102 protein-coding genes (2 of these 102 cut by a window edge) are annotated in these 112175 nt (G+C 68.4%); 45 read left to right on the top strand and 57 right to left on the bottom strand.

Annotated elements, in window-relative coordinates:
• Both F0U63_RS41415 and F0U63_RS41410 read left to right on the top strand, forming a co-directional pair.
• A protein-coding gene (locus tag F0U63_RS41415) for an ammonium transporter (protein WP_395839326.1) crosses the window boundary here: on the top strand, positions 1-110 show its 3' portion. Its footprint begins 1159 nt before the window's first position; only the last 110 of its 1269 coding nucleotides appear in the window; its start codon lies off the left edge, out of view; the stop codon is at positions 108-110.
• A gap of 31 nt (positions 111-141) precedes the next feature.
• Entirely contained in the window at positions 142-1011 is an 870-nt protein-coding gene (locus tag F0U63_RS41410) for a cobalamin-binding protein (protein WP_395839324.1), read from the top strand.
• On the opposite strand, the gene F0U63_RS41405 is transcribed toward F0U63_RS41410, so the two are convergent.
• Positions 1008-1373, bottom strand: coding sequence for a response regulator (locus F0U63_RS41405; RefSeq protein ID WP_395839322.1), 366 nt, complete (start codon positions 1371-1373; stop codon positions 1008-1010). The two genes, F0U63_RS41410 and F0U63_RS41405, sit on opposite strands and share 4 nt — an antisense overlap.
• A gap of 145 nt (positions 1374-1518) precedes the next feature.
• Between F0U63_RS41405 and F0U63_RS41400 the strand changes: the two genes are divergently transcribed.
• Positions 1519-3255, top strand: coding sequence for a BamA/TamA family outer membrane protein (locus F0U63_RS41400; RefSeq protein WP_395839320.1), 1737 nt, complete (start codon positions 1519-1521; stop codon positions 3253-3255).
• On the opposite strand, the gene F0U63_RS41395 is transcribed toward F0U63_RS41400, so the two are convergent.
• From F0U63_RS41395 to F0U63_RS41375, 5 genes are all read right to left on the bottom strand, one after another.
• Positions 3252-3671: a hypothetical protein gene (locus tag F0U63_RS41395; protein ID WP_395839318.1), complete on the bottom strand. Its 420-nt coding sequence runs from the start codon at positions 3669-3671 to the stop codon at positions 3252-3254. The genes F0U63_RS41400 and F0U63_RS41395 overlap by 4 nt on opposite strands.
• A complete protein-coding gene (locus F0U63_RS41390; RefSeq protein ID WP_395839315.1) occupies positions 3668-4225 on the bottom strand; it encodes a hypothetical protein in 558 nt (185 codons plus the stop codon). Before F0U63_RS41390 ends, F0U63_RS41395 begins: the two co-directional genes overlap by 4 nt.
• Positions 4222-4797: a DUF4166 domain-containing protein gene (locus tag F0U63_RS41385; protein ID WP_395839313.1), complete on the bottom strand. Its 576-nt coding sequence runs from the start codon at positions 4795-4797 to the stop codon at positions 4222-4224. The genes F0U63_RS41390 and F0U63_RS41385 overlap by 4 nt, the downstream gene beginning before the upstream one ends.
• Before the next feature lie 45 nt (positions 4798-4842).
• A complete protein-coding gene (locus tag F0U63_RS41380) occupies positions 4843-6660 on the bottom strand; it encodes a methyl-accepting chemotaxis protein (RefSeq protein WP_395839311.1) in 1818 nt (605 codons plus the stop codon).
• Between the two features lie 179 nt (positions 6661-6839).
• Positions 6840-7607: a hypothetical protein gene (locus tag F0U63_RS41375; protein WP_395839309.1), complete on the bottom strand. Its 768-nt coding sequence runs from the start codon at positions 7605-7607 to the stop codon at positions 6840-6842.
• 78 nt (positions 7608-7685) lie between these two features.
• Between F0U63_RS41375 and F0U63_RS41370 the strand changes: the two genes are divergently transcribed.
• Complete coding sequence (locus F0U63_RS41370; protein ID WP_395848507.1) at positions 7686-9899, top strand: DPP IV N-terminal domain-containing protein; 2214 nt, start codon at positions 7686-7688, stop codon at positions 9897-9899.
• 107 nt (positions 9900-10006) lie between these two features.
• Here the strand turns inward: F0U63_RS41370 and F0U63_RS41365 are convergent, their stop codons facing one another.
• From F0U63_RS41365 to F0U63_RS41355, 3 genes are all read right to left on the bottom strand, one after another.
• Positions 10007-10213, bottom strand: coding sequence for a cold-shock protein (locus tag F0U63_RS41365; protein WP_395839306.1), 207 nt, complete (start codon positions 10211-10213; stop codon positions 10007-10009).
• 150 nt (positions 10214-10363) lie between these two features.
• Positions 10364-11578: a 2-oxoglutarate dehydrogenase complex dihydrolipoyllysine-residue succinyltransferase gene (gene odhB, locus F0U63_RS41360; protein ID WP_395839304.1), complete on the bottom strand. Its 1215-nt coding sequence runs from the start codon at positions 11576-11578 to the stop codon at positions 10364-10366.
• A complete protein-coding gene (locus tag F0U63_RS41355) occupies positions 11568-14456 on the bottom strand; it encodes a 2-oxoglutarate dehydrogenase E1 component (protein ID WP_395839302.1) in 2889 nt (962 codons plus the stop codon). Before F0U63_RS41355 ends, odhB begins: the two co-directional genes overlap by 11 nt.
• A gap of 259 nt (positions 14457-14715) precedes the next feature.
• Here F0U63_RS41355 and fabI point away from each other — a divergent pair, with 259 nt between their 5' ends.
• From fabI to F0U63_RS41315, 8 genes are all read left to right on the top strand, one after another.
• Positions 14716-15534, top strand: a complete 819-nt coding sequence (fabI, locus tag F0U63_RS41350) for an enoyl-ACP reductase FabI (RefSeq protein ID WP_395839300.1) — start codon at positions 14716-14718, stop codon at positions 15532-15534.
• Positions 15535-15702: 168 nt separating this feature from the next.
• The gene (locus tag F0U63_RS41345) at positions 15703-16080 is read left to right on the top strand and encodes a response regulator (protein ID WP_002622982.1); all 378 of its coding nucleotides are present in this window, start codon (positions 15703-15705) and stop codon (positions 16078-16080) included.
• A 10-nt stretch (positions 16081-16090) separates the two neighbouring features.
• Positions 16091-16948, top strand: coding sequence for a response regulator (locus F0U63_RS41340; protein ID WP_395839298.1), 858 nt, complete (start codon positions 16091-16093; stop codon positions 16946-16948).
• Positions 16945-18159 carry a CheR family methyltransferase gene (locus F0U63_RS41335; RefSeq protein WP_395839295.1) on the top strand — a complete coding sequence of 405 codons (1215 nt, stop codon included), beginning with the start codon at positions 16945-16947 and terminating at the stop codon, positions 18157-18159. The genes F0U63_RS41340 and F0U63_RS41335 overlap by 4 nt, the downstream gene beginning before the upstream one ends.
• Positions 18156-18701, top strand: a complete 546-nt coding sequence (locus F0U63_RS41330; protein WP_395839292.1) for a chemotaxis protein CheW — start codon at positions 18156-18158, stop codon at positions 18699-18701. Before F0U63_RS41335 ends, F0U63_RS41330 begins: the two co-directional genes overlap by 4 nt.
• Complete coding sequence (locus F0U63_RS41325) at positions 18691-20850, top strand: response regulator (protein WP_395839290.1); 2160 nt, start codon at positions 18691-18693, stop codon at positions 20848-20850. Before F0U63_RS41330 ends, F0U63_RS41325 begins: the two co-directional genes overlap by 11 nt.
• On the top strand, positions 20847-21917 hold the full coding sequence (locus tag F0U63_RS41320; RefSeq protein ID WP_395839286.1) for a chemotaxis protein CheB: 1071 nt from the start codon (positions 20847-20849) through the stop codon (positions 21915-21917). The genes F0U63_RS41325 and F0U63_RS41320 overlap by 4 nt, the downstream gene beginning before the upstream one ends.
• Before the next feature lie 31 nt (positions 21918-21948).
• Positions 21949-23529 carry a methyl-accepting chemotaxis protein gene (locus tag F0U63_RS41315; RefSeq protein WP_395839283.1) on the top strand — a complete coding sequence of 527 codons (1581 nt, stop codon included), beginning with the start codon at positions 21949-21951 and terminating at the stop codon, positions 23527-23529.
• Between the two features lie 118 nt (positions 23530-23647).
• Here F0U63_RS41315 and clpA read toward each other — a convergent pair whose 3' ends face one another.
• The 4 genes from clpA to F0U63_RS41295 all read right to left on the bottom strand — a co-directional run bounded on the left by clpA (position 23648) and on the right by F0U63_RS41295 (position 27571).
• Complete coding sequence (gene clpA / locus F0U63_RS41310) at positions 23648-25960, bottom strand: ATP-dependent Clp protease ATP-binding subunit ClpA (RefSeq protein WP_395839280.1); 2313 nt, start codon at positions 25958-25960, stop codon at positions 23648-23650.
• Positions 25961-25964: 4 nt separating this feature from the next.
• Positions 25965-26291: an ATP-dependent Clp protease adaptor ClpS gene (locus F0U63_RS41305; RefSeq protein WP_002622993.1), complete on the bottom strand. Its 327-nt coding sequence runs from the start codon at positions 26289-26291 to the stop codon at positions 25965-25967.
• Positions 26292-26549: 258 nt separating this feature from the next.
• A complete protein-coding gene (locus tag F0U63_RS41300) occupies positions 26550-26990 on the bottom strand; it encodes a hypothetical protein (RefSeq protein ID WP_395839276.1) in 441 nt (146 codons plus the stop codon).
• Between the two features lie 8 nt (positions 26991-26998).
• Positions 26999-27571 carry a DUF2378 family protein gene (locus F0U63_RS41295; protein WP_395839274.1) on the bottom strand — a complete coding sequence of 191 codons (573 nt, stop codon included), beginning with the start codon at positions 27569-27571 and terminating at the stop codon, positions 26999-27001.
• 185 nt (positions 27572-27756) lie between these two features.
• Here F0U63_RS41295 and F0U63_RS41290 point away from each other — a divergent pair, with 185 nt between their 5' ends.
• Both F0U63_RS41290 and F0U63_RS41285 read left to right on the top strand, forming a co-directional pair.
• Entirely contained in the window at positions 27757-28320 is a 564-nt protein-coding gene (locus F0U63_RS41290; protein ID WP_395839272.1) for a NifU family protein, read from the top strand.
• Entirely contained in the window at positions 28230-29204 is a 975-nt protein-coding gene (locus F0U63_RS41285) for a class I SAM-dependent methyltransferase (protein ID WP_395848506.1), read from the top strand. Before F0U63_RS41290 ends, F0U63_RS41285 begins: the two co-directional genes overlap by 91 nt.
• Here the strand turns inward: F0U63_RS41285 and F0U63_RS41280 are convergent.
• Positions 29182-30066 (bottom strand): oxidoreductase, encoded by an 885-nt coding sequence (locus F0U63_RS41280; protein WP_395839269.1) that lies wholly within the window; start codon positions 30064-30066, stop codon positions 29182-29184. The genes F0U63_RS41285 and F0U63_RS41280 overlap by 23 nt on opposite strands.
• 71 nt (positions 30067-30137) lie before the next feature.
• On the opposite strand from F0U63_RS41280, the gene F0U63_RS41275 reads away from it, so the two are divergent.
• Complete coding sequence (locus F0U63_RS41275; protein ID WP_395839267.1) at positions 30138-31283, top strand: class I SAM-dependent RNA methyltransferase; 1146 nt, start codon at positions 30138-30140, stop codon at positions 31281-31283.
• A 16-nt stretch (positions 31284-31299) separates the two neighbouring features.
• Here the strand turns inward: F0U63_RS41275 and F0U63_RS41270 are convergent, their stop codons facing one another.
• From F0U63_RS41270 to F0U63_RS41260, 3 genes are all read right to left on the bottom strand, one after another.
• The gene (locus tag F0U63_RS41270) at positions 31300-32901 is read right to left on the bottom strand and encodes an ATP-binding protein (protein ID WP_395839265.1); all 1602 of its coding nucleotides are present in this window, start codon (positions 32899-32901) and stop codon (positions 31300-31302) included.
• 65 nt (positions 32902-32966) lie between these two features.
• Complete coding sequence (locus F0U63_RS41265) at positions 32967-33881, bottom strand: PilZ domain-containing protein (RefSeq protein WP_395839263.1); 915 nt, start codon at positions 33879-33881, stop codon at positions 32967-32969.
• A gap of 20 nt (positions 33882-33901) precedes the next feature.
• Positions 33902-34273 carry a response regulator transcription factor gene (locus F0U63_RS41260; protein WP_395839261.1) on the bottom strand — a complete coding sequence of 124 codons (372 nt, stop codon included), beginning with the start codon at positions 34271-34273 and terminating at the stop codon, positions 33902-33904.
• Positions 34274-34384: 111 nt separating this feature from the next.
• On the opposite strand from F0U63_RS41260, the gene F0U63_RS41255 reads away from it, so the two are divergent.
• A complete protein-coding gene (locus tag F0U63_RS41255; RefSeq protein WP_395839259.1) occupies positions 34385-35770 on the top strand; it encodes a M20/M25/M40 family metallo-hydrolase in 1386 nt (461 codons plus the stop codon).
• 33 nt (positions 35771-35803) lie between these two features.
• Complete coding sequence (locus F0U63_RS41250; protein WP_395839256.1) at positions 35804-36289, top strand: peptidylprolyl isomerase; 486 nt, start codon at positions 35804-35806, stop codon at positions 36287-36289.
• Here the strand turns inward: F0U63_RS41250 and F0U63_RS41245 are convergent, their stop codons facing one another.
• A complete protein-coding gene (locus tag F0U63_RS41245; RefSeq protein WP_395839254.1) occupies positions 36290-37489 on the bottom strand; it encodes a small ribosomal subunit Rsm22 family protein in 1200 nt (399 codons plus the stop codon).
• 64 nt (positions 37490-37553) lie between these two features.
• Here F0U63_RS41245 and F0U63_RS41240 point away from each other — a divergent pair, with 64 nt between their 5' ends.
• Genes F0U63_RS41240 through F0U63_RS41230 form a run of 3 tightly spaced genes read left to right on the top strand, consistent with a single transcriptional unit; the run spans position 37554 to position 40148 of the window.
• On the top strand, positions 37554-38549 hold the full coding sequence (locus F0U63_RS41240; protein ID WP_395839252.1) for an ATP-binding cassette domain-containing protein: 996 nt from the start codon (positions 37554-37556) through the stop codon (positions 38547-38549).
• Positions 38546-39349: an ABC transporter permease gene (locus F0U63_RS41235; RefSeq protein WP_395839250.1), complete on the top strand. Its 804-nt coding sequence runs from the start codon at positions 38546-38548 to the stop codon at positions 39347-39349. Before F0U63_RS41240 ends, F0U63_RS41235 begins: the two co-directional genes overlap by 4 nt.
• Before the next feature lie 4 nt (positions 39350-39353).
• On the top strand, positions 39354-40148 hold the full coding sequence (locus tag F0U63_RS41230; protein WP_395839247.1) for an ABC transporter permease: 795 nt from the start codon (positions 39354-39356) through the stop codon (positions 40146-40148).
• 70 nt (positions 40149-40218) lie between these two features.
• Here F0U63_RS41230 and F0U63_RS41225 read toward each other — a convergent pair whose 3' ends face one another.
• Complete coding sequence (locus F0U63_RS41225; RefSeq protein WP_395839245.1) at positions 40219-41295, bottom strand: Rpn family recombination-promoting nuclease/putative transposase; 1077 nt, start codon at positions 41293-41295, stop codon at positions 40219-40221.
• A gap of 211 nt (positions 41296-41506) precedes the next feature.
• The gene (locus tag F0U63_RS41220) at positions 41507-42661 is read right to left on the bottom strand and encodes an epoxide hydrolase family protein (protein WP_395848505.1); all 1155 of its coding nucleotides are present in this window, start codon (positions 42659-42661) and stop codon (positions 41507-41509) included.
• 165 nt (positions 42662-42826) lie between these two features.
• Here F0U63_RS41220 and F0U63_RS41215 point away from each other — a divergent pair, with 165 nt between their 5' ends.
• A complete protein-coding gene (locus F0U63_RS41215) occupies positions 42827-43504 on the top strand; it encodes a TetR/AcrR family transcriptional regulator (protein WP_395839243.1) in 678 nt (225 codons plus the stop codon).
• A gap of 148 nt (positions 43505-43652) precedes the next feature.
• Here F0U63_RS41215 and F0U63_RS41210 read toward each other — a convergent pair whose 3' ends face one another.
• Positions 43653-45905 carry a PAS domain-containing protein gene (locus tag F0U63_RS41210; RefSeq protein ID WP_395839241.1) on the bottom strand — a complete coding sequence of 751 codons (2253 nt, stop codon included), beginning with the start codon at positions 45903-45905 and terminating at the stop codon, positions 43653-43655.
• Between the two features lie 179 nt (positions 45906-46084).
• On the opposite strand from F0U63_RS41210, the gene F0U63_RS41205 reads away from it, so the two are divergent.
• Positions 46085-47341 (top strand): FAD-dependent oxidoreductase, encoded by a 1257-nt coding sequence (locus F0U63_RS41205; protein ID WP_395839238.1) that lies wholly within the window; start codon positions 46085-46087, stop codon positions 47339-47341.
• Between the two features lie 26 nt (positions 47342-47367).
• On the opposite strand, the gene F0U63_RS41200 is transcribed toward F0U63_RS41205, so the two are convergent.
• From F0U63_RS41200 to F0U63_RS41190, 3 genes are all read right to left on the bottom strand, one after another.
• The gene (locus tag F0U63_RS41200; RefSeq protein ID WP_395839236.1) at positions 47368-48090 is read right to left on the bottom strand and encodes a HugZ family protein; all 723 of its coding nucleotides are present in this window, start codon (positions 48088-48090) and stop codon (positions 47368-47370) included.
• 173 nt (positions 48091-48263) lie between these two features.
• Positions 48264-49325 (bottom strand): glycoside hydrolase family 5 protein, encoded by a 1062-nt coding sequence (locus F0U63_RS41195; protein WP_395839233.1) that lies wholly within the window; start codon positions 49323-49325, stop codon positions 48264-48266.
• A gap of 404 nt (positions 49326-49729) precedes the next feature.
• Complete coding sequence (locus tag F0U63_RS41190; protein ID WP_395839229.1) at positions 49730-50581, bottom strand: class I SAM-dependent methyltransferase; 852 nt, start codon at positions 50579-50581, stop codon at positions 49730-49732.
• Between the two features lie 75 nt (positions 50582-50656).
• Here F0U63_RS41190 and F0U63_RS41185 point away from each other — a divergent pair, with 75 nt between their 5' ends.
• Complete coding sequence (locus F0U63_RS41185; protein WP_395839225.1) at positions 50657-51076, top strand: helix-turn-helix domain-containing protein; 420 nt, start codon at positions 50657-50659, stop codon at positions 51074-51076.
• Here F0U63_RS41185 and F0U63_RS41180 read toward each other — a convergent pair.
• The 3 genes from F0U63_RS41180 to F0U63_RS41170 form a co-directional block, all read right to left on the bottom strand.
• A complete protein-coding gene (locus tag F0U63_RS41180; RefSeq protein ID WP_395839223.1) occupies positions 51073-52293 on the bottom strand; it encodes a cytochrome P450 in 1221 nt (406 codons plus the stop codon). The genes F0U63_RS41185 and F0U63_RS41180 overlap by 4 nt on opposite strands.
• Before the next feature lie 283 nt (positions 52294-52576).
• Positions 52577-54349, bottom strand: a complete 1773-nt coding sequence (locus F0U63_RS41175) for a PHB depolymerase family esterase (protein ID WP_395839221.1) — start codon at positions 54347-54349, stop codon at positions 52577-52579.
• Positions 54350-54611: 262 nt separating this feature from the next.
• A complete protein-coding gene (locus F0U63_RS41170) occupies positions 54612-55364 on the bottom strand; it encodes a TetR/AcrR family transcriptional regulator C-terminal domain-containing protein (protein WP_395839218.1) in 753 nt (250 codons plus the stop codon).
• 87 nt (positions 55365-55451) lie between these two features.
• Here F0U63_RS41170 and F0U63_RS41165 point away from each other — a divergent pair, with 87 nt between their 5' ends.
• On the top strand, positions 55452-56024 hold the full coding sequence (locus F0U63_RS41165; protein ID WP_395839216.1) for an ester cyclase: 573 nt from the start codon (positions 55452-55454) through the stop codon (positions 56022-56024).
• A gap of 96 nt (positions 56025-56120) precedes the next feature.
• Here F0U63_RS41165 and F0U63_RS41160 read toward each other — a convergent pair whose 3' ends face one another.
• Positions 56121-56441: a hypothetical protein gene (locus F0U63_RS41160; RefSeq protein ID WP_395839214.1), complete on the bottom strand. Its 321-nt coding sequence runs from the start codon at positions 56439-56441 to the stop codon at positions 56121-56123.
• Between the two features lie 189 nt (positions 56442-56630).
• Here F0U63_RS41160 and F0U63_RS41155 point away from each other — a divergent pair, with 189 nt between their 5' ends.
• Positions 56631-56993 (top strand): nuclear transport factor 2 family protein, encoded by a 363-nt coding sequence (locus F0U63_RS41155; RefSeq protein WP_395839212.1) that lies wholly within the window; start codon positions 56631-56633, stop codon positions 56991-56993.
• 54 nt (positions 56994-57047) lie between these two features.
• Here F0U63_RS41155 and F0U63_RS41150 read toward each other — a convergent pair whose 3' ends face one another.
• A complete protein-coding gene (locus F0U63_RS41150; RefSeq protein ID WP_395839210.1) occupies positions 57048-57497 on the bottom strand; it encodes a hypothetical protein in 450 nt (149 codons plus the stop codon).
• A 134-nt stretch (positions 57498-57631) separates the two neighbouring features.
• On the bottom strand, positions 57632-58570 hold the full coding sequence (locus F0U63_RS41145; protein WP_395839208.1) for an oxygenase MpaB family protein: 939 nt from the start codon (positions 58568-58570) through the stop codon (positions 57632-57634).
• A gap of 168 nt (positions 58571-58738) precedes the next feature.
• Here F0U63_RS41145 and F0U63_RS41140 point away from each other — a divergent pair, with 168 nt between their 5' ends.
• Both F0U63_RS41140 and F0U63_RS41135 read left to right on the top strand, forming a co-directional pair.
• Positions 58739-59404 (top strand): TetR/AcrR family transcriptional regulator, encoded by a 666-nt coding sequence (locus F0U63_RS41140; protein WP_395839205.1) that lies wholly within the window; start codon positions 58739-58741, stop codon positions 59402-59404.
• A gap of 164 nt (positions 59405-59568) precedes the next feature.
• Positions 59569-60852, top strand: a complete 1284-nt coding sequence (locus F0U63_RS41135) for a hypothetical protein (protein ID WP_395839203.1) — start codon at positions 59569-59571, stop codon at positions 60850-60852.
• A gap of 40 nt (positions 60853-60892) precedes the next feature.
• Here the strand turns inward: F0U63_RS41135 and F0U63_RS41130 are convergent, their stop codons facing one another.
• On the bottom strand, positions 60893-61732 hold the full coding sequence (locus F0U63_RS41130) for a hypothetical protein (protein WP_395839201.1): 840 nt from the start codon (positions 61730-61732) through the stop codon (positions 60893-60895).
• 245 nt (positions 61733-61977) lie between these two features.
• Here F0U63_RS41130 and F0U63_RS41125 point away from each other — a divergent pair, with 245 nt between their 5' ends.
• A complete protein-coding gene (locus F0U63_RS41125; protein ID WP_395839198.1) occupies positions 61978-63441 on the top strand; it encodes an alpha/beta hydrolase family protein in 1464 nt (487 codons plus the stop codon).
• Positions 63442-63507: 66 nt separating this feature from the next.
• Complete coding sequence (locus tag F0U63_RS41120; protein WP_395839195.1) at positions 63508-64965, top strand: Ig-like domain-containing protein; 1458 nt, start codon at positions 63508-63510, stop codon at positions 64963-64965.
• 137 nt (positions 64966-65102) lie between these two features.
• Here the strand turns inward: F0U63_RS41120 and F0U63_RS41115 are convergent, their stop codons facing one another.
• The 3 genes from F0U63_RS41115 to F0U63_RS41105 form a co-directional block, all read right to left on the bottom strand.
• Positions 65103-65264, bottom strand: coding sequence for a hypothetical protein (locus tag F0U63_RS41115; RefSeq protein WP_395839193.1), 162 nt, complete (start codon positions 65262-65264; stop codon positions 65103-65105).
• A 105-nt stretch (positions 65265-65369) separates the two neighbouring features.
• Entirely contained in the window at positions 65370-67451 is a 2082-nt protein-coding gene (locus tag F0U63_RS41110; protein WP_395839190.1) for a WD40 repeat domain-containing protein, read from the bottom strand.
• 170 nt (positions 67452-67621) lie between these two features.
• Positions 67622-68401 carry a glutathione S-transferase family protein gene (locus F0U63_RS41105; RefSeq protein ID WP_395839188.1) on the bottom strand — a complete coding sequence of 260 codons (780 nt, stop codon included), beginning with the start codon at positions 68399-68401 and terminating at the stop codon, positions 67622-67624.
• Positions 68402-68926: 525 nt separating this feature from the next.
• On the opposite strand from F0U63_RS41105, the gene F0U63_RS41100 reads away from it, so the two are divergent.
• The 3 genes from F0U63_RS41100 (at position 68927) to F0U63_RS41090 (ending at position 71403) form a co-directional block, all read left to right on the top strand.
• The gene (locus tag F0U63_RS41100) at positions 68927-69685 is read left to right on the top strand and encodes a DUF6310 domain-containing protein (protein ID WP_395839186.1); all 759 of its coding nucleotides are present in this window, start codon (positions 68927-68929) and stop codon (positions 69683-69685) included.
• A gap of 22 nt (positions 69686-69707) precedes the next feature.
• Entirely contained in the window at positions 69708-70445 is a 738-nt protein-coding gene (locus tag F0U63_RS41095; protein ID WP_395839184.1) for a DUF5953 family protein, read from the top strand.
• 151 nt (positions 70446-70596) lie between these two features.
• Positions 70597-71403, top strand: a complete 807-nt coding sequence (locus F0U63_RS41090; protein WP_395839181.1) for a hypothetical protein — start codon at positions 70597-70599, stop codon at positions 71401-71403.
• A gap of 123 nt (positions 71404-71526) precedes the next feature.
• On the opposite strand, the gene F0U63_RS41085 is transcribed toward F0U63_RS41090, so the two are convergent.
• The 4 genes from F0U63_RS41085 to F0U63_RS41070 all read right to left on the bottom strand — a co-directional run bounded on the left by F0U63_RS41085 (position 71527) and on the right by F0U63_RS41070 (position 73830).
• On the bottom strand, positions 71527-71652 hold the full coding sequence (locus F0U63_RS41085) for a hypothetical protein (protein WP_395848504.1): 126 nt from the start codon (positions 71650-71652) through the stop codon (positions 71527-71529).
• Between the two features lie 378 nt (positions 71653-72030).
• The gene (locus tag F0U63_RS41080; protein WP_395839178.1) at positions 72031-72774 is read right to left on the bottom strand and encodes an ImmA/IrrE family metallo-endopeptidase; all 744 of its coding nucleotides are present in this window, start codon (positions 72772-72774) and stop codon (positions 72031-72033) included.
• A 55-nt stretch (positions 72775-72829) separates the two neighbouring features.
• Positions 72830-73246, bottom strand: a complete 417-nt coding sequence (locus tag F0U63_RS41075) for a hypothetical protein (RefSeq protein ID WP_395839176.1) — start codon at positions 73244-73246, stop codon at positions 72830-72832.
• Positions 73243-73830: a hypothetical protein gene (locus F0U63_RS41070; RefSeq protein ID WP_395839173.1), complete on the bottom strand. Its 588-nt coding sequence runs from the start codon at positions 73828-73830 to the stop codon at positions 73243-73245. Before F0U63_RS41070 ends, F0U63_RS41075 begins: the two co-directional genes overlap by 4 nt.
• Before the next feature lie 446 nt (positions 73831-74276).
• Here F0U63_RS41070 and F0U63_RS41065 point away from each other — a divergent pair, with 446 nt between their 5' ends.
• Positions 74277-74543 (top strand): DUF1883 domain-containing protein, encoded by a 267-nt coding sequence (locus F0U63_RS41065; protein WP_395839171.1) that lies wholly within the window; start codon positions 74277-74279, stop codon positions 74541-74543.
• Between the two features lie 623 nt (positions 74544-75166).
• Here the strand turns inward: F0U63_RS41065 and F0U63_RS41060 are convergent.
• Positions 75167-75553 carry a RidA family protein gene (locus tag F0U63_RS41060; RefSeq protein ID WP_395839168.1) on the bottom strand — a complete coding sequence of 129 codons (387 nt, stop codon included), beginning with the start codon at positions 75551-75553 and terminating at the stop codon, positions 75167-75169.
• Between the two features lie 170 nt (positions 75554-75723).
• Here F0U63_RS41060 and F0U63_RS41055 point away from each other — a divergent pair, with 170 nt between their 5' ends.
• Positions 75724-77343 (top strand): peptide chain release factor 3, encoded by a 1620-nt coding sequence (locus F0U63_RS41055; RefSeq protein WP_395839166.1) that lies wholly within the window; start codon positions 75724-75726, stop codon positions 77341-77343.
• 24 nt (positions 77344-77367) lie between these two features.
• Here F0U63_RS41055 and F0U63_RS41050 read toward each other — a convergent pair whose 3' ends face one another.
• Positions 77368-77913 carry a hypothetical protein gene (locus tag F0U63_RS41050; protein ID WP_395839163.1) on the bottom strand — a complete coding sequence of 182 codons (546 nt, stop codon included), beginning with the start codon at positions 77911-77913 and terminating at the stop codon, positions 77368-77370.
• 69 nt (positions 77914-77982) lie between these two features.
• Here F0U63_RS41050 and F0U63_RS41045 point away from each other — a divergent pair, with 69 nt between their 5' ends.
• Positions 77983-79482: a carboxypeptidase M32 gene (locus F0U63_RS41045; RefSeq protein WP_395839161.1), complete on the top strand. Its 1500-nt coding sequence runs from the start codon at positions 77983-77985 to the stop codon at positions 79480-79482.
• Between the two features lie 34 nt (positions 79483-79516).
• Here F0U63_RS41045 and F0U63_RS41040 read toward each other — a convergent pair whose 3' ends face one another.
• Together F0U63_RS41040 and F0U63_RS41035 are read right to left on the bottom strand one after the other, a co-directional pair.
• Positions 79517-79843 carry a hypothetical protein gene (locus F0U63_RS41040; RefSeq protein WP_395839159.1) on the bottom strand — a complete coding sequence of 109 codons (327 nt, stop codon included), beginning with the start codon at positions 79841-79843 and terminating at the stop codon, positions 79517-79519.
• 92 nt (positions 79844-79935) lie between these two features.
• Positions 79936-80439: an NUDIX hydrolase gene (locus F0U63_RS41035; RefSeq protein ID WP_395839156.1), complete on the bottom strand. Its 504-nt coding sequence runs from the start codon at positions 80437-80439 to the stop codon at positions 79936-79938.
• Between the two features lie 71 nt (positions 80440-80510).
• Here F0U63_RS41035 and F0U63_RS41030 point away from each other — a divergent pair, with 71 nt between their 5' ends.
• Complete coding sequence (locus F0U63_RS41030; RefSeq protein ID WP_395839154.1) at positions 80511-82256, top strand: MDR family MFS transporter; 1746 nt, start codon at positions 80511-80513, stop codon at positions 82254-82256.
• 10 nt (positions 82257-82266) lie between these two features.
• Here the strand turns inward: F0U63_RS41030 and F0U63_RS41025 are convergent, their stop codons facing one another.
• Complete coding sequence (locus tag F0U63_RS41025; RefSeq protein ID WP_395839152.1) at positions 82267-85758, bottom strand: NACHT domain-containing protein; 3492 nt, start codon at positions 85756-85758, stop codon at positions 82267-82269.
• A gap of 1837 nt (positions 85759-87595) precedes the next feature.
• A complete protein-coding gene (locus F0U63_RS41020) occupies positions 87596-87871 on the bottom strand; it encodes a hypothetical protein (RefSeq protein WP_395839149.1) in 276 nt (91 codons plus the stop codon).
• Between the two features lie 119 nt (positions 87872-87990).
• Here F0U63_RS41020 and F0U63_RS41015 point away from each other — a divergent pair, with 119 nt between their 5' ends.
• On the top strand, positions 87991-88710 hold the full coding sequence (locus F0U63_RS41015; protein ID WP_395839146.1) for a sterol desaturase family protein: 720 nt from the start codon (positions 87991-87993) through the stop codon (positions 88708-88710).
• 176 nt (positions 88711-88886) lie between these two features.
• Positions 88887-90602: an ATP-binding protein gene (locus tag F0U63_RS41010; RefSeq protein ID WP_395839142.1), complete on the top strand. Its 1716-nt coding sequence runs from the start codon at positions 88887-88889 to the stop codon at positions 90600-90602.
• A 37-nt stretch (positions 90603-90639) separates the two neighbouring features.
• Here the strand turns inward: F0U63_RS41010 and F0U63_RS41005 are convergent, their stop codons facing one another.
• Both F0U63_RS41005 and F0U63_RS41000 read right to left on the bottom strand, forming a co-directional pair.
• On the bottom strand, positions 90640-92337 hold the full coding sequence (locus F0U63_RS41005) for an alpha-glucosidase (protein WP_395839140.1): 1698 nt from the start codon (positions 92335-92337) through the stop codon (positions 90640-90642).
• Positions 92338-92406: 69 nt separating this feature from the next.
• On the bottom strand, positions 92407-93846 hold the full coding sequence (locus tag F0U63_RS41000; protein ID WP_395839138.1) for a DUF92 domain-containing protein: 1440 nt from the start codon (positions 93844-93846) through the stop codon (positions 92407-92409).
• Between the two features lie 138 nt (positions 93847-93984).
• On the opposite strand from F0U63_RS41000, the gene F0U63_RS40995 reads away from it, so the two are divergent.
• The gene (locus F0U63_RS40995) at positions 93985-95001 is read left to right on the top strand and encodes an Rpn family recombination-promoting nuclease/putative transposase (RefSeq protein WP_395839136.1); all 1017 of its coding nucleotides are present in this window, start codon (positions 93985-93987) and stop codon (positions 94999-95001) included.
• 11 nt (positions 95002-95012) lie between these two features.
• On the opposite strand, the gene F0U63_RS40990 is transcribed toward F0U63_RS40995, so the two are convergent.
• The 3 genes from F0U63_RS40990 to F0U63_RS40980 form a co-directional block, all read right to left on the bottom strand.
• A complete protein-coding gene (locus F0U63_RS40990) occupies positions 95013-96662 on the bottom strand; it encodes a DUF2339 domain-containing protein (protein WP_395839134.1) in 1650 nt (549 codons plus the stop codon).
• Position 96663: 1 nt separating this feature from the next.
• The gene (locus tag F0U63_RS40985; protein WP_395839132.1) at positions 96664-97014 is read right to left on the bottom strand and encodes a hypothetical protein; all 351 of its coding nucleotides are present in this window, start codon (positions 97012-97014) and stop codon (positions 96664-96666) included.
• Between the two features lie 156 nt (positions 97015-97170).
• Positions 97171-98337, bottom strand: a complete 1167-nt coding sequence (locus tag F0U63_RS40980; protein ID WP_395839129.1) for a ribonuclease D — start codon at positions 98335-98337, stop codon at positions 97171-97173.
• A 76-nt stretch (positions 98338-98413) separates the two neighbouring features.
• Between F0U63_RS40980 and ttcA the strand changes: the two genes are divergently transcribed.
• Genes ttcA through F0U63_RS40965 form a run of 3 tightly spaced genes read left to right on the top strand, consistent with a single transcriptional unit; the run spans position 98414 to position 100921 of the window.
• Complete coding sequence (ttcA, locus tag F0U63_RS40975; protein ID WP_395839126.1) at positions 98414-99274, top strand: tRNA 2-thiocytidine(32) synthetase TtcA; 861 nt, start codon at positions 98414-98416, stop codon at positions 99272-99274.
• Positions 99253-100080, top strand: coding sequence for a TerB family tellurite resistance protein (locus F0U63_RS40970; RefSeq protein WP_395839124.1), 828 nt, complete (start codon positions 99253-99255; stop codon positions 100078-100080). Before ttcA ends, F0U63_RS40970 begins: the two co-directional genes overlap by 22 nt.
• A gap of 19 nt (positions 100081-100099) precedes the next feature.
• Positions 100100-100921 carry a phosphate/phosphite/phosphonate ABC transporter substrate-binding protein gene (locus tag F0U63_RS40965; RefSeq protein WP_395839121.1) on the top strand — a complete coding sequence of 274 codons (822 nt, stop codon included), beginning with the start codon at positions 100100-100102 and terminating at the stop codon, positions 100919-100921.
• Between the two features lies 1 nt (position 100922).
• On the opposite strand, the gene F0U63_RS40960 is transcribed toward F0U63_RS40965, so the two are convergent.
• From F0U63_RS40960 to F0U63_RS40930, 7 genes are all read right to left on the bottom strand, one after another.
• Positions 100923-101750, bottom strand: coding sequence for a heme ABC transporter ATP-binding protein (locus tag F0U63_RS40960; protein ID WP_395839119.1), 828 nt, complete (start codon positions 101748-101750; stop codon positions 100923-100925).
• Entirely contained in the window at positions 101747-102826 is a 1080-nt protein-coding gene (locus F0U63_RS40955) for a FecCD family ABC transporter permease (protein ID WP_395839116.1), read from the bottom strand. The genes F0U63_RS40960 and F0U63_RS40955 overlap by 4 nt, the downstream gene beginning before the upstream one ends.
• The gene (locus F0U63_RS40950) at positions 102807-103703 is read right to left on the bottom strand and encodes a hemin ABC transporter substrate-binding protein (protein WP_395839114.1); all 897 of its coding nucleotides are present in this window, start codon (positions 103701-103703) and stop codon (positions 102807-102809) included. The genes F0U63_RS40955 and F0U63_RS40950 overlap by 20 nt, the downstream gene beginning before the upstream one ends.
• 182 nt (positions 103704-103885) lie before the next feature.
• The gene (locus tag F0U63_RS40945) at positions 103886-104983 is read right to left on the bottom strand and encodes a serine/threonine protein kinase (RefSeq protein WP_395839111.1); all 1098 of its coding nucleotides are present in this window, start codon (positions 104981-104983) and stop codon (positions 103886-103888) included.
• Positions 104984-105126: 143 nt separating this feature from the next.
• Positions 105127-108126 carry a choice-of-anchor D domain-containing protein gene (locus F0U63_RS40940; protein WP_395839109.1) on the bottom strand — a complete coding sequence of 1000 codons (3000 nt, stop codon included), beginning with the start codon at positions 108124-108126 and terminating at the stop codon, positions 105127-105129.
• 201 nt (positions 108127-108327) lie between these two features.
• Positions 108328-109182 carry an alpha/beta fold hydrolase gene (locus F0U63_RS40935; protein ID WP_395839106.1) on the bottom strand — a complete coding sequence of 285 codons (855 nt, stop codon included), beginning with the start codon at positions 109180-109182 and terminating at the stop codon, positions 108328-108330.
• Between the two features lie 363 nt (positions 109183-109545).
• Positions 109546-109716: a hypothetical protein gene (locus F0U63_RS40930; protein WP_395839104.1), complete on the bottom strand. Its 171-nt coding sequence runs from the start codon at positions 109714-109716 to the stop codon at positions 109546-109548.
• Positions 109717-109985: 269 nt separating this feature from the next.
• Between F0U63_RS40930 and F0U63_RS40925 the strand changes: the two genes are divergently transcribed.
• The 3 genes from F0U63_RS40925 (at position 109986) to F0U63_RS40915 (ending at position 111943) form a co-directional block, all read left to right on the top strand.
• Positions 109986-110402, top strand: coding sequence for a hypothetical protein (locus F0U63_RS40925; RefSeq protein WP_395839102.1), 417 nt, complete (start codon positions 109986-109988; stop codon positions 110400-110402).
• 69 nt (positions 110403-110471) lie between these two features.
• A complete protein-coding gene (locus tag F0U63_RS40920) occupies positions 110472-110900 on the top strand; it encodes a hypothetical protein (protein WP_395839100.1) in 429 nt (142 codons plus the stop codon).
• A 53-nt stretch (positions 110901-110953) separates the two neighbouring features.
• Positions 110954-111943 carry a bile acid:sodium symporter family protein gene (locus F0U63_RS40915; RefSeq protein ID WP_395839098.1) on the top strand — a complete coding sequence of 330 codons (990 nt, stop codon included), beginning with the start codon at positions 110954-110956 and terminating at the stop codon, positions 111941-111943.
• A 45-nt stretch (positions 111944-111988) separates the two neighbouring features.
• Here F0U63_RS40915 and F0U63_RS40910 read toward each other — a convergent pair whose 3' ends face one another.
• Positions 111989-112175: the 3' portion of a Gfo/Idh/MocA family protein gene (locus F0U63_RS40910; RefSeq protein ID WP_395839096.1), read on the bottom strand. The gene runs 803 nt beyond the window's last position; the window shows 187 of its 990 coding nt (coding positions 804-990); the start codon falls outside the window, past its right edge — the gene reads right to left on this strand; it ends in the stop codon at positions 111989-111991.

Below are 112175 nucleotides of genomic sequence, written 5' to 3'. Positions count from 1 at the left end.
TCGTGCTGCTCAAGCTCGTGGACAAGCTGGTGGGCCTGCGCGTCACCGAGGAGGAGGAGCGCATGGGCCTGGACTCCACCCAGCACGGCGAGGCCGCATACACCTCGTGAGCCTTGGGGGGCCGGGCTAGACTCGGCCCCCATGACGGATCGCCTCAAGGCCCTGCTCTCCTCCGCGCCGCGCTACCCCGAGCGCATCGTGTGCATGACGGAGGAGACCGTGGAGACGCTCTACCGCATCGGCGCGGGAGACCGGGTGGTGGGCGTCTCCGGCTTCACCGTGCGCCCCCCCGAGGCGCGCAAGAAGCCGCGCGTCAGCTCCTTCCTGGACGCCAACTTCGAGCGCATCCTCGAGTTGAAGCCGGACCTGGTGCTGGGCTTCTCGGACCTCCAGGCGGACATCGGCCGCGAGCTGTGCAAGCGCGGGGTGCCGGTGGTGCTCTTCAACCAGCGCTCCCTGGCGGAGATCCTCCAGACGGTGCGGGTGGTGGGCGCGCTCGTGGGACTGGCCGAGCGGGCCGAGCGGCTGGCGGAGGAGCTCGAGGCCAACCTCGCGCGCCACGCCGAGGCCGCCGAGCGGCTGCCGCGCCGGCCCCGCGTCTTCTTCGAGGAGTGGCACGAGCCGCTCATCTCCGGCATCCGCTGGTGCTCGGAGCTGGTGGAGCTGGTGGGCGGAGAGGACGTGTGCCGCGAGTCGCGCCAGCGCCAGGACGCCAAGGGCCGCATCTTCGAGCCCGCCGAGGTGGCCCGGAGAGACCCCGAGGGCGTCATCGCGAGCTGGTGTGGCCGCAAGGCGAAGCGCGACAAGATCGTCTCGCGGCCCGGCTGGGAGCGCGTGACGGCGGTGGTGGAGGACCAGCTCTACGAGGTGAAGAGCCCGATCATCCTCCAGCCGGGGCCGGCGGCCCTGACGGAGGGGGTGGGCGAGCTGGCGCGCATCGTGGAGGCGATCGCCCGGGGCGAGCCGCTTCCGGCCCCCAGCCCGGGCGAGCTGCGCCGGGTGCCGCGTTAGGCGCCGACGGCACGCGGAGGCGGGCGCACGCAGTGGTCCACCAGCCGCAGGAAGTCGTCGATGTCCAGGGGCTTGTGCACCAGGAGCACGCCCGGGGGCGGTTTGACGCGCGGGTGGGCGGTGATCATCACCGCGGGCGTGTCACGCAGCCGTTGCTCGCGCTCGGCCTGTTCCAGCATCCACCCGCCGTTCTCGCCGGGCAGCATGTAGTCGGTGATGACGAGGTGGAAGACCTCGGAGCGAAGACGCTCCAAGCCGTCTTCCGCCGAAGCGGTGCCGACGACGGAGTAGCCCTCGCTCTCCAGCAGGTCGGTCAATCCCTCGCGGATGTCCTCGTTGTCCTCTACCAGGAGAATCTTCACTTTGCGTCCGGACCTTGCGGAGACCCACTCTCGGCGGGCCCACTGTCTCCATTCTGGACGCCTGGGGGAATCCCCCCTCACCCCCCGGGGTCTGGAGCTGTTCACTACCGTATTCGGTGAAGGGGGAGCGTGACAGGATGAGAACATGCCGTCCGTCTGGCCCGCCCTGCTCGCCGCGTCCCTGCTGATGGCGGATCCACCCGTGGGAGGGGAGGGCTACGAGGACGCGCTCGTGCGCTGGGGGTTGGAGCAGCGCGGGTGGACGCTGGAGCCGGAGCCCGAGGGCAAGCGCCTGGAGTCCGTGGAGGTGGCGAGCGAGGACGTCGTCGCCCCGAGTGACCCGTACCCGTCCCTGCTCAACGTGTTCCATGTGCGCACGCGCGAGCAGGTCATCCGGCGCGAGGTGCTCCTCACGCCGGGGGAGCCGTACTCGCCCACGCTCGCCCTGGAGACGGCGCGCAACCTGCGCCGCCTGGGCATCTTCGCGGTGGTGCGGGTGGTGCCCGTGCGGGGCCGTGCTCCCGACGGGGTGTCCCTGCTCATCATCACCAAGGACTTGTGGTCGCTGCGGCTCAACCAGGACTTCCAACTGGTGGGCGCGCTCGTGCAGTCGCTGCGCCTGCAGGCCACGGAGCAGAACTTCCTCGGGCTCAACAAGAAGGTCGCGCTGGATTTCCAGCTGCGCCGCGACTCGCTGAGCCTGGGGCAGACGTACGTGGACCCTCGCCTGGGGGGCAGCCGCTGGTCACTCACCGAGAGCGCCGCCGTCATCCTCGCGCGCTCGGGCCAGCCCGAGGGCTCCCGGGGCAGCGTGCTCCTGTCGCGGCCCCTGTACTCGTTGAGCACGCCGTGGAGCTTCCAGGCGCAGGTGGTGTGGCGCGTGCAGCCGGTGCGCGTCTTCCGGGGCGCGGACGTGTGGCAGTTGCCCTATCCCGAGGGCGGCACGGTGCCCTACATCTACGACGCCCGCGAGCTGAGCGGCAGCACGCTGTACCTGCGCTCCTGGGGCTCGCGCTTCAAGCTGGACGCGGGCGGGGGGCTGGGTGCGTACCACCGGCGCTATGGGGCTCCGGCGGACGCGGACCTGGACGAGGCGCGGCGGGCGTGGCTGCGCGATACGCTGCTGCCGCGCAGCGAGGACGCGACGTACGTGCTCGCCTACGCGCGTTTCTGGGAGACGCGCTACGAGGTGATGCGCGACGTGGACTCCTACGCCCTCTCCGAGGACTTCCAGGTGGGCCCCTACGTCACGGCCACGGCGCGCTACGCGCCCGCGCTCCTGGCCTCGTCCAGCAGCTTCGCCGAGGTGGGCGTCACCGCGCGCTACCGCGTGCGCCTGGGGGACGCGCTCACCAGCGTGGCCACCGCCGCCTCCATCCGCCGCTGGCTCGGCGGGGAGGCCGGGGGCGAATGGGCCAACCGCCGCTGGGCCACGGAGGTGCAGCAGGTGTCGCCCAAGGTGCTCGGGGGGCGCTTCGTGGCGCGGGCGCTGCTGGACGTGAACCGCGATGACCTGAACGAGCGCGTGTTGTTGCTCGGGGGTGGCAATGGCCTGCGCGGGGCGTCCCCCGAGGCGTACTCGGGCAAGCGCATGGCGCTGCTCAACCTGGAGTACCGCACGCGGCCGCTCGTGCTCTACACGGTGCACCTGGGAGGAGTGCTCTTCTACGACGCAGGCACGGCGTTCGACGAGGCGCCGAGCGTCGTGCACACGGTGGGGCTGGGCGTGCGGCTGCTCTTCCCCCAGTTCAACACCTTCCCGTTCCGCCTGGACTTCGGCTACGTGCTCAACGGCGAGCGTCCTCCCGTGGGCGGGCGCTTCTCCTTCAGCGGCGGCCAGGTGACGGAGTTCCGGCCCTCGTTCCTGGACTCGCCCCTCTAACCTTCGTGCGGCCCGGGGACGAAGGTGCGGCGGTAGCCGGGCCATGCGTCCCACAGGTAGAGCGAGAAGGGCACCCACCAGATGAAGTCGTTGGTGAGGCAGAGCACGAGCGTCGCCGGGGGCCACTCTCCGCGCAGGATGAGCCCCGCGAGTCCGATGGGCCCGAGCACCTTGCCCAGCAGACCCACCGCCGCGAGCGCGAAGCCGTGCTCGGGCCGCCGGGCGACCTCAGCGTAGAGCAGGCCGTACACGCCGATGACCATGCCCAGGCAGGCGAAGAGGGCGGGCTGGTTGAGCGGCGGCATGTCCGCGAAGCGGAAGAGCCACTGCGGGTCCACCGCCGCGAGCAGTCCCCAGAGGAGGTTGTAGACGGCCGCGAGGAGGAACACGGCGCGGTGGAAGGCGCGCCGCTTCATGGCCGGACCTCGGGTTGGGCGGGCCAGGGCCAGTGACTGCCCGGCACTCCGAGCGCGGCGGCGAGGTCGCGCACGCCCGAGCCGAACACGCCCACCGCCATGAGGCCGAGCAGGACGCGCAGGGGCTCGGGGAGGGGGAGGGGGGCGAAGGCGAGCTGGGTGGGCAGGTCCCAGGCGTCGAGCAGCGCGGGCAGGAGATGGGCGAGCACCGCGCCGTAGAGGATGCCCATCACCGCGTGGGTGCAGCGCTCGCCGGGGAGGATGCCTCCGAGTGGCCGGCGCACCCGGTCCTCCACCACGAAGTCCGCGAGCGTGATGAGGATCTCCGCGGCGATGATGAGCGCGAGCACGGCGGCCCAGAGGCCCCGCCATGCGAGCCAGGGCAGGGTGCCGAAGAGGAGCGCGTAGAAGAAGTCGCGCGCGGCGTGCAGGAGCAGCTCGGGGCGGGTGCCGGGGACGTGCGCGGGCAGCCGGGCCTTCCACTCGTGGTAGTAGAGCGTGTCGAACGCGCCCAGCACGCCCTGGACGGCGAGCAGCCACAGCGCCGTGCTCATGGGGTCTCCTCGGGGCATACCCAACCTTCGTAGGACAGCAGCCGGCCCATCAATGGCGCTCCGATGCGCACGTGCACGCGCATTCCCTCGGGGGCGTCGAGGGCCTCGGCCTCGATGCGGGGCGAGAGCAGACGGGGCAGCCGCAGGCTCCAGGCCCCGAGGCACACCCAGGCGCCCACCTGCTCGTAGCGCAGGCCCTGGCCCTCGATGCGCAGGCGGAAGACGCACGCCACGGCGCCGAGCCGCTCCGCGAGCAGTCCTCCGGGCCAGACGTGTTGACTCGTGACGAGCGCATGACCGCCGAAGGCGCGTTCCCAGAACTGGAGGGCGCCCTCGCGCCGGACCACGAGCCGGGTGGGCACGTCCTCGCCCGCTGGGGGCAGCCGCAAGAGCCATCCCATCAGGGCGGCGAGCAGGCCCGGAGCCCGGCGCACGTGGAAGCGCCCGCGGGCGAGGCCCTCGGAGTGGAGCTGGCGCACCCGGGGGGGCAGCCGTTGCCAGTCCGGGCCCAGCAACTGGGCGTAGAGCGAGGGCGGCGGGAGTGCCTCGGGGACGGCGGGTGCGGCGATCATGGAACCTCCCCCCTCGGAGTGCTCGCGTGGAGCGGGCCCGCGTGGTTAGCGGTGGAGCTGGTAGCGGCGGGCGATCTCCGTCACTTCGCGGGTGACGGCCTGGAGCGTCTCGGTGGCCTGGAGCGTCGTGTCCAGGCGCTTCATCGTCTCGTCCATGCCGGAAGACAGGTGGGCGATGGCGTTGAAGATGTGGGTGATGCCCGCGTTCTGCTGGTTCACCGCGGCGGCGATCTGCCGCACGGCCGCGGCGTTCTCCTGGATGATGAGCGACATCTCGCGCAGGTTGTTGCCCGAGGTCTTCACCCGCTCGAGGCCACCCTCGACCTGGAGGGCGCCCTGCTCGCTCATGGAGACCACGTCCCGGATGGCGGTGCCGATGTCCAGCAGGCTCTTGCGGATGAGGGCGTTCTCCCGGATGGTCTGATCGGCCAGCTTGCGGATCTCACTGGCCACCACGGCGAAGCCCGCGCCCTGGTCTCCCGCGCGGGCCGCCTCGATGGAGGCGTTGAGCGCGAGCAGGTGCGACTGGTCGGCCAGGTCCTTCACGGTGACGGCGATGTGGGCGATCTGCGTGGCGCTCTCCTGCAGGCGCAGCACCTTGCCGCGGATGCCATCCACGAAGTCGCCGATGGTGCTCAAGCCCATCAAGGTGCGCTCGAGGGCCTGTTCCCCGTACTGGCCGAGCTGTTCGGCGTGGCCGGCGACGCTGAGCACGCTCTCGGCCTTGTGGGAGGCGAGCTCGGAGGTGGTGCGGATCTCCTCGGAGGTGAGCTGGGCCTGCTGGAGCACGGCGGCCTGTTCCGACAGGCGCTGGCGCTGCTGGTTGCTCGCGGAGCCGAGCCCGGTGCTCGCGGCGAGCAGCAGACTGGCCGAGGCCTGCAGGCGGGTGGGGATCTCCTGGAGCTTGTCCAGGGCGATGGCCATCTCGGTGGCGACATCGCCCAGCTCATCGGTGGAGGCCCACGCGGGCGCCACCGGAGCCCCATTGGCCAGTCCCTGGATGGCCGCCCGGAGCGCGGTGGTGGCCTGGGACTGGCGCCGGGCCAGCATCCAGGTGGTGAACATGGACATGATCAGGGCGAACAGTCCCAGGGCGATCAGGGGCGGCCCCAGCAGGGACGCCTGACTGTCGACGAAGCCGCCCAGGTGTTGGGCGATCCGCTCGGCCTGGGCCGCGGAGAGGGTCGGATCGCTCAAGAGCGCCTTCATCCGCTCGTCGCGCAGCGCGACGGTCTGCGTGATGAGCAGCAGGCCCATGATGAGCAGGGCGCTCACCACCACGGAGCCGATCGTGAAGGGCAGATGCCAGCTCTGGCGCATCCAGGACGGGCCCCTGCTCTGGGTGCGCAGCCGCAGCCGATCCCGCTCCTCGAGCAGCGAGGGCATCAACAGCGACTCGATCTGCAGGGCGGCGGGCAGGGCCATCGCATACCCGAGGGTGACGGCGATGAGGCACTCGGCCCCGAGCAGGAGCGGATCCTTGTGGAAGCGCACCACGAGGATCAGGCTGAAGAGCAGACCGCCGAGCAACTGACTGCCCTGGCCGCACAGCAACGACAGCTTCCAGGGCAGCTTGTACAGGCGCACGAGGTAGGCGTGGGGCTCCTCTCCGGGGCGCGTGCCCAGGTTGCGCTGCAGCTGCGGAAACGCGATGAGCCAGGGCACGCCCACGGCACCCAGCAGGATGAAGAGGGGCAGCAGGTAGCGCAGGCTCCAGGACATCTCCTCGGCCGACAGCCCGAGCGCCAGCGCGAACAGGTAGGCGGTGACGGGCGAGAAGAGGGCGCTCCACGTCGCCATGACGAGGAACACCCGGTGAGGAAGCTGCGGAGGGATGACCGTCTGCGGGTGTGAGCCGTTCATGAGACCGGGTCATTCTCCCAGAGAGAGGGGCGGGTAAGACAGGGACGCGCCCGGGGCCGCCCATGGCTGCTTGAATACTCTCCTGCTGGGCGGATGTTAACCGGGAAGTCCCGACTTGGTCGCCAGCTGGGTCAGGGGCCTGAAAAGGAGGGCTTCTGGGCGCGGGCTCGGAGCGGGCGTCAGGGGGGCTCGGTGCGCAGCAACTCGCGGAAGAGCACCTCGGCCACGTCCTGGAAGAGCCTGCCGGAGGCGAGCAGTCCCCCACAGTGATGGGGCTCCCGGGCCAGGGTCAGCGCGACGCAGCGGCCCAGGACGGCCTCCCAGAAGGGCTCCGAGTCGGGTGGGAGCAGGTACTCCCGGATGATGTCCCGGGGCCAGGGCAGCACGGTGGTGGGGTCCGCGTCGCTCAGGCTCGTGAAGCAGTCCAGGTCCACGTCCAGCAGCACCCGCTCGGCGGCCTCGAGCACCTCGCGCACGCGGTCTCCCGGCGCGGGCGAGGCCCAGGCCTCCGCCGCCCGGTCCACCGTGGGCACCACCACCAGGCGGTGCGAGCGCCCCCGCGTGTCGACGTAGTGCTCCGCCGTGGATGCGCCGCGGGGGGTTGCCCGCGCGAGCACCAGGGCGTCGCCCACGAGTCCCGCCTCCATGGCCGCCAGCACGTGATCGTAGTTGCGCACGTCCAGGTGCCAGCGCGCGTGTTCATCCAGCGCGCGCAGCCCCGCGGAGCGATCCGGTACCGCCGCGGGCGCCGCCGGCACCACCAGGTCCAGGTGCCGGTCCAACGTCACGAGCAGCGCCGGGGGCCCGTCCTCGCCCAGAGCACAGGCCCAGGCGGGGAGCGCCAGCCGGTGCGGATCGAACACGAAGGCATCTCTCGGCCCCCGCCCGCCACCGAGCGCCAGCCGGATGATGCCCGCCAGACGCAGGTGTCGCTGGGAATCGTCCATGAGCCGACGGGAGTGTAGGCTGCGCGCGCCTTTCCCCCCAAAGGAAGAATGGCCCTGCTTCCCATGCGCCTTGCTCCCATGCGACTCCTGCTCGCCGCCGCGTTGCTCGTCTCCTGCGCTCCCGCATTGACCCAGCACCCCCCGACCAAGCCCATGCCCTCCGTCCCCGACACCTTCCTGCGTGACTACGCCGAGACGCGCCGCTTCATGAGTGGCCGTCCCCTGGCCGCCCGCATCACCCCCGACGAGAAGACCGTGCTCTTCCTGCGCGGCCAGCCCCGCGCGCCCATCCAGACGCTGTTCGCCTTCGACGTGGCGAGCGGCGAGGCCCGGGAGGTGCTCACCCCCGAGTCCATCCTCAAGGGGGCCGAGGAGACGCTGTCCCCCGAGGAGAAGGCCCGCCGCGAGCGCATGCGCGTGAGCGCCCGGGGCTTCACCTCGTACCAGTTGTCCGAGGACGGCTCGAACATCCTCGTGCCGCTGTCCGGCAAGCTCTACCTGGTGGAGCGCGCGAGCGGAAAGTCCCTGGAGCTCAAGACGGGCGAGGGCGTCGTGGATCCGCGCTTCTCCCCGGACGGCAAGCACGTGGCGTACGTGCGCGACAACGACGTGTACCGCCTGGAGCTGGCCACCAACACGGAGCGCCGGGTCACCAAGGGGGGCTCGCCCCTGCTCACCCATGGCCTGGCCGAGTTCGTCGCCCAGGAGGAGATGCGCCGCTACTCCGGCTGGTGGTGGAGCCCGGACGCGCGCTTCATCGCGTACACGGAGTCGGACACATCGGGCGTGGAGAAGCTCTCGCTCATCGACGTGATGCACCCCGAGCGGGGCGCGGACACCCCGGCCTATCCCCGCCCGGGCAAGGAGAACGCCAAGGTGCGCCTGGGCGTCATCCCCGTCGGGGGAGGCAACACGGTCTGGGTGAAGTGGGACGCGCAGGCCTACCCGTACCTCGCCACGGTGGTGTGGCCGAAGAAGGGGCCGCTCACGCTGCTCGTGCAGAACCGCACCCAGACGGAGCAGAAGCTGCTCGCGGTGGATCCGGCCAACGGCACCACGCGCGAGCTGCTCACGGAGAAGGATGACGCCTGGCTCGAGCTGGAGCAGGCCTTCCCGCTGTGGCTCGAGGATGGCTCGGGCTTCCTCTGGTACACGGAGCGCAACGGCGGTCCCGAGGTGGAGCTGCGCGGCGCGGACGGCTCCCTCACGCGCTCGCTCGTGAAGCCGGAGGCGGGCCTGCGCGAGTTCGTGCGCTACGTGGAGAAGGAGGGCGTGCTCTACTTCAACGGCGGGCCCATTCCTTCCGAGAGCTACCTGTGGCGCGTGAAGGACGGCGGAGCCCCGGAGCAGGTGCGTCCGGGCACCACGGGCGAGGCCGTGGAGACGGGGACGGTGTCCAAGTCGGGCGCGCTGCTGCTCTTCACCCACTCGAGCCCCACGTCGATGCCGCGCACCTACGTGGCGCGCGCGGATGGCTCGCGGGTGGGGGAGCTGCCCTCGGTGGCCGTGGAGCCGCCCTTCACGCCGCGCGTGGAGTACCGCGAGCTGGGCCCGTTGATGTTCCAGTCCTCGCTGGTGCGCCCGCGGGACGCGAAGCCGGGAGAGAAGCTGCCCGTCATCGTCGAGGTGTACGCGGGCCCCACCGTCACCGTCGTCCACAAGAGCATGGCGCCGCACCTGCTGTCGCAGTGGATGGCGGACCAGGGCTTCCTCATCGCCCGCTTCGATGGCCGGGGCACGCCGCTCAGGGGCGCGCAGTGGCAGCGCGCGGTGCACCTGGACTTCTCCGGCGTGACGCTGGAGGACCAGGCCAGTGCCGTCCACGCGCTCGCCGCCGTGGTGCCCGAGGTGGACGAGGCCCGCGTGGGTATCGAGGGCTGGAGCTTCGGTGGCTACATGGCCGCGCTCGCCGCGCTCAAGCGTCCGGACGTCTTCAAGGCGGCCGTGTCCGGGGCGCCCGTGGTGGACTGGCTCGACTACGACACCCACTACACCGAGCGCTACCTGGGGCTGCCGCAGCAGCACCCCGAGGCCTACGAGAAGAGCTCCCTGCTCACCTACGCGCGCGACGCGGACAAGCCCCTCTCCAAGCTGCTGCTCATCCACGGCACCGCGGATGACAACGTGTACTTCTTCCACACGCTCAAGCTGTCCGACGCGCTCTTCCGCGCGGGCAAGTACCACGAGCTGTTGCCGCTCAGCGGGCTGACGCACATGGTGCCGGATCCGCTCGTCACCCAGCGCCAGTACGAGTGGGTGATGGGCCACTTCAAGCGCCACCTCCAGCCGTAGGCGGCCGCTTCACGCACCCTCGTGGAAAGCAGAAGGCCCGGCTCCTCTCACGAGGGGCCGGGCCTTCTGTCTTCAGGCCATCTGCCGTGAGCAGTGGCTGGGGGCTTTCAGGTGCTGGCGCGCACGTTCTGCGCCTGCAGGCCCTTGGGGCCGCGCGACACCTCGAACTCCACCTTCTGCCCCTCGGCGAGGGTGCGGAACCCATCCATGTTGATCGCGGTGTGGTGACAGAACACGTCCTCACCCCCCGAGTCCTGCACGATGAATCCGAAGCCCTTCGCGTCGTTGAACCACTTCACGGTGCCAGTTGCCATTGATGCTTCCTCGTCAGGAACCGGTCTCATCGAGACCGGTTCGTTGCCCGTCCCCCGTCCGTCGGGTGACTCCGGATATTTTTGGCGGGCAGCCGAAGGGCTGTCTAGTCGGCTACCCCGTTTTCCGGACTAGTGGCGTCTGACGGTGTTTCAAATTTCCAGCAGGAGCCGAGTGGGATCCTCGATGCAGTCCTTGATGCGCACGAGGAACTGCACCGCCTCGCGGCCATCGATGAGGCGATGGTCGTAGGAGAGGGCGAGGTACATGATGGGCCGGATGACGACCTGGCCGTTGCGGGCCACGGGGCGCTCCACGATGTTGTGCATCCCCAGGATGCCCGTCTGGGGCGGGTTGAGGATGGGGGTGGAGAGCATGGAGCCGAAGGTGCCCCCGTTGGAGATGGTGAAGGTGCCGCCCTGCAGATCGTTCAGGGTGAGCTTGTCGTTCTTGGCGCGGACGCCGAAGTCACCGATCTTCTTCTCCATGTCGGCGAGCGACAGGGTGTCGGCGTCGCGCAGCACGGGCACCACGAGTCCGCGCGAGCCGCTCACCGCCACGCCGATGTCGTAGTAGCGCTTGAAGACGACGTCCTCGCCGTCGATCTCCGCGTTGACCTGGGGGAAGGTCTTGAGCGCCTCGATGGCGGCGCGCACGAAGAAGCTCATGAAGCCGAGCTTCACGCCGTGCTTGGCCTGGAACTTCTCGTTGTACTGCTTGCGCAGATCCATCACCTCGCCCATGTCCACCTCGTTGAAGGTGGTGAGGATGGCGGCGTTGGACTGGGCCTGCAGCAGGCGCTCGGCGACGCGGCGGCGCAGGGGCGTCATCTTCACGCGCTCCTCGCGGTCCGCGCGGGGGCGGGGGCCGGAGGGAGCGGCGGGGGCCGGAGCGCGCGCGGGCTCGGCGGCCGGACGGCTGAGCTGGCCGAGCGCGTCCTCCTTCATGATGCGGCCACCGGTGCCGCTGCCCTTGAGCTGGGCGACGTCGAGGTTGTTCTCCTCGACGATCTTCCGGGCGGTGGGCGTGATGCGCGTGTCGGCGGCGGCGCTCGGGGCGGGCGCGGCGGCGGGGGCGGGAGCGGGCGCGGCGGCGGCTTGCGGCGCGGGAGCCGAGGCGCTGGCGCTGCCACCGGCCTCGATGGTGCCGAGCACATCACCCACGCGCACCTTGTCGCCCTCCTTGAAGGCGATGGTGGCGATGGCGCCGGCGGCGGGAGCGGGCACGTCGATGGTGACCTTGTCGGTCTCCAGGACGACGAGGGGCTCGTCCGCGGAGACGGACTCACCCTTCTTCTTGTTCCACTTGCCGACGACGGCTTCGGTGATGGACTCGCCCAGGGGCGGGACTTTCAATTCAACGGCCATTCTTGGTTCCTCGGAGGATGGCTTCCTCCACGATGAGCTGCTGCTCCAGTTTGTGCGTCTGGGTGAAGCCGGTGGCGGGGCTGGCGGCCTCCGCGCGGCCGATGTAGCCCAACTTCACCGGATTCTGTCCCCGGGTGGCGACGAGGTCGTGCAGGCGGGGGAAGATGAAGTGCCAGGCACCCGAGTTGCGCGGCTCCTCCTGGACCCAGAACAGCTCGGTGAGCTTGGGCATCTTCGCCAGCAGGCCCGACAGTTCGTCGAAGGGGAAGGGGTAGAGCTGCTCCACGCGCACGATGGCGATGGAGGTGTCCTTGCGCGCGTCGCGCTCCTTGACGAGGTCGTAGTAGACCTTGCCCGAGCACAACAGCAGCCGGGTCACGCCCGCGGGGTCCACCTTGTCGGCGATGACCTCCTGGAAGGAGCCCGTGGCGAGCTCGTCCAGCTTGCTCGTGGCCTCGGGCAGACGCAGCATGCTCTTGGGCGACATGACCACGAGCGGCTTGCGCAGGGGGCGCAGCACCTGGCGGCGCAGCAGGTGGAAGATCTGCGCGGGCGTGGTGGGGTAGACGACCTGGATGTTGTCCTCGGCCGACAGGTTCAGGAAGCGCTCGAGCCGGGCGCTGGAGTGCTCGGGGCCCTGGCCCTCGTAGCCGTGGGGCAACAGCAGCGTGATGCCGCTGAGCCGCCGCCACTTGCTCTCACCCGCGGCGATGAACTGGTCGATGATGATCTGCGCGCCGTTGGCGAAGTCACCGAACTGGGCCTCCCAGATGGTGAGGCCGTCCGGCACGTCCAGGCTGTAGCCGTACTCGAAGCCCAGCACGCCCATCTCCGACAGCGGGCTGTTGTGGATGTCGAAGCGGGCCTTGCCGGTGGGGAACTGGTTGAGCGGCACGAACTCCTTGCCCGTCTGCACGTCGTGGAGCACGGCGTGGCGGTGGCTGAAGGTGCCGCGCTCCACGTCCTGCCCGCTCAGCCGGACGACGTAGCCCTCGGACAGCAGGGTGGCGTAGGCGAGCGACTCGCCCTCGCTCCACTGCAGCTCCTCGGTCTGCACCATGGCCTGGCGCTTCTTGATGACGGTGCGCTCCACGTCGCGGTGGATGTTGAAGCCCTCGGGGACGTGGGCGAGCTTGCCGAGCATGCCGCGCAAGGTCTCCTTGTCCACCGCGGTGCGCACCTCGGGCACGCCCGCCTCGGGTCCACCCTTGTAGGGCTTCCACAGGCCGTCGAGCGCGTTGGGCTCCTTGAACTGGCTCTCCGCGCGGGCGCGGCTGAGCGCCGCGTCGAACTCCTGCATGCAGCGCTGCTTGAGGGCCTCGGCCTCCTCGGCGGACACCCGGCCCTGGCTGGCGAGCTGCTGCGCGTAGAGCGTGCGCACCGTCGGGTGCTTGCGGATGATCTCGTACATCTCCGGCTGGGTGAACGACGGCTCATCGCCCTCGTTGTGCCCGTAGCGCCGGTAGCACACGAGGTCCACGACCACGTCGCTCTTGAACGTCTGCCGGTACTCGGCCGCCAGCCGCCCGATGTGCACGCACGCCTCGGGGTCGTCCCCGTTCACGTGGAAGACGGGCACGTCGAGCATCTGCGCGAGCGCGGTGGAGTAGATGGAGCTGCGCGACTCCTCAGGGTCGGTGGTGAAGCCCACCTGGTTGTTGATGACCAGGTGCACGGTGCCGCCCGTCTCGTAGCCCTGCAGCCGCGAGAGGTTGAGCGTCTCGGCCACCACGCCCTGGCCGATGAAGGCCGCGTCGCCGTGGATGAGCACCGGCATCACCCGGGTGCGCGAGCCGTCCCCGCTGCGATCCTGCTTGGCGCGCACGCGCCCCTCCACCACCGGGTTGACGGCCTCCAGGTGGCTGGGGTTGAAGGCCAGCGACAGGTGGATGCCCTGGCCGCCGCGCGTGGTGTGGTCCGAGCTGAAGCCCATGTGGTACTTCACGTCGCCCCGGCCCATGTGCTTCTTGGGATCCTGCGGACCGTCGAACTCGCTGAAGATCTGATCCGGCTTCTTGCCCAGGATGTTCGTCAGCACGTTGAGGCGGCCGCGGTGGGCCATGCCGATGACGACTTCCTTGAGGCCCATGCCGCCGCCCACCTCGAGCAGCGCGTCCATCATGGGCACGAGCGCCTCGCCGCCATCGAGCGCGAAGCGCTTGGCGCCGATGTACTTGGTGTGCAGGAAGTTCTCGAAGCCCTCGGCGTAGGAGAGCTTGGTGAGGATGTGGCGCTGCTCCTCCACCGGGAACTCGGTGCGGTTCTCGGTGTACTCCATGCGCTTCATCAGCCAGCGGCGCCGCTCGCTGTCGAGCATCTGCATGAACTCCACGCCGATGGAGCCCGTGTACGTGCGGCGCAGCCGCCCGAGCAGATCCTTGAGCTTGACGCGCGCCTCGGGGAAGACGCTGAAGCTCTCCACCAGCTGCTCGAGTTCGGCGGGGGTGAAGTGGTTGTCGTCCACCATGCCCACGTCGGCCACGTGCTCCAGGGACGGGCGCGGCCGGCGGAGCGGATCCAGGTTGGCGCGCAGGTGGCCGCGCAGGCGGAAGGCGGAGATCGCCTGATCCACCCGGGCCTGCAGCTTCATGTCCTGCTCGAAGGCCACCGTGGGCCGGGTCTGCGGGGCGAGCGCCTGGGCGGCGACGGGGGCGTTCTTGCCCGGCTTGCCGTCCTTGCCATCCTTGCCCGGCACCACGGGGGCGGGCGGCTCGATGGGCGTGGGGTTGAAGATGGGGCGACCGGCGCCGTTGGTGCGCTCGAACACCTCGCGCCAGCTCGCGTCCACACTGGACGCGTCCTCGAGGTAGCGCGCGTAGAGCCCCTCGATGAAGTCGATGTTTCCACCAGAAAGATACGAGTCCTGGAAATTCGCCATGGCGTGCTGTCTTTTACTGGAAGGCCGCCCCGTTGGGGGGTTTTCGGCAAGATTTATTGGGAGTGCCCTCGCCCGCGCCTACGATTGGGGTCCCCAGGAACAGCAGGTTTCATGCGCGGCGTGAGCACAACTTCACCTCTAGATGACCGCTGGCCGGCCCGGGGGCCGCCGGATTCGGACGTCTTCCTGGCTTACCCGGGCCTCGGGGAGTGGTAAACCCCCTGGGACTCTCACTTTCTTTCGTCAGAAAGGCCTTCGCATGTTGCTGCAGGGCAAGAAGCTCCTCATCACCGGAGTTCTCACTCCCCAGTCCATCGCCTACGGCGTCGCCGAGCACGCGTTGGAGCAGGGCGCGGAGATCATCCTCACCGGGTTCGGCCGGGCGCGCTCGCTCACCGAGCGCAGCGCCAAGCGGCTCAAGGAGGGCACCGAGGTGCTGGAGTTGGACGTGTCCAACCCCGAGCACTTTCCCGCCCTTACCGAGGCGCTGCGCCAGCGCTGGGGCCGGGTGGACGGCGTGCTCCACGCCATCGCCTTCGCTCCCGAGAACGCCCTGGGTGGAAACTTCCTCAACACCCCCTGGGAGAGTGTCCAGACGGCGTTCCGCATCTCGACCTTCTCCCTGAAGGAACTGGCCGTGGCGGTGCTGCCCCTGATGTCCAAGGGTGGCTCCATCGTCGCGCTGGACTTCGACAACCGGGTGGCCTGGCCCATCTACGACTGGATGGGCGTGTGCAAGGCGGGCCTGGAGTCCGCGGTGCGCTATCTGGCGCGGGATCTGGGGCCCAAGGGTATCCGGGTCAACGCTCTGGCGGCCGGGCCGCTGGCCACGGTGGCGGCCAAGGGCATTCCCGGGTTCAAATCCCTCCAGCAGGGGTGGGGTCGTCAGGCCCCTCTGGGGTGGGACGCGCGCAACAGCCATGATGCGGTGACGCGGACGGCTTGCGCGCTCCTGTCGGATTGGATGCCCTCCACCACGGGGGAGATGATTCATGTGGACGGCGGCTATCATGCGATCGGTGCTCCGCCGGTGGACCCTCATGAGGACGAAAAGGAGGAGAGCGGCCAGCCGGGCTGATCACCCTCGGCTGGTTGATTGCTGTGCGGCGGGAGAAGCTCACTCCTCCCCCCGAATTCCATGTTTCGACCCCCCCCGGCTTTTGCTGAGAGGCGAGGTCACGGTACAGTCTCCAACGTTTCCTTCAACCGGGTCCCGAAACTTCGTGGCCCGGGCGGAGCCCTGGGTTTGAGCGCCAACATCCTCCTCGTGGATGACAGCCCGACCGTTCGCAACATCCTCAAGATCTACCTCATGAATTTGAAGATGGGGTTCGTCGAAGCGGAAGACGCGACACGGGCGTTGCAGCTCCTCCGGCTGGTGCCGGTCAAGCTCGTCATCGCCGATATCAATATGCCTGGTATGGACGGCATCACTTTCGTGAAGCAGGTCCGAGCGAGCCCGCTGTCTCAGGTTCGCGATGTGCCCGTCATCCTGCTCACGGGTGAGCGCGGCGGCGACCTGCGTCAGCGCGGTGTCGAAGCCGGAGCCAATGCCTTCATCAACAAGCCGGTTTCCCATCACGACCTGACGGAAACCGTGCGTAAATTCCTCACCCAGAATTGAGCGTCGAGCCGTGAGCCTTCCGTCCCTGCTCCTTGTCGATGACAGTGATGCCATCCTCGCGCTCGAGCGCGCCATCCTCTCCGGCCATTACGCGCTGAACACGGCGAGCAATGGCCGGGAGGCCCTGGAGAAGGTGGCCCGGGTCCAGCCGGCCGCCATCCTGTTGGACCTGTCCATGCCGGAGATGGACGGGGACGAGGTGCTCAAGCGGGTGAAGGCGGAGCCGACCACCGCCGACATCCCGGTCATCATCATCTCCTCGGAGACGAGCCGGGCGGAGTCCTGCCTGGCGCTGGGCGCGGAGCTGTTCCTGTCCAAGCCCTTCCGGGCCGACGAGCTCTTGAGCGCGGTGGAGAACGCGCTGGAGAACGCGCGGCGCCGGGCACGCGCGGGCTCGCTGGCCCTGTTGCGGCTGTCGGTGGGTGGCCTGGAGTTCGCGATCCCCCTGGAGAGCGTGCGTCAGGTCATCCTCCAGCCCACCACGCGCCCCCTGCCCCTGGGGCCGGGCTACATCTCCGAGTTCTTCGAGCTGCGGGGCCAGCCGGTGTGCGTGCTGGACCTGGCTCGCCGGCTCGAGGTGGATCACCGCGAGCCCGTCGAGGAGCGCAAGCTGGTCATCCTGGAGCTCGGCGGGGTGCAGCTGGCGCTGAGCGTGGACGCGGTGCAGGACCCCGAGGAGTATGCGGCCTCGGACATCGAGCGGCGCGAGCGCGTGGGCGGTGTCGGCCACGGAGAGCTGCGCGATGCCCTCATGGGCATGCTGCGCAGCGGAGACCGCTCGGTTCCCATCTTCGATCCCAAGGCATTCGCCACGCAGGAACTCTTGCGCGAGGCGGTGGACGTGCTCCGTCCGGCGCGTAGCGCATGAGTGGAGGTGTGGGGGTGGATTCACAGCTGGTGTTCGAGCGGGCGCGGGAGTTCGTCGCGTCGTGCACGGGCTTCCGGGACACGGCCATCTCACCCACGGCGGTGGATCGCGTCGTGCGCATGGAACTGTCGCGGGGCCGTTCGCCCTCGGAGCTGATGGCGGAGATGCACCGGCCGGGCTCCGCGTTCGAGCGGGCGCTGCTCGACGCGGTGCTGGTGGGAGAGACGTACTTCTTCCGCCACCCGGAGCAGTTCCGTTTCCTGGCGACCGAGGCGGTGTCCGCGGCGATGCGCCGGGGCACCATGACGATGCGGGCCTGGAGCGCGGGATGCGCCTCGGGCGAGGAATCCTATTCGATCGCCGCGTGTCTTCTGAACATGGTGACGCCGGGGGTGCAGGTCGAGGTGCTTGGCACGGACTTGCACGAGGGCCGTCTGGCGTTCGCCCGCCGGGGCGTGTACGGCAACTGGTCGCGCCGCGAGTCGGGTCCGCTGCTGTACCCCGTCTACCAGGAGACGGCCGAGGGCCGGGTGAGCGTCATCGATTCGGTGCGCGCCGTCACCCACTTCGCCCAGTCGAACCTGTTGGAGCCCCTGGCCGAGAAGCACGGCCAGTTCGACGTCATCTTCTGCCGCAACGTGCTCACGTACTTCTCGCCCGAGGCGGTGCATCAGGCCGTGCGCCATCTGGCGCGGGTGCTCGTGCCGGGTGGTTACCTGCTGCTGGGCACGGTGGAGATGGACAACGCGCCGGCGGGGCTGGTGCGGGTGGGGCCTCCTGAACTGCAGGCCTTCCGCCGCCCGACGCCCCAGGAACTGGCGCCCCCACCCAAGCCTCCGCCTCCCGAGCCTCCGAAGATCGCCCTTCGCGTGCCGCCGCCCCCTCCGGCTCCCGCGCCGCCCGCTCCCTCTCCGGTGAGCCTGCACACCGAGGCGCTGCAGCGCATCGAGGGCGGCGACGAGTCCGGCGCGGCCAGCACCCTGGAGGCCCTGCTGCAACAGTTCCGGGACTATCTGCCGGGCATGTTGGAGTTGGCTCTGCTGCGTGAGCGGGCCGGGGCGCGAGAAGCGGCCTTCGCGCTCATGCACAACGTGCGCGATTGTGCCGCGCGACTCCCTCCGGATCAGGTCGTCGAGGGGCCTGAGCCGCTGCCTGCCCGCTTCTACAGGGCGTCCGCCGACGCCTTCCTCACGTTGGGATCCATCGAATGACATCCACCCCCCGAGGCCCCGAGGAGGTTCAGGACCAGGAGGTCCGTACCCTCCTGGACGAGCGCGCGAACCGTCTGCGCGGACGCTCCGACAACACCACCGACGAGTCCGTGCTCATGGTGGCCGAGTTCCCCCTGGGCGAGGAGCGCTACGCCATCCCCCTGGACTCGCTGCGCGCGGCGCTGCCCCTGCGCCTGGTGACGCCGGTGCCCCTGTCCCAGCCGCACGTCATCGGCGTGCTGCGCTATCAGGGCCAGGTGCTCGCCGCGCTCAGTCTCGCCGCGCTCCTGGGCGGCCATGGCTGGCGGCAGGATCCCGCCGTGTTGCTCGTGGTGGAGCGGGGTGACGGAGAGCTGTGCGCCCTGGACTGCGAGGCCATCCCCCGTCCGCTGAGCATGCCCACCACGGCGGTCGAGGCGGCTCGCGCGCAATCCGAGGGCCCGGTGACGCAGGTGCTCATGAGCGGCTCGCGTCAAGTCATCCACCTCATCGATCTGCCGCGCCTGTTCGCGAGCACTTCCGGGACACGCAATGTCGGTTGACCCCATGCTGCAGAGCCTCGTGGCGGGCTTCTCGTCCGAGGCGCAGGAAGTCTGTCAGAAGGTCACCTTGGACCTGCTCGAGCTGGAGCGGGAGGGCTTGGACAACGAGGCCCTGGGCAAGGTGTACACGCGTCTGGCGCGCCACCTGCACACCCTCAAGGGCAGCGCCGCCAGCCTCGGGCTGCAGGACCTGAGCTCCATCGCGCACAAGCTGGAGGATGCCCTCGCGCCGCTGCGCAAGGACATCAAGCCCATGCCGCGGCCGCTGGTGGACCTGCTGCTGCACGGGTTGGATCTCTTCCTCCTGCGGGCCCAGGCCCACGCGGACGGCCGCGGCGACGCGCTGCCGGATCCCGCGGCCGCCCTGGCCCAGCTCGTAGCGGATGCGCCTCCTCCGGAGGAGGCCGCGGCGGCCACCCCGGCCGCTTCCGCGAGCGCGAGCGCGCCCTCCACCGCTTCCGCCGCGAACGCCACCGCCGCCGCCGCCAGCGCGGCCATGGCGGACGAGGACGTGGACGCGGGCTGGCGCGTGGCCTCGCACCAGGTGACGGCGCTCATGCGCGAGGTGGAGCGCCTGCGCGAGTTCCGCATGCGCCTGGAAGACCGGTTGCGCGACATCGGCAAGGTGGTGGAGCTGCTGTCGGCGCGCGAGCTGCTGGCGCCCACGGCCCGGGCACGCGCGACGCTGGCGTCGGTGACGGCGGGCGTGCGCGCGGACGGCCACGAGGCGTCGGACATCGTGGACAGCCTGGAGGAGGGCCTCAAGTCCATCACCACGCGTCCGGTGCGCACCATCCTCGAGCCCTTGCAGCGCATGGTGCGCGACCTGTCGCGCCAGCTCGGCAAGTCCTCGCGCCTGTCGGTGGTGGGCGCGGAAGTGTCGCTGGACCGCCGGCTGCTCGAGAAGCTCCGGGGCGCCATGGTGCACCTGTTGCGCAACGCGGTGGACCACGGCATCGAGATGCCCGACGAGCGCGAGCGCGCGGGCAAGCACCACGAGGGCGCCCTCACGCTGCGCGTGGAGCAGCAGGGCAACATCCTCTTTCTGGAGCTCATCGACGATGGGCGCGGCATCGACGTGGCGGCGGTGCGCGCGTCGGCCGAGCGCAAGGGCCTCATCACCGCGGACGAGGGCGCGCGCATGCATGAGACGCAGATCCGCGACCTCATCTTCCGCCCCGGCTTCAGCACCCGCACGGACGTGACGGACACGTCGGGCCGCGGCGTGGGCCTGGACGCGGTGCGCGCCGCGGTGGAGTCCATGCAGGGCCGCATCGAGGTGCTGAGCACCAAGGGCAGTGGCACGCGCTTCGTGCTCACCATCCCCATGGAGCTGGGCAGCTCGCCGGTGCTCACGGTGCGCGCCATCGACGCCTCGGTGGGTCTGCCCATGCTGGCGGTGGAGTCCACCCAGCTGGCCACCGCGGAGAACCTGCGCATCGGCCGCAACAGGACGCAGCTGGACTACAACGGCCAGCTCGTGCCGGTGACCGACCTGGGCGCCCGCATGGGCCTGCGCGCCGCGGCGCCTCCCTCCGAGGGCCAGCCCCTCATCATCGTGCAGAGCGGCGGCAAGCGCATGGCGCTCGCCGTGGACGCGGTGGTCGGAGACCGGGACCTGGTCATCCGTCCGCTGCCCGCCGAGGTGCGCGAAGTGCCCTCCTACCAGGGCGCCGCCATCCTCAGCCGCGGCGAGCTGCTGCTCATCCTTCGCCCCGGTTGGGTGGTGACCGACACCGCCCCCCAGACGGTCGCCATGCCGACGAGCCGCCGGGCGCTCGTGGTAGACGACTCCCTCACCGCACGCGCCCTGCACCGTGCCATGCTGGAGGCCGGTGGCTTCACCGTCCACCTGGCGGCCAGTGGAGCGCGCGCCCTGGAGCGGTTGCAGGCGGAAGAATACGACGTGATCATCTGCGACCTTGAAATGGAAGAGATGAACGGCACCGAGGTCATCGCCCGCCTGCGTGGGCAGCCGGACACGCGGGACATTCCCGTCATCCTCGTGTCGGCCAATGACAGCGCGAGCGCGCGTTCCCGTGGCCTGGCGGCGGGAGCGGATGGCTACCTGAGCAAGCGCGAGTGCGCCGCGGGCCGTCTGCTCTCCGAGGTGCTGGACGTGATGAGCCGCAGGGGGGCCCGGGCATGAGTGGTGGGAAGGAGCCCATCCGTGTGCTCGTGGTGGATGACTCGCCCACCATGGCGGATGCCGTCAGCGCCCTGCTGACGGATGATCCGCGCATCGAGGTGGTGGGGCGCGCCAACACGGGAAGCCGGGCGGTGACGCTGGCGCGCCTGTTGCGCCCGGACGTCATCACCATGGATCTGCTCATGCCGGACCTGGATGGCCCGGCGGCCATCGCGGCGATCATGGCCGAGGCGCCCGCGCGCGTCCTGGTGGTGAGCGCCGTGGCGGACCAGCGCAACCTGGAGGTGTGCTTCCAGGCGATGAGCGCGGGCGCCCTGGAGCTCATCGGCAAGCCGAGCGTCATCAGCGGCGAGGAGCTGCGGCGCTGGGGCCGGCAGCTGGCCGAGTCGGTGTGTCTGATGGCGGAGGTGCCCGTCATCTCCCGGCGCCTGCGCGTCTCCAGCCCGCCGCCGCCCGTGTCGGGCGCCCGGGTGGACATCCTCGGCATCGCCGCTTCCACGGGCGGGCCGCCGGCCCTGTCCGAGGTGCTCTCGCGCCTGCCCGCGGACCTGCCCGTGCCCATCGTCATCGCCCAGCACATCACCGAGGGCTTCACCCCCGGCATGGTGCGCTGGCTCTCCCAGGTGACCTCGCTCAAGGTGGTCATCGCCCGGGAGGGAGAGCGCGTGGAGGCGGGCAAGGTGTACTTCCCGGCGGACGGTCACGACCTGACCATCGAGGGCAACGGCGTGGTGCGCATGACGCGCACGCGCGGCGGGCCCTGTCCCTCGGGAGATCTGCTGTTGTCCTCCCTGGCGCGCACCTATGGCAGTCGCGCTGGCGGAGGGGTCCTCACCGGCATGGGAGAGGACGGCGCCCGCGGCCTGCTGGACATCCGCAAGGTGGGCGGCGTCACCTTCGCCCAGGACGAGGCCACGTGCGTCGTCTTCGGCATGCCCCGGGTGGCGCTGGAACTGAAAGCGGCGGACCGGGGCGTTCCCCTGTCCTCCATTCCCGACATCATCCGCATGAGCTGCCGCCGCGGTCCCATGCCGAACCGCCCTCCCGGTCCGGAGGGCGTGGTTTGAACCCTTTTTCCTTCTTCGCTGAGGAGCTTTCGTGAGCCCCGCCCCTAAATCCATAGGCATCGGCCCCCAGTTCGTCTTCGTCACCGCGGCCGTCAGCCTCGCCATCGCCATCGTGCTCTCCATGGTGGCGGCCAAGCAGCTGCGCGACAGCCTCCTGTCGAGCTCGCTGAACGAGGGCAGGGCGATCGCCCTGGGCTTCTCGGCCGCCGCCGAGCGCGCGGGAGGCTCCTCGTCGCTGCAGCCCCTGGTGGACTCGTTCCGGGACACGCAGGGCCTGGGCTACCTCTACGTGGTGGACGAGAGCAACACGGTGCTCGCCCACTCCTTCCCGGGCGACGTGCCCGTGGAGCTGCTCAACGCCAACCCCCTGCCCGAGAGCGGCCTCACCAACGGTGAGCGCACGCAGACGCGGGAAATGGTGGAGATGACGGTCGACAACAAGCGGGTGGCCGTCGCCGACGTGGCCGCGCCCCTGTCGGGCGCGACGCGGGGCGTGCTGCACGTGGGCATGATGCACGACAGCGTGGGCACCCAGGTGGGCCGGCTGTGGCTCAACATGCTGATGCTGGGCCTGCTCATCGTGGCCGTGGGCGTGCTCGGGGTGTACGGCCTGAGCCGCTCCATCGTGCGGCCGCTGCGCGAGCTCACCAACGCGGCCGCGCACATCGTGCAGTCGGGCGACCTGACCCGTCCCATTCCCGCCATCGCGGGAGGTGAGCTGGGCCAGCTCGCCGTGTCGTTCTCGCAGATGGTGGAGCGGCTGCGCTCGGTGACGCAGAACCTCCAGCAGGCCTCCGAGGCCCTCAATGCCTCCACCGAGCAGCTCAACGCCTCCGCCGCCGAGCAGTCGCAGACGGTGGCCCGGCAGGCCTCCGCGCTCCAGGAGACGCAGGTCACCGCCCAGGAAATCCGCCAGACGAGTCTCCTCGCCGCCCAGAAGGCCGACGCGGTGCTCTCCGTGGCCGAGCGCGCCGACGAGCTCAGCCGCACGGGCGAGTCCTCCCTGGAGCAGACGCTCGCGGGCCTCAACGACATCCGCGCCCAGGTGCAGGAGATCGCCCAGAAGATCCTCGAGCTGGGCGAGCGCACCGTGCAGATCGGCAGCATCACCCAGACGGTGAAGGACCTGGCGGACCAGTCCAACATGCTCGCGCTCAACGCCGCCATCGAGGCGGTGCGCTCGGGCGAGCACGGCAAGGGCTTCAGCGTGGTGGCGCGTGAAATCCGCGCCCTGGCCGACCAGTCCATCGAGTCCACGGACCGCGTGCGCGAGCTGCTGGACGATATCGGCAACTCGGTGGCCACCGCGGTGCGCGCCACCGAGCGTGGTGCCCAGCGCATGGAAGTGGGCCTGGAGCAGGTGCGCTCCTACGGCAAGAGCCTGCGCGAGCTGTCCACCATCAACCAGGACAACGCCGCCGCCGTGCGGCAGATCGCCGCCGCCGTGGGTCAGCAGAACGTGGGCATCAGCCAGATCAGCACCGCCGTGAGCGACCTCTCCAAGATGATGGAGGAGACGGTGGCCCGTATCAGCGCCACCGGCGAGGCGGCCACCACGCTGCAGGTCATCTCCGAGCAGCTCAGCAGCGCGGTGAAGGCCTACCGCGTGTAGTCGTCCGCGCGAGCCGCTGAATGCACGAAGGGCCAGGGGAGGGGAAACCCTCCACCTGGCCCTCGTCGTTTCTGGGCTCTCCCCCTCTTTGCTTCCTCGAGGGGGAGGGCCCGGGTGCTCAGGCCGCGGGCGCGGGCTGCGGAGCGGTGGCGGACTGGAGCTTCAGGCCGTCGCCCTCCACGTCGAAGCGCGCGGTGCCGCCGTCCTTCAGGTCGCCGAAGAGCACGGCCTCGGCGAGCGGCTTCTTGAGCGCGTTGTCCACCAGGCGGGCCATGGGCCGCGCGCCGAAGGCCGGGTCGTACCCGTTGGCGGCGAGCCACGCGCGCGCCGCCGGGGTCAGCTCCAGCTTCACGCGCTTCTCCTCCAGCATCTTCTGGAGCAGGCCCACTTCCTTGTCCACCACCTTGAGGATGATGTCCGCGGGCAGGCCGGAGAAGAGGACCCAGCCGTCCAGACGGTTGCGGAACTCGGGGGTGAAGGTGTTCTCGATGGCCTTCTTCGCGCGCAGGGTGTCCACCGGGGCCTGCTTGTCGCCGAAGCCCATGGACTTGGTGCTCATCTCCCGGGCGCCCGCGTTGGTGGTGAGGATGAGGATGATGTTGCGGAAGTCCGCCTTGCGGCCGTTGTTGTCCGTCAACGTCGCATGGTCCATCACCTGCAGGAGGATGTTGAAGAGGTCCGGGTGGGCCTTTTCAATCTCGTCCAGCACCAGCACCGCGTAGGGGTGCTTGCGCACGGCGTCGGTGAGCAGACCGCCCTGATCGAAGCCCACGTAGCCCGGCGGCGCGCCGATGAGCCGGCTCACCGTGTGCTTCTCCGAGTACTCGCTCATGTCGAAGCGCAGGAACTCCACGCCGAGCACCTGGGCGAGCTGCTTGGCCAGCTCCGTCTTGCCCACGCCCGTGGGGCCCGAGAAGAGGAAGCTGCCAATGGGCTTCTCCGGCGCGCGCAGACCGCTGCGCGCCAGCTTGATGGCGTCCACCACGGACTTGATGGCCGAGTCCTGGCCGAAGATGACCCGCTTGAGCTCGGGCTCGAGCTTCTGCAACTGCACGCCCTCGCTGGCGGACACGCTCTTGGCCGGAATCTTCGCCATCTTCGCGACCACGGCCTCCACGTCGGTCATCGTCACCTGGCCCGTGCGCTGGCCCTCGGGCTTGAGCCGCTCGGCCGCGCCCGCCTCGTCCACCACGTCGATGGCCTTGTCCGGCAGGAAACGGTCGTTGATGTGCTTGGCGCTCAGCTCCGCGGCGGCCCGCAGGGCCTCCGGCGTGTACTTCACCCCATGGTGCTCCTCGTAGCGGCTCTTGAGCCCCTCGAGGATGAGCAGGGTGTCCTCCACGCTCGGCTCGCCCACTTCGATCTTCTGGAAGCGCCGGGACAGGGCCCGGTCGCGCTCGAAGGACGCCTTGAACTCCTGGTACGTCGTCGAGCCGATGCAGCGCAGCTTCCCACTGGCCAGCGCCGGCTTGAGCAGGTTGGAGGCATCCATGGAGCCGCCACTGGTGGCGCCCGCGCCGACGATAGTGTGGATCTCGTCGATGAAGAGGATGGCGTCCGGGTGCTCCTTGAGCGCCTTGAGCACGCCCTTGAGCCGCTCCTCGAACTGGCCGCGGAACTTGGTGCCCGCGAGCAGCGCGCCCATGTCGAGCGAGAAGACGATGGAGTTCTTGAGCACCTCGGGCACACGGCCCTCGTGGATGTGCAGCGCGAGCCCCTCGGCGATGGCCGTCTTGCCCACGCCCGTCTCACCCACGTAGAGCGGGTTGTTCTTGCGCCGCCGGCAGAGCACCTGGATGGTGCGCTCGAGCTCCTTCTGCCGCCCGATGAGCGGATCGATCCGGCCCGCCTTGGCCTCCTCGTTGAGGTTGGTGGTGTAGGCCTCCAGGGGGCTCTTGCGCGTGTTACCCTCGCCCTCCTCGTCCTCGCCGGCGGGCACGCCCGGGTGCGCCTCGCCGCTCGGCCCCTCGTCCCCCGAGTCCGAGGCATCCTTGGAGATGCCGTGGGAGATGAAGTTGAGCAGATCCAGCCGGGTGATGCCCTCCTGCTGCAGGAGGTAGAGCGCGTGGCTCTCCTCCTCGCGGAAGAGGGCCACGAGCACGTCGCCGCCGTCGATGAACTTCTGCTCGGCGGACAGGGCGTGCATGGCGGCGCGGTGCAGCACGCGCTCCACGCCGATGGTCTGCTGCGGCTCGGCCTCTACCCCCTCGGGCAGACGCTCGACCGTCTCCTCCAGGAAGGACTCCAGGCGTTCCTGGAGCCGCTTGACCTGCGCGCCACAGCTCTTGAGCACTTCCCGGGTGCGGGTGTCCTTGGTGAGCGCGAGCAACAGATGCTCGAGCGTCAGGTACTCGTGACGCATCCGTCGCGCTTCCTCCAGCGCGTTGCGGAAGCTGTCCTGTAATGCCTTGGCAATCAGCGGTCCTGCCACGGTCTCAACCTTCCTCTGGTTCCATCGAGAGGCGCAGCGGGAAGCCATTCTCCCGCGCCGCGGCCTCCACGGTGCGTACCTTCGTTTCTGCGACCTCGTACGTATAAACGCCCGCCACGCCGATGCCGTTGTAATGGATGTGCAGCATGATCTGCACGGCATCCGTCTCCGATTTGTGGAAGACCTCCTTGAGAACGGCCACCACGAACTCGCGCGTCGTGTAGTTGTCGTTGTGCAACAGCACCTTGTAGAGCGTGGGACGCTTGAGCTTCTTCTGCGGCACCGTCTCCGTGACGACGTTGGAATCCGGATCGGACTTCTCTCGAGGCATGCGCTTCCTCTAATGATTAGGGGGTGCGGACGGCTCCCGCTTGGCGCTTGAGGAGGCCCGCTAACGAAGCAGGCCAGCCAGCGGCGAGTCCCGTGGGTGAGCCCTCGGCGCGCGCTGCCTGGTCGCCTCGCGGCCCGGGGGTGGGGGCGCTGGAAGGCACGGAGCAGGTGGGCGGCTTGTGGGCGGAGATCACGGCGGACACCAGCCTATAACGCCTGGAGGAGGCGCTCGCCAACCGTGCGAGCGGCTCCGGGCGGCCTAGCGCCCCCGGGTGAGTTCGGCGGCCAGGAAGCGGCCGACCTCCACGAGCCCCTCCTGGGCACGCTGCCGTCCCTCGGGCGACTCCATCACCCGGCGCGCGGCCTCGCTGGCGGTGCCCGCTTCCAGGTCCGCGAGCACGAGGAAGGCGCTCCACCCGGCCGTCACCTCCACCACGCGTCCGGGGCGCTGGGGCCGGTCGCGCAGGGTGGTGGCCACCTTCTCCAGGAGCCCCTCGTCGTCGAGCCGCTTGCTCTTGCCCCGCATGGCCGCCCACGCCTCTTCCAGCAGCGACGGCAGCAGCCGGCCGCGCAGGGACTGGGAGAGGCGCTGCGCCGCCTCCTCCTCGTCGATGTGGTGGGCACGCGAGTAGGTGGGCACGAGCTTCGCCACCACGACGGGGCGCGTGGCCAGGTGGGCCAGGCGGGGAGGATAGGCCATGCGGCGTTCTACCAGCGCACGAGCAGGCGGAAGCCCTGCGGTGAACGATCGTCCACGTGGATGAGGGGCTGGCGCGCGTGGGCGTACTCCAGCACGACCTCGATCGCGCCCACGTAGATTTCCGGGGGATTGTGGATGTCGGAGATGGAGACGCGCCGCGAGCGCTCGCCCAGGCTGATGGCCTGCACCTGGACCTCCGACCGGCCCATCATCCCCAGGTAGCGCGGCAGCCGCTCCAGCGCGCGCGCGGGGCCCATCATCGGCAGGCCCACCGCGGCGATCCGGCCCAGTGGCGTCTTGGCGAAGCCCTCGCTGAGCTGGCGTCCGAGCGCGCGGTAGGCCTCGTCATCACTCAGCGTCCCATACGCCAGGTACCTCGCCTGGGACACGCAGCGCTTCCAGACCTGGAGGGGGTAGTCGACCTCGGGGCAGCGGGGATCATACCCCTCCTGGGCCAGGGCCTTGGCCAGGGCCGCGTGCGGCTGCATGCCCCGGACGAACAGCCCCTCGAAGACACAGGAGGGGATGCGGAGCTGTGCGGCATAGGTGGGGGTCCTCGCCTGCAGGCTGGTGCTTTCCATGGACGTTCTCCCCATTGTTCCGTCTCCGTCCTCCAAGCCTAGCACGCCTCCACGGGGATTCATTGAATTCAGGTAAGATTATCATTGTCAGATAGAACAACTTCTGAGGGGGGAGCTGGGACAAGGACGAGGTTGCCAGCCGGGGGTCGAGGGCTTAGAGGAGGAGGGAACGGAGAGATTTCGACATGTCGGTGAACATCCAGCTCGAGTGGACCCCCAACCCCAGCACCCTGAAGTACGTGGTGGATCGGCGGCTCGTGTCGTCGGGAGCGGTGAGCATCACCAGCACGCAGGCGGCGGAGGAGAAGTCGCCGCTGGCGCTCAAGCTCATGGGCATCCAGGGCGTGACGGCGGTGATGGTGGGCAGCAACTTCGTCACCGTCACCAAGGGGGACGCGGGCGAGTGGGATGAGCTGAACGACGCGGTGATGGGCACGCTGGACGAGCACCTCGGCGCGGGCCTGCCCGCGGTGAACGAGGAGGCGATCGCGGCGGCGCGCACGGCGGCGGGCTCGGCGGGCGGCTCGGTGGAGACGCGCATCCAGGAGATCCTCGACGCGGAGATCCGCCCGGCGGTGGCGCAGGACGGTGGCGACATCACCCTGGACCGCTTCGAGGAAGGCATCGTGTACCTGCACATGAAGGGCTCGTGCGCGGGGTGCCCCTCTTCCACGGCGACCTTGAAGATGGGCATCGAGACGCGGCTGCGCGAGCTCGTCCCCGAGGTCACCGAGGTGGTGTCCGTCTGAGGCGGCAAGTCAAAGGCGCGCGGGTCAAGCGCGAGCTCCTGCCGGACCAGTCCCGGGAGCTGCTGCGTGAGCTGCATCTGCTCACGCGCGAGGGCAACCTCAACGCGGACACCCTGCGCAAGCTCAAGCAGGTCAACCACCTGGTGGGGCTGTTGCGGCCGGCGCTGGAGGACATCCAGGGCCGCCACGCCTCGCCCGTGGTGGTGGACGCGGGCAGCGGCAACGCCTACCTGGGCTTCATCCTCTACGAGCTGTTCCTCAAGGACGCCGAGGGCGGCGTGCTGCTCAACGTGGAGGGCCGGCCGGAGTTGACGCAGCGGGCCAAGGAGCGCGCCGAGCGGCTGGGCTTCTCCCGGATGGAGTTCCAGACGGCGCACCTGGAGAACGCGCAATGGCCCGAGCGCATCCACCTGCTCATGGCCCTGCATGCCTGCGACACGGCGACGGATGACGCGCTGGCGGTGGCCATCCAGAAGGGCGCGGATTACGTGGCGGTGGTGCCGTGCTGCCAGGCGGAGGTGGCCACGCAGCTCAAGGAGGGCCGGGCCGGGGTGGAGCCGACGCTCTCGCTGCTCTACCAACACCCCTGGCACCGTCGCGAGTTCGGCAGCCACCTGACCAACGTGCTGCGCGCGCTGACGCTGGAGTCCTTCGGCTACCAGGTGACGGTGACGGAGCTGACGGGCTGGGAGCACTCGCTCAAGAACGAGCTGATCCTCGGCCGGCGCGTGCACCGGGAGAACCGGCAGGCGCGCGCGAAGCTGCAGGCGCTGCTGGGCGCCTACGGGGTGCGGCCCAAGCTCACGCGGCTGCTCGGCGTGGAGCCCGCGAGCGCCACCCCGGCCGCCCCCGCCGCAGACATCACCCGTACGACTCCCGTTTGATCCGCTTGTCGTCGACGCCGAGCGTGTGCAGGTGGCCGATGACCGTCTCCAGGAAGCGCGGGGTGGCGGGCGTGCGCGTCTCCAGGGCCTTCTTGCGGGCCCAGGGGGTGATGGCCGGGCCGCACACGTAGACGAGGCAGGTGCCGCGCTCGGGCAGCAGCTCCTCCAGGAGGGCCTCGCCGATGCGGCCCTTGCGCACGGTGGGGCCGAAGCGCGTCTCGTCCGTCTCGCGGGTGAGGGTGTGCACCACGCGCAGCCGGTCCGGGTGCGCGCGCTCGAGCGCGTCCAGCTCCTCGCGGTAGAGGATGTCCCCCCACGTCTTGTTGGAGCACAGCAGGGTGTGCCGCAGCCGCAGGCCCCGGTGCAGCGCGTCCTTGAGGATGGAGAAGTTGGGCACCGCGCCGGAGCCGGCGACGACATGGACGAGGTGGTCCGTGCGCTCCTCCACGTCGTCCGGCAGCACGTAGGGGCCCATGAAGCCGAGCACCTTCATCCGCGAGCCCGCGAGGGGTGCGTGCACGAGGTAGGGCGAGAGCAGGGGCGGGTAGGCGGTGAGGCCGGGGATGAACTCCTCGTCCTTCACGGTGATGGCCACGAGCTTCTCGTGCGGCGCGGAGGCGAGCGAGTAGGAGCGCGCCGGCTCCTTGCGCGCCTTGTGCTGCTGGAAGTAGGCGATGAGGTGGCCGAGGGCGCGGAACTGATGGGGGTCCAGGTTGAGGAACTGGCCGGCGCGGTAGTCGGGGCGCTCGGAGCCGAAGTCCAACTGGAGCGTGACGGTGTCGGGCGTCTCCCAGCGCACGCTGTCCACCATCACCTCGTACTCCCGAGGCCGGGTGCGGGTGTTCCTCTCGACATCGCTCATGGCGTGCTCCCCTTCGTCCGGGTGGACGTTCCCGTGAGGAAAGCATTGCGGCCGGGCGTCGGGCGCGGACAATGCCGCTCCAGGTGACCAACGTCCAACAGAGGGAATGGCTCTTCATCCCGGCGCTGCCCGGCCTGGAGCCCGCCGTGGCGGCCGAGGCGGAGGCCCTGGGCCTGTCGCCCCGGCGCGTGGAGGGAGGGGTGGAGCTCGAGGGCGACCCGGGGCTGTACCAGGAGGCGAACCTGCGCCTGCGCACGGCGAGCCGGGTGTGGCTGCGCCTGGGACGCTTCGCCGCGCCGGACGCGGCGGCGCTCGCCAAGGGGCTCGCGGCCCTGCCCCTGCGGCCGGTGTGGGATGGGCGGACGGTGCCCCGGCTGTCGGTGGTGCTGCATGGCGCGCGCTTCAAGGGGCCGGACGCGGTGCTGGCCGCCGCGGCCCGGGCCTGGGGGCTGCCGTCGGTGGAGCGCACGGGCCTCCTGGACGAGGAGCCGGCCGAGGGGCTCACCCTGCTCGTGCGCGTGGAGGGCGACACGTGCACGGTGAGCGCGGACACCAGTGGCGAGCCGCTGCACCGCCGGGGCTACCGCCAGGAGGTGAGCCGGGCGCCGCTGCGCGAGACGCTCGCCGCGGGCATCCTGGTGCTGGCCGGGTACGACGGCGTGGCGCCGCTGGTGGACCCCATGTGTGGCTCGGGCACCTTCCTCATCGAGGGGGCGTGGATGTCCCAGCAGCGGGCGCCGGGGCTTGGGCGGCCCTTCGCCTTCGAGCGCTTTCCCGGCTTCGACGCGGGGGCCTGGGCGGAGCGCCGGGCCCGGGCGGAGGCGCGGGCCCTGCCGGCCCCGCGCGCGGTGCTGCGAGGGCATGATCTCAACGCGGGCTCGTTGGGGACGGCGAGGCGCAACGCGCGGCGGGCGGGCGTGACGCTCACGCTGGAGCGCCAGGACGTGCGCACGCTGACGCTGCCCTCGGGGCTCGGGCCCGGGTGGGTGGTGGCCAATCCGCCCTATGGCAAGCGGGTGGGCGAGGGGGAGGACCTGCCGGGGTTGTACCGGGCGCTCGGGGCCACCTTGCGGCGGGCCTTCTCGGGCTGGCGTGCCGCGGTGCTCGTTCCCGAGGAGCCGGGCCTCATCCGCGCGCTCGCCCTGCCCGGGGCGCGCGAGCTGCCGGTGCGCAATGGGGGGCTGCGCTGCCGGCTGCTCCTGAGCGCCCTTCCCTGAGGCGGCCCTCCACGCTTCAGTCCAGCGTGGGGGGGGCGAGCGGCAGCCGCAGCTCGAAGCGTGCGCCGCCTCCCGGCCGCTGCCCCGCCGACACCGTGCCACCGTGGGCGAGCACCACGCGCCGCACCACCGCGAGCCCCAGGCCGGTGCCCGTGGCGCGCGTGGTGAAGAAGGGCTCGAAGATGCGGTGGATGTCCGCCGGGGAGATGCCCGAGCCCTCGTCCTCCACGGCGAGCAGCACGCCCTCGGGCACGCGCGACACCGACACGGTCACCCGGCCTTCCGGGGGCGAGGCCTGCACGGCGTTGCGCAGCAGGTTCTCCAGCGCGAGCTGCAACAGCATCTCGTCGCCCTGGAGCAGGGGCAGGTCCGGCGCCTCGTTCATGGCCACCTGGAGGGTGCCCAGCTGGTGGCGCTGGCGCAAAAGCTCCAGGGTGCGCCGGGCCAGCTCGCCCGGGTGCAGCGGCCGGGGCCGGGGCTCCATCGGCCGCACCACGTCCAGCAAGTCCCTCACCATGGCGTCCAGACGCGTGGCCTCTTCCTCCAGCATCCGCACCGCGCTCGTGCTCACCGGGCCCAGCCGGTCGCGCTTGAGCACCGCCACCGCGTTGAGGATGGCGCCCAGGGGGTTGCGTACCTCGTGGGCCACCACACCCGCGGCCTCGCCCAACACGGTGAGCCGCTCCTGCGCCACCAGCTCCGACTGCAGCCGTGACAGCTCCGCCAGGCGCGAGGCCGCCAGCCGGTGGTGGCGCACGTTCTCCAGTGCCCCTCCCACCTGCCGCGCGAACAGCTCCAGCGTGGCCGCGCTCGTGGGCGTCAGCGTCTCGCCCTGCACGGACAGGATTCCGTAGGGCTTGCCCTGCACGAAGATGGGCGCGTCCAGGGCGCGCACGCTCGGGTGGGCGCGCCGCAGCCACGCGAGCGGCTCCATGGTGCGCACGTTCTCCAACACCTGGAGGAAGTCCGAGTGGAAGGCCGCCTTGTGCCGCGCCAGCACCTCGTCGATGTGCGGCATGCTGGAGCGCGGAAAGCGGATGTCCTGCAGGGGCTTGCCGTAGAGCACCTCGCACGTGGTCACCTGCGCCGCGTCTTGCCGCAGGGGCCCGTAGCGCAGGCTGTCGCCCTCGAGCAGCAGCACCATCACGGAGAATCCGTGCCGGTGGATGGCCTCCACCGCCGTCTCCAGCACGCTCTGCTCGTCACGGCAGTGCAACAGCTCGCCCGCGGCCTCCACGAGCGACTCGGTGAGCCGCCGCGTACTCGCCTCACCCTCCGCGTCCACCAACATCAACAGGGTGTCCTCCGCCCGCACTCCCTCACCCCGACTCATGCAATAGGTCCGTTCTTGCTCTTCCGCTACCCGCACGCGCACCCACAGCTTGTCGGGTGTCTGCTTTCCCCGGGTGTACTCGGTGTGCATCGGCTCCAGCCAGCGTTGATCCTCGGGCGAGAAGCGCGCGAGCAGCATCAACACGGGCGTGTCGAGCACCTCGGCCAGACCGATGCCCAACAACTTCAACAACGCCGGGTTGGCGTAGACGGTCCGCTCTCCACGCACCACCAACACCGGCGCTGGCAGTCCATCGAGGACCTGGTACTCGGCCGGGTCGGACACGTCCTGCTCCTTCCGGCGGAGGGGAGGGGGGCTGCGGCCGGGATGGACGCGGACCGCCATGTGGCTCAGCCCGCGGTCGTGGGCGCCTGGAGGCGATGCGTGCGCAGGAAGTCGTCGAGGAAGGTGCGCTCCTCGGGCCTCAAGTCCGCCAGACCGAGGCCGTAGCCGCGCGGCTGCTTACCATCGTCGAGCGTGTATTCCCAGATGACGGAGCTGCGCAGCTTGATCTGCCGCGGAGGCTGCTCGAAATTCAACACCAGCTCCACCCGGGTGCCCAACCGCAAGGGGTTGGACGCGGGGATGAAGAGCCCTCCGGACTGCAGGTTGATGATGCGGTGGTCGGTGAAGATGCCCATGTTGCGCGCGTTCACCTGGACTTCCACCTGGGTGCGGTCGTTCTGCGTGCGCAGGCCCACGAACTCCTCGGCCGAGTAGGTGTAGGGCGGGGCCTGCACGGCGGCGCGTCCGCCAGCGGGAGTCACCGGGCGGGGCGCCGCGGACACGGGCGCCGCGGGCACGGGCGCCGCGGGAGCCGTGGCGCGCTGGGCCTCCGCCTCGCGCATGCGGCGCGCGAGCAGCTCGAAGATGTCCGCGTGTACCTTGCGCAGCTCGGGGCTGGCGTCCGAGGCCAGGTTCTCGGGGGCGAAGCGCCGCGCGATCCGGAAGAAGGCGCTGCGCACCTCCTCCAGCGGCGCCTCCGGCTTCAGCCCGAAGATCTGCCACGCGCTCATCGACTGCATCTGCCCCAACTGCGTGCGCAGGCGCGCGGCCTGCCCGGACTCGTCGGCGGAGCCGGGCCGCAAGGTGTTGAACAGATCCTTCACTTCGTTGAACTGCGCGATGGGCTCCCAGGACTCGCCATCGCGGGAAGCGCGGGTGACGGCCTTGAGACGTCCCGAGCTCACCAGTTCCCGCAGCGACTGGAGCGTCAGGGGTCCCAACACGCGTCCGACGGAGTCTCCAATCCAGTAATTCGACATGGGCTCTCCTCGGGTTGTGTTCAGTGGGCCAGGGCCTGGCGGATGGCCAGGGAGATTTCCAACGGATGGAAGGGCTTGCCCACGAAGCCCACTGCCCCGGCGGACAGGGCCTGCTGCACCACGGGATCGGCATCCATGCTGCTGATGATGAGCACCCGCGTGTCCGGTGAGGACTGCTTGATGTGCGCGAGCACCTCCAGCCCGCTGCACCGGGGCATGAAGAGATCCAACAGCATCAACGCCGGCTGCTCTCGCTCGGCGACCTCCAGCCCCTCGTGCCCGTCCGCCGCCTCGAGCATCCGCACCTCGAGGCCACTTTCCTGGATGGCATCCTTGAGGAGGTGGCGCACGAAGCGATCGTCATCGACCAGCAGAAGCGTGGGGGGGGGCATGTCCCTGCCATGATAAGGCGCCCCCCCTCGGATTGCCCATGGTCTCAACGCGCTTTCTCATTCCTTTCATCACTCGCGCGGAGACCCCGGGAAGTGGGCTATGCACGCGCCATGTCCACCGATCAGGCCCTCGCCCATTTCGACGCCCAGAAGAACAGCTACCTCGAAGATTTGAAGCAACTGATCCGCATTCCCAGTGTGTCTTTCGACGGTTTCGATCCCGCGCACGTGCGTGCGAGCGCGGAAGCCACAGCGGCACTGTTGAAGTCGCGTGGGTTCGAAAACGTGCGCTTGCTGGAGTTGGAAGGTGCCCATCCGTACGTGTACGGCGAACGGTTGAAGGCTCCTGGCAAACCCACGCTCCTGCTGTATGCCCACCACGACGTACAGCCGGCGGGAGACGAGGGGGCGTGGAAGAGCCCGCCGTTCGAGCCGCAGGTGCGCGACGGGCGCCTGTACGGGCGCGGCGCGGCGGACGACAAGGCGGGCATCGTGGTGCACACCTCGGCGGTGGACGCGTGGTTGAGGGGCGGCGGGGAGCTGCCGCTCAACGTGAAGGTGCTCATCGAGGGCGAGGAGGAAGTGGGCAGCGAGCACCTGGGCACCTTCCTGCAACGGCACAAGGCGCTCTTGAAGGCGGACGCCATCGTGCTCACGGACACGACGAACTTCGACACGGGGCTGCCCTCCATCACCACCGCGCTGCGCGGCCTGGTGACGGTGGACGTGGAGGTGCGCGCACTGAGGCAGGCGGTGCACTCGGGCATGTGGGGCGGGCCGGTGCCGGATCCGGTGATGGCGCTGTGCCGGATGCTCGCCTCCCTGACGAACCCTGACGGCAGCATCGCCATCGAGGGCATCCACGAGCACGTGCGTCCGCTCACCGGGGACGAGCGGCGCAGCATCCAATCGCTGCCGGGTGACGAGGCGTACTTCAAGCAGCAGGCGGGCCTGGTGCCCGGCGCCGAGCTGCTCGGTGGGCGCCATCCGTGGGAGACGAACTGGCGCCAGCCGGCGCTCGCCATCAACGCCATCCAGGCGAGCAGCCGCAAGGACGCGCGCAACATCATCTGCGACGTGGCGTGGGCTCGCGTGGGCATCCGCGTCGTGCCGGACCTGGACGCGGCGGACGTGCAGCGGCGGCTGGTGGAGCACCTGAAGCAGCGTGTGCCCTGGGGGCTGGAGCTGCACATCAAGGAGGACGCGCCCGCGGGCCCCTGGTTCACGGAGACGTCGCATCCGGCCTTCCAGGCCGCCTTCCGCGCGCTGCGCCTGGGCTATGGCACCGAGCCCGTGGCCATCGGGTGTGGCGCGTCCATTCCCTTCGTGGAGCCGTTCGCCCGGGAGCTGGGTGGGGTGCCCGCGCTGCTCATCGGCGTGGAGGATCCGTACACCAATGCCCACTCTGAGAACGAGAGCCTGCACCTGGGGGACTGGGACAAGGCGGTGCGCAGCGCCATCCACCTGTATGCCGAACTGGCCCAGGCACTGAAGTAGCGTCCGAGTCGTTTCGCTTGTTATGAGGGCTTCATGAAAATCGCCAAGGACAGCGTCGTTTCCATCGAGTACCGGCTGCATCTGGGGGATGGAGAAGTGGTGGATGAGAGCGAGCCGGGAGAGCCGCTCGAGTACCTGCACGGGCACGATGAGATCGTCCCGGGCCTGGAGAAGGCGCTGGAGGGCAAGACCAAGGGCGAGTCCCTGAAGGTCGTCGTCTCGCCGGAGGAGGGCTACGGGGAGATCGATCCGGACGGCGTGGAGGAGGTGCCGCGCAGCGAGTTCCCGGCGGAGATGGAGATCAAGCCGGGCGCCATCCTCAGCGCCACCGACCATGAGGGCGACGAGGTGGACTTCCTCGTGAAGGAAGTGAAGGGCGACACGGTCGTCGTCGACTTCAACCACCCCTTCGCTGGCAAGACGCTCCACTTCGAGGTCAAGGTGCACAACGTGCGCGCCGCGACGAAGGAAGAGCTGGAGCACGGTCACGCCCATGGCGAGCACGGGCACGACCACTGATCACACCGGCTCGCGCTTGCCCTCGTCCGGGGGCGGCGCGGGCGTCTTCGGGGCCGGGGGCACGCCCTGGCCCGCGTAGGCCACCACCTTCACCTCCGAGCGGTCATCCAACGCGAGCCCGTCTCCCTTGGCCTCGGTGTTCGTCACCGAGACGACGTCGCCGCGGTGCAGCTTGAAGAAGCGCTCGTTCTTCTCGGTGCGGTGCTTGTCCTGCATCGCCAGGCCCATGCGGCCCTCGGCGCCACAGCCGATGAAGCGCTGGCGCCCCTTGCCCTCGAGCGACTCGGACACGATGCGGAAGAGCCGCTCGGGCCGGGGCTCGGGCCAGCCCTCGCCCGCGGGCGCGAGCACCAGGTAGCTCATCTTCAGCGCTTCCTTGTGCAGCCCCGCCGCCTTGGCGATCTCCTCCACCACCCGGGGCATCGTCCAGGTGCGCTCCGCGTGACACCAGTCGCTCTCCTTCACCAGCGCGGGACAGGCGCCCCGGTACATGCAGGGCGCGCGGATGGCGTAGCCCTTCTCCACCATGACGTCGCGCACCTTGAGCAAGAGCCGTGACGTCTCACGCAGCGCGGGCTCCAGCACCACCAGGCTGCCCCCCGGCTTCACCTGCGCCAGCACCTGCTCCAGCAGCGCCGCGCGCGGCTTCACCGCCTCGTCCCCCGCGCCATACAGCTCGTTGAGCACGTGGCCCATGGTGATGAGATCGTACTTGCCCTCGGGAGGGGGCGCCTTCTTCAGGGGATCCCACTCCCGGGTGGCGAGCGCCTCACCGGCCTCCGTCGCGAGGGCGCGCGCGAGCGCCAGCGCGGGCTTGCTACGGTCGGCGGCGGTCACCTCGGCGGCGCCCGCGTCCAGCGCGGCGAAGGCCACCGGGGCGGGGCCGCTGCCCAGGTCGAGCACCGAGCGAGGCCTCACGGACAGCTCGCCCAGGGCCTCGCGGGCCTGGGCATAGGAGACGGGCCAGTAGAAGAGCAGGTAGGCGCCCAGCAGCTTGGGGTCGTCCATGTAGCGGGCCCCCGCGAGCTTCCGGTCGCGCGTGAGTCCCAGCGAGAGCTGTTTCACTCCCGCGCCCACCTCCTTCACTTCCTGTGGCGTCAGGCGCGTCTCGGGCCCGTCCGCCCTGCCGCGCGCCTGCCTCCAGACGGCGATGAGCCGCGGAATCCAACGCTCCAAGTCCTTGCCGTACGGGCCACTCATCCCCAGCCTGCCTTCGCGATAGAAGGGTCGCCTCTGGCGGGCAACCGCGTTAAACCCCGACTCAATGATTTCCGTCCGCGACCTGCGCAAGCACTATCAGGTCCACAAGCGTCCGCCCGGTCTCAAGGCCGCCCTCCGCTCGGTCTTTCATCGCACCTACACCTCCGTCAAGGCGGTCGATGGCATCTCCTTCGACATCCAGCCCGGCGAGCGCGTGGGCTTCCTTGGTCCCAACGGGGCGGGGAAGACCACCACCCTCAAGGTGCTCTCGGGGCTCTTGCACCCCTCGAGCGGCGAGGTGCGCGTGGACGGTCATGTCCCGCGTCATCGCGAGGAGGCCTTCCTCAAGAAGATCATGCTGGTGACGGGGCAGAAGCAGCAGCTCATCTGGGACCTGCCTCCGTCGGAGACGCTCGAACTCAACCGCGCCATCTATGACGTTCCCACCGCCCAGTACAAGCAGACGCTGGACGAGCTGGTGACGCTGCTGGACCTGGGCGAACTGCTCGGCAAGCCGACGCGGCAGTTGTCGCTCGGCGAGCGGATGAAGTGCGAGCTGGCGGTGGCGCTCATCCACCGGCCCCGGGTGCTCTTCCTGGACGAGCCCACCATCGGGCTGGACGTGTCCATGCAGGCCACCATGCGCGCCTTCATCAAGGACTACAACGAGCGGCACGGCGCCACGCTCATCCTCACCAGCCACTACATGGACGACGTGGCGGCGCTGTGCCCGCGCATCATCGTCATCGACAAGGGCATCGTGTCGTATGACGGGGGACTCGACGCGCTGGTGAAGAAGGTGCGTCCGGAGAAGCGGGTGGTGTTGCGCCTGTCCCAGGCGGTGGACGCGCCGGACCTCGCGGCCCTGGGCAAGGTGGTGTCGCACGACGCGGCGTCGGCGGTGTTGCAGGTGTCGCAGGAGGCCGTCAACGCCACCGTGAGCCGGGTGCTCTCCACCCTGCCGGTGATGGACCTGACGGTGGAGAACGCGCCGCTGGAAGAGGTCATGAGCGAGCTGTTCGCCGAGAGCAAGGCGCGGCGCCAGGAGGCGGGCGTATGAGTGTGCGCGGCACGCTGCGCGCCCTGCCCACGCTGCTCCGGGTGGGCGTGTCCGAGGCGGTGGCCTACCGGGCGGAGATGCTCGTCTGGGTGCTGGGCACCACCATGCCGTTCATCTCCATGGCGCTGTGGACGGCGGTGGCCCGCTACGAGCCGGTGGGGCGCTATGACTCCCACGACTTCGTGCGCTACTTCCTGGCCACCTTCTCGGTGCGGCAGATGACGGGCGCGTACGCGGCCTGGCAGATCAACTACGAGGTGCGCCAGGGCACGCTGGCCATGCGCCTGTTGCGTCCCATCTCGCCCCTGTGGAGCTACGCGGCGGAGAACCTGGGCACCTTCCCCCTGCGCCTGCTCCTGGTGGTGCCGCTGACGCTCTTCTCCGTGTTCACCCTGGGGACCCGCTCGGTGCCTGGCACCGCGTGGGGCTGGGGCTTCTTCCTGCTGGCGCTCGTGGGCGGCTGGCTCATCACCTTCCTGGCCAACGTGCTCATCGGCAGCCTGAGTCTGTACATCGAGAGCAGCAACCGGCTCATGGACCTGTGGTTCGCCTTCTTCCTCATCTGCTCCGGCTACCTGTACCCGGTGGAGCTCTTTCCCCCCGTGCTGCGCGGCCTGTTGGACTGGTTGCCCTTCCGCTACCAGATTGGCCTGCCGGTGGAGTTGATGACGAATGCCCACGGTTTGACCGGAGCGCTGGGGTTGCTGGGCCGCCAGTGGTTGTGGGTGGCGCTGCTGCTCGGCCTGTCCATCCTGAGCTGGAAGCGGGGCCTCAAGCGCTTCGCCGCCTATGGAGGCTAGGGGCATGTTCCGCCGCTACTTGCGTTTGTTGAAGGTCCGCCTCCGGGCGTCCAGCCTGCTCGCCATGCAGTACCAGGCGGACTTCCTGCTCGATGGGCTCATCTCCCTCTTCTGGATGGCCTCCGCGCTGGTGCCCCTGTTCGTCGTCTTCCAGGGCGCGCAGCGCCAGATCGAGGGGTGGAGCTTCGGCGAGTCGCTGCTGGTCATCGGCTGGTTCACCCTGTTGCAGGGGATTCTCGAGGGGGCCATCAACCCGAGCCTCCAGGGCGTGGTGGAGCACATCCGCAAGGGGACGCTGGACTTCGTGCTGCTCAAGCCCGCGGACGCGCAGTTCCTGGTGTCCACCGAGAACTTCCTGCCGTGGCGGGCGATCAACCTCGTCGCGGCGCTGATCCTCTTCGGCTACGGCTTCCACCTGATCGGGCGCGGTCCGTCCCTGTCGGGCCTGGCCATCTCGCTCGTATTGCTGGGCACGAGCGTGCTCCTGCTCTACTCGTTGTGGATCCTCACGGTGTGCGCCGCCTTCTACGTGGTGAAGGTGGACAACCTCACCTACCTGTTCTCGTCCATCTTCGACGCGGCGCGCTGGCCGGCGCCGGTGTTCCGCGGGGTGCTCGCCTTCGTGTTCACCTTCGTCATTCCCCTGGCGGTGATGACCACCTTCCCGGCGGAGGCGATGCTCGGCCGGCTGCCGTGGACGGCGCTGGTGTGGGCGCTGCTCGGCTCGTTCCTCTTCGCGTTCTTCTCGCGCCGGGTGTGGCTGCACTCCATTGGCCGCTACACCTCTGCGAGCAGTTGACCCGGAGCACGAGGGCGGCGGGTTCGCTTCCCGCCGCCTGCACGTCAGCGGCACGTGAGCGGAGGCCGTGTCACGAGTCCTTTCGCCGGGACGCGTGTGCCCCGTCGTCCAGCATCTCGGAGAGGGTCGTGACCTGGAGGGCCCGGTCGAACCAGCTGTCGAGCGTGTCCACGTCCGTGCAGTCGAGGATGCGCTGCCGGGTTCCTTCCTCCACGTGAATCCCCCGGAGGGCGAGAATCCTCAGGATGTCCTCGGCACGTCCTCGGCTCAGCCCCTGCGCCAGACCCTCTTCCCTGCCTCGCACCAACCCCTTCTCCAACCCCTGCGCCAGGCCCTGCTGACGTCCCTGCTCGATGAGTTCCTCGCCATAGCTCCGCATCAATTCCTCCGCGCGTTGCTCATCCAGCACTGAATGTAGCACCTGCCCCGTGGCATCGTGGACGGCCTGGTCCCCGGTCCACAGCAGGTAACGGATGACCACCAGCAGGTGTTCGGCACCCTCCGGAGCCGCCTGGACCTGGGCGAAGAGGCCCACCCACTCCGGCAGCCTTCTCGCCAGTTCCCCCGTCCGCCCGTGGCGCAGCACCAACCACGCCAGCCGGACCAGTGGAGGGCCTGGCCGTGCTCTCAACGCTTCTTCCCGCTCCGCCGTCAGGTCATCGAGCAGGTACTCGAAGCGCGGCACCCACGCTCGCCAGTGTGCCCGCTCCTCCTCGCTCTCTCCCGGCAGCTCGAACAGGTCCTCCACCCGCTGCGGCGCGCTCCAGGCCCCCTCGGGCCCGTGATACATCACCAGCGGGAGGATGACGGGCAACAGGGAGTGCTCCGGGTGCTCCTGGCGCCAGCGCTCCACCTGGCGCACCACGTAGCGCAGCATCCTCAGCGCCATCCATCTGTTCACCGTGGACTGGTGCTCCAGCAGCACGTATAGCAGCAGCGAGCGGCCCGTGCGCAAGCGGGCGGTGAAGAGCAGGTCGCTCTCGGTTTCTCGCAGCTCCGGGTCCACCACGCTGCCGGGCTCCAAGCGCAGGCTCGACCAGTCCACCTCGGAGACGATAGGGGCGGGCAGGACGGCTCGCAGTTCGGCTTCCGCCCGCTCGGGGCGGCCAAAGGTATAGCGGGCGAAGAGGTCATGAGGTCCGGGCATGGCGCACGGTGCCCTCAGCACGGAGCGGGCCAGTCGCACCCGCGGGGAACCAACAGGCCGTGGACGTCCGTGTCCGCCCTCCTTCGTCTCGTTGGCGAGACGTCATTCTCCCGGGAGAGGCCTCCACCTGGCGCTCCCGGGTCGTACGAATCGTCTTTTACGAATCGTCTGACACCTTCTCGGCCTTCTCGGGGACACCTTCTCGGGGGCGCTACCGGAGTCCAGCGAAGGTGGCGCGAACCTCCTCCACGAAGAGCGCCGGTTGCTCCAGCGCCGCGAAATGACCGCCCCGCTCCAACTCGTTGAAATGGACGAGGCGGGCGAAGCGGGATTCCGCCCAGCGCCGGGACACCCGTATCTGCTCGCCGGGGAACATGCTGATGCCGGCCGGCGTCGGCATGGGCATGCTCGGCGGACCACCTTGTTTCATCGCCTGTGCGCTCTCCCAATACAAGCGCGCGGAACTCGGCCCGGCGTTCGGCAACCAATAGAGCATGATGTCGTCAAGCATGTCGTCGAGCGAGAACACGCGCTCCGGCTCGCCGCCACTGTCCGAGACATCCTGGAAGAGCGCATAGATCCACGCGGCCAGTCCGACAGGCGAATCCGCGAGGCTGAATGCGACGGACTGCGGCCGGGTGTTCTGGAGCTTGTAATAGCCAGAGAACTGCTCGTCATAGCGTTGCGCATCCGCCAGCATCTTCCGCTCGTGCGCGTCCGCGTTCGCGCGCTCCTCGTGGGTCGGCTGGAACATCACCATGTTGAGATGGATGCCAATCAGGCCGGCGGGCGCCATGTAGCCGAGCATCGTCGTGACCCCCGCGCCCCAGTCGCCGCCCTGCGCGGCCCAACGCTCATAACCCAGCCTCCGCATCAACGTCAGCCACGCGCCGGCGATGCGCCCCACGTGCCACCCCGGCCCGGTGGGTTTGTCGGAAAAGCCAAACCCCGGCAATGATGGGATGACGAGATGGAAGGCGTCAGACGCCCTGCCGCCATGCGCGACGGGGTTGGTGAGGGGTCCCACCACGTGGCGAAACTCCAGCACCGATCCTGGCCAGCCATGCGTCATGAGGAGCGGCAGTGCGTCCGGCTCGGGCGAGCGGATGTGTAGGAAATGGATGCCCAGTCCGTCGATCTCCGTGCGGTACTGGCCGAGGCTATTGAGCAACGCCTCGCACCGACGCCAGTCATAACCCTCGCACCACCGCTCCACGAGCGCACGAATCCTGGCGAGCGGCGGACCCTGCCGGGTGTCCTCCACCGTCCCGGGGTCAGGCCAGCGGGTGCGCCTCAGTCGCGCGCGCAGTTCGTCCAGCTCGGACTGTGGCACGGACAGGTGAAACGGCTCGAGATGATCAGTCATCAGGAACACTCCAGCTCGGGATGGGAAGCCACTCGTATTGCCCCGCCGACGCGCGTGTGCCACTCCATGGACTCGCGCGGCATCCGGGCCACGGTGACTCCGGCGAAAAACTGAACGGAACCGTTCAGTTGCAACGAGCGGCGAAGTAGCTTGTGCGCTCGGGTCATGCAAGGAAAAAGCACCCTTCCCCAGAAAGCTCCGGTGGCGCGGAAGGGGCGGGGGGGTCGTCCATCGGCGGAGCAGGTCGGCGAGGTCGATCGCCGCATCCTGGAAGCCGCCACGCGTTTGTTCTTGCAACACGGCTTCGATGCGACGAGTTGCGATCAGGTCGCGCTTCAGGCGAGCGCGGGCAAGGCCAGCATCTACGCGCGGTACGCCAACAAAGAGGAGTTGTTCACGGCGGTTGTTCGCCACAACGTGGAGAGCACATTCGCCGCGCCCAAGGACCTCCCAGCCGGCCTGACTCTGCGAGAGCGGCTGCGTGCCGTGGGGCACGGCCTCCTGGTCCATGCGCTTCAGCCCGAAGTGATAGCCCTGATGCGGGTGGTCATGACGACCGCGCATCGCCTGCCGGAGCTCGCTCGACTGACGGACAGGATGGCACGGGACCGCGGGGTACGGTTTGTCGCGGAGGCGATCGCGGGCCCGTCCGCAGGGACGGCCGAGGCCATCGCGCGTGCATCGCCAGTGGCCGCCAGGTTCATCGACCTGGTGCTCGTACCCCATCAAATGCGCGCGCTTCTGGGTGACGACCTGGGCGAACTGGCGAAGAAGGCAGACCCCTCCATCGACGAAGCCATCGACCTCCTCTCTCTCGGAGGGTGGCTCGACGGGTGGAAGTAGCACCGGCCGGGCGACCCAGGGCGACAGGGTCCTCTGGCGAGGATGCGCGTCAGACTCCTCCCTGCCGGGAGAGGAAGCGCCGTGGGCTCGCGCACGTCCTTGAGCGCGGCCCATCACGCGCATGGTCACATGCTCGTGAGTCCGGGCTTCAGGACGGGACGGGGCCGCGGGGCAGCCGCACGGAGAAGGTCGTGCCCGCGGCCGGGCTGGAGCTCGCGGTGATGGAGCCGCCGTGGGCCAGGACGATCTGCTGCGCGATGTAGAGCCCCAGGCCCAATCCCTGGCGCGGGCTGTCCGTGGAGCGGCGGAAGGGATCGAAGACATGGGGCAGCAGCGACTCGGGGATGGGCGTGCCCTGGTTCGTCACCACGAGGACGATCTCCTGGCCCTCTTCGCGGAGGTCCACCTCCACCGGGGTGTTCTCGGCCCCGTGCTTCAATGCGTTGCCCACGAGGTTGGAGATGACCTGGGCGAGCCGATCCAGATCCCACTCTCCGGTGTAGGGGCCCTGGCCATGGGAGAACACGATGCGGCCCGGGTGCGTCACCTCGAACTCCTCGAGCGTGGTGCGAACCCACTCCACCAGCTCTCCGGGCCGGCGCTGCAGGGGAATGCCTCCGCCCATTCGGGCGCGGGTGAAGTCGAGCAGGTCGGTGATCATCCGCGACATGCGCTCCCCGCTCTGGACGATGCGCCGCACCCGGGCGAGCACGGACTCGGAGAGGTGCTCCCGGCGCAGCAGCGTCTCGGCGGCCAGGGTGATGGCGTGGAGCGGGCTGCGCAGATCGTGGCTGACGATGCCCATCAACCGTTCGCGGAACTGCTCGGCGTGCTTGCGCTCGGTGACATCCCGGAGAAACACGGCCAGCCCACCCTCCGCGGTGGGGTAGGCGCTCACGCTCGCCCAGAGCTCCAGCGGGGGGTAGTACTCCTCGAATTGCACGGGTACCCGCTCGTTCATCGCACGGTGGTACTCACGCCAGTACGCGGACTCGGGATTGTTGATGGCGGGGAAGACATCCCAGAGGACACGGCCGAGCTCCTCCTCGCGTCTCTTCTGGCTGATGAGCTCCTGATTCTTGTTCACCTGGATGATACGGAAGTCCCTGTCGAGCAGGAGGAAGGGATCCCCATGCTCCAGCACCTCCGCCGCGCGCTGACTCTGGAGCAGCGCCTGCTCGGCCTGCTCGCGCAGACGGGTCTGCTCATGGAGGAACTGCTCGCGCTCCTCCTCGCGGTGCTTGCGTTCGGTGATGTCCTGGCAGAAGGAGGCGATGCCCTCGTCGATGGGGTAGACGTGGAACTCGAACCAGCGCTGCCAGGGGGCGTAGAAGTTCTCGAAGGAGAGCGGGATGCGCTCGGCGGCCACGCGCCGGTAGTAGCGCTCCACGTTCGTTCCCAGGGTCGCGGGAAAGACTTCCCAGTGGCCGCGGCCCAGCACCTGCTCGCGCGACATTCCCATGAAGCGCTCGGCCTCGCGGTTGACGTAGGTGAAGCGCCACTCCCGATCGAAGGAGAGGAAGGCCTCGGACATGCTCTCCAGAATGGCCTTGAGCCGCTGTCGCTCTCGCTCGGTGGCCTCTCGCTCACGCACCCTCTCGGTGATGTCGAGCACCGTGCCGACGAGGCGCACCGCCCGTCCGTTCTCATCGAAGAGGGCCCGCCCGTTGGCGGACAACCATCGCTCGATGCCGTCCCTCAGGCCCACGGTGCGGAACTCGAGCTGGTGGGAGCCACTGCCGGCCGGACTCAAGGACTGCTGCACCACGTGATGCACGCGCTCACGGTCTTCCGGATGCAGCGCGGAGAGGTGGACGGCGTAGTCCAGGGTGGCATCCGGAGGCAGGCCGAGCAGGTGCAGGCAGCGCTCGTCCGCGTGCACCACGCCGGTGACGGGGTCATAGTCCCACGTCCCCAGTCCAGTGGCCTCGATCGCCAGGCGGAAGTGCGCCTCACGCAGCTGCGGTACCCCGAGACCGGGCGGGATGCGGTCGGGTGAGCGCTCGCCGAAGACGGACTCCGTGTGCTCCATGGCGGCTCGCAGCCAGTCGGCGAGCCGTTGGGTGTCCTCGAGAGGGGGCTGCTGGCTGGGCGGGAGGGACGTCCAGAGGCCCGAGAGGAGCCGCCCGAGGAGGGCGAACTCGGCCTTCACGTCCTCCTGCGTGTAGCCCAACCGAAGACGCCGTCGGAGGTGAGCCTCTTCCAGACACCGCCGGGTGTAGCCTGGGTCCCCGTGTTGATCGCGGGAGGGAGCGCGCAGGGTCGCGAGATACTCGGGGAGGTTGTCGATGACGTCCTCGGGGCGCACCTCTCTGGCGGACGGGAGCCGGCTGGCCTCCTCGCGGTAGCGCAGGAGCAGTGACTCTCGATTCCGCTCGATCAGTTCCGCAAGGGATGGCATGGCCGAGAGAGACCCCCGATCCCCTCAGCGTTCACCAGGCCCTGACCCATGGGGGATGAATTCTTCCAGCGGAGTTGCTCTCCCGACAAATCCTGGAGGGGAGTGCGCGCTCCCCCTCCCGGGTGATGACGCTGGCGTTGGGTCTGGATACAGACGAACGAGCCCCAGGAGCCTTTGTCATGTCGAGAGCGGTAGTGATTGGCGGTGGTATCGCGGGTTTGTCGGCGGCGCACGTCCTGTCCCAGCACTTCGAGCGCGTCCTGCTCGTGGAGAGGGATGGCCAGGACGTGGCACACGAGCGCGAGGGCGTGCCGCAGGTGGATCACCTCCACGTGCTGATGCGGCGCGGTTGGTTGGCGTTCAATGAACTCTTCCCGGGCCTTGGCGAGGAACTCATCCGGGCCGGGGCCGTGGAGGTCGACTGGGGTGCGAACTGCTACTGGGTGGGACGCTTCGGAGCCTTCCCGCGCCCTCCCTCGGACATCACCTCGCGTTTGTGCAGCCGCAGGCTCCTGGAGAAGACGGTTCGCGGCCGTCTGGCGAGCAATCCGAGAATCGAGCTCATCGAGCGTTTCGAGGCCGAGACGTTCCGGTGGGATTCCTCGCGAAGCCACATCCTGGCGGTGAAAGCGAGAGATGGGCGGGACTTGGAGGCCTCGCTCTTCGTGGATGCCTCGGGGCGCAATGGTCCCTTCCGCGCGAAGGCGGTGCTCGAGAAGGTGGATGCGCGGGCGAGCTATGCCACGTGCGTGGTGCGCATCCCCCACGCGGAGCGTCTGCCATTCCGGCAGGCCTACGTGCAGGTGTGTGCGCCCCATCACCTGCGCGGAGGTGGCATCAATCCCATCGAGGGTGGGCTCCATCTGGCGATGATGGTCGGCGCCGGCCACGAGATGCCTCCGGGAGACAAGGAGGGCTTCCTGGCGTACGCGCGCTCCCTGAGAGATCCCTGTGTGGCCCAGGTGCTGGCCGAGGCCGAGTTCGTGGGTCCCATCCGCTGCTTCCGCAGGATGGCGGGCACGCGGGTGTTGCGGCCCGCGTTCCAGGCCGACAACCTCGTGACGATGGGCGATGCGCTGTGTGCCTTGAATCCCGTCTACGGGCAGGGGATGACGGTGAGCTTGCTGTCGGCGCTCGAGCTCGGGCGGCAGCTGGCCCAGGAGGGCAGGACCTCGCAGAAGCGGTTCAACGAGCTCGTCATGGGCCCCTGGCTCACGGCGGCCGGCGAGGACCTGCGCGTGCCCGGGTGCACCCTGGAGAACGTGAGCGCGATGGAACGTCTGACCATGACGCTCAACAGCCTCCTGGGCGACAGGGTGATGCTCCGGGCCACCTTCGATCCGGACGCCCATCAGCGCGCGATGCGCGTCCTCCACATGGTGGACCCGCCCTCCGCGCTCCTTCCGCTCGCACTGCCCCGCGTGTCGAACCGCTGACTCTTCCCGCCATCAGGCCTCTCCGGTCAGCCCTTCAGGGACTGCCGGGCTGCTTTCGCCAGGCGCACCATGGCGGCACGGGCTTCATCCGGTGTCGCGATCGGTTGGTCGAAGGTAAAGCGCAGGGGCTGCTCATCCGCTAGCACATCGAAGCCGTCGGCATCGATGCCTTGCATGACGGCCTTTTCCGCCGAGACCCCCTTGAAGGCCTGGCAGTAGGCCTTGAGGTTGTGGGCGTGGTCGTCATTCATGTGCCCGACAATGTCGGCTTCGCTCTGTGCGAAGGGATTGGCGACGAGCAGTTCATCGCGCTCCAGCCAGTAGATCCGCCCGAACCCGCCAATGAAGCGGGCGCGTACGAGAACGAGCCGGTACAGCTCGAAGTCGTGGGTGTCGAGGTAGCCCGCTGACTGGGGGAAGTAAGCACGGTACCGGGCGTGAGCCGCGGTTTCGTCGGCCGGGACGGGCATGGCATCCGCGACCCAGGTCAAGCGCCCGGCGGCTTGTGGGTCTGGATTCGTCGCATCGTGAATCGTCAGGGAGACCTTCGCGTCCGCCTGAATGTTCTTCGTGTGCTGGGCCAGGGTGCTGATGAGAATCAGCGGCGCGCCGGCATGGTCGAGGGTGTAGGGGGTAATCGACCCGAAGGGATAGCCAGGCAGCTCGAGGCTCATGGTCGCGAGCACGCCATGGCGCTGGTGCAAAAGAAGCGTGCGGGCATGACGAGCGCGATTTTCGAGATCGGACATGGCCTCGAGGATACCGGAACTCAACGTCGAACCGCCGCGAAGAAGGCCATCCGCTTCCCGGGAGTATAGGAAAGATGGCAGTGGGTACCCGTTCACCACCTCCGAGGTGGCTCCGTGCCGGGGAAGGACGGGCGGGGGCGGTCCGATGAATCCCACCCCCGCCCGGTCGCGGATTACTGCAACAGCTTCTGCTTGATGAAGGTGCCGGAGGGCGTGAGGGCCGAGGTAGGCCAGTTTCCGGTGGTGCTCGCGCCGGGGACGAGCGCGGAGGCGGTCTCGGCCTTGTCGTTGAGCGCCCAGTTGGCCCAGCTCAGCTTGCGGCTGTTCATGAAGTCCATCCACAGCTGGGTCTCGGCGAGGTTGAGGTTGCCATTGCCGGACGCGTCGCAGGTGCCGAACTCCGTCACGAACAGGGCGATGCCCTTGTTCAGCGCCGTGGTCGCCTTGTCACGCAGGTACTGCTTGTGCGTGCCCGCGTAGAAGTGCAGCGCATAGGCCACGTTGGGGTACTGGGTGATGGGGTTGCTGGCGGCCACGTCCACGTCCTGTGACCAGGTCGGCGTGCCCACCACCACGAGGTTGGGGGCGCCAGCGCCGCGAATGGCGCCAATGATGTCCACGGCGTAGGCGCGCACCTCGCTCCAGGACTCGCCGTCCGGCTCGTTGAAGATCTCGAAGATGACGTTGGGGGTGTTCTTGTAGAGCTGCGCCATCTCGGTGAAGAACGCCTTGGACTGCGCGGTGTGCTGCGTGGCGCTGTGATCATGCCAGTCGATGATCACGTAGATGCCCTTGGCGACGGCCGCGTCGACGACGGCCTTCACCCGGGCCTTCTCCGCCGCGGGGTTGGTGAGGTAGCCGCCGCTCTCCACCCCCATGGCGGCGCGCACCACGGTGGCCTTCCAGTTGTCCACGAGCGAGTTGACGACGGAGGCGTTGTAGAACGTGCCGCCCCACTGGCTCCAGAAGAGGCTCATCCCCTTGAGCTGCACGGCCACGCCATTCTGGTTCTGGATTTGATTGCCCACCACCTTGAGCTTGCCGTTCACGGCCACGGGCGAGGCCAGCGGCGCCTCCGAAACCTCCACCGTCGGCGTGGCGGATTCGCTCTCCTCGGGAGGGAACGACTCCTCCATGCCACCGCATCCGCCGAGGAGCGTGAGGTAGAGGACCGCCATACACAGGCTCCGCCATCCGCTCAGCCCCTCACCGCCCGAAACCAGATTTCTCTTCATGCACGCCTCTCGTGATGTGTGCGACATTGCAATGGACGTCTTCCCGACAGACACCCGCGGCTTGTCTCATCTTCCCGCGCACGGCGGATGGCCTGGTGCCTGGTTGTCGGGGCGCTGCTTCCTGGAATCAAAGGCTTCAGCGTCTCTTCTCAGAGGCGTTTCAGGAGGGGCGAGTATGCCGCTGAGGCCATGGCTCGCGGGTGGTGGAAGGCGCGAGGGGCCTGGCTCCTGCTCGCCGGGACCCCCGGGGCCGACGTCGTCCGACTCGAGCTTCATGCGCCCCGCGGGTGTGCGGCATGACGGCATGACCCAATGCCGTGCGCATATGCCGCCCTTTGTCGCGGTCTGGTTTTTGAATGCGCATGGCCGTCATTGATGTGTGAATGAGATGATTCATACATCAATCAGAAGGACGGCGCCCGGGCGCCGACCCTCCAGCAGGCAGCGGTGAAGCGGACTTCCGCTCCGTGCACATAGGGCTCGAAGGCGGCGCGGACTGTTTCGATGACCTGGGTGCGAGTCCGGTCATCCGCCTCGTGAAGAATCAGGCCGAGGGGACCGAGCCGGGTCAGGTAACGGACCAACTCCTTCTCGGGCAGGGTACAGGCAACATCGATCGGCTGGATGTCGACCTCGGCCCAGCCGCTTTCCTCCAGAATGCGGTGGACCCGGCCCTGGTCCGCGAAGGCGAACTGTCCCGGCGCGTCCGGCCGGCGGGTGGGGAGGTTCGGCAGGAGCGGTGCCGCGGCGCGCTCGGCCGTCGTCATGAACGGATTCTCCGAAGGACTCCGCCAGGCGACGAACCGCAATTCGGCGTCATCCTTCGCGGCACGCCTCAGGTTCGCGAAGGCCCGGACGGAGTCGTCGAAGAACATGACGCCGAAGCGCGAGATGAGCATGTCGAAGCTCGCGGGCGCGAAGGCGTGGTTTTGCGCGTTGGCGCGGATGAAGCTCGCGGGCGTGCTTTCCCGTTCGGCGCGGGCCTGGGCGGCGGTGATCATCGGCTCCGAAATGTCGATGCCGGTGCAGCGCCCCTTCGCGCCGAGCCGCCGCGCGATGGCGAGCGTTGTGCTGCCCGTACCGCAGCCGACGTCGAGCACCTGGCGCCCGGAGCCGGCGAGGACCGCTTCGACGAGCAGCTCTTCAATGGGTTTGAACATCTGGTCGAGCAACTCCTGCTCCTCGACCCAGGCGCGTCCGGCGGGGCCATTCCAAAGCTTCGTCTGCTCGTCATCGGTCTGGCGCGAGGCATTCATGAGCGTCTCCTTTGGCGTGTCTTCGAGAATCGAAAGCCGTACTGTGCCAGTTCAAGTCGACTTGAGGTCAAGCGCGTGAGAGATCTGGACATCACCGAGGTGGCGCGGCGGTCCGGCGTTCCTGCCTCGACGCTGCGGTTCTATGAGGAAAAAGGGCTGATCGCCTCGATCGGCAGGCGGGGCCTGCGCCGTCTGTTCGAGCCCGGCGTGCTGGAACGGCTGGCGCTGATCGCGCTGGGGCGTGCCGCCGGCTTCTCGCTCGATGAGATCGCGCTGATGTTCGCGCCGGACGGGCAGCCGCGCATCGACCGGCAGCTGCTCGCGGCCAAGGCGGAGCAGCTCGACAGGACGATTCGCGAACTCAGCGCCATGCGCGACGGCCTCCGGCACGCCGCTGCCTGCCGCGCGCCGAGCCACATGGAATGCCCCACCTTTCGCCGCCTCCTGCGCGCCGCCGCGTCTGGAGCGGTGGGCGCGCGAAGGAAGAAGGGCTAGAAGGCCAGGGGCAGGCTCACCAGCCCACGCGCCTGGGCACTCGGGCGCCACGCGAGCTTCTCGGGCGCCGTGGCCAGACGCGGCTCCGGGAGCCGCTCCAGCAGCAACTCGAAGGCGACGATGGTCTCCAGCCGGGCCAGGGGCGCTCCCAGACAGAAGTGGATGCCATGGCCGAAGCCCACGTGCTTGTTGGGCGTGCGCCCCACGTCGAACCGGTCCGGCTCGGGGAACTGCTCGGCATCCCGGTCCGCGGCCAGGTAGTTCACCCGGACGGCCTCATGGGCCCGGATGCGCTGGCCGTGCCACTCCATGTCCTCCTTCGGGAAGCGCAGGATGCTCAGCTCGAACGGGCCGCAGTAGCGCAGCATCTCCTCCACCGCCGAGGGGATGAGGGAGCGATCCTCCCGCAGCCGCTGGAACTGGTCCGGATGCTGCAACAGCGCCAGCAGGCCGTTGCCCAACAGGTTCGCGGTCGTTTCATAACCGCCGACGAGCAGAACGAAGACCATGCTCGTCAGCTCCTCGGCGCTCAGCCGCTCCCCCTGCTCCTGCACGGCGACCAACGCGCTGATCAGATCGTCCCGGGGCTGCTGACGGCGCTGCTCGAAGATGTCCTCCAGGTACTTGATGAAGAGCTGGTGGACCTCGCGGGTCTTCTCCTGGGCATCCTTCGACGGAGGGGCGAAGAACGTCTGCGCCCACGCGCGGAACTGGTCGCCGTCCTCCGGGGGAATCCCCAACAGCTCGGTGATGACGAGGACGGGCAGCGGAAAGGCGAGCTCCTTGAGGAAGTCCGCCCCGGAGCCCTGGGCCTTCAGCTTCTCCACCAGCTCCGAGCAGATCGCCGTGATGCGCGGGCGCAACTCCTCGATGCGGCGCGGGGTAAAGACCTTGGACACCAGTGAGCGCCTGCGCGTGTGGTCCGGCGGATCCGCGTTCACCAGGTGCTGGCTGAGCGCCCGCAGCTTGTGGCTGAAGTACCGCTGCCGGACCTCGTCGGGCAACTGGGTGGGATCCTGCGTGAAGCGCGGATCCCTCACGATCGAGAGCACATCCGCGTAGCGCGTCAGCAGCCAGAAGTGCATCCCCGTCTGCGGCTCCGTGATCCGGGCGACGGGGAACTCCTCCCGCATGCGCTTGTAGAGGGGGAACGGGTTGGCGCGCACGTGGGGAGACCACAGTGTCTCTCCCTCCGCGAACAGGGGACTGGCCGTCATGGAGCGCTCCTTCTCCTGGAAGGCTCCATCCTAGAACTTCGGTGCCTGGGGGTACAGGCATCCCTATTTGACGCAGGTATCTCCTTCGGGGAGTGCCTTTCAAGGCCGCCGAGAACTGGCGCAATGATTTCTTCTGAACGGCCGTGTCCGGCTTCGAAGCGATATAAGCATCCAGATCATCACGGACTCCATTGCCATCGTTGTCCGTGCCCAGGAGGGTGTCCGCTGTCTGGGGTTCCTGCTTACACCCTGAAAGCGCATGGGTGTACCTGGAGGGGAAGGCTCAGGGTGAGCCAACGGTGATGCCGTCCACCCAGGCCTTGGCCCGGCTGACCGTGGAGGAGGGGTCCGTGGCCGAGACGATGAACTTCAGGGTGACGGTGCGGTTGGCATAGGCGGACAGGTCGATGTTGGCGCGCTGCGTCCAGGTGGACTCGGTGACGGTGCCGAGGCCCTTGGTGACGGAGTCCACCACCACGTCACTGCCGGCGTTGACGACGACCTTGAAGGACACCGATGCCATGGTGTTGGCTCCAGAGAGATCCAGCTTGCGCCAGTAGGTGAGCGTGGGATTGCTGGACAGGGCCATGGTGACGCTGGCGGTGCGGGTGACGGTGTTGAAGGAGGGCGTGGCGGAGCCGAGGATGGACTTGCTGCCGCTCACCCCCGTCTGATCGCTGGTGTCCAGGGCCCACTCGGTCAGGGTCCAGCCCGTCTTGTCGGGGCCGTTGGTGGAGAAGGTCTCGGTGAAGCGCGCCGGGTTCTGGTCCACGGTGACGGTGACGGTGATGGGGGCGGAGGTGGTGGTGTTGCCCGAGGCGTAGGTGGCCCGGGCCGCCAGGGTGTGGGGGCCGGGGGTGGCCGTGGTGGTGTTCCACGCGAAGGTGAAGGGAGGGGTGGAGTCGGTGCCCACCACGGCGCCGTCGATGAGGAACGCCACCTCGGTGATGCCCACGTCGTCCGAGGCCTGGGCGCTCAGCGTCACCGTGCCGCTCACGGTGGCGCCATTGGCGGGCGAGGAGAGGCTGAGCGTGGGGTCGGTCGTGCCGGAGTTGTCGAGCCCGAAGAACTTCGCCACCTCCAGCGTGGAGCAGATGTTGGTGTCCAGGATGTAGGCGCCCGCGGTGCCGCATGCGACGGAGGTGCCGGGGAACCGGGTGGCCGGATCGATGGCGGTGCCGTGCCCCATGCCGGTCAGGTCATACGTCTCCACGAGGGCCTTGCCCGCGCTGTTCTTGTAGACCTTGTGGGGGTAGGTGGCGACCGTGTCCGAGACGTCCGCCGTCATGTCGATGCCGTGCACCGCCGTCCACTGCTCCAGGGCCTCCACCTGGTTGGTGTTCTTCACGGTGTAGTCGGAGGTGCCGTGCCAGAGGGAGATCTTCGGGTAGGCGCCGGTGTAGCCGGAGTAGGCGCCGCGCACCAGGCTCGCCCACTGGTCCGGTGTCTTGCTCACGCCCGGGCTCATGCAGGAGAAGGCGTCGGTCATCGTGGTGGCGCACTTGTAGGGAATGCCCGCCATGATGGCGGCCCCCGAGAAGACGTCCGGGTAGGTGGCGGCCATGACGTGCGCCATCGCCGCGCCCGCCGACAGGCCGGTGACGAAGACGCGGCTCGGATCAATGGACACATCCGCCTTCATCTTGTCCACCATCTGCTTGATGGAGAGCGCCTCGCCCGAGCCCCGCGCGATGTCTCCCGGCTCGAACCAGTTGAAGCAGACGTTCTGGTTGTTGGCGCTCAGTTGCTCGGGATAGACCACGTAGAACTTGAGCTGATCGGCCAGGGCGTTCCAGCCGGCGTTGGTGTAGGCCGCGGCCGTCTGGGTACAGCCGTGCATGGCCACCACCAGGGGCGCGTTGGCGGGCATGCCAGCGGGTACGTGCTTCCACATCCGCAGGTTGCCGGGGTTGCTTCCGAAGCTCGTCACCTGCGTCAGCGCGCTGTCCACCTGCCCCAGGGGCGTCTCCTCCGCGGGCGGGGGCTCGCCTCCGCAGCCAAGCAACGACAGGGTGAGACATGCATGGGTGACGCCTGCGAACAGCCGCTTCGACATGGGGAGATCCTGGGGTAGGGGAGACAATGTTTTATCATGATGGGCCCCTTCCCGGTCTGGCCTGTTTTCACGAGTCAACGGTTCTTCGTCCGGGGGGCGCGGCGCGCGAGCCATGACGCGTGACGTCAGGACTGGAGGGGAGGCGGGGACATGAGCCTTCCATCAAGTAGACATGAACCTCTCCTCATGTCGGGCCAGGAGGGGATGAGTCGGGACGAGGGATTTCCCCAGCCGGCTCCTCCGCGCTCCTGCCTGGGTTCCCCTACCGTGGTTTCCGCGTTCGGCGGTCTGCGCTCGCCGCGGTGGGTTGTCGGGCGAGCGCCCGCTGTTCGAGCGCGGCCACCAGCAGATCCATGCCGAAGTCGAACTCCGCCTCGTGATTGCACGCGGCCAGGTGGGGAGCGGCCCTGGCCACGTGGGGGAAGCCGGAATTCTCGAGTTCCGCACGGCGCTCCACCAGGCCCCCGAGGTTCTGGCCGCTGAAGGTTGGCCCGGAGGACACCTCGCGCAGGAGCGTCCCGACCAGGAAGGCGAGGACGGTCCTCAGGGCATGCACGGCCTCCTCCGGTGGAAAACCGGCCGCGTGCAGCAGTGCGAGCACTGACTCCGTGCCCACCAGGCCCTTGAAGGACTCGAGCTGGCGCGTGAGCACCAGCGGGGCGGCCTGGGGGTGTTGGGCCGCCGCGTGGCGGAAGGCCGCCGCGAACGCACGGACATCCGCGCGCCAGTCACCAGTCGGCTCGGGCAGGCCGATGCGTCCCAGGAACAGCTCCGCGATTCCGTCGAGGACCGCATCCTTGTTGGCGACATGGTTGTAGAGGCTCATCGCGTCCACGCCGAGCTCCGTGGCGAGGCTCCGCATGCTCAGCGCCTCGGTCCCACCTCGCTCCACGAGCGTCAAGGCGGCCTCGAGGACCTTCTCCCGCGTGAGCCGGGGACCACCCCTCGGCCGTCCGCGCCGGGGTGCCGCGCCGTCCGGCGCCACGTCGGGTTCTCGCCTGTCGGAAGGCTTCATGTCATTGACAATACCTACGTTGTAGATTTATTTCCAGTCTACAGCGTAGGTAAACACGCTCCCTTCCCCCCGAGAAAAGAGGCACGTGTGCTCACCGAGCAAGTCCGCAAGGCACGGCAGAATCTGGTGTTGAAGCATTTCCACGACGAGGTGCGGCAGGACTGGGATGACGTCCTGTCGACCTTCCCCCAACCCCGTTACGAGCTGATTCCCACCCTGACGGTGCACGATGGCGACAGCAGGGTGCGCGAGTACTACCGCGAGACCCGCATCGCTTTCCCGGATCAGAACCACGAGATCATCGCGCTGCGGCACAGCGACGACGCCGTCATCGTCGAATTCTGGTTGATGGGTACCCACCTGGGTCCGCTGGGCCAGATTCCCCCCACCGGGAACAAGTTCCGGGTGCGCGTGACGGCGTACTTCATCTTCGACGCGACCGAGACGCTGGTCTGCGAGCGCGTTTATTTCGACACCCTCAGCATGCTCAAGCAGCTCGTCGGTGGCCTCGACATGAAGCGCCCGAAGAACTGGCTCCTCGCCGTCCAATGCCTCAAGGGCCTCCTGGCGATGTCCAGCAACGAGCCGGTCCCCTCCCTGACCGAGACCACCCCGCCCATCTTCACGGAGGCAAGCCCCCACCGCACTGGCACCGACTGAACGCCGGGCGTGCACCGGCGGGCCGCCATCCGTACCCTCCCGCGAAGGGAGCATCATGGCGAATCCACTCGCTGGCGGTGCGGGCCACGGGAGCCGTCACTTGGGTTCCTCTTGATCCTCCTCGTTCGAGCCCCACCTGAAGCCCAGGGCGAAGGCGCCCAGCCCCACCACGCTGCTCACCACGGCCAGGATCAAGGTGATCATGAACCCCATCCCCAAGGATCGGCCATTCACCGACCAGGACAGCATGATCGCGGGCACTGCCCCGATCAAGGTCACCATGAACGCGAAGGCCGAGCCCTGGCGCATGCCTCGGGTGCGCCGGGGATTGTTCTCGCCGATCCACGGGGACACGAGCCAGCCCAGAGCCGAGGCCGCCACGGGGAAGAGATTGGGAATGATGTCCGGACTTATCAAGAAACACGTCCTGTGCCCGAGGGCAAGCTTAGCGGGAGACACATCGTAGCACGTGTCGCCGTGGAGCCGGGATGGCCGGTCCACCACTGGCCGAGGAGGTGCTGTCGTTGCCGGGAGGGACAGCGTAGACTTCGGGCCGGCCTGCGCGGCACCCCAGTGTCCACGAGGCCGTACCAGGAGAAGACACTCATGGAGCACAAGCGGTTCTTCGACGAGATGTTCGCGCGCGTGGATGCGCTCGATGCCCGTGGCTTCGCGTCGTTCTTCACCGAGGGGGGCGTCTTCCGTTTCGGGAACAACGAGCCGGTTACCGGCCACGGCCCCATCAAGGACTTCATCGCCGGGTTCTTCTCGGCCATTGGCGGCATCAGCCACCAGTTCCAGAATTGCTGGACGCTGGGGGACCGCGCCTTCGCCAACGGGCTGGTGACCTATGTGCGCAAGGATGGAAGCACGCTCACCGTGCCGTGGGCGACCATCTCCCGCTTCGATGGGGCCAAGCTGGCCGAGTACAACGCGTACGTCGACGCGTCGAAGCTCTTCAACCCGTAAGCTGGCACCCTGGGCGGCTCCCACCGTCCACAGTCCCCCCCTTCGCCCGGTGCGTCACTTCGAGTGCTTCGACGCGCGATAGGCCGCCCAGGCGCCGGTCGACCAGAGGGCACAGGCGATGAGGACGGGCTGGAAGAAGAGCCGGATGAACCGCGCCCTGTCGGTGTCGAGACCGAACGCGCTGATGCCATGGACATACTGCGAGATGTTGCCCGGGAAGATCGCGACGAAGAACGCGGCCACCACCCACCCGACTTGCGTGCGCAGGCGGCGCGCGAAGAGGAGCGCCGCGCCGAGCACGAGCTCGACCACGCCCGAAGCGAGGACGACGAAGTCGGCGTCGAGTGGCAGCCACTTCGGGACCTGGGCCAGGAACTCGGTGCGGGCCCACGTGAGGTGGCCCGCTCCCGCGAGGAGCAAGGAGGCTCCCAGCCAGATGCGTGCAAGGGTCTGCAGAATGGTCTTCAGGGAACTGGGGCGTGCCACGGCAACGTCTTGAGACATGATTCCTCCAAGGAAGGTTCGTGGATGCTGGCCGCGGCCCGTGAGCAGCGGATGCCGGGCAGGAGACGGACGAGTCCGACCTGTCACCTCGCATCAGGGGTGACCACCTGGCGCTCACACCGGATGCGTGAGCGTCAGCTCTTGAGCAGGCTTCGCTGCATCGACGGCGATCGCCAGGCGAAGTCGCCGGGCAGACCGTGACGCAGCGCGGCCTGCCAGGCTGGAGAGTCGCGGTCGCGCCAGCGGTCGGCGAGCCGGCCGGCGGAGAGCAGCGCCAGACGGTCGAGTGCGGTCAGGTCCCATTCCGCGCCGAGCTCCAGTTTCTTCCGGACCACCGGCGGGAGGATCGCGACCGCGCCCCGGGCCATCGCGCGGTGCAGGAAGCGCGGCACGGAAGGCGCCGAACGGCCTGATTCGATGATGTTCAGGAACTCGAGGTTGATGGGGTGTGGCTCGAAACCTGGCAGCAGCCCTTCCATCATCGCGACGAACTCGGCTTCCGACCCGACACAGTGCGTGACGCCGTAGAGCTCGCCGACCGGCTTTCCCTCCCTGAAAAAGCGCACCTGATCCTCCGGCGAGAGCGGACGAACGAACGTGTGGTAGGCCTTGAAGAAGCCGAAGAGGGCCGTCGCATAGACCCAATCGAGCAGCACCGGGTCGAGCGCACGGTACGGCTGCCCATTGGGTGTCTCGCCCGTCACGCGCGCGTGCATCTTCGTGACGCCGGAGATCACCTTGCGCGCCACCGAGGCGGGGCCATACACCCCAACCATCGCCGCGACCCCGGTACGTCGCGAGCGTCCGATCGGATCCACCTTGTAGACCGAGTGGTCCCAGACCCCGCTGCGGATCCGCGGATCGGCGAACTCGAGCAGAACGGCGGCCACTCCGCCAATGCCCATGACGATCGGGTTGCGGTAGACCCGCCACTGCACCGAGTCCGGCGGGACCAGCGAAGGCTCTCCGGCGGGGGAGAGATAGTCGATCTTCCACTCGCGCGCGGCCGCCCGTTTCGCCGACTGCGCCGGCGCTGCTTCGCGCTCCGCCGGTACCGCATCACGTAATGCCATAGCGACACCCCTATCAGGTGATATACACCGTATATCAAGCGATAGGAACCGCTGCAACAGCCTGAGCGCCTGTTCCGGCCGGGAGGACGTTCCGCGTCCTCGCCCGAGGAGAAACCCGCGGGAGTGCGCCCTACCGCGACAGGCACCTCCCTGCCTATATGGATGACCATGAGCCCCGAGACCAAAAGCCGCCTGACGCCGACGGAGATGACCAGGGCCCGGATCCTCGAGGCGGGCATGCGCTGTTTTGCTCGTGAGGGCTTCGCGGGCGCTACCACCCGGATGATCGCCGCCGAGGCGGGGGTCACGCTCCCGGTGATCGCCTACCACTTCGGCAACAAGGAGGGGCTGCACCGCGCTTGCGCGCAGGAGATCGTCGAACAGCACAGCCGCCGGCTGTTGCCGCTGGTGTGCGTCGCTCGCGAGGCCGCGAACAAGGGGTCGCTCTCGGCCACGGAAGCGCGGGACTGGCTCGACCGTATCCTCGACGCGCTCGTCAACGCGATCACCGCCGATGCCGAGCAACGGCTCACCACCGATTTCGTGCTGCGCGAGATGAGCGAGCAGGGCCCGGGCTATGCGTTGCTGTTCGAGGGGCTGTGGAGCCCCGGCATCGGCCTCGTCGCCGACCTGCTGGCCATCGCCCGCCAGCGCCGCCCCGGGAGGGAAGAGGATCGCGCGGGCGCGGTGATGCTGATCACCTCGCTCTCCGCCTTCACGGCGACAGAGCCCGTGTCGCTCGCTTTCCTCGGGTGGGAGCGGCTCGACGAGACCCGCCGCGATACCGTGACGGCCCTCGCCAAGCGCCTGCTCGACGGTCTCGTCGGGCGCTGATGCCCCCGGTCGAGTCGCGAGCATGAACCCGCGGCTGACCGAGCTTCATGAGACGTCCAGCATACGTGTGAGAATTCAAGGGAGACAGTCTGGCGATGTCGGCCACCGGTGCTCCCTGCGACCACGAGGCTCCGGCGCCTGTTCTTTTGGGTAGAAGAGGGCCCATGCCTTTTGTTCTGCCGTCGTTGTTGTGGACGCTCCTGGGCGCCGCGCCCATGGCGTCCGAGCCGTTGTGCGCCGGGCGCGAGCCCTGCCAGGTGGCCGAGTCGCTCGTTGGAGGCACGGATGCGCGTGGCCAGCGCCTGCGCGTGGTGCGCCTGGACCTCGGATGGTTTTCCTCGGACGACGCCCCCGAGGAGAAGGGCCGCAAGTTCGGCGCGGGCCGCCGGGCCGCCGGCAGCCTCGTGGAGGATGACTGCGCGGCTTCCGAATGGTGGCTGGTGTCGCCGGACGCCGCCCAGTTGCTGCTCGCGGTGTGCAACGACGGCTACGGCAGCGCGCAGAAGGGCAAGGACACGGTGAAGGTGAAGAACGGCCTGTTCTCCCACGTGCAGGCGGGAGGTGGCAGCCAGCGCTGGCTCCACACCCGCGTGTGGCGGCTGTCACCCCTGGAGCGGGTGCGCGAGGGGCACGTGAACTTCCTCTTGGGTCAGGACGAGATGGAGGAGGACCGCACCACGTGGGACTTCTCCACGCTCCAGGGCAGCCGCGTGCTCGGGCCCGACACCTGCCAGGACGGTCCTTTCGCGCCCAGCAAACGCGTGCTGCCGTACCTGCCCCGGGTGCCCATGGACGAGGCCTACGTGAAGGAGGGGTGGAAGCGGGTGGGGTTGGGGGCCTGCGCGCTGCAGGCGAAGAACGTGCTGGCCGGCAAGCTCAAGGGTGCGCGGGATGCCTCGCTCAAGGCGCTGCTGGTGGCGCCGGACACGTTGATCCTCGAGGTGCGCGACAACCTGTGGGTGGGCTCGGGCGGCAAGACGTGGCGCGAGGACGATCACCTGGAGTTGTGGCTGGGCCCCAAGTCGCCCGAGGAGCTGACGGGCTGTGGCAAGCCCGATGCCGATGAGCGGCCGGTGCAGTGGATCATCGGTCTCACCACGGGGCTGGTGTTCCCGGGGTTCGGTCCGCCTCGGGGCGAGCTGGGGATGGAGCGCGTGGAGCTGCGGGGCGCGTCCGGTGAGCTCGAGGGCTACCGGTTCAAGCTGACGCTGCCCGGGCGCTTCAAGGGCATGGGCCTCGTCTACAACGACAGCGACGAGAGCCAGAAGCCGGAGCGGACGCTGGCCACCAGTCCGTTGAAGTTCTCGCGGCCGGAGACGCTCAACATCGTGCGCGACGTGCCCCGTTCGGAGAGCACCTGCGTGGTCCGGGGCCAGGCGTTGGAGGTGGTCGTCACGCCCCCACGGCTTGAGGGGCCGGAGATCGCCGTGCTCCCCTCGGGCTCATGAGGGACGCCGCGAGAAGCGTGGGCCGCGGTTCATGGGCTGCTCAAAGCATGCGGAGTACTTGCTGGCACGCCTGGGGCAACAGCCGCGAGGACTTTCCCGCGATGCACGAGATGACCGTCGGCATCCCGCGCACCACCGCACCCGCGAAGTACGCTTCCCGCCGTTCACTCGAGCCGAGCATGCGCAGGTACGTGCACTCCGTCCTGGCGCCGTCGATGGCGCAGGGAAGGCGCGACTCCAGGTAGCTCGCCCGGGGGACGTCCTTGAACGTCAGCAGACCCTCGCGCACGGAGTCCCGCAGGCGGGAGGCATCGGGGAGCCGGGTCCAGTCGAGCCGTGAGCCGTCGTCGCACTCGATCCGGCCGCTGCCATTGTCCGCCGTGAGGTTGCACCCGTCGGGCACGACGAGCTCCCGGCCCGCGAGCGCGGCATCCGATTGCGCCACGGCCACTCCCTCCTCGGGGAGCGCCCTCCACGGTTGTGCCGCGAGCTGCTCCAGCACCTGCCCACAGTGGGCCTGCGGCTCCGGTATGCCGCGGGCCTTGCAGAGGAGCCGCCGCGCCCCCTTTCCCTTCACCGGCACGACGGCGAGCACCGAGGACTCCTGGGCCTCGGGCACCTTCGCGCGCATGCGCAGCAGGCGCACCTTGCGGCCCGCCAGGGTGGCCTTCACCACCTTGAACGTCACTCCCCCCGCGGCCTGTTTCTGGAAGGCGCGGCGGTTGCGCTGCCACAGCCTCTGGGCGGAGACGCCCGCGTGGTCCGAGAGGATGGCACTGAAGTCACCGCACTCGTAGCTCCACCCCTCACCGCCGAACGGCTCCGCCGTACAGCCCGCCAGAAGGGACTGTGGGCCCGCATGGGCGGACGGCGGGCACACCGCCGCACAGAGTAGAAGGGCCAGGCCCGGCAGGAGACGGATTGAAGGGGCGCGAATCAACGGCGCTCAGCTTATCAGGACATCGCCGCACAAGAGAACGCTGGCCCAAGCCCCAGGGTGTCAGACGACTCGTAGCAGGCGAGGGAGCGGAACGGGTTTTCTGATCCTCCCGGCTGCGGTGTCAAAGAGTTCGAATCGCGGGTCGTGAGCCAGAGGACCCCGAAGTACCCGATGGAGACAACACGATGAGAAGAACCCTTCGCATGACGGCGGCGCTCGCGCTCGCCGGTCTGGCCCTGCACGGCTGTGAGCACCCGGACAACCCGCCAGACGGGCAGAATCCGCCCCCCGTGGAGCCCGAGGAGACTCGCGGCCAGGACTCGCGCACCTATACGGTCGACGAGGCGGCCCTGCCCTTCACCGCCCTGTCCAACGCCCCCGAGAGCGACCGCTGGTGGGGCATCCTCGAGGGCAGTGGCTACCGCATCGAGGTCCCCAAGAACTGGAATGGCATGCTCGTGATGTACGCGCACGGGTACGCCGGCACCGCGAGCACCCTCAACGTCAGCACCCCCAGCATCCGGCGCCACCTCCTCGAGAACGGGTACGCCTGGGCCGCTTCGAGCTACTCGAAGAACTCCTATGACGTGCGCGCGGGAATCGAGGACACCAACGCACTCGCGCTCGCCTTCACTCGCATCGCCTCCGAGCGGGGCCGCCCGCTCGAGGCTCCGCGCAAGACGTACATCATTGGCCACTCCATGGGTGGACATGTCGCCGCCGCTGCCATCGACGCGGAGACCCTCGAGACCGCCAACCACAAGGTCCGCTACGACGGCGCCGTCCCCATGTGCGGTGTGCTGGGTGACGCGGAGCTGTTCAATTACTTCGCCGCCTACGGGCTCGCCGCCCAGCAACTCGCGGGCTATCCCGCCTCGGGCTGGCCGGTGGAGGACTGGGCGCTGATCCAACCTGGCGTGAAGGCCGCGATCTTCAAGACCTATCCCACCGAGGTGACTCCCCAGGGCGACAAACTGAAGCAGGTCGTCAAGCACCTGACCGGTGGCGAGCGGCCCCTGTTCGACCCCGGCTTCAGTGGCCCCCTGGCCAGGAGCATCCAGGACCTGCTCTGGGGCACCTTCGGCAGCTCCGGCACCGTGGACGGCATCCTCAACCGGGACGGCATCTCCACCGCGGACATCCAGTTCCAGCTCGATAACGACGCGAGCCTCTCCGCCGAGGAGCAGGCGTTCAATGCCTCCATCTACCGCGTGCGCGGAGACCCCGAGGCCAACAGGCTCCGCCGCGATGGGCTCCGATGGATTCCCAAGACGAATGCCCGCATCTCGGTTCCCGTGGTCAGCCTCCACACGCTGGGCGACCTGTTCGTCCCCTTCAGCATGGAGCAGATCTTCAAGCGCCGCGCGGATGCCCAGGGCACCTCCCAGTGGCTCGTCCAGCGCGCCATCCGCGGCGTCAGCCACTGTGATTTCACCACCGCCGAACAGGTCGCCGCCTTCGACGCCATGGTCCAGTGGGAGCAGCAGGGCCTCAAGCCCCGGGGGGACGAGGTGCTCGACCCCGCCGTGGTCTCGAGCCCCTCGTACGGGTGCGCCTTCACCAACAACACCGTGGGCCCCGATGATCCCCAGACGACGGGCCTGATTCGCGCTTCCATCGTCTCCGCCCATCCCTGCCCGGCGCCCTGAGGCACGGCCCCAAGGGTCCCCGACTTCCTCCTTCCTCTCTCGGAGGGGGGGCGGCATGTTCTCCCCATGAACATCAAGGAAACGAATCGATTCCTGTCCGCCTGCTTCCTGCTCCTCCTGTCCGCTTGTGTGGAGGAAAGACGCGAGGAGGAGGAGCAGCAGCAGCAGTTCCGAATCACGGTGACCTGCGCGGCGGCCACTTTGGACGTCACGAAAAGCACCCAGTGTTCGGCGAACGTGACGGATCTGGACGGACGCCCCGCGGATGTCGGTTCCCTGAGCTGGAGCAGCAGCGATGGGGAGCTGGCGGGAGTGGATTTGACGGGACGGGTGACGGCCCGCGCCAGGGGCACTGTCACCATCCGGGCGACGGCCTTCTCGACCAGGTATGACGTCCTACCCGGTGAGGCCACGCTGAACGTCCAGGGCCTCCTCCATTCGGGGCTCATCACCGCCCCTGAAACGTGGCGGGCAGCGGACAACCCCCACGTGGTGCGCTCCTACCTGACGGTGGATGGCGCCAACGCTCCCCAACTGACCCTGGAAGCCGGCGTCGTGGTCCGCTTCCTGTCCGGCGCACAACTGGAGGTGGGTGGCATGGAAACCGGGGTCCTCTCCGTGGAAGGAACCGAGGCGAGCCCCGTCCTGCTCACCTCCGATGACCCAGACAACGCCTCTGAATCCCTTTTCTGGGCGGGGCTCCTGGTGCGCGAACACTCCTCCATCCGCCTCCATCACGCCGTCATCGAAGGTGTGGATGGGCATTGGCTGGGCGGCGCCTTGTACGTGAATGGCTCCCTCCTCGCCGACAACGTCACCGTGCGCCGGTGTATCGGAGGTGCTGCTTATCTGCGCCATGGTGGCACGTTCGCCCCCGGCTCCACGAAGCTCCGGGTGAATGGGTGTGGCTATCCGCTCTTGATCTGGGCTGATGTGGTGGGCTCCATTCCCTCGGACAGTGAATTCACGGACAACGAGTCCAACGCGGTCTTCGTCTCGGGTGACGTCGAGCACAGTCAGACGTGGCCGAACCTGGGGGTGCCGTATGTCATACAAGAGAACCTCCTCGTGGGAGACCCCGACTCCAGGCCGGTGCTCACCCTGGTCCCGGGGACCGAGATCCGGATGGCCCGGGACCAGAATATCTGGGTTCACGAACAAGGGAGTCTCGTGGCCCAGGGCACCGCCACGCGGCCCATCCGCTTCGTGGCGAACGCCTCCACGCCCTCGCCGGGCTTCTGGAAGGGTCTGATCTTCGGTGATGCCCGGGGCAGCAGGCTCGATCATGTCTCCGTCTCCCATGCGGGCCCGGCGGCATTGACCGTCCTCCAGGAGCTGGGCGCCTTCGTGACCCGGAGCGAGTTCACCCACTCCTCCGGCTGCGGCCTCCTCCGCGCGCCCGAGGTGACCACGGACTTCACCCGCGTCGAGTACGGCAACACCTTCCTCGACAACGCCCTGGAGGCGCAGTGCACACTGGAGAACGACCCGAGCGCCCCAACCAGGGTGTCAGACGACTCGTAGGGACGACTCGTAGGAGGCGAGGGGTCGGAGCGTGCTCCGTGGCGATGAGTCTCCCAGCGCCGTCGAAACCGGAGCAAGTGCCTGGAAGTGCAGGTCTATGTCCTCGCCTCGATAGGATTTGAACCTCAGCCGCGAGGTCACGATGCCAGCGACCTCGCTCCAATCACCTGATCCTCGTTGCGGTCGACGACGAGGAAGAAAGGCTGGATGAAATTCCGGGCGTCAGGCGGCACGGCAAGGGAGTCCGTGGCATGACTGACATTCCCCCCGGAAGACAAGCCCAGGGCGAGCAGCATCACGGCAAGCGCCGTCTGTAGGAACGCATGGATATATGCGGAGAAGGTGTCAGACGAATCGCGTGAGGGCGGGTCGAAACGAATTCTTTGACACCCTCCAGGGGACGGTCAGCGGTACTGGAGCTGGAACCGCTCCTCCTCCCGCGTGAGCCCGTATCGGCGCATCGCCTCGGCGAGCGTCGGCTCGGGCGGAGGCGGATGAACGATGCCCTCCACCCGGCTCAGGCGGATCGTCCTGTCCGCTCCCGCCGAGGCCAGGGTCGAGGATTCCGGCGAGAAGACCACGGCGGTGGGCATCCCCTGGTGACCGGGGATCTCCCCCATCCGCTCACCGGAGGGAAGGCTCCAGACCTTCACCCGCAGGTCCATTCCGCTCGAGGCCATGAACCTCCCGTCCCGGGACAGGGACATGGCGAGCGTGCCGACAGGGCCATCGTCCAACTCCTTCAACACCCGGCCCTCCGCGGCATCCCAGATGCGAAGGGGTTGCTTCATGCCCGCCGTCACCATGAGGCCATGGGTGGGGGTGAAGGCGATGGCTCGCACCGTGCCTCCCGCCTGGAACTGGCGAAGTTGCTGGCGGCGACCCACGTCCCAAAGGCGCACGGTGCCATCCGCGCCGCCGGAGGCGAGGCGGCTCCCCGTTGAATCGAAGGCCAGGGCCCAGATCTTCGCCGTGTGCCCCGCGAGCTGCCCGGCGACGGATCCGGACGGCAACGACCAGAGCGTGACGTCGCGCTCTCCGCCCGCCGCGAGCGTCTTTCCATCGGGGGCGAAGGCCAGGCCTCGAACGGAGCCCGTCACGCCGGAGAGGCCAAGCACCTGACGGCCCGAGCTGGCCTCCAGCACGCGCACCGTCCCATCCGTCCCGCCCGCCGCGATGAGCTCGCGGTCCGGGCTCACCGCGAGCGTGACGGTCCCCGGCTCGAAGGCGCCCGGCGCGAGGGCACTCCCTCCCGAGAGGCTCCACAGGCGCAAACCATCCTCCGCCCCCGAGACGAGCGCCTGCTCCTCGGGAAACGCCAGCGCGTCGATCCAGACACCATGGCCTCGGAGGACGAGCTCCGCGGGAAGCTCGGGCCGGGACCAGACATGCAATGCGCCATCCCTGCTGCCCGAGGCGAAGGTGCGGCCGTCCGGAGACAGGGCCACCGCCATCGTCATCGCGTGATGCGCGTCCAGACGCTCGAGCAACTCACCACTGCGAGCATCGACGAGCTGCACGCGTCCATCCCATCCCGCCTCGACGATGAGTCGGAACCCGGGATCGATGGCCACGGTCGCGATACCGCCCGGGATTCTCACGACATTGACGAGCCCGCCGGATTGCGCGCTCCAGAACCGGACCGTGTGGTCGGTCGCCGCGGTCATGACGAGCTGCCCATCCGAGGAGAAGGCCGCCGCCTCCACCTTCTCCTCGTGCCCGACGAGGCGGCGCAGCTCCTTGCGTGCCTCCAGGTCCCAGAACCGGGCCGTCCGGTCCATGCTCGTCGAGAGGAGCTGTCGCTCATCCCCGGAGAACACGACGGAGATGGCGTACTCGTCGTGGTCGAACCGCATCCGCTCGGCCCCGGTGCCGACGTCCCAGACACGCACCGTCTTGTCCACGCCACAGGACGCGAGCTGCTTGCCGCTCGGGGAGAACGCCAGCCCGCGCACCACGTCCGAGTGGCCCTCCAGCACGGCCACCTGCCGACGCTCGCTCAGGTCCCAGATTCGAATCTCTCCCGGTCTGCCTCCGGAGGCGAGCAGCCGACCATCCGGGGAGAAGGCGACGGCGTGCACCTCGGCCGTATGGCCCTTGAGCTCCGCGAGCAGCTCCCCGCGGCTCACATCCCAGAGGCGGACCCCGGAGTCATGGCTGCCCGAGGCCAGCACCCGGCCGTCCGGAGAGAAGGCGGTGGCGAGGACGGAGCCCTCGAACTTCTTCGTCCAGCGCAGGGTGGAGGCATGGCTCGTCGCCCACGCGTGGCCCCACTGTGCCGCGAGTGAATCCTGCTCCACCCGGGCCGCCGCGAAATAGCCGGCCGCCAACCCCCATTGCCGCGAGTCGACCGCCGCCTCGCCCTTCGTCAGGTAGATGCGTGCGCGCAGGCTCCTCTTGGTCTCGGCGGACCGGGAGACCTCGCCGCCGGGCCGATGCGCCGCACAGGAGGCGACGAGCAGCGCCAGACTTCCCCACCCCAACATTCCGTGTCTTCGCACGGCGAGAGTATAGGCGTCGGCTCGTTCGCGAGATCCACGGATGGCGGCTGCATCCCTTCCTCGTGGCTCACATGGGGTCAACGCCATCCTGGCGCTCTCCGGCTATCTCGGCTCGCGACAACTCTGTTGGCACTCACCGCAACCTCGGACGGTGGTCACCCGGCGGCGGTCACGGCCGGGCGCGGGGAGCCCCGGGTGGGCCGGCGCTCGGCATAGAGGCGATCCCGCCATGCCAGGAGGTCTCCAAACTCCTCCACCAGCAGCGGCTCGGTGAAGGCGGCGCGCATTCCAGGGCCGAGCGGCAGCGCGGGATGCTCCACCGGCCGCACCGCGCCCATCGCCACGGCGGTGGTGATATCGGCGAAGGTGAAGTCGGAGAGCAGCGTACTTCGCCCCTTCAGCCCGGCCCGGAGCTGTTCGAGGATGCGCCGCATCGTGTCCCGGGCCTCCTGGGGGGCCTGCTCGCTCAGGCCGTATTTCCGGGCGATGTACGCCATCCCCATTCCCGCGAGCGGACTCAACGCCGAGCGAAGCGGGGCGGGCATGAACGAGGGCAGGCTCTCGTTCCGCGCCTCCGCGCTCTGGGCCATCCGGGGCACGCCGAGCACCCGCCCCGCCTCCATGAGGGTGTTGGTGAGCTCCACGTACCGGGCGATCTCCGCCTCGGCCCCCGCGGGGAACAGCGGCGTCCCCTTGCCCAGGCGGTCCACGTACCGGGCGATCTCCACCGAGTCGCGGATGACATGCCCCTCGTGGAAGAGCACGGGGACCGAGAGCCGCCCACGATACACCCCGGTGCGCACCCGGAGCGCCAGCTCTCCAAGGAGGGGGACATACGCGTCTTCACGGTAGTCGATGCCGTGGTGGTCGAGGGCGAAGCGGGCCCGCTCGGACCAGGGAGACATGGGGAGGGCGACGAATCGGGAAGGGCTCATGGCCCCAGCATCGCATTCGCTTCTTCTCTCCGCCTTCATCGGATGCGCTTCCGCACAACTTGCCCCACGCCTGTGCTGGAGCGCACCGCACCCACCTGCCTGGTTCCTGCGACGCGGCGCAGTGCCCTGGCGTCCGAGCCGCGCCGCTGGTGCTCTCCCGCGCCAGGTGACCGCGCTCCGGCAGAGCCGAGACCTCTTCGCCGTCAGGGCAGGGGATCACAACCCAGCACACGCCCGCCTTGACCCACGGCCCCACTTGCTTGAAAGAACGTGGCCATGCGTCTACGCGCTTGCTTCTCACTGCTGCTCTTTCTCTCCGCCTGCGCGAGCGCGTCCCCCTCTCCGTCGATGCCACGGTCTCATTACTTCGTTCCGACTCCTCCCCCAGGCCCGAGCATCCGTCTCGTGTCCTCGCCGATGGAGCCGGTGCAGCAGGGGTCGCGGATTGGAAGGGCGGACCTGGACCAGGTCCGGGCGCTGCTGTCTCGGGCGCGTCATGACTTGGAGCCGCGTCAATGGGAGGCGTTGGATCGCAAGCTGATCGCGGCGGAACGGGCCTTCGAGCGCTTTTCCACAGACGCGAAAACGAGCGGGCAAGCCGCCGAGGTGGTGAGGGGCTCAGAGGGTCTTGCTCAGGCGGGCCGTGCCAGGACGTTCGCCGGGGCGCTCTCCCGGGTGGGCCCTTTGCTCGTGGGCCTCGTCCTGCTCTGGCCCTCCAGCACCGGCGGGCCGGAGTTCGACAGCCGCCCACCCTGGGTTGACGCTCAACGGGAGTTCGAGGCACGGCTGCGAGACGTGTCGGAGGCCTCGCGGCAACTCATGGTGGAACTCGAGGCCCAGCCTCGTGCGTCGAAAGCACCGGCCCGGGGGCCCTCGCCGCAGAAGCAGCCCGCGACCGCCCTCACCGAGGAAGACGACTCGCGATGCACGCCCATCCCATTGCCGCGTCACCTGGGCGGGCATGACCCGCACAACGAGTGCGCGGACAAGATGCCGAACAACAGCTTCCCCGGTGGGGATGTGTACGTGAATGGGAAGAACTTCGACGCGCTACAACTCGCCACGCGCACGCTGTGGGAGGTCAAAACGGATGACTTTGAAAAGCAACCTCCTCGCTCGCAGCAGTTTTTTGTCAGAATGAAACTGACAGAAATACAGCGCGAGAAAAAACTCGCGGAAGCATGCGGATATAACTTTGCCGTTGGCGTCAAAAGCGCCACACATCAGGCGATACTGGAGAGTTTGGATGATACCCTCACCGTCGTCCTCATGAATTGGTGCTGACATGGCGTTTGGCCGGAATGAGATGACCATCAGCGTATACGCCCCTGTGCTTACGAGCGACGATGGGCGCCCGCTTGCCATCGTTCATGGAATGGAACGTGCGCTTCCAGGATTGCGCTTGGGGTGGACGACTTCGGAGAAGGAAGACCTCATATCGCTGCCTCACCGCGATGAATGGGTCGCGTCCAATAGGGCAGACGGAGGGTTTCCGTTCCTCTGCAATGATGACGATGCCCGTCTGGTGTCGATTTCCGGGTGGGAAAACCCGAACGGTCTTGCCGCGGATGGCGCGCCACATCTTGAAATTCATGCGCAACTGCCATTCGACGCAGCTGGTATCGCGGCGGCAGCGGATGTGCTCGCGGCGATTGGGGAAGGCGCGCGCGCGTATTGGGGACACGCTACGCCTTTCAGCGCGACCGTGGAAATTTCGCGGCAGACGGTCGATCCGGTGCGTAAGCCAGGAGTTCCGCCACGGGGGCTGCCCGCGCTCAGGTTCCCAAACTACATTCGTTCGCCTGAGATTCCGCGTCGCCTCGGGTGGCTGAACTACTGGTCGGCCGCCGCAGCACGAGCCATCGGGTTCCCGGACCCGGCCCGCGACGCGGACCTGCTCTCGCGCTCACGGTGTACCGCGACTGGTGGTTGGGTGGTGCAGCTCACGGAGGCTCCGCTCGACCTGGACGATTCCACGCACCTGGACGCGCTCAAGCGGGCCTACGAGCGCTTCCCGGAGATCGGCGGGCGCGCAGCCCATTGAGGTTGGTACGGCTCGTGGGAAATGCGGGCCGCTTCGCCGCCCCACGCCCTCCACTTCCATCTCAGAGGCTGGAGTTACCGGCGCGAGAATCCCCATGCTTCCTGGAAGGAGAGTTTGAGGCGCACGTGACCGCTATGGTAGGGCCAGCGACATGACCACGCCAGAGTCCCCGGTGCTCGAGTTTCCCGCGATGCTTCACGGCCTCTCCGGCGCCGTCCTCCGCAAGGTGAAGGCCAAGGGCCAGGGGTGGGCTCGGGAGTACCTCAAGACCGGTGCTTTTACCCAGCCCCGGCAGATGCTCCAGGTGCCGCCTGGCGAGCTTCTGGAGGTGATCTCGGGGGCCGAGTTCGACGTCGTTCCTCGCCCGCGCTGGCGGGTGCACCTGTTCGCCGACGTCTTCTTGAGCTTGAATGAAGGCGTCCCGAAAGAGGAGCGCCAGCGCATGGAGGAGTCCTTCGAGGCTTTCTGCCTGAGCACCCCGTGGGGTGCGCTCTACCATGCCGTGTCTCCGCCCCCTCCGCGGAGCGCGGAGCGCATGGCCAGGCGGCTCGTCGCGCTGCTGCGCTTCTGGGACGTGCTCCAGGGCCCGCGCTATGCGTACAGGGTGCCCGACGCCTACCCTACGCTCGACGAACTCATGGACTCCATCTACCGCAAGACGCTGGAGGCGTGGTGCCCCAGGGGGCCCGTCTCGGTGCGCGAACACATGGCGGTGACGGTGGCGCGCATGTCTCGTGCGAGCCGAGAGGAGTGTATGGAGGCCGTGCTCCGGGTGATTCCTGTCCTGGTCGAGGTGGACGCCGAATTCAAGCACCGCGAGGTACTCAGTGACCCGGGTTTTCTGCGCGAGCGCCTCTCCGCGCTTTCCCCGAGGGACTTCGAGAAGGTCTCCAGTGCCTACGCATACACGGTGACCATGCAGTTGGCTGCCTGGGATAGGGAGTTGGGATGGCATTAGCACTGCTCCTCCCCAGCCACACCTCGCCAAGCCACATGCCACACTCGGTGACAGGGAGCACGCGGCGGCGTAGCAGCTCTCGCTAGGGTTTCAACAACGAGGGTTGCTCTGCGGTCCTGGGCCCTACAGAGATGAAGGTGAGGTTTGGCCAGAGAAGTTCGCGCCCCAGCATGCGAGCGTCCCATTCGTCTTTACTCCATAGGTGTGGTACGCGCCCGCGCCAACCTGGGCGAAGAACTTTGGGCTCACCACGCTGCCGGGCTTCAGGTGCAACTCGACCAGTCGATCTCAGAGACGACATGGGGCGCAGGACGGCACGCAGTTCGGCCTCCGTCCGCTCGGGGCGGACAAAAGGTATAGCTGGCGAAGAGGCCATGAGGTCCGGGCATGGCGCACGGCGGGGGGCCCCTCTTCTTCTCGTTCTCGTCGGCGAGACGCCATTCTCCCGGGAGCGGCCTCCAAATGGCCCACCGAGTTGTACTAATCGTCTCGTACGACTCATCCGTGCAAATCGTTAGACACCTTCTCAGCGTCATTTCTCATTTCTGCGATCTGCGCGAGCATCAGGTGAATAGTCGCGCACGTTTGCCGGAATGGACCGCCCGTCCGCAACCTGCCAGGAAGCACCTAAAAATCTACGCCCTCGGGAATCCAAAGTAATGACAACACTGCTTTTTGAGATGAAATGACACGGCTGTGCTCCCAGATTTCGCCATAGCGGGCACGTGGTGCATCCAACCATGCTGATGCAGCAACCTCCTCCGGTTCTCTCCTACACGCACCTTTGCGGAAGTAGTCACTTGCGAGCGTTGCAGGACGAAGCTGTATCCCTCGTTCAATCCAGTGGTCGAATTCAGGCCCAGCAACGGCCCACTTCACCACTCCATCCTGAGAGTAGACTACACAGCAACGCTCCCCGCTGAGTTTCGAAAATCGAATGGCGGCGGCAGTGAAGCTGACCCCAAATTCCTGAGCAAGTTCTGCAATACGGTCCAGCGTGGGCTGAGTGACATCACATTTTCTGTGCCACACTTCCGTGGGCATTAACAACTCGGAGGCAAACGCGTTGGCCTCCTGCTCGGTACCTTGGTCGTAGAGTTCGCTGATGCGCTCTTCATCACACAATGAAAGTTCCAACTGATTCTTCTTTTCATGGAGTTCCAAATGCCCGATTTCATGAGCAATGACGAAGCGGCGACGAGGTTCGTAATCAAGCGAGGAGTTGACGCTGATAATAGCTCGACCACCAAGCCGGGTTAGACGACCTTCACATCCTTTTAACGGGAAGTCGCGAACAAGCGCGCCACGCAAATGCGCAAAATCCTCTATCGCGATACCAATCAGATGAGTGAGTCCTTCCTGCGCAAGCACCGCACGGGCTCGCCGTTCCCCTCGGGCAACGTCTGCGCTTGTCCTGCCCACACTATTATTTCTCATCTTCAAGGTGCTCGTGCTCGGCGAGAAGTGCCTCAAGTTCTTCGCGTGACGCGGGACCAGTCAGTCCTTTGTGTGCAACTGCGAATCCTTGATTGGATGCGCCGAGTGCGCTCACACGGGCTTTGAGTTCTTCAAGACTCAAAGAGGAAAAGGAGCGTGTACGGGTAGCAAGACGAGCACTCTCTGCAGTGCGAGCCTGGGCTGCTTGCGCTAGCCTCTCCTCGGCGAGCTTGCTTCGAATACCTTGGATATGCGCGCGCGTACGTGCAAGAAAGGCTTTTGGATCTACTCCAGTGTTGTGCATTATTTTTTCTGCTTCGGCACTGTTTGCTGGTGGTTCAGAATCTATTGCTTCGAGCAATTCCAATCGTTGAACGAACTCTTGGGCGGAGGAGAGCTTTTTCATGGTTTCTTCCCCTGTTTTGAATTTTTCAAAATAGAGTTACGACGTTTCTTGAGTTTGTCTTTTGCTGAGTAAATGCTCTTGCTTGGAAGGCCTGTGGCTTTGGCAATCATGTCGATATCGAAGGCACCATCCACTACCGCCTCCACCACTTTCATGAGCTCCTCGTCTTTGTCCGCTGCTTGATAAGCATCGTTTTCGATGACCTCGCACGTTTCCTTCGAGAGATAGAACTCCTCTGGAGTTATAGGCCTTGGCACTGACATATCAGCGCGTGCCTCAGCTGTTTCCTCCCATGCCCCCTCCTCACGCAGGCGAGCAGCAGCACTTCGTATCTCGTTGGATATGAGGCTACGTACGACACCGCACAAGTGGAGCCCAAGTGGTACTTTGTCGGGGTTCCATGCCCGGCTTTCATCAAGCGTCAGCTTGATGGCCTCGTGCACGTACTCTTCGGCCCGCTCCCGTACGGCAGGTACGAGACCTCCTCCGTGCAGAGCACTGCTGAGGCGGATGGCGAACGCCATGGCCTGCTTGGCCGCTCCCTCCCACTCCTTGTCGAACCGCTCGCTGACCGCCGGCTTCATGTGAAGCGCACTGCCTCCGGTTCCAAGATGAAGTGCTGGCCAGGAACTTTTTTTCAGCGCCCATGCTGAAAACGCCCGCCTGCCCAGCACCTACCTGTTGAGGGGCTGCAATCCCGCAGGCCCCCGTCAATTGGAACCGAAAAGATGCAGACTTTCCAGAATCTCCTTACTATCCGGACGAAGTACGCGTCCGGCTACAACCTCATGTGGAACTCGAACACTGGGGAAGTGCACTTCACTGGCTCAGCATGTCCGGGGAGCCACCATCTGGACATGATGGTGGCCGAGCACATGCACTTCTTCGCCGGATACTACTTGTGGGACAGTGTGCGCTGGCAGCTGTACATCACCCGCTGGGATCCGCTCTCGGAGCCGTATGCCCCCCAGGGCGTGACTTACAGCAATTGCGGCCACTGCTACCCCCAGATCCTGGCGCGGAGGACGGCATGAAGTTCCTCCACTTCGAAGTGGACACCTCTGCTGGTGATGCCGTTTTGGTGGAGTTGTCGGGCAACGCCGCAAACGTGCGGTTGATGGACTTCATCAACTTCAATTCTTACCGGCGCGGCGGGCGTCACCGCTACTATGGCGGTCACTTCACCCGCTCCCCCGCTGTGCTCCACCCCCCCCATGCAGGGCACTGGCACGTGACCGTGGATCTGGGCGGCTATCGAGGCCACGTCAACGCGACCGTCCGTGTTGTGAACACCTGAGAATGATCACCCCTCGAACCTTGAGGGTCCAGAGAATGGTCAAGTGAATCGGTCTCAGTTGGTGACCGTACGACACGACCTGTCCTCTTTGGAGATGAGGACGGGTCGTCCCGTTTATCCCCAAGATCTTCCCGCGAGAGGCTCGTGGAGCGGCCCGGTGCGCGAGCCCGGAGATAAGAGGGTCTGGCGGATGTGGAACCTCGGGGACTGCACGGAACTGGTTGCACCACTCTCTGTCCTCCTCTTCGGCTTCGGATTTGCTTCCGCCTTAGGGGGGCGCACAAATGGGCGCAGTTTCGCGCCTGGAGCGAAGACGTCGTGAAACCGGGTGAGGTTTGCCCGAGGCGGAGATACTAGGGGCGCTAGGCTACGCGTATCTCCAACCTGGTGAAGAACAGATGCATGGTGCGGCCAGCGAGTTTCTGGGGCGCGGTGCACGCTGCGGTGATGCGCTTGCGCGAGCCCTTGTCCTCATTCTCACGCTCAGGTCTCCACGTCGAGGTGGTCCCAGAGGCGCCGACCGGGCTGGAGCGAGTTCCTGCCTCGAGTGACTCAAGGCAGTACTTGGTGGCGACTGCCCAAGCCCACATCTACCTTCCGTGACAGCGTCGGGCGTCGCGGCTTCAGGGCACGAGCGCGTCGGCCTCGATCTCCACCAGCATGGCCGGGTCGATGAGCCGCTTGACCTCCACCATGCTGGTGGCGGGGCGGATGGCGCCGAAGACGGCGCCGTGGGCCCGTCCCACTTCCTGCCAGTGGGCGATGTCCGTCACGTACATCCGGGTGCGCACCACGTGCTCCAGCCCGGCGCCCATGCCCTCGAGCGCCGCCTGGATGTTGCGCAGCGCCTGCTGGGCCTGCGCATAGGCGTCCCCACCTCCCACCACCTGGCCCGCCCCGTCCGTGGCCGTGGTCCCCGAGACGAAGATGAACGGTCCGACCCGGACCGCGCGCGAGTAGCCCACCTGCGTTTCCCAAGGAGTTCCCGTCGAAAACGTGCTGCGCTGCATGGCGGCTCCTGTCGTGGCCCCGGATCCCCGCCTCCTGGCGAAGAGGGGTGCACGGTGAGTGTACGCGGGGGCATACCCGAACGCCTGAAGCCCCGCACGCCTTCCAGCAAGGCGATGTCGCAATCTGTGCCCCGCGAAAAAATACACGCCGCGTGATAGTTCCACTCTCCATGGCATCCGAGCTCGACCAGGAGGTCGCCCGTCGGCGCACCTTCGCGATCATCTCCCACCCCGACGCGGGCAAGACGACCCTCACCGAGAAGCTGCTGCTCTACGGCGGCGCCATCCACCTGGCCGGTAGCGTGAAGGCGCGGCGCGCCAGCCGCCACGCGACCAGCGACTGGATGGAGCTGGAGAAGCAGCGTGGTATCTCCGTGACCTCCTCGGTCCTGCAGTTCCCCTACCGGGGCCACGCGGTGAACCTGCTGGACACCCCGGGCCACCAGGACTTCTCCGAGGACACCTACCGCACCCTGGCGGCGGCGGACGCGGCGGTGATGCTCATCGACGCGGCCAAGGGCGTGGAGCCCCAGACCAAGAAGCTCTTCAAGGTCTGCCGCATGCGCGGCATCCCCATCTTCACCTTCGTGAACAAGCTGGACCGCTTCGGCCGCGCGCCCCTGGAGCTCATGGACGAGCTGGAGCAGGTGCTGGGTCTGCGCGCCTACCCGATGAACTGGCCCATCGGCATGGGGCCGGAGTTCCGGGGCGTATATGACCGGCAGCACAAGGTGGTGCACGTCTTCTCTGCGGAAGGGCGCCACGGCGAGTCCGAGGTGGCCGAGCGCTCGGTGCCGCTCGACTCCGAGGAAATCCACTCGGTGCTCAGCGAGCGCGAGCTGGCCACGCTCAAGGAGGAGATCGAGCTTTTGGACATCGGCGGGGACGAGTTCACCCGGGAGAAGGTGACCTCGGGGCAGCTCACGCCCATGTTCTTCGGCAGCGCGATGACCAACTTCGGCGTGCGGCCCTTCCTGGACGCGTTCCTGGAGCTGGCCCCCCCGCCCACCTCGCGTCCGACGAAGGAGGGCCCGCGCGAGCCCACCTACCCGAAGTTCTCCGGCTTCGTGTTCAAGATCCAGGCGAACATGGACCCCGCGCACCGCGACCGCATCGCGTTCATGCGCGTGGTGTCCGGTCGCTACGTGAAGGGGATGACGGCGTTCCACTCGCGGCTGGGCAAGGACGTGCGCCTGGCCAAGCCCAGCCAGTTCCTCGCCGCCGAGCGCACGGCCATCGAGGACGCGTGGCCGGGCGACGTCATCGGTCTGTTCGACCCCGGCATGTTCCGCATCGGCGACACCCTGGCCGAGGGCGAGGACCTGCTCTTCGAGAGCGTGCCGCGCTTCAGCCCGGAGTACTTCGCCATCGTGCGCTCGAAGGATCCGCTGCGCCGCAAGCAGATGGAGAAGGGCCTGGAGCAGCTCTCCGAGGAGGGCACGGTGCAGATCTTCCAGCAGCTCGGCATGGGCATGAAGGATCCCATCGTCGGGGTGGTGGGTGCCCTGCAGTTCGAGGTGCTCCAGTTCCGCGTCGAGCACGAGTACGGCGCGCGCATCATGTTGGACCGGCTGCCCTTCAGCCACGCGCGCTGGGTGGTGGGGCCGAACTTCGACCCGAAGACCTTCGACTGGGAGGGCAATCGCCAGACGGTGCAGGACCGCGATGGCCTGCCCCTGGTGCTCTTCCGGGACGACTGGGCCCTCCAGCACGCCGAGGAGAAGCACCCGGAGCTGAAGTTCCTCTCGGCGGCGCCGCAGCTGCGGCAGCTCGCCGCGACCGGGAGCTGAAGCACCGCGGCCGCCCGGGGTGGGCTACTTGTACGGCACCACCGTGCCACCCCGGTGCGCCGAGTCGCGCAGCACCAGGCGCGTCTCCTTGTGGAGGCGCGCCGCCTTGGGGCCGACGAGGAAGGGCTTGGGGTCGCCCTTGCGGAAGGTCTTCTTCAGGTACTCCTCCACCTCGCGGTAGGTGCGCATGAAGATATCCGCCGCCGCTTCCTTGCGGCCCGTCTGGGGCGTGACGTCCATCTCCGCCCACATCTGGCCGCTGAGCAGCTCGCCCTCCTCGTTCATCCGGCAGCGCTCGAAGAAGATGACGGGCGAGCGCACCTCGTCGATGCGCCAGAAGCCCTTGTCCGGGCCGCGCTTCACCTTGTCCACGATGGCCGGGCCCGCGGCCACCACCACGAGGTACAGGTCCTCCTCGGGCAGCCGGGGCACGTTCGCCTGCGAGGCCCGGAAGGTCTCCCAGTCGGGAGGCACGCGCCGGGGGTACACCTCCAGCTCGAAGCGCTCGAGGTGGCGGAAGAAGGCGACCTCGTCGTCGGGGGACATGAAGAACTGAACCTGGGTGGCCATGCGTTGGCCCATTAACCGAATGCCGGGCCGTGCGGAAGTCCGAGCCGGTCTGGACTAAGGATTCCCCCCATGGACAAGACCTTCGACGCGCTGCTCACCCGGATGCACGAACTCCGCGACCTGGGAGGAGTCATCGGCCTGGCCTCGTGGGACCGGGAGACCTACCTGCCCACCCGCGCCCACGAGGCCCGCTCCCACCAGCTCTCCACCCTGCACGGCATCCAGCACGAGCGCCTGGTGGACCCCCGGCTGGGCGAGCTGCTCGCCTGGGCCTCGGACGCTCCGGGGCTCACCCCGGACCAGCGCGCCATGGCGCGTGTGCTGACGCAGGAGCGGGATCGGGCGGTGAAGCTGCCCCGGACCCTGGTGAAGGCGCTCGCCGAGGCCCAGAGCCAGGGCCTGCACGCTTGGCGCGAGGCCCGCGAAGAGCGCCGCTTCGCCCGCTTCCAGCCCGCCCTCTCCCGGCTGCTCTCCCTGCGCCGGGAGCAGGCGGACGCGTATGGCCATGGCGGCGAGCGCTATGACGCCCTGCTCGACGAGTACGAGCCCGGCATGCGCGTGGCGCGCCTGGGCCCGGTGCTGGCCTCGCTGCGCGACACCCTCATCCGCCAGGTGGGGGTGCTCCAGGCCGCGCCGCGCCAGGTGCCGGAGCTCTTCCAGGGCCGGCGCTTCGACACCGAGGCCCAGTGGCGCGTGTCGCTGCGGATGCTCGGGGACATGGGCTTCGAGCTGGACGCGGGCCGGCAGGACAAGAGCATCCACCCCTTCTCCAGCGGCCTGCACCCCACGGACGTGCGCCTCACCACGGACCTGGACGAGCACTCGCTGGAGGGCCTCTTCAGCACGCTGCACGAGGGCGGGCACGGACTGTACGAGCAGGGCTTCCAGCCGGCCCACCACCGCACGCCCCTGGCGAACGCACCCTCCATGGGCCTGCACGAGTCCCAGTCGCGCCTGTGGGAGAACCTCGTGGGGCGCGGCCGGCCCTTCTGGACGCACTACTTCCCGCTGCTGCGCGACACCTTCTCCGAGGGGCTCGCGGGCGTGGAACTGGACGGCTTCCTCGCGGCCATCAACCGCGTCACGCCCTCGTTCATCCGCATCGCCGCGGACGAGGTGACGTACAACCTGCACATCGTGCTGCGCTACGAGCTGGAGCTGCTGCTCATCCGCGACGAGCTGCCCCTGGACGAGCTGCCCGCGGCGTGGAACGAGCGCATGCGGCGCTTCCTGGGCATCACCCCGCCGGATGACCTGCAGGGCGTGCTCCAGGACATCCATTGGGCCTGGGGGGAGTTCGGCTACTTCCCCACGTATGCCCTGGGCAACCTCTACTCGGCGTCCCTCTACGCCGCGGCTCGGCGGGCCCTGCCGGGGCTGGAGGAGGGGATTGCCCGCGGTGAGCTGCGGCCCCTGCGCGACTGGCTGCGCGACCACGTGCACGCCGAGGGCTACCGCCTGCCCGCGGAGGAACTCGTGCGCAAGGTGACGGGTCAGGGCCTCACCGACGTGGACTTCCTCGCCTACCTCCAGTCCAAGTTCGGCGCCCTCTATGGCGTGAGTCTCTGAGGCGAGGAGCGGGTGCTTCCGCCAACGCCAGTCTTCATTCGCAGACGCCGATGAGCTGGCCGTCGTCGTCGAAGCACCTCTTCTTCAACGGGGAGTCCGGGCACGCGCAGCTCCGGCCGTCATCGCAGAAGTCCGCCTCGACCGGGCAGGATCTGGCGCAGTAGCGCGACTCCTCCGTTTGCCCTGGCTCCCAATGCACACAGGTGAGTCCTCGCTCGCAATCCTTCGAGCTCAAGCACTCCCAACCCGAGGGATGACAGCCGCCAAGCAGCAGCGCGAGCAGCGCCAGGACTCCCGCGCCAGACAATGAATCAGGACACCGCTGTCGCATCGTGCTCGGGGTTTCGAGGGAATCGTGCATGGACCGCTCCGGGGGTGAAAGTGAGTTCCCCTGCCTGAGCAACTTCCGAGCCAGCCCTCACCTGTCTGTCTCCCCTGCGAGGTCGGTGTCCTCTACGGCGTGACGTCCCGGGGCGGCGGGGTTGCTCGCCGCCGCGCGGCGTCCTCCAGGTACTCGCGGACGACTCGCACGAGGGGCAGGCGCAGCGCGGTGTCCACGTCGATGAACCGGGCCCACACCACCTCGCGGTGGTCGAGCACCAGGGGGGGCTCGGTCTCGACCTCCAGCTCCACGAAGTGGCAGGTGTCGTGTTTGTACACGTAGCGGTTCTGGCTCACGAAGACGGGGCGCAGCCGCTCGGGTGGCACGTGCAGCCCCACCTCCTCGCGCAGCTCGCGCGAGCCCGTCTGCGCGGGGCTCTCCCCCGGGTCCTGGCCACCGCCCGGCAGGCTGAAGTCGCGCCTGTAGGAGTTCTGCAACAACAACACCTCGCGGCCCCGCCACACCCCCACGAGGGTCCCCTCGGTCGTTGGACGTCGGACGAACCACCAGACGAGTGCCAGATTGTAGGCACCGCGATAGGCCACGCGCACGAAGGGATCCACTAGAGAACTCACGACGCCTCCTGCGCGAACCCTACCTCGCTTCGCGTTGTGGTGAGGGCCCCCTTCGTGCGAAGCCGTGGGGCATGGCCGCCTCGCAGACCTTCGAGATGACGCGACCCCAGAAGATCTTCACCCTCGCCGGGGTGATGCTCGGCATGTTGCTGGCCGCGCTCGACCAGACGATCGTGTCCACCGCGGGGCCCGCCATCCAGCGCGACCTGCACATCCCCGCCTCGCTCTACGCGTGGCTCACCACGTCCTATCTCGTGGCCTCCACGGTGCTGGTGCCCGTGTATGGCAAGCTGTCGGACGGGTTCGGCCGGCGGCGCATCCTCGTCATCGGCATCCTCATCTTCCTGGGCGGCTCGGCGCTGTGCGGCCTGTCGCGCACCACGCTCCAGCTCATCCTCGCCCGGGCGGTGCAGGGAGCCGGGTCCGCGTCGCTCTTCACCAGCGCGTTCGCCATCGTCGCGGACATCTTCCCGCCCGCCGAGCGCGGCAAGTACCAGGGCCTCTTCGGCGCCATGTTCGGGCTGTCCAGCGTGGTGGGCCCCCTGGTGGGTGGATTCCTCACGGACCATCTGAGCTGGCACTGGGTGTTCTTCGTCAACCTGCCCCTGGGCGCGGTGGCGCTCTTCTTCATCCTCACGCGCATGCCGCCCCTGCGCCGCCCGGGGGCCCGGCCCTCCGTGGACGTGGGCGGGGCGCTCACCCTGGGGCTGTTCACCGTGCCCCTGCTCGTGGCGCTGTCGCTGGGCCGCAATGCCTCCAGCTCAGACGAGGTGGGCTACGCGTGGGGCTCGCCCCAGATCCTCGGCATGCTGGCGCTCTCGGTCGTGGGCCTCTTCGCCTTCATCCTCGTCGAGCGCTCCGTGCGCGAGCCCCTGGTCGACCTGTCGCTCTTCCGCAACCGCGTGTTCGCCGTGGGCAACCTGGCCACGTTCCTCAACGGCGGGGTGTTCCTGGGCGCCATCGTCTTCCTGCCCCTCTTCATGGTGAACGTGGTGGGGCTGTCGGCCACGCGCTCGGGCTTCACCCTCACGCCCCTGACGCTGGGCGTGGTCACGGGCAACATCCTCTCCGGACAGCTCGTGTCGCGCTGGGGCCGCTACAAGCCCCTGATGCTCATCGCCCAGGTCGTGCTCATGACGGGCTTCGGCGTCATGGCCTTCACCCTCTCGCCAGACTCCACCCAGGGTGAGCTGACGTTGAAGATGATCCTCGTGGGCCTGGGACTGGGTCCCGCGATTCCCCTCTTCACGCTGGCCATCCAGAACGGGGTGGCGCCCCAGCAGATGGGCGTGGCCACCGCGAGCGCCACCTTCTTCCGGCAGATGGGCTCCACCATGGGCGTGGCCCTGCTGGGCACGGTGTTCGGCGGGGTGCTCGCCTCCTCCATGACCACGCACATGGCCGAGGCCACCCGGAACGTCCCGGCCGAGTGGCGCCGGGAGTTCGCTCCGCCCTCGGACGCGGGCGGGCAGGCGGGAGGGGAGGGCATGGTGGGAGGGCGGATGTTCGACGCGGCGGCCCTCAAGGCGCGTCTGGCCGTGGACTTCGACCGGCGGCACGAGGCGCTCACCCGGGCGGTCGGGGAGGGCGACGCCCAGGCGCGGGGTCGGCTCGAGGGCCTGGCGCGGGCGCGCGAGTCCGCCGAGTCCACCGTGGACCAGGTGGCCCGGGCCTTCAAGACGGCCTTCACCGAGGCCATCCGCTTGCTCTACCTGGTGACCCTGCTGCTCGCCGCGCTGGCGTTCCTCGTCGTCCTCGCGCTGCCGGAGCTCCCCCTGCGCAAGAGCAACGCGCCGCCTCCCGCCGCCTTGGAGTAGGCCGTCTCCGTCAATGCGCCCCTGGCCGCGCGCCCTGTTCGGCTTCCATGCTCCACGTCTCTTCCGGCGTTGGCTGATGCCAGGGCCAGAGCCGCTGGGCCAGGCGCATGTAGAGCGTCCCCAGATGGGCGAGGTCCTCCTGGCAGACGAAGACGGCCGCCCGCAGGACGCTGCGCGGAGACAGTTCGGCGTCCGTGCGGAGCAGCTCATCCAAGTGGGTCCGGCTGTCCTCCGGCACGGTGTTCAGGATGTCCCGCTTCGAGAGATCATCGTCATGGAGTGTGGCCCACTCCAGGAGTTGCCGGCGCAGTTCCCGCCGGAGCTTTTCCTCGGGGCCGAAGACCTGCAGGCATAGCTGGAACAGCTCTGAATCCGCCCCGGAGTCGAGCTCGGAGGGGTCCGTGCGGAAGAGGGGATCGGCCGCGGCGCGCCAGAGGCAGTCCCAGGTTGGCTCCGCGTGCACTCGCGTGAAGAGCCCACGGGCGGTGAGATAGCTCTGCATGGAGTCGTGGAAGAAGCGGACCTGCGCCGGTTGCTGCCCTGGAATGACGCAGGCGTCCTCCGGGACGAGCAGCCCGGCGTGGAGCAGCTTCTGCATCTGTTCCTGCTCCGGTGCGTTCCGGTAGCGCAGCGAGCGGATGCCCTGGGTCCAGTACGTCCGCAGACAGAACTCCCCCGCCCAGGCCAGCAGCTCCGTGTCCTCTCCACCCGAGAGGCCCTGTTGGCGCAGCAGACCCCGGAAGGCCGCTTCGTAGAGCGCGGCGATGCCCTCCTCCCCCGAGTCGTGGCCGAACAGCAGCGCCAACCGGACCAGGATGGGCAGGTAGGTTCCATCGGGTCCCCGGCAGGCCTCCAGCCTCTGCTCGGTCTGTTGATGTCCCCCGGGGGCGTAGGCGGCGACGAAGCGGCCCAGGGTTTCGTCATCCAGGCGTCTGGGCTCCGCGATCATCCACTGTCTGGCGCCCTCCACGACCTGTCGGAAACCGAGGTGGGGCCTCGAGGTGAGCAGCAGCCTCACCGAGTGCCCGTAGCTTCCATCCAGGAACTCCTTCAAGGACTCGGTGCTCAGTGCCGACTCCGTCAGACCATCCACCACCAGCACGTAGTCTCCGCGCAGCAACAGGACTTCGTGGATGTCTTTTGGAAGGGGATTGGACGTCAGCGCCTGGAAGGCGATTCCCTCCAGCGTGTGTCCGCGCCCGTCACACAGCACGGGCAGGGGTTTGGACGGATCCTCCGTGAAGTCCGAGAGCATCCGTTGCACCACCTCGCGCAGCAGCGCGCTCTTGCCGCGCCCTCCCGGGGATTCGATGAGGACATGGCCTCCCTCTGGCTGGGTGAGGAATCGCGCGATGCGCTCCTCGGGAGTTTCCAGGGTCAGGTACGTCGGAGAGGCGCGGGCCGGCGTCCCCATGGGCGACGCATGCGTCGTTCCCTCCCGGAAGTGGGCGGGCAGGGAGACGTATCGTTCGTGATTGGCCTGGCGGCGCCAGGCTTCCACCTTGCGGCCCACGTGCGCCACGTACTCGGCCTGGATGTGCCTGCGCGTGGAGGGCAGCCCGAGCGCCACGGGGACCAGCCACCAGAACGGCCGGGTGGAGGCCAGCAGCCGGAAGGCCGCGGGTGAGACGAGTCCCAGGACGAGACCCAGGAGCAATTCGAGGAAGAGCACTCCCACGAAGATGGGGAAATGAATCCTCCAGGCGTTGGTCATCCCGGCGAGGAACAACCCGCTGCCACCCAGGACGTTCGCGCTCCAGCCCAGGAAGGGGAGCCAGCGCTGGGCGAGGCGCTGGCGGGGGAGGAACATCAGGGGAAGGACGAAGAGCAGCGTCGCCAGGAGGCAGGCCAGCGTCGTGCGGAACCATACCTGTTCGATGAGCGGTGCATGGAAGAGCACGCCGCTCACTTCCAGCTTCGCCTGCGTTCCCGCCGCGTCCTGGTAGAGGAAGACGGCCTCGAGGGGCCGCGCTTCCAGCGAGCGCTCATCCATGTACCAGTTGAGCTGGGGTGGAGGCGTGCCCGGAGCGTATTGGCGGGTGACCGAGGCCACCAGGGGCTCGGCCCTGGCTCTGTCCCACAGCGTGACCTCCAGGCGTCCCGCGATCTCGCCGGTGGGAGCGGGAACCGGCCAGTGCAGGTCCACACTCCCGGTCTCGTCCTTCGGAAGCGGCGCCCTCAGATCGAGCCTTCCCTCGACCGTGACGTGTCCACCCGGTTCGACACGCAGCTCTCCGCCCCGAAGCTTCAGGGTGGCGCTCATCTTCTCCAGGGGAATGGTGGCGAAGCTGGCGGAGCCTGTCTGGATCCATCCCCCCATCCGCTGACCCGAGGGAATGACAATCGACACCTGGGTGCCCTTCATGACGGGATGGGACGCGAGGTAGTGCGACGGCTCCAGGGAGACGAAATACAGCATGCCGTCGAGCTCACTCTGGAGCCAGACGCCCGTGCCATCGGGCTCTACTCCCTGCACGGAAGCGTTCGCGCCTCCCAGCAGTGGCACAGCCTCTACCCGCTCCGCCTGGTGCTTCACGTGAACGACCTTGCTCGTTGTTTGCAGGCTCGCCGATACCAGGAGGTCCTCTGCTCCCACGGGGAAGGTGACGAACTCGCGCAGACCTCCCGTCTCCTGCATGAGCCACGAGAGCAATCCCTCCTTTCCCGCGAGGAGCCTTCCTTTCCCATCCAATAGGAAGACGCCACCTGATTCGGTCAAGGCCCAGAGCCGATCCGAGGGGGCCCTGTAGATGAGCACCTGCTGTCCTTCGAAGAGGGGTCCCCCGGGCAGGAGGGACCTGCCGTGGATGTCCACGAGATGGAGCCCTCCTTTTCCGGCGGCCTTCATTGCACCGGTGATCCACGCCCTGGAGCCATCCACGCTGGCCACGACCTGTCGGATGGGTGTTCCCCGCAGCAGGAGCGACGCTCTTGTACCGGGAGGCGCCCGCGGGTCGAGGTTGTAGAGCTGTCGCTTCGAGACATTACTTCCAGGGGGGCGTACCTCCGCCATGACCCATGAACGCAGTCCCTCTGGACCAGGAACGACCCAGAACGTCCCTTCCCCGCTGAGCAGCGGCCGTCCTTGTTCGGAGCGGTTCTCGGTGTCCAGGAAGAAGAGTTGTCGACCTGCTTCGAGCCAGGCCCTGGCCTCTTTGCCTATGGGCAGCACCTGCCACCAGCCGTATGGATCGTCGCCTGTCGATGTCAGGGCCGTCACAGGTGTGACGCGCGTGACATTTCCATCCGCATCGACGACGGAGATGAGCGCCGTGCCGGAGCGGCTCATCACCACCCAGAGCCGATGATGCGGCTCCAGTGGTTCAGGGAGGAAATAGGTAGGATTCGTATCGATGGGTGACCGGAAGGTCTGTTGCCGGAGCAGTATGAGCTTCTCCGCTTGGAGAACAATACGCCCCGACACCACGTCCTGGCCGGCCTCTACCAGATAGAGCCGGGCCTGTTCGGCGCGGCCTCCGTTCGGATGGGCGCTCGCGAGCACCCATGCCCTCCCGGGAATCGAGGTCTGAATCCATGACACGACACGGAATCCGGCCGCCAGCCAGGAGCCTCTTACATGGGTGGTAGTGCCTTGCCGATCCACGACGTGGGCGCCGTGCTCGTCCACCACCCAGACGTGCTGCTCATCTCCCCATGGAACGAGCGTAGCTCGCGAGGTCGCTACCGGAACGGGCCAGACGGGGCTGCCATGCACGCTGCCAGCCATGACGTCTCGTGCCTGTCCACACACCATCAAGAGGCATAACGTCATCAGCCAGACTGGCCTCCGCCTCTCCAGGGAAGACGCCACCCCTCGCGCGTTCATGACGAACCCCGGCCGTAAGGGTCTGCTTGACGGGTGCTGGCTCATTACTCAAATTTCGGACTCCCGGTCGGGTTCAGGGGGAATGATCATGTGGGGAGCCAATCGGAGAGAGTGATTGTGGCCAGTTGTGACAACCCCCCCCCCTGTTGAGAGTGCAAGGGGGCGGTTGTTCGCGCGCCAGCGGACCTGCCTCCACCTCTGCCGGGGATACAAACCTTGATCCGGTTGCTCTCTGGGATTCTGGGATGCCATGAATCCAGAAGAGAAGACTCGCATCTACATCGATCAGTCAGTCCCCGGGAGATTTATCAGGCCGGCTGGCTTCCGGCTCCACGAGGAAGATGCCCCCCTTGCGTGTTCATGGTCGGCTCGTGCGCTTCCTTCCCTCCATGGCAGGTATCCTGCGGTGTCTTCACATCCAAGAAGACATCCGTGAGGAGCTCATTCATTCAAGAGCAGGTATACCGCGTCATGGGACGGCCAATCATGGTCTGTTATGGCCTGGTTGGCGGGTTTTGAATCATTACCCAGAGTCCGGACCCCAGACCGGGTCCAGGGGGAGCTATTCATGTGGGGAGCCAAGCGGAGTGAGCGTTTGTGGGCTCTCGTGGTGCCAATCGTGATGGGGGGGCTAGGGGGCGGCTATGCACGCGCTGATGGGCCGAACCCTTCCTCTGACAGGGAAGCAACCCCTCGCTCCGGGTGCTATCTGGAGTATTGGAGTGTCGATGAGCCGAATAGGAAGACTCGAATCTCCAGCACGACGTCTGGCTCGCGGGATGATGGACGGACACGGATGCAAATCGCCCAGTTGGGCTGTCGCTGTCCTTCTTTGAGTGAAGGTAGAGTAACCCCTTTCTGTCCGTATCCATCCTGGTCCAGGGATGAGTTCGACCCACGAGTTCCGACTCCTCCCTGGAAGGAGTCGAGAGGACCGCTGAGCCTCGAAGTCGGGCCCCGCGCGGTGCTGAACTTCAGCCCGGAGTTCAACATGAAACCCATCCAGGGCCCGGCGCGAATCGAACAAGGCCTCCCCTTGGATGCCTTGAATGCCGCCACCCTCCAGTGTGAGGACGAGAGCGCTCCACGTTGAGGGGGGTTCACCCCATTGCAGCGCGGTGCGGTCAGTCCGCGCTGTCGTGGGCCACCCAATCGACCTTGAGACCGGAGATCGCGGACGTGGTCGCGTCGGGGCTGCTGCCTCTGTGCCTCGGACGGTGTCGTCGAACGTGTCGAAATCATCGACGAAGTCGACTCTTCCGAGAGCAGTTGCCGCTCGAGCCGCTCGAGCAGCGCCAGGTCCGCGCGGGCTCGCTCGGCCAGGGGCGCGAACAGCAGGCGCGCACGCACCTCCATGCCTTTCTCCAGCTCGAAGCGTTTCAGGTCGTCTGGCAGCCCGAGCAGTACCTCCGTCAGGGGGCGCACCCGGTGCAGTTGGTAGGAGCCCAGGGGTTCCCACCGCCGCGCCACCTCTTCCGCGGAGGCCGCGTTCGCCAGGGCGTTGCGTGCCGACTCATCGGCCTCCGCCCTCCATGGGTTCGGCCCATCGGCTCCGGCACAACCGTTCCAGGGTCCGGCGTACCTGGGTGAGGTCGATGTCCTGCGAGGGCCGGGTGACGTCGTGCTCCGCCCAGTTGGTGAAGAGCAGGAAGAAGAAGCGCACGTCGGAGGCACGAAAGCCGCCCGACCGGGCGCCGGCGCCATGCGCGGCCAGGAGCGCCGCCTGGACGAAGGTGGCCTGGGCCGTGACGTGTCCGAGGCGATCCGCGAGGGAGGGAGTCCGGGTCATATCGCGCGCAGGTTAACCCTTCCGCGCCGAGGTGACATGGGAGGTGACATTGTCTGTACGCGGGGGGTGAAGCGGCGGGCCCATTCCGCGTACACCTCAGCTCACTCGAGCGAGGTCCCATGCTTCCGCTGCTCCTCGGTATCGCCGTTGTCTGTTTCGCCATCGAGCACCTCTTCCGCGGTTGGCGCTTGCCGCGCGTGCGCTCCTGGCATCTGCGTGTCGTGGTCATCAATCTGGTGCAGGTGGGAGTCGTCGTGCTCGCGGGCTTCACCTGGGAGCGCTGGCTGTCGGCGTCTTCTCTCTTCCACCTGTCGCGCCACCTGTCCCCGCTGCCCGTGGGTGTGCTCGCCTACGTCATCGCCACCTTCGTCTTCTATTGGTGGCACCGGGCCCGGCACGAGAGCGATCTGCTCTGGCGTTTCTTCCATCAGATCCATCACAGCCCCCAGCGACTGGAGGTCATCACCAGCTTCTACAAGCACCCGCTGGAGATGGTGGCCAACTCGCTCATCGGTGGACTGCTCGTCTACACCGTGCTGGGACTGAGCCCGGCGGCCGGCGCCGTCTACACCGCCTGCACCGCGCTGGGCGAGTTCTTCTACCACACCAACGTGCGCACTCCCCGCTGGGTGGGCTTCATCTTCCAGCGCCCGGAGATGCACCGCATCCACCATGAGTACGGCAAGCACCGCAACAACTATGGCGACATCGTCTGGTGGGACATGCTCTTTGGCACCTACGACAACCCGCCCACGTGGGATGCCTCCTGTGGCTTCGATGACGCCCGTGAGCAGCGGTTGACCGACATGCTCGCCTTTCGCGACGTCCATTCGAAGTGAGGAGGACGCCAGCCACCCGCCTGTTTCCTTGCCCTCGGAGACAGGGCTCACCTGGGCGGCGGCGGGCGGGCGTGCTCGGGTGACTCGTCGGCGAGGGAGGGAGCAGGCCATCGCGAGCGGTGCCAGGGGGTGGGCATACCTTGGTCCTAGGGCTTCGTGAGCCACGGGGGACATGCATGTCCGCGGACAGCGAGCGCAAGGATGAGCCGGAGTTCAAGGTCGCGCTGCGCGAGAGCGAGGAGCGCTTCCGGCTCCTCATCGACAGCCTGCGGGACTACTCCGTCTTCGCCTTGTCGGTGGAGGGCCATGTGAACAACTGGAACCTCGGCGCCGAGCGCCTCAAGGGGTACTCGACGCAGGAGGCCATCGGTCTGCACCTCTCGTGCTTCTTCCCGGAGGAGGAGAACGCGGAGCGGGTGCCGGAGCGGGTCCTCAAGCGGGCGGAGCTGGAGGGGCGCTCCGAGTATGAGGGGTGGCTCGTGCGCAAGGACAAGTCACGCTTCTGGGGCAGCGTGGTGTTCAGCGCCATGCGCGACCAGGACGGGCGGTTGCGCGGCTTTTCCAACATCGCGAGGGATCTCTCCGAGCGCAGGAGGGTGGAGAAGGCCCAGGCCTTTCTCGCCGAGGCGGGTGAGGTGCTGACCGGCTCGCTCGAATACGAGAAGACCCTGCACGAGGTGGTTCGCCTCGCCGTGCGCGGCATGGCGGACTGGTGCTCGGTGGCCGTCCAGGGCCCCGATGGGCTGGCGGTGCGGGCCGCCGCGCACGTGGATCCCTCGCGGGAGCCCACGGTCCGGGGTCTGTTGCGCGTGCTGCCCGAGGCCGAGTCGAAGTTGGCGCGGGGCATCCGGCACGTGGTGCGCACGGGGCAGTCCGAGTTCTGCTCCGACACGCTCGAGGCCGCGTGGGTGCGGGCCGCGCTCGGGGTCGACACCCCGGAGCGCTTCCTGTCGCTGGGAGCGCGCTCGTTCATGTGCGTGCCGCTCAAGGCGCGTGGGACCACCTTCGGCGCCATCACCTTCGTGTCGGTGACGTCGGGCAGGAGCTACGGGTCGGCGGAGCTCGTGCTCGCGGAGGAACTGGCGCGCAGGGCGGGCCTCGCGGTGGACAACGCGCGGCTGTTCCGCAAGGCGCAGGAGGCGCTCAAGGCGCGCGACGAGTTCCTCTCCATGGCGTCGCATGACTTGCGCTCTCCACTCAACTCACTGCGTCTGCAATTGCAGGCCGTGCGCCGGGACATGCAGCCCGGGGACGACGGGCCGCGCGCCTCGGAGAAGCTGGTGTCCCGGGTGGAGTCGATGGAGCGGCAGACGGACCGGATGCTGCGCATGATGGATGCGCTGCTGGACATCACCCAGATGACGGCGGGCCGGCTCGAGCTGAAGCGCCAGAAGGTGGATCTCGTCGAGTTGGTGCGCGGCGCCGTGGGCACGCTCGACGAGGAGTTGCGTCAGAACGGGGTGCGGATGCGGGTCCACGCGGAAGGCCACGTCGAGGGGTCGTGGGATCGGCTGCGGCTCGAGCAGGTCGTCGACAACCTGCTGTCCAACGCGGTGAAGTATGGCAAGGGCCAGCCGGTGGACCTGACGGTGTGCACGGACGGCACCACGGCGAAGCTCGTGGTGCGGGACCAGGGCGTGGGCATCGCGCCCGAGGACCAGGAGCGGCTCTTCGAGCGCTTCGAGCGCGTGCGGCTCGACCGGGACGTCAACGGGTATGGGGTGGGGTTGTGGATCGTCCGGCGCGTGGTGGAGGCGCACGCGGGGAGCGTCTTCGTCGAGAGCCGGCTGGGCGAGGGCGCGAGCTTCACCGTCCTGCTGCCCACGCGTCCGGCCCAGCCCGGGCGCGCCCAGGAGCCGGACCCGGGGTCGTGCCCACCCGCCGTCCACTGACGCGCGTCCTCGCTCCCACCTTCCGCGGTGCCGCGGGTCAGCGGGCGCGGAGGACCAGTGCCTGGTAGGGCCGCAGCTGCAACTCCCGCGTGCCCTCCAGGGACGGGTAGTTGTTGCTGAGCACCTCGCCTCCGACGAACTGCTCGGGAATCCGGTAGGCCTCGGGCTGACCGCTGAAGTGTCCGACGACGAGCAATCGGGTGTGTCCGTCGTCCCGGATGTAGCTGAAGACGGTGGGGTGCTCGGCGTCCAGCAGCGTGAAGGTGCCGTCGCGCACGACGGGCAGTGCCTTGCGCAACGCGATGACGTCCCGGTAGTGGTGCCAGACGGAGCGCGGGTCCGCCTCGGCCGCTTCGGCGTTGATGCCCGTGTAGTTGGGGTTCAGGGCGAGCCAGGGCGTGCCCTCGGTGAACCCCGCGTTCTTCTCCCTGGACCAGTGCATGGGGGTGCGGGCGTTGTCCCGCCCTCGGGCGTACACACCCGCGAGGATGCGCGCGGTGTCCCAGCCGTGCTCGTCGCGCAGCACCTTGTAGGCATTGAGGGTCTCGATGTCCTTGTAGTGCTCGATGCTCTCGAAGGACACGTTGGTCATGCCGAGCTCCTGGCCCTGGTAGATGTAGGGCGTGCCCTGCATGAACAGCAGCACGGTGCAGAGCATCTTGGCGCTCTCCACGCGGTACTCCCGGTCATTGCCGAAGCGGGACACGGCGCGGGGCTGATCGTGGTTGTCCCAGTACAGGCTGTTCCAGCCGCGGCCGTGCAGCTCCGTCTGCCAGCGCGCCAGCACGCGCTTGATGCCCGGCAGGGTCAGCGGAGGGTTGCTCCACTTGCCGTGCTCGACGGCGTCGTCGCCGAGGAACACGTGCTCGAAGTGGAAGACCATGTTCAGCTCTCCCCGCCCGGCGCCGCAGTACAGGGCGCCCTCGGCGGGCGTCACTCCGGGCGTCTCGCCGACGGTCATCACGTCGTAGTGGGCGAGCACCTCGCGGTGCAGCTCCTGGATGAACTCGTGGATGCGCGGGCCGTTGAGGAAGTATGGCCCGCCGTCGGTGAGCGTGGTTCCGGGGATGGGCCGGCCCTCGGGGTAGTCGGGGTGCTTGCTGAGCATGTTGATGGTGTCCATGCGCCAGCCGTCCACGCCCTTGTCGAGCCAGAAGCGCACCAGGTCGTGGACCTCGCGCCGCACCGCGGGGTTCTCCCAGTTCAGGTCCGGCTGCTTGCGGCTGAAGAGGTGCAGGTAGAACTCCCCGCTCTTCTCGTCCTTCTCCCACACGGGACCGCTGAAGAAGGACTGCCAGCGGGTGGGCGGCTGGCCGTTCCGCCCCTTCTTCCAGATGTAGTAGTCGCGCTTGTCGGAGCGCGGGTCCGCTCGGGATTCGATGAACCAGGGGTGCTCGTCGCTGGTGTGGTTCACGACGAGGTCGAGCATGATCTTCAGGCCGCGCGCGTGGGCTTCCCGCAGCAGCTCCTCGAAGTCGGCCATGGTGCCGAACTCGGGCATGATGGCGCGGTAGTCGGAGATGTCGTAGCCGTTGTCGTCGTTGGGGGAGGCGAAGATCGGCGACAGCCAGAGCACGTCCACGCCGAGCCGCTTGAGGTAGTCGAGCCGCCGGATGATGCCGCGCAGGTCGCCGATGCCGTCGCCGTTGCTGTCCTGGAAGCTGCGGGGATAGATCTGGTAGACGACGGCGTCCTTCCACCAGGGGATGGCAGGGGGGGAGTCGGGGGGCGTCATGTGCGTCTCCTCGCTGGGACCGCGGTGGCTGTGAGTGGCTCCGGGGGCGGAGTCCTCCCTGGAGGGTGTTTACGCCCAGAAGGCGAGCGCGGCACCCGCGACGGTGGCGAGCACGTTGACGGTGTCATTTCCCAACCATCCGAGGCCCCGCAGGCTCCGGGTGGGACGGCCACAGCGGTGGACGCGGCGCTCCGTCTCCCGAGCACAGGTCTCGCACCAGCGCACGTCCTGCACGGTGGCGCCCAGGAGACTGTCGCTCAACGAGCCCACGACTCCCGCGAGGACGAGCCACGGCACGAGCCTCCACGACAGGCCGGTGGGCAGGGCGATGAGGGCGACGAAGGCGGCGCCCGCGGTGGAGGCGAGCAGCCCCATCGCCGACACGGCACCGGACGTGCCGGGCGGCACGGGCCGCAGGGTGGTGAGCTGCCTGGGGGGCGAGCGGGAGAGGACGCCCAGCTCGGTGGCCCACGTGTCCGCGTTGGCGGCGGCCAGGGCGCCCAGCATCGCCAGGAGGTAGCGCGAGTCCCCGGTGGTGGCCAGGAGCACGGCGGCCACGGCTGCCACGCCCCCGTTGGCCAGGGCCTGCCCCAGGTCACGTGTCCCCGTCTTGGCGTACTCGGCCTCCACGTCGGCCTTGCGCGCGCGGAACATCTTGGACAGGGCACTGGAGGAGAAGAAGAAGCCGAGCAGGGCCACGGCCCCCGCCGGGCCTCCCAGCCCGAAGACGGGCGTGCCGATGAGGATCGCGCCGAGGACACCACTCGGGCTGAGCGACCCCCGGGCCCAGGCCGCCACGCCGATGAACAGGGCGATGCCCGCGCCCATGCCCAGTCCCCAGGCGTTCGCGGCGGGGGTCCACGCGAGCACGCCGCCGGTGGCCAGCGGTACCCAGAGGTTGTCCAGTCCCCGGGTGCCGAGCGCCTCGACGCAGGTGGCCACCACCGCCGCCAGCAGCGCCAGGGTCACCCGGGGCATGTCGGGGGGGAGCCCGGGCAGCCACGTGAGCGCGGCCAGCACGCAGAGGAAGGTGCTCGCGCACAGGGCCAGCGAGCCCTCCAGGCTCTTGAACTCCCCCCCCAGTGTTTCATAGCGGTGGCTCCCGAAACGCCGACCCACCAGCGAGGCCAGCGCGTCCCCGATGGTCATGGCCAGCACGCCTCCCACCGCCACTGCGGGCCGATCCCAGGCGCCCCACACCAGCGCGGAGAAGGACAGGGCGAACCAGACCGTGCCCAGGTTGTCCGGCGGGGCCTCCACCGCCTGGAGCAGACGTTTGCGGTGGATGACGTAGTTGCCCACCGCCGCCGTCAGCGAGGGCACGACGGCCCATTCGCGGTGCTCGAAGAGGGCGAGGATGCCGAAGATCCACAGGCCCACGCCCACATGGATGAACTTGCGCGCCAGCTCGCGGGGGACACCCCGGCGCGCGGCCACCTCGCCCACCAGCACGCACGCGCCCACGTAGCCATAGGACAGCAGGAGCGCTTGGAGATCCTGGCTCATCATGGGCACGAGTGTAGTCCCAGGAAAGGTGTCAGAGGACTCGTTCCGAAAGGTGTCTCCGAAAGGTGTCAGAGGATTCGTTCCGAGGGTTCGTTGCGCGGCGCGACCCTGGCCCGTCGCGTGCTTGGGGCGCGGTTCACCATGTCTGGACCGCATGACCTCTTCGCCCGCTACACCTTCGGCCACCCCGAGCGAGCCGCCGCCGAGCTGCGCGCGGTACTGCCCGCGCATGTCGTCTCCGAGGTGGACTGGTCATCCCTGCGGCGGGAGCCCGGCTCCGTCGTGGATCCGGAGCTGCGGGAGACCGAGAGCGACCTGCTCTTCACGGCGCGCTTGCGCACGGGCCAGCCGCTGCTGCTGTACGTGCTGTTGGAACACCAGTCCCGGGTGGATGGGTGGATGGCGCTGCGCATGCTGCGCTACGTGGTGCGCCACATGGAGCGCTGGCGCCAGGAGCACCCGGACAGCACGGGGCTGCCCCTCATCCTCCCGCTCGTCATGTACCACGGGTCCGAGGGCGCCTGGACGGCGCCGCGCCGGGTGGAAGAACTCTTCGCCCTGCCAGAAGGAGAGGAGGCGCGGACGCGCTGGCGAGCGTTGTTGCCGCGCTTCGAGTATCTGCTCGATGACCTGACGGCCGAGCGGGAAGAAGCACTGAAAGAGCGCTCCGGCCCACCGCTGGCCCGGTTGGCGTGGTTGGTGCTGCGCCATGGGCGGAGTGAGGAACTGGCCCGGAAGCTGCTGGAGTGGGAGGGACTCTTTGCCCAGGTGCATGCGGACAACGAAGGGTCCGAGCATCTGGTGGTGGTCATTCGTTACCTGCTCTGGGTAGGGGGCGAGCCCGTGCATGAAGCCGCCGGGCAGGTGTTACATTCGGTGCTAGGCAGGAGAAGGACGGAGGAGCTGATGCGAAGCTATGGCGAGCAACTCATCGAACGGGGACTCCAGCAGGGCCTGGAGAAGGGCCTGGCGCAGGGCCTGCGCCAAGGGCGTGCCGAGGTCATCCTGCGGATTCTCACCGTGAGAGGCGTGCAGGTCGACGAGGCGGCCCGGCAGCGAATTCTTTCGTGCTCGGATATGGCTACCCTCGATCGTTGGCTCGATCTCTCCCTGAAGGCCACCACCCTCTCCGAGGTGCTGGACGACCTGACCCAGTAGACGAAGGGGACTCAGCCGCGCGGGGCGCGTACCCGGGTATAGACGTACGAGACGGCCAGCAGCATCACCCCGAGCATCAGGAAGGTGAGGATGCGCTGGTCGGGGGGCAGTCCCGACAGGTCCACGAACATCAGCCGGCCGACGGTGAAGGCGAGCACGCCGAGGCCCACGAAGCGGTACCAGCGCTCGTGCACGGCGAAGCCCAGGAGGAACAGTCCCGAGGCGGCCACGCCCCAGCCGAGGGTGGTGAGCTCCCCTGGCATCACCTCGCCCAGCAGCCACACCCCGGCGAGTCCCGCGCCCACGGCGCACAGGGCCTGGAGCGCGGTGCGGCCCCTTCCCGTCACCGGAGCCGGCAGGCGGCCGTCCAGGGGCACCACGGTGGCGCGCTCGACGAGCGTGAAGCTCACGAGCAGCGCGGCATCCAGGAGCGCGCGGCCCGAGGGGGGCAGCCAGGTGGCGCCCAGGGCCACGTAGAGCAAGGCCACCGCCACCGCTTGCAAGGCCCCCGCGCCCAGCGCGCGTCCGGCGAGCCCCGCCGCGAGCCCCACCGCCGTCCACGTGTGCACGAGCGCGGCGTCCTCGAATTCCGTGGGGACGCCCAGGGCGAGGGTGAGCACCCCCGTGGCGAGGTAGGCCTGGAAGAGCGCGGAGGAGGCGCCGCGCCACCGGGCCGCCGCGCCGCCCACGCCCTGGGCGAGCGCTACCGCGACGAAGAAGGCGAAGAGGCGGGGCCGGTCCCAGCGCTCCACCTCCACGGCGCCCAGGGAGAGCAGCCCCACCCAGTTGAGCAGCGCGAAGGCGAGCCCGGCCCTGCGCGACAACTCCCGCGGGTAGAGCAGCAGCGCCACGGAGAAGAGCACGTAGTAGAGCACCAGGAAGGCGAGGCTCAACGCCAGCCGCTCGTGCGCGGGCTGTCCCGGGGCGATGGCCTCCGTGCGCATGGCCCACACCACGTGCGTGGAGTAGACGGCCACCAGGCTCGACAGGGGGACGATCACCCAGCGGTTCTTCACCAGGAAGAAGAGCGCGCCGGCCGCCAGCAGGCTGGTGGACATCAGGGTGAAGAGGGTGATGTCGCTGAGCATCCCCGTGTGCAGCCCGAGGAAGAGCGCGATGCCCGCCACCGTCTCCGAGTGCATGCGCTGGGCGATCACCACGATGGCCACGGTGTTGAGCGCCAGCAGCACGAGCGCCAGCACCTCGCTGTCGATGACGCGCACCGCGGGCACGAAGTGCAACGCGTACGTGACGAAGTAGGCGAGCGCGAGCCCTCCGCCGAAGACGATGCGCCCGAAGAGCTCGTGGCGCCGCGACAGCCAGAGTCCCAGCGCGGACAGTCCCGCGCTCAGCAGGTAGCCCGCGCCCACGCGCGCGAGCACGCCCAGGTCCCCGAAGTGGTAGATGATGAGGAAGGAGAAGCCGAGGATCAGCGCCACGATGCCCGCCCGGCTCAGCCAGTACGTGCCCAGGTGCGCTTCCAGGTCGCGCGTCTCCGGAACGGGGCCGGTTTCAGTGGGGAGCGGGGGTGCTTCGGGCACGAGGGGCCGCGGGGGCGCGGCCGTCGCTTCCAGGTGGGCGATGCGGGTCTCCAGCCGGGACACCGTCTCTTCCAGCCGCCGCACCACCTCCGCCAGGTTCCGCGACTCTTCCTCCGCCATGTCAGGTGAATAGCAGCGGCCGGCAGGCCCGGGCCAGCCGCAGCGCATCGCGGGCGAGCCCGTGGCTGGCCGCGTTCCCGTCCAGCCAGGCGGCGCGCGCCACCTGGTTGCTCAGCTCGAAGCACAGCGTCGCCGTGCGGCGGGACAACTGGCTGTCCTTGCGCAGCGCCCGCACGTTCAGATCGCACAGCTCCGCGCACTGGCGCAGCAGGCGTATGGGCTCACTGTCGGCGCGCATGCCGCTTGCCACCAACTGCTTCATCGCCGCCTCGCAGGATGCCTGACAGCTCTGGCTCGCCACGATGCATTGATTGATGTCCACCGTCGCGCCACCGAGTCGCACTCCAGACATGCCCGCCACCTCCACAACCGCTCCCAAGCTACGCACGTTCCCCAGGGCCGCAACCGGTCCGATCGTTCAGCGACCGACATGTCCGCTTTCCTTCACACCGCCGCCGCGCGCCCTCGGCCCGTCCATTGGGAGCACACATCGGCGTACCCGGGGGAGTCACGCCTGGACGGGGTACTGCGATAGCACCGCGAGGATCCCCTCGCCATAGAGACCCACGCGTTTGTCGCCCAGGTAGGGCAGGGCGCGCAGCTCGTCGAGGTTCGCCGGGGGACGGGACACGAGGGCATCGAAGAGTGTGTTGGGCAACACCACGGAGGGGGTGACCTTGCGCGCCGTCGCCTGCTCCGAGCGCCAGGCCTTGAGCGCGTCCTCGCGCTTGCGCCGGTTGGCGTCGCGCGGGCCCTTCTCCTCCACCTCCGGCTTGAGCTCGCCCTGGCGGGACTTCTCGAGCAGCTCGCGCACCAGGGCGATCACCTCCTCGCCGTGCGAGCGCACGAAGGCCCCGCGCACGCCGGCGGCCCGGGCCAGCTCCTTGGTGTTGCCAGGCGGTTTGATCGCGATGTCGGTGATGGCCATGTTGGAGAGCGTGCGCCCCATGGGGACGTTCTCCGCCTCGGCCCACTCCAGGCGCTTCTTGTGCAGGGCCTGGGCGATGGCGTTGGCCAGCAGCAACTGTGCCGGGGACAGTCCGCCCTTGGGCAGCTTGGGCTTGAACTCCGCCCCCACGTCGGGCCGGGCCGCGGCCTCGTCGCACATGCGCTGGCAGTCGAGCAGCACCTCCTCGAGCACGTCCGCCTTGCGGCACTCCTCGCGCACCTGGCGGCCGAGCTCCACGAGGTAGCGCACGTCGTTGGCGATGTAGTCGCGCATCCCCGGGGGCAGCGGCCGCAGGGCGAAGTCCGACTGTTGGTGCTCCTTGGGCAATTCCACGCCCAGCCGCTCGCGCGCGAGATCCGCCAGGCCCACCTTGGGCCAGCCCAAGAGCGTGGCGGCGCGGTGCGTGTCGAAGAGGCCGCGCACGCGCACGCCCGCCTCGGCCAGGAAGGGCAGGTCTCCCGAGGCGGCGTGGAAGAACTTGGTGCGCTCGGGGTCCTCCATCACCCGCGCGAGCAGCGAGGGGTGCACGCCGGGCTGGAGCGTGTCGAACAGGAAGACGTCCGTGTCCGTGGCGAGCTGGAGGAAGCACAGGCGGGCGCGAAAGGAGTGCATCGCGTCCGTCTCCACATCCACGGACAGCTCGCGCGCCTGCTCCAGCGTGCGGGCGGCCGCTTGCGCGGCCTCGGCGTCCTCGATGTCCTGTGCTCCCGTGGGAAAGGTCGGCATGGCGGAAAGCAGGCTAGCGGACCGGCCCTCCACGTGGAGGGTGTTTTTTCCGCCATCGCCGCTAGGATGACACCCAATGAATCCCGATGTGCTCCGCCTGGAAAAGAACCTGCTCGGCCACATGGGCCGTGCCATTTCGGACTACTCCCTCATCTCCGAGGGAGACCGCGTCATGGTGGGGGTGTCGGGAGGCAAGGATTCCTACACCCTGCTCTACCTGCTGCGCGAACTGCAGCGCCGCGCCCCAGTGAAATTCGACTTGCTGGCGGTGAACCTGGATCAGGGCCACCCGGGTTTTCCGGCGCACGTGCTGGAGGGGTGGTTCAAGAGCGAGGGCTTCGCCTACAAGATGCTCAAGGAGGACACCTACTCGGTGGTCCTCGAGAAGACGCCGCCGGGCAAGACGCAGTGCACGGTGTGCTCGCGCCTGCGCCGCGGCATCCTCTACACGGCGGCGGTGGAGCTGGGCTGCAACAAGATCGCGCTCGGCCACCACCGCGACGACCTCGTCCACACGCTCCTGCTCAACCTCTTCTTCGCCGGCTCGCTCAAGGCGATGCCGCCGGTGCTCAAGAGCGATGATGGCCGCAACACCGTCATCCGCCCGCTGTGCTACGCGCCGGAGAAGGACATCGCCGCGTACGCCGCGCTCAAGCAGTTCCCCATCATCCCGTGCGACCTGTGCGGCTCGCAGGAGAACCTGCAGCGCAAGCGCATGCAGAAGCTGGTGGAGGAGCTGGGCCGCGACATCCCCAACGTGCGCCAGAGCGTGTTGTCCGCCATGAGCAACGTGCGCCCGAGCCACTTGATGGACCGGGAGCTCTTCGATTTCTCCGCGCTCGCGTCCGAGGGCGCGCCGCCTGTGGACACGCAGGCACAACACGACGGTGGCTCGAACGAAGGGAGGGTGGGCGGATGCCTCGAGAACAGGCAGTGAAGGCGCGCAAGGAGCGCAACGCGGCACTGGTGGAAGTGATGTTGCTGGCGGCCATGGCCGACGGCAAGGTGACGCAGCTGGAGCTGCAGACGCTGCTCCGCCGCGTCATCGAGCGCCCCGAGTTCGAGGGCACCAGGCCCGAGGAGCTCAACGCCCTGGTGGAGGCGAGCGCCAAGCGGCTGTCCAAGGCGCATGACCTGGAGGAGATCCTCACCTCGCTGCGCGAGCGCCTGGTGGGCCACAAGTCGCGGATGCTCGGCTTCGGGCTGGCGGCGGCCATCGCGTTCGCGGACCACCGGGCCACGCGCGCGGAGCTGGGCCTGCTCAAGCTCTTCCAGGCCGCGCTCGGCATCTCCGAGGACGAGGTGGCGCAGATCATCGACGTCATCGAGGGCGGTGGCAGCCTGTCCGAGGCGCTGGGCGAGCCGCTCGAGCGCCTGTACGCCGAGGTGATGGTGTTGGTGAGCGCCGCGGACGGCAAGCTCAAGGAGGCCGAGGCGCGCGAGCTGGTGGAGAGCTTCGCGTCGGATCCGCTCTTCCACAACGTGAGTCCCGAGCGGGCGCAGGACTTCGTGAGCGAGGCGGTGTCGGCGCTCGTGGCCGAGGGACTGCCCCAGCGCCTGCACGTGCTCGCGCATGGGCTGACGACGCACGCCCAGCGGCTCAAGGCCTACCGGCTGGCGACGAAGATCGCGCACGCGGGCGGGCAGGAGCCCACGGCGGCCGAGCAGCGCATCCTCCACATCCTCCAGGCGACCTTCGGGCTGGCGGACGACGAGGTGGCACGGCTGGACCGGCAGGCCTGAGCGAGGAGCCCCGCCCGACATGCCCGTTCCGCCTCCCGCGCAGAGCCGCGTCGCCTTCCGGTTCGGTCTGCCTCCCTCGCTGGGCAACGCGCCCGCGCTTGAGCGGGCCGAGCCCCTCAACGCGTTCCTCGCGCGCGCGCTGGGCCGCAAGGTGGAGGTGGGCGTGGCGTCCAGCTACGAGGCGCTCGCCAAGGATCTGCTCGCGGGCCGGGCGGATGCCATCTGGGCGCCGCCCTTCGTGTGCGCGCGCGTGGAGGCACTGGGGGTGCGGGTGCTGGCGCGGGGCGTGCGGCGCGGCCGTTCCTCCTACCGCTCGGCGCTGGTGTCGCGCGCGGACGCGGGGCTCACGCTGGAGGGGCTGCGGGGCAAGCGCGTGGCGTGGGTGGACCGGGAGTCGGTGGGCGGCTATCTGCTGCCGGCGGCGTACCTGAAGGCCCGGGGCCTGGATCCCACCAAGGTGTTCTCCTCGCAGCTCTTCACCGGTTCGTACCGGGCGGCGCTGGAGGCGGTGCGCGAGGGCCACGCGGACGTGGCGGGTGTGTTCTGCCCGCCGGAGTCCACCGGGCTCACGCACGCGGATGGCGTGGAGGTGGTGTTGCCGGGGCAGGGCGGGGCGTTCTCCCTGCTCGCCTACACGGAGGAGGCACCCAATGACGGGGTGCCCGTGGGCATGGGCGTGGCGCCCGAGCTCGTGGCGCTCCTGGAGCGCGCCTTCCTGGGGCTGCACGAGGGCGAGGAGGGCCGGCGCCTGCTGGAGGGCATCTTCGTCGCGGATCGCTTCGAGCCGGCGCCCCGCATGGGCTACCGCGCGCTCTATCGCGTGGCGCTCGCCAGTCTCTAGCTCAGGCCCTCGGGACGTGCGCACGCGGGGCATGCGCGTGCTGCTCTCCGGAGATGATGAGCGGGCACTCGAGCCAGGGGTGGGGCAGGGCCGTCATGGGGTAGCCGAACGCCCGGGTGAGCACCTCCGTCGTCATCACCTCGTGCGGCGTCCCGAAGGCGAGCACGCGCCGCTCGGCGAGCACGAGCACCTTGTCCGCGTACTGCGAGACGAGGTTCAGGTCGTGGAGGATGAGCAGCGCCGCCACGCCTTCCCGCGTCAGCTCCTTCACCAGTTGCAGGGTGCGGTGCTGGTGGGCGACGTCCAGGGCGCTCGTGGGCTCGTCCAGGAGGATCAGCCGCTGTCCGGGTGAGCCGTGGAGCTGGGCGAGCGCGCGCGCCAGGTGGACGCGCTGCTGCTCTCCTCCGGACAGCGTCAGGTAGTCGCGCCCCTCGTAGCCGCCCAGTCCGACCCGCGCCAGGCAGTCGCGTGCGATGCGCACGTCCTCATGCGACTCCGGCCGGTGGCGCAGGTGGGGAATCCTTCCCAGCATCACCACCTCCAGCACCTCGGAGGCGAAGGGGAGGTTCGTGCTCTGCGGGACCACCGCCCGCCGCCGCGCCAGCTCCTCGCGCGGCTGGCTCACCAGGGGCGCGCCGAAGACGCGCACCTCGCCCCGCTGGCCGACCATCTCCCCCGTCAGGTGGTTGAGCAGCGTGCTCTTGCCCGCGCCATTGCGCCCGATGACGGCCAGGAACTCGCCCGGCTCCAGGGTCAGATCAATGCCGGTGAGCAGCGGGGTGGCGCCGATCTGGCAGTGCAGGTGACGGACTTCGAGGGCCGCGTTCATGAGACGGGGAGCCTCCGCTGTCTCAGGAGCAGGTAGAGGAAGAAGGGGGCACCGGTGAGCGCGGTCACGATGCCGATGGGCAGCTCGGAGGGGATGACGACGGTGCGCGAGACCAGGTCCGCGAGCACCAGGAGCGCCGCGCCGAGCAGCGCCGACAGGGGCAGGAGCACCCGGTGGTTGGGCCCCAGCCAGAGCCGGATGAGGTGCGGCACCACCAGCCCCGCGAAGCCGATCATCCCCGAGAAGGCCACCGCCGCGCCCACGCCCAGGGCCACGAGCGCCACGAGCTGCCACTTGAGCCGCTCCACGGAGATGCCCAGGTGGCTCGCGTTCGACTCGCCCAGCATCAGGGCGTTGAGCGGGTTGGACAGCAGCGTCATGCCCACGGCGCACACCAGCACGAGCGGCGCCAGCGTGGACACCGAGTCCCAGGTCGCTCCCGACAGGGAGCCGAGCTGCCAGAAGGCGAGCGTGCGCAGCTGATCATCCGTGGACAGGTAGGTGAAGAGGCCCGTGCCCGCCATGCACAGGGCGTTGATGGCCACTCCGCACAGCAGCATCGTCGCCACCTGGGTCCTGCCGTTGCCCCGCGAGAGCGAGGAGATGACGAGGATGGCCCCGAGGCTGCCCCCGAACGCCGCCACCGGCTGGGTGTGGAGGCCGAGCAGGTTCACCTTGAGCACGGTGATGGCGGCCACCGCGAGCGAGGCGCCTCCGGAGACGCCGAGCAGACCGGGATCGGCCAGGGGGTTGCGGAACAGGCCCTGGAGGGCCGCGCCCGCGATGGCGAGCGCCGCGCCCACCAGTGCCCCCATGAGGACGCGGGGCAGGCGGACGGCGTGGATCACCGCGGCTTGCTGATCCGTGAAGGTGGCGAAGGGGGGGAGGCCCACCTTCGCGAGGAGGATGGAGACCACCTGGGCGGGGCTCATGGACATGGCTCCCGCGCCCATGGAGACGATCATGCACCCGGCCAGCAGGGGCACGAGCACGAGCATCCCCCGGACGCGCCGGCTCCGGGCGGAGGGCACGTGGGTGACGGACGGCTCCGGTTGATCAAGGCCGAGCGTTCGCATGGAGGGCCGTGAAGAGGGATTCGGCGAAGAGCGGGAAGCGGGGACCCACCCAGCGCACGGTGTCGTCCACGGCGATGACCTTCGAGTTCTTGCCCGCGGGCGTCAGGGCCACGCCCGGCAGCTTCAGGGCTCCGGCCACGCCTCCCACGGCCTCCAGGCTGCGGTGGAGCATGATGATGGCGTCCGGGGCGGCCATCACCATGCCCTCGGCCGTCAGCGCCTTGGTGCCCGTGGTGAAGTCCGCGGCGTTCTGTCCGCCCACCAGCTCGATGAGCACGTGCACGCCCGTGTCCCGTCCATACACGAAGGCCTCGCCCGGCCCGTGCGCGTAGATGAAGAGGATGCGCGGCTTCTTCTTCGTCGCGGCGATGCGCTTGTTCAGCTCCGCCAGCCGCTGGTCGATCTCCCGCGTCATCTTCTGGCCGGCCTCGGGGATGTCGAAGAGCCGCGCCACGGCGTCGATGCGCCGCTTGAGTCCGGCGACTCCATCCTTCGAGGAGTTCTCCAGCACCAGCACGGGGATGCGCGCGCCCCGGAGCTGCGCGGCGGTGGCGGCGTCCAGGTTCTCCTGGCTGGCCAGCACGACGTCCGGCTGGAGGCTGATGACGCCCTCGACGCTGGGGTGGTAGGGATGGCCCACCTTGGCGATCTTCGCCTGCTCCGGGGGGAAGTTGCCCCCCACGTCGGTGCCCACCACGGTGCCGCCCTTGCCGAGCCCGAAGAGGATCTCCACCAGCGAGGAGTTGATGGCCACCACCCGCTTGGGCGGGGCGATCTCCACCGTCTGCCCGTCGGCCCCCTTCACCGGCGCGGCGGAGGCCAGGGGACTGACGAGCAGCGTCCCCGTGAACAGCATCGAAATGGCGAGAGCTCTCATGGTGGCTGCGCTCCGGGAAAGGGCCGGTGTCGGGCCCCCCCTGGCCGGGTGCTCACCCGTCCGTGGGAGGGGCGAATTTGAGTTTGATTCTCAAATTCAAACCTGGGGCGGAGACCTTCCCTTCTCCTGGAGGTGCTGTCAAGCGAAGCGTCGGAGGGGGCCGGGCGGGGACGTCCCGGCGATCACTTGCCCTTCGAGCCGTCATCACCCGGGCGGGGCACCTTCGCGGCGGGCCGGCCGGGGGTGGAGCCGCCGGTCTGTGGCTTGCGCGCGGGCGCGGGGCTCGCGGCGGAGGGCTTGGGGCGCGGAGCCTGGGCCGCGCCCACCTTGGTCTCCGACGAGGAGCTGATCTCCCGAGCCAGCCGGGGGTCGAACTGGATGACGGTGGGCTCGCTGGCGAAGCGCTCCTCCTCCAGCTCCGTGGCGTACAGCTCCTTCATGAAGGCGGTGAGGTGGGCCTGGGTGCTGGCGAGCCGCTCGGAGACGAGGAAGTCCTCGAGCGCGAGCTGGAAGTCCCCCGCGCTCTGGAAGCGCTCCTCGCGCCGGCGCGCCAGCGCCTTCATCACCACCGCGTCCAGGGACTTGGGGATGCCGGGCACCACTTCGGACGGGGGCAGCACGCGCGCGCCCACCACGGCCTTGAGGGTGGCCATGTCCGTGTCCCGTTTGAACAGCCGCTGGTGGGTGAGCAGCTCGTAGAAGACGGTGCCCAGGCCGTACACGTCCGAGCGCGCGTCGAGCTCCTCGCCCCGCGCCTGCTCCGGGGACATGTACGCGTGCTTGCCCTTGATGGTGCCGACGACCGTCTGGGACAGCTTGCCCACGGCCTTGGCCACCCCGAAGTCGATGAGCTTCACGTTGCCGTTGAAGCCCACGAGTACGTTCTGGGGGGACACGTCCCGGTGGATGAGCCCCAGCTTGCGGCCCGAGGGAGTGCGCGCCTGGTGCGCGTGGCCCAGGCCCGCCGCCGCGTCCGCGATGATGCGGCACTTGAGCCCCAGCGGCAGCCCGCCCTTGCGCTGCCGGGCGTGCACGTTCACCTGGCTGACGGCCTCGCCGTGGACGTACTCCATGGCGATGTAGAGCACCCCGTCCACGTCTCCCAGGTCGTAGATCTGCGCGATGTTCGGGTGGTTGAGCACCCCGGCGATGCGCGCCTCATCCAGGAACATGTGGATGAATTCGGGGTCCTCGGACAGGTGCGGCAGGAGCCGCTTGACCACCAGCAGCTTCTGGAAGCCCACGGGCCCCGTTTGACGGGCCAGGAAGACCTGACCCATTCCGCCAGTCGCCAGTTTGCGCAGCAGTTCGTAACGGCCGAAGGTTTCCACGAGAGGCGCCCACCATAACCGCCTCCGGGCCACCAGCGGAAGGGTTCCCGCCCGGGTCCGGGCGGGAATCCACCGGCAGTGGGGGCCGCCGCTCAGGGGGCCGCGCAGACGCTGCGGTAGCGCACCTCGATGGTCTGGCCCGTCACCGGCACCGCCCCGTTCTTGAAGACGACGGTGTTGTGCTGGGTGTCATAGGTCCACTTGTCCACACCGACCGTCGTGCCGCCCACGCGCACGGACATCTCCGCCAGGCCATTGGGCGTGGCCGTCAGGGGGAAGTCCGCCTGGGGGCCGCCGGCGCGCTTGAGCAGGTTGTCCAGGAAGGGGCCGTAGTCGCTCTGGCAGATGGAGTCCACCGCGCCGCCGGTGCGCTGGGCGACGGTGGAGAAGCGCGTGCCGGGCCCGCCCGCGGTGGTGCAGCGCGCGTCGGTGGGCACCAGGGCGTACATCTGGCTGCGGTGCGCCATGCCCGTGCCCTTGAGGGCCTGGAGGAACTGCACGTAGCTCTCCGGCTCGAAGCCCGAGTGGTCGTCCTCGTCGGACACCACCACCACCGCCAGCCGGGCCGTGGCGCGCAGGAAGCCCAGGTTGCCGTCGTTGGGCAGCGGGGTGCGCGGATCATCCGCGCTGGTGGCCAGGGGCGAGGACAGGCCCTGGCGCATCGTCTCCAGGCCCTGCACCAGGTTGTGGCACAGCCCCAGCGCGTCGATGTTGGCCTGCACCCCCTGGGCCGCCGTGGCCGAGCTGCTCGAGAGCGTGCGCGGGCGGGTGCCGTCCGCCGGGACGAGCCGGCCCGCGTCGCCGCCCGCCGTGGCGTTGGCGCACGCCGGCGAGCGCGTGCTCAGACCCGTGCTGGTGACGCCGATGCGCACGTCCACGCCCGCCTGCCGTGCCCGCTCCAGCCACCCGGGCATAGCCGCCTTCAGCCGCGCCTGGAAGTCCTGCATGGTGGTGGTGTTGCTCACCACGAAGAGCACGTCGAGCTGGCTGTCGGTGCCCTGGATGAAGCGGTCGAGCTGCAGGCCCTCGTGGTTCGTCTCCGCCAGCAGGGGAATCATCAGCGGCGTGGGCTCGGCCTGCTCCTTCACGAAGAAGGGGCTGTAGTGCTGGCCGAGCACGTTGCGCGCATAGGAGAACTCCAGCTCGAAGCCCTCGCCGGGCGCGAGCGTGCGCGGCAGGGAGAGGGGCGAGAGGAGCTGGTACTGGTCGCTCGTGCCCGCGCCGATGCGCGTCTCCGTCACGGCCACCGGCGTGGCGCACTGGTTGGAGACGAGCGTGCGCCGGGGCGTCGTCGCGCAGTCATAGCGGATGGGTCCGAAGTCCACGAAGGCCGGTGCCGCCACCAGGCAGCTGCCGCGCGACGTGCCGCGCAGGGGCAGCGTCACCGTGGGGTTGGCCGGATCGTTCACCGTGAGCTTGAGTTCGCCCACGTAGTCGCCCGCCGCGGGCGGACGGAAGGACACCATGGCGCTGAAGGCCGTGTCGAAGGGCACCACCCCGCCGACGATCTTCCCGCCCGGCATGGTGAAGGCGCCGCCCGCGTCGTTGGAGATGTGGATGTCCTTCACCGCGCACTCGGCCCGGCCCGCGTTGTCGAAGCGGAAGCCCAGCACCGCGCCGCGCCCCGGCTCCAGGTTGCCGAAGTCCATCTCCGGCTGCGGCTTGAGCGTGAAGACGCACGCGCCCGTCTCCCGCGCGCTGCCCGTCAAGAGGATGGTGCGCTCGGGGTTGAACAGGTCATCCGACACGAGCACCAGCGTGGCCTGCCAGGCGCCCGATGCCTTGGGCTCGTAGTACACCGTCAGGTCCAACGCGTCCGTGCCCGGCGCGATGGGCAGGTCGTCCGTCTCCAGCGCGGGCCAGGCACTGCCCGGCTTCCAGGGCTGGGGCGCCTTGCCTCGCTGAATGACGTCCACCGAGAAGTGCTCCACGTTCCCGGTGGCCTTCACCCCGCGGAAGTACAGGTTGCCCGTGGTGCCCGCGTTGGTGATGCGGATCGTCTTGCCCACCTTGCCGCCCGCGGGCAGCTCGCCGAAGTCCAGCGCCAGCGGGGCCACCGCCAGCGTGGGCCGGCCGCCTCTCGCGTCCAGCCCCACCTCGGTCGTGCGCGGCTTGTCCGACTGGTAGCCCACCGTGAGCTTGCCCGTGTTGGGCCCGGAGAAGCGCGCCGCGAACTGCATGGGCAGCTGCACCACCTCGCCCGGCTTCACCTCCGTGGCCGTCATGGCATTGAGCGGCGTGAAGGCGGGGTCGCTCGTGTTGAGCGCCTGGATGGTGACGGGCCGCCAGGTGATGTTGCGCGCCCGCGTGAAGGAGCGCGTGGTCTCGTGCACGGGAATCGAGTCGAAGGGCACCGGCGCCGGATCGAACTCGAAGGCGCTCGCCACCGAGCGGCCCGTGAGTCCCGCGACGGTGGGCGTGCACGTGGCGCATGGCCGCACCTCCACCTGTGCCTTCATCTGTCCGAGGTCTCGCGGGAAGTACTTCGTCTCGAGCTGGTAGGTGGCCAGCGGCGGCACGGTGATGTTCTCCGCGCTGAAGGCCGCGGCGGCCTCGCCCTTCACCTCCACGCTCAGCGGCAGATCCACCGGGTTGGTGATGGTCAGCCGCAGCACGCGCTCGCTGTCCACCTCGAGCGTCTCGAAGTCGAGCACCTCGGGCTCCATGCGCACCGTCAGCGGCCCGCCCTGGCCCAGCACGCGCACCGTGTGCTCCTTGCCCGAGCTGGCGTCCGTCCGCACCTGGAACGAGGACTCGCTGCCCCCTTCCGCGAGCGGGTGGAAGCGCACCTTCACCAGCTTCTCCTCGCCGGGCATCAGCCGCGAGTCCCCGTCGAAGGACACCTCATAGGAGGGGTTGTCCCCGAGCTTCAGCGCCTCCAGCGCATGGAAGGGCACGTAGCCCACGTTGCGCAGGCGCACGACCTTCTCGCGCCACTCGCCGACCGGCACCTCGCCAAAATCGAGCGCGTTCGTATCCACCGCCGCCGTGGCCTGGACCGCCCGGGTCTCTCCCGTCTCGTGGCACGCCGCCAGGAGCCCCGCCAACAGCGACAACTTGATGAGCCGCCTACCGCCTCGCTCTTTCATCATCACCCGTCCCCGCCTCGCACCCAATTCCTGCGCTGCTCTCATCAAATTCCGTACCAGTCCAAGCGGCCGATCACGGATGAGGAATTTCGGGGGGTTGTGGGCGAAAGGGGAGGTGTAGGTGTTGGACCGACGGAAAGGGTTTGCCCTGGGGGGTGAACGAGTTTTCACCCTCGGCTGGTAGGGAGGTGGGAAACCGGCGCCTCAGGGCGTGATGAAATCCACCAGCGCACGGGCCACGGCCTCGGGTGTGTCCATGTGGACGTGGTGACCACCAGGAATCTCCTGGGGAGGCCGGGCGAGGCGCAGGGCCTCGAGGCGCGTCCGGTGGCGGTCCTCGTCGAAGCGCAGGCCCTGGGCGCCGAGCAGCAGCTGCACCGGACAGGAGACGGCGGCGCTCAGGGCGAGCCACTGGGCCTCGTCGAAGGCCTGGGCGAAGCGGCGGCGGTGGGTGGGGTCGAAGGTGAAGGAGACGCCGCCTTCCACGGGCTCGGTGCCATGGCGCGCCAGGTGGATCGCCGCGGAGCCGGACAGGTCCGGGTTGTTCTCGCGCAGCCGCGCGGCCGCCGCCGCCACGTGGGGGTAGACCTTGCGGTGGGGCGGGCGCTGCAGGTCCTCCAGGAAGCCGCGCAGGCGCGACACGGCCCTGTCGGGCGCGCCCGCCTGGGGGCCGAGGCTCTCGATGAGGGTGAGGCTGAGCATGCGCTCGGGACGCGCGGCGGCGTACGCCGTGGCGATGATGCCCCCGAGCGAGTGGCCGACGAAGTGCGCCGCCTCCAGCCCGGTGGCGCGCAGCACGGCCTCCACGTCCACGAGGTAGTCGCCGTAGTGGTAGCTGGCGGGGCGCGGCAGCCACGCGCTGCGGCCCATGCCGCGCAGGTCGAACAGCACCAGCCGCCAGGTGTCCGGCAGGTGCTCGGTGAGCATGTCGAAGCTGTGCGAGTGGTCCAACCAGCCATGCAGGAAGAGGACGGCGGGCGAACCCGAGGCGTTGCGCTGGCGCGCGTGAAGGGCGAGCCCGTGGGCATCGACGATCAACGGCTCGAAGGCGGAAGGCAAGGCAGAGCACTCCTGGTGGGCGCGCGAGGGGCGGCAGCCTATCAGGTGGGCTTCCGATGTCCGGGGTTGAGGAACGTGCTCGAGGTGGTGGAGAAGACCTCGGGCGTCTTCCGCTGGAGCCAGGTCTTCCCGAGGCTCACCGAGGCGATGCGGGACAAGCCCGCCGTGTGGGAGGGCCTGGTGCGTGGGCCTGGGCTCGCGCCGCATTCCCTCCAGGCCCTGGCCAACTGGGCATTTGGCGACTTCATCTTCAACGTCGAGTCAGATGCCTGCTTCGACGTGAACAAGGCGCGCCGTTTCGGTGCGGGCGCTCAAGCTGCTCCCGGCCTGAGTCCGGATGGACCCGGCCTGGGTGGGGCGGGCTCACGCCGAGGGCTGGCTGGGCTGCTCCGAGGGGACCGAGAGCACCAGCGCGAGCTGCCGGGCCTGTCCCTCGGTGCTGCAGCGGTACTCCTGCACCTTGCCACTGTGGGTATGCAGGCGCAGCACCCAGATGTCCGCTTCCTTCGACACGACCGAACGAGCATTCGACATGGTCTTCCCCCGTGTTTTCGACCTTCGTTCGTCTTGATTCCTAAGCAGTTCCCATGCCATGCCCGGCTTTTGCCGTTACCCAATGAATCCAGGGATTTGGCCTTTGCCCATGACTCCAGGGGTGACGCTTTTTGACACAGGTGGGTCAAAACGTACAAGTCACCTCATCATTTCGTGGAATGGGAGTGAAACAAGAATTCATTGTTTTCATGGATTGAACAGTTCAAGATGGGAGGAATCTTTCCACCCCGACGAAGAGAGGTCTCTCCATGAAAGCCCCTCAGCTGCTGACCGCGTTGACCGTGCTGTGCCCCGCCCTGGCGTGGAGCGCTCCGACGCACAACGTCATGTCGAACCAGGGCCTCTACGTGAGCGAGCCGGGCGCGGCCTCCCAGAACATCACCTCCGCCGACATGACCTTCGTCTGGACAGAGGGCACCACCAACGCGTTCGGTCTGGCCAAGGCCTGGGTCGCCACCGGGGATGCCTATGAGTTCCAGCTCGCCTCCGTGACGGCCCCCACGACGGCCACGACCATCCAGGGGCTGTGGAACATCAGCAAGAACGGGACGCTGCTGTGCGCGAGCTGCGCGGGACAGGTCTACGGCTTCTATGGCTCCTTCAAGTTCTACTCCAACAATGGCTATCACTTCAGTGGCTTCATCTCGAGCCGTTACGACTACTGAGCACGGCCGACTGGAGCGTCAGACTCCCCCGGTAGCTTGAGCTTCCACCCAACGAAGAGAGGTTTCTCCATGAAAGCCACCCATCTGCTGTCCGCGTTGTGCGTGCTGTTGCCCACCCTGGCGTGGAGCGCTCCGACGCACAGCATCTGGTCGAACCAGGGCTATGTCCTGCAAGTGCCGGGCGTCTACGTCTACGTGCCCTCCGCCAACATGACCTTCAACTGGACGGAGGGCACCAGCCTCGCGTTCGTCAACGTTCAGGCCAAGGGGCCCGCGGACGAGCTCTATGCGTTCCAGCTCGTCTCCGTGACGGCCCCCACGACGGCCGATGAGATCAAGGGGCTGTGGAACATCAGCAAGAACGGGGCGCCGTTGTGCACGGGCTGCGCGGGAAGCGCCTACGGGCTCAGCCAGCCCCTCAACAGCTACTTCAAGATCTACGCCGGTAACTCCAGCTACCACATCAGCGGTTTCATCACGAACCGCTACGATTACTGAGCGCGGTGGCTCCCGGCCATTCGCGAGGCTCTCCGTCTCCGCGCGAAAGGCCCATGTCCCTCCTGTCCCGACTCCGACCTGATACCTTCACCCTGGCGCTGGCCGGGACCGTGGTGCTGGCGACCCTGCTCCCCCTGCGGGGTCCCGCCGTTCCCCTGTTCGACGCGGTGACGAACGCGGCCATCGCGCTGCTGTTCTTCCTGCATGGCGCCCGCCTGTCGCGCGAGGCGGTGCTCGAGGGGGCGACGAACTGGAAGCTGCACCTGGTGGTGCTGGCCTCCACCTTCGTGCTTTTTCCCCTGCTCGGGCTGGGGCTGCGCTGGGGGCTGCGCGGCTGGCTCGCGCCCGAGCTCGGGCTGGGGGTGCTGTTCCTGTGCCTCTTGCCCTCCACGGTGCAGTCCTCCATCGCGTTCACCGCCCTGGCGCGCGGCAACGTGGCGGCGGCGGTGTGCAGCGCCTCCGCCTCGAACCTGCTGGGCGTCGTCCTCACGCCCGTGCTGGTGGGTCTGCTCTTGAATCAGCGCGGAGGCGGTATCTCCGGGCAGGCGGTGGGGGCCATCTTCGCCCAGCTCTTCGTGCCCTTCGTGACGGGACACCTGCTGCGCCCCTGGATTGGCGCCTGGGTCGGGCGCCACCGCGCGGTGCTGGCGCTCGTCGACCGGGGCTCCATCCTGCTCGTGGTCTACACGGCGTTCAGCGAGGCGGTGGTCAACGGGCTCTGGTCCCAGTTGGGCGCGAGGGACCTGGGGGTGCTGGGGCTGGTGAGCGCGGTGCTGCTCGCGGCGGTGCTGGGGCTCACCACGTGGCTCAGCCGGCGGCTGGGCTTCTCGCGCGAGGATGAGATCGCCATCGTCTTCTGTGGCTCGAAGAAGAGCCTGGCCAGTGGCGTGCCCATGGCGGGTGTGCTCTTCCCACCGGCCACGGTGGGCGCCCTGGTGCTGCCACTGATGCTCTTCCACCAGCTCCAGCTCATGGTGTGCGCGGTGCTCGCGCGCCGCTATGCCCGGACGTGGCCTCGGGAGGCATCCCAGGGCACCCCCTGAGACGGGGTGGGGCTCGACGCTGTCTTCAGTTGGTGGGCACGGCCTTCATGTGTGGGCACGGGGCTCGAGCCCGGCGGCGCGGTAGACCGTGTCGATCAGGCGCATGTTGGCGATCGAGTCCTCGAGCGTGACGAGCGGCGCCGCACCCTTCAGCACCACGCTCGCGAACTGCCGCAACTGGTGGGTGTAGGTGGCCTCGCTCTTCACCCGCTCCCTGCGCTTCTGACCTCTG

Source organism: Cystobacter fuscus, from assembly GCF_044360685.1.
Classification (GTDB): Bacteria; Myxococcota; Myxococcia; order Myxococcales; family Myxococcaceae; genus Cystobacter; species Cystobacter fuscus_C.
This window is presented reverse-complemented; position numbering and strand designations above follow the sequence as displayed.

What these genes read in the sequence shown, in the direction of transcription:
- F0U63_RS41410 (WP_395839324.1), top strand. Translation starts at nt 142, where the DNA reads ATGACGGATCGCCTCAAGGCCCTGCTCTCCTCCGCGCCGCGCTACCCC.
- F0U63_RS41400 (WP_395839320.1), top strand. Translation starts at nt 1,519, where the DNA reads ATGCCGTCCGTCTGGCCCGCCCTGCTCGCCGCGTCCCTGCTGATGGCG.
- F0U63_RS41395 (WP_395839318.1), bottom strand. Translation starts at nt 3,671, where the DNA reads ATGAAGCGGCGCGCCTTCCACCGCGCCGTGTTCCTCCTCGCGGCCGTC.
- F0U63_RS41390 (WP_395839315.1), bottom strand. Translation starts at nt 4,225, where the DNA reads ATGAGCACGGCGCTGTGGCTGCTCGCCGTCCAGGGCGTGCTGGGCGCG.
- F0U63_RS41385 (WP_395839313.1), bottom strand. Translation starts at nt 4,797, where the DNA reads ATGATCGCCGCACCCGCCGTCCCCGAGGCACTCCCGCCGCCCTCGCTC.
- F0U63_RS41380 (WP_395839311.1), bottom strand. Translation starts at nt 6,660, where the DNA reads ATGAACGGCTCACACCCGCAGACGGTCATCCCTCCGCAGCTTCCTCAC.
- F0U63_RS41375 (WP_395839309.1), bottom strand. Translation starts at nt 7,607, where the DNA reads ATGGACGATTCCCAGCGACACCTGCGTCTGGCGGGCATCATCCGGCTG.
- F0U63_RS41370 (WP_395848507.1), top strand. Translation starts at nt 7,686, where the DNA reads ATGCGACTCCTGCTCGCCGCCGCGTTGCTCGTCTCCTGCGCTCCCGCA.
- F0U63_RS41365 (WP_395839306.1), bottom strand. Translation starts at nt 10,213, where the DNA reads ATGGCAACTGGCACCGTGAAGTGGTTCAACGACGCGAAGGGCTTCGGA.
- odhB (WP_395839304.1), bottom strand. Translation starts at nt 11,578, where the DNA reads ATGGCCGTTGAATTGAAAGTCCCGCCCCTGGGCGAGTCCATCACCGAA.
- F0U63_RS41355 (WP_395839302.1), bottom strand. Translation starts at nt 14,456, where the DNA reads ATGGCGAATTTCCAGGACTCGTATCTTTCTGGTGGAAACATCGACTTC.
- fabI (WP_395839300.1), top strand. Translation starts at nt 14,716, where the DNA reads ATGTTGCTGCAGGGCAAGAAGCTCCTCATCACCGGAGTTCTCACTCCC.
- F0U63_RS41335 (WP_395839295.1), top strand. Translation starts at nt 16,945, where the DNA reads ATGAGTGGAGGTGTGGGGGTGGATTCACAGCTGGTGTTCGAGCGGGCG.
- F0U63_RS41330 (WP_395839292.1), top strand. Translation starts at nt 18,156, where the DNA reads ATGACATCCACCCCCCGAGGCCCCGAGGAGGTTCAGGACCAGGAGGTC.
- F0U63_RS41325 (WP_395839290.1), top strand. Translation starts at nt 18,691, where the DNA reads ATGTCGGTTGACCCCATGCTGCAGAGCCTCGTGGCGGGCTTCTCGTCC.
- F0U63_RS41320 (WP_395839286.1), top strand. Translation starts at nt 20,847, where the DNA reads ATGAGTGGTGGGAAGGAGCCCATCCGTGTGCTCGTGGTGGATGACTCG.
- F0U63_RS41305 (WP_002622993.1), bottom strand. Translation starts at nt 26,291, where the DNA reads ATGCCTCGAGAGAAGTCCGATCCGGATTCCAACGTCGTCACGGAGACG.
- F0U63_RS41300 (WP_395839276.1), bottom strand. Translation starts at nt 26,990, where the DNA reads ATGGCCTATCCTCCCCGCCTGGCCCACCTGGCCACGCGCCCCGTCGTG.
- F0U63_RS41295 (WP_395839274.1), bottom strand. Translation starts at nt 27,571, where the DNA reads ATGGAAAGCACCAGCCTGCAGGCGAGGACCCCCACCTATGCCGCACAG.
- F0U63_RS41290 (WP_395839272.1), top strand. Translation starts at nt 27,757, where the DNA reads ATGTCGGTGAACATCCAGCTCGAGTGGACCCCCAACCCCAGCACCCTG.
- F0U63_RS41280 (WP_395839269.1), bottom strand. Translation starts at nt 30,066, where the DNA reads ATGAGCGATGTCGAGAGGAACACCCGCACCCGGCCTCGGGAGTACGAG.
- F0U63_RS41275 (WP_395839267.1), top strand. Translation starts at nt 30,138, where the DNA reads ATGCCGCTCCAGGTGACCAACGTCCAACAGAGGGAATGGCTCTTCATC.
- F0U63_RS41265 (WP_395839263.1), bottom strand. Translation starts at nt 33,881, where the DNA reads ATGTCGAATTACTGGATTGGAGACTCCGTCGGACGCGTGTTGGGACCC.
- F0U63_RS41260 (WP_395839261.1), bottom strand. Translation starts at nt 34,273, where the DNA reads ATGCCCCCCCCCACGCTTCTGCTGGTCGATGACGATCGCTTCGTGCGC.
- F0U63_RS41255 (WP_395839259.1), top strand. Translation starts at nt 34,385, where the DNA reads ATGTCCACCGATCAGGCCCTCGCCCATTTCGACGCCCAGAAGAACAGC.
- F0U63_RS41250 (WP_395839256.1), top strand. Translation starts at nt 35,804, where the DNA reads ATGAAAATCGCCAAGGACAGCGTCGTTTCCATCGAGTACCGGCTGCAT.
- F0U63_RS41245 (WP_395839254.1), bottom strand. Translation starts at nt 37,489, where the DNA reads ATGAGTGGCCCGTACGGCAAGGACTTGGAGCGTTGGATTCCGCGGCTC.
- F0U63_RS41240 (WP_395839252.1), top strand. Translation starts at nt 37,554, where the DNA reads ATGATTTCCGTCCGCGACCTGCGCAAGCACTATCAGGTCCACAAGCGT.
- F0U63_RS41235 (WP_395839250.1), top strand. Translation starts at nt 38,546, where the DNA reads ATGAGTGTGCGCGGCACGCTGCGCGCCCTGCCCACGCTGCTCCGGGTG.
- F0U63_RS41230 (WP_395839247.1), top strand. Translation starts at nt 39,354, where the DNA reads ATGTTCCGCCGCTACTTGCGTTTGTTGAAGGTCCGCCTCCGGGCGTCC.
- F0U63_RS41225 (WP_395839245.1), bottom strand. Translation starts at nt 41,295, where the DNA reads ATGCCCGGACCTCATGACCTCTTCGCCCGCTATACCTTTGGCCGCCCC.
- F0U63_RS41220 (WP_395848505.1), bottom strand. Translation starts at nt 42,661, where the DNA reads ATGACTGATCATCTCGAGCCGTTTCACCTGTCCGTGCCACAGTCCGAG.
- F0U63_RS41215 (WP_395839243.1), top strand. Translation starts at nt 42,827, where the DNA reads ATGCAAGGAAAAAGCACCCTTCCCCAGAAAGCTCCGGTGGCGCGGAAG.
- F0U63_RS41210 (WP_395839241.1), bottom strand. Translation starts at nt 45,905, where the DNA reads ATGCCATCCCTTGCGGAACTGATCGAGCGGAATCGAGAGTCACTGCTC.
- F0U63_RS41205 (WP_395839238.1), top strand. Translation starts at nt 46,085, where the DNA reads ATGTCGAGAGCGGTAGTGATTGGCGGTGGTATCGCGGGTTTGTCGGCG.
- F0U63_RS41200 (WP_395839236.1), bottom strand. Translation starts at nt 48,090, where the DNA reads ATGTCCGATCTCGAAAATCGCGCTCGTCATGCCCGCACGCTTCTTTTG.
- F0U63_RS41195 (WP_395839233.1), bottom strand. Translation starts at nt 49,325, where the DNA reads ATGAAGAGAAATCTGGTTTCGGGCGGTGAGGGGCTGAGCGGATGGCGG.
- F0U63_RS41190 (WP_395839229.1), bottom strand. Translation starts at nt 50,581, where the DNA reads ATGAATGCCTCGCGCCAGACCGATGACGAGCAGACGAAGCTTTGGAAT.
- F0U63_RS41180 (WP_395839223.1), bottom strand. Translation starts at nt 52,293, where the DNA reads ATGACGGCCAGTCCCCTGTTCGCGGAGGGAGAGACACTGTGGTCTCCC.
- F0U63_RS41175 (WP_395839221.1), bottom strand. Translation starts at nt 54,349, where the DNA reads ATGTCGAAGCGGCTGTTCGCAGGCGTCACCCATGCATGTCTCACCCTG.
- F0U63_RS41170 (WP_395839218.1), bottom strand. Translation starts at nt 55,364, where the DNA reads ATGAAGCCTTCCGACAGGCGAGAACCCGACGTGGCGCCGGACGGCGCG.
- F0U63_RS41155 (WP_395839212.1), top strand. Translation starts at nt 56,631, where the DNA reads ATGGAGCACAAGCGGTTCTTCGACGAGATGTTCGCGCGCGTGGATGCG.
- F0U63_RS41150 (WP_395839210.1), bottom strand. Translation starts at nt 57,497, where the DNA reads ATGTCTCAAGACGTTGCCGTGGCACGCCCCAGTTCCCTGAAGACCATT.
- F0U63_RS41145 (WP_395839208.1), bottom strand. Translation starts at nt 58,570, where the DNA reads ATGGCATTACGTGATGCGGTACCGGCGGAGCGCGAAGCAGCGCCGGCG.
- F0U63_RS41140 (WP_395839205.1), top strand. Translation starts at nt 58,739, where the DNA reads ATGAGCCCCGAGACCAAAAGCCGCCTGACGCCGACGGAGATGACCAGG.
- F0U63_RS41135 (WP_395839203.1), top strand. Translation starts at nt 59,569, where the DNA reads ATGCCTTTTGTTCTGCCGTCGTTGTTGTGGACGCTCCTGGGCGCCGCG.
- F0U63_RS41125 (WP_395839198.1), top strand. Translation starts at nt 61,978, where the DNA reads ATGAGAAGAACCCTTCGCATGACGGCGGCGCTCGCGCTCGCCGGTCTG.
- F0U63_RS41120 (WP_395839195.1), top strand. Translation starts at nt 63,508, where the DNA reads ATGAACATCAAGGAAACGAATCGATTCCTGTCCGCCTGCTTCCTGCTC.
- F0U63_RS41110 (WP_395839190.1), bottom strand. Translation starts at nt 67,451, where the DNA reads ATGTTGGGGTGGGGAAGTCTGGCGCTGCTCGTCGCCTCCTGTGCGGCG.
- F0U63_RS41105 (WP_395839188.1), bottom strand. Translation starts at nt 68,401, where the DNA reads ATGAGCCCTTCCCGATTCGTCGCCCTCCCCATGTCTCCCTGGTCCGAG.
- F0U63_RS41095 (WP_395839184.1), top strand. Translation starts at nt 69,708, where the DNA reads ATGACCATCAGCGTATACGCCCCTGTGCTTACGAGCGACGATGGGCGC.
- F0U63_RS41090 (WP_395839181.1), top strand. Translation starts at nt 70,597, where the DNA reads ATGACCACGCCAGAGTCCCCGGTGCTCGAGTTTCCCGCGATGCTTCAC.
- F0U63_RS41075 (WP_395839176.1), bottom strand. Translation starts at nt 73,246, where the DNA reads ATGAAAAAGCTCTCCTCCGCCCAAGAGTTCGTTCAACGATTGGAATTG.
- F0U63_RS41070 (WP_395839173.1), bottom strand. Translation starts at nt 73,830, where the DNA reads ATGAAGCCGGCGGTCAGCGAGCGGTTCGACAAGGAGTGGGAGGGAGCG.
- F0U63_RS41065 (WP_395839171.1), top strand. Translation starts at nt 74,277, where the DNA reads ATGAAGTTCCTCCACTTCGAAGTGGACACCTCTGCTGGTGATGCCGTT.
- F0U63_RS41060 (WP_395839168.1), bottom strand. Translation starts at nt 75,553, where the DNA reads ATGCAGCGCAGCACGTTTTCGACGGGAACTCCTTGGGAAACGCAGGTG.
- F0U63_RS41055 (WP_395839166.1), top strand. Translation starts at nt 75,724, where the DNA reads ATGGCATCCGAGCTCGACCAGGAGGTCGCCCGTCGGCGCACCTTCGCG.
- F0U63_RS41050 (WP_395839163.1), bottom strand. Translation starts at nt 77,913, where the DNA reads ATGGCCACCCAGGTTCAGTTCTTCATGTCCCCCGACGACGAGGTCGCC.
- F0U63_RS41045 (WP_395839161.1), top strand. Translation starts at nt 77,983, where the DNA reads ATGGACAAGACCTTCGACGCGCTGCTCACCCGGATGCACGAACTCCGC.
- F0U63_RS41040 (WP_395839159.1), bottom strand. Translation starts at nt 79,843, where the DNA reads ATGCACGATTCCCTCGAAACCCCGAGCACGATGCGACAGCGGTGTCCT.
- F0U63_RS41030 (WP_395839154.1), top strand. Translation starts at nt 80,511, where the DNA reads ATGGCCGCCTCGCAGACCTTCGAGATGACGCGACCCCAGAAGATCTTC.
- F0U63_RS41020 (WP_395839149.1), bottom strand. Translation starts at nt 87,871, where the DNA reads ATGACCCGGACTCCCTCCCTCGCGGATCGCCTCGGACACGTCACGGCC.
- F0U63_RS41015 (WP_395839146.1), top strand. Translation starts at nt 87,991, where the DNA reads ATGCTTCCGCTGCTCCTCGGTATCGCCGTTGTCTGTTTCGCCATCGAG.
- F0U63_RS41010 (WP_395839142.1), top strand. Translation starts at nt 88,887, where the DNA reads ATGTCCGCGGACAGCGAGCGCAAGGATGAGCCGGAGTTCAAGGTCGCG.
- F0U63_RS41005 (WP_395839140.1), bottom strand. Translation starts at nt 92,337, where the DNA reads ATGACGCCCCCCGACTCCCCCCCTGCCATCCCCTGGTGGAAGGACGCC.
- F0U63_RS41000 (WP_395839138.1), bottom strand. Translation starts at nt 93,846, where the DNA reads ATGATGAGCCAGGATCTCCAAGCGCTCCTGCTGTCCTATGGCTACGTG.
- F0U63_RS40995 (WP_395839136.1), top strand. Translation starts at nt 93,985, where the DNA reads ATGTCTGGACCGCATGACCTCTTCGCCCGCTACACCTTCGGCCACCCC.
- F0U63_RS40990 (WP_395839134.1), bottom strand. Translation starts at nt 96,662, where the DNA reads ATGGCGGAGGAAGAGTCGCGGAACCTGGCGGAGGTGGTGCGGCGGCTG.
- F0U63_RS40985 (WP_395839132.1), bottom strand. Translation starts at nt 97,014, where the DNA reads ATGTCTGGAGTGCGACTCGGTGGCGCGACGGTGGACATCAATCAATGC.
- F0U63_RS40980 (WP_395839129.1), bottom strand. Translation starts at nt 98,337, where the DNA reads ATGCCGACCTTTCCCACGGGAGCACAGGACATCGAGGACGCCGAGGCC.
- ttcA (WP_395839126.1), top strand. Translation starts at nt 98,414, where the DNA reads ATGAATCCCGATGTGCTCCGCCTGGAAAAGAACCTGCTCGGCCACATG.
- F0U63_RS40970 (WP_395839124.1), top strand. Translation starts at nt 99,253, where the DNA reads ATGCCTCGAGAACAGGCAGTGAAGGCGCGCAAGGAGCGCAACGCGGCA.
- F0U63_RS40965 (WP_395839121.1), top strand. Translation starts at nt 100,100, where the DNA reads ATGCCCGTTCCGCCTCCCGCGCAGAGCCGCGTCGCCTTCCGGTTCGGT.
- F0U63_RS40960 (WP_395839119.1), bottom strand. Translation starts at nt 101,750, where the DNA reads ATGAACGCGGCCCTCGAAGTCCGTCACCTGCACTGCCAGATCGGCGCC.
- F0U63_RS40955 (WP_395839116.1), bottom strand. Translation starts at nt 102,826, where the DNA reads ATGCGAACGCTCGGCCTTGATCAACCGGAGCCGTCCGTCACCCACGTG.
- F0U63_RS40950 (WP_395839114.1), bottom strand. Translation starts at nt 103,703, where the DNA reads ATGAGAGCTCTCGCCATTTCGATGCTGTTCACGGGGACGCTGCTCGTC.
- F0U63_RS40945 (WP_395839111.1), bottom strand. Translation starts at nt 104,983, where the DNA reads ATGGGTCAGGTCTTCCTGGCCCGTCAAACGGGGCCCGTGGGCTTCCAG.
- F0U63_RS40940 (WP_395839109.1), bottom strand. Translation starts at nt 108,126, where the DNA reads ATGATGAAAGAGCGAGGCGGTAGGCGGCTCATCAAGTTGTCGCTGTTG.
- F0U63_RS40930 (WP_395839104.1), bottom strand. Translation starts at nt 109,716, where the DNA reads ATGTCGAATGCTCGTTCGGTCGTGTCGAAGGAAGCGGACATCTGGGTG.
- F0U63_RS40925 (WP_395839102.1), top strand. Translation starts at nt 109,986, where the DNA reads ATGAAAGCCCCTCAGCTGCTGACCGCGTTGACCGTGCTGTGCCCCGCC.
- F0U63_RS40920 (WP_395839100.1), top strand. Translation starts at nt 110,472, where the DNA reads ATGAAAGCCACCCATCTGCTGTCCGCGTTGTGCGTGCTGTTGCCCACC.
- F0U63_RS40915 (WP_395839098.1), top strand. Translation starts at nt 110,954, where the DNA reads ATGTCCCTCCTGTCCCGACTCCGACCTGATACCTTCACCCTGGCGCTG.